The sequence below is a fragment of the Streptococcus sp. HMSC034B03 genome (assembly GCF_001838575.1).
Lineage (GTDB): Bacteria > Bacillota > Bacilli > Lactobacillales > Streptococcaceae > Streptococcus > Streptococcus anginosus.
The window spans coordinates 61,802-176,765 of the sequence record NZ_KV837633.1 but is presented as its reverse complement, the minus strand read 5'-3'; the positions used below and the strand labels follow the sequence as shown (position 1 = coordinate 176,765).

Annotated in this window: 114 protein-coding genes and 3 pseudogenes (1 of these 117 only partly in view); 27 read left to right on the top strand and 90 right to left on the bottom strand. The window is 38.3% G+C overall.

Annotated elements, in window-relative coordinates; genetic code table 11:
- On the bottom strand, window positions 1–999 hold the 5' portion of the coding sequence (gene ftsW, locus HMPREF2634_RS07315; protein ID WP_003023926.1) for a cell division peptidoglycan polymerase FtsW. 234 nt of this gene lie to the left of the window's left edge; the window shows 999 of its 1,233 coding nt (coding positions 1–999); it begins with the start codon at window positions 997–999; the stop codon falls past the left edge of the window.
- A 280-nt stretch (window positions 1,000–1,279) separates the two neighbouring features.
- Here ftsW and HMPREF2634_RS07310 point away from each other — a divergent pair, with 280 nt between their 5' ends.
- The 5 genes from HMPREF2634_RS07310 (at window position 1,280) to lysS (ending at window position 5,791) form a co-directional block, all read left to right on the top strand.
- Window positions 1,280–2,116, top strand: a complete 837-nt coding sequence (locus tag HMPREF2634_RS07310) for a glycoside hydrolase family 25 protein (protein WP_021001873.1) — start codon at window positions 1,280–1,282, stop codon at window positions 2,114–2,116.
- Between the two features lie 126 nt (window positions 2,117–2,242).
- A complete protein-coding gene (locus tag HMPREF2634_RS07305) occupies window positions 2,243–3,085 on the top strand; it encodes a DUF368 domain-containing protein (protein WP_003041101.1) in 843 nt (280 codons plus the stop codon).
- Complete coding sequence (locus tag HMPREF2634_RS07300; protein WP_003023920.1) at window positions 3,085–3,567, top strand: aminoacyl-tRNA deacylase; 483 nt, start codon at window positions 3,085–3,087, stop codon at window positions 3,565–3,567. Before HMPREF2634_RS07305 ends, HMPREF2634_RS07300 begins: the two co-directional genes overlap by 1 nt.
- Before the next feature lie 12 nt (window positions 3,568–3,579).
- A complete protein-coding gene (locus HMPREF2634_RS07295) occupies window positions 3,580–4,221 on the top strand; it encodes a histidine phosphatase family protein (RefSeq protein ID WP_021001874.1) in 642 nt (213 codons plus the stop codon).
- An 82-nt stretch (window positions 4,222–4,303) separates the two neighbouring features.
- Window positions 4,304–5,791, top strand: a complete 1,488-nt coding sequence (lysS, locus tag HMPREF2634_RS07290; RefSeq protein WP_021001875.1) for a lysine--tRNA ligase — start codon at window positions 4,304–4,306, stop codon at window positions 5,789–5,791.
- Between the two features lie 124 nt (window positions 5,792–5,915).
- Here lysS and HMPREF2634_RS10245 read toward each other — a convergent pair.
- The 13 genes and pseudogenes from HMPREF2634_RS10245 to HMPREF2634_RS07235 all read right to left on the bottom strand — a co-directional run.
- A pseudogene (locus HMPREF2634_RS10245) lies at window positions 5,916–6,055 on the bottom strand (competence protein TfoX); the annotation flags it as partial.
- 96 nt (window positions 6,056–6,151) lie between these two features.
- Window positions 6,152–6,580 carry a VOC family protein gene (locus tag HMPREF2634_RS07285; RefSeq protein WP_003032481.1) on the bottom strand — a complete coding sequence of 143 codons (429 nt, stop codon included), beginning with the start codon at window positions 6,578–6,580 and terminating at the stop codon, window positions 6,152–6,154.
- A gap of 56 nt (window positions 6,581–6,636) precedes the next feature.
- Complete coding sequence (locus HMPREF2634_RS07280; RefSeq protein WP_003032465.1) at window positions 6,637–6,951, bottom strand: TfoX/Sxy family protein; 315 nt, start codon at window positions 6,949–6,951, stop codon at window positions 6,637–6,639.
- Between the two features lie 31 nt (window positions 6,952–6,982).
- Window positions 6,983–7,262, bottom strand: a pseudogene (locus tag HMPREF2634_RS09775) (CD1845 family protein).
- 135 nt (window positions 7,263–7,397) lie between these two features.
- Window positions 7,398–7,964: a GrpB family protein gene (locus tag HMPREF2634_RS07275; protein WP_041784126.1), complete on the bottom strand. Its 567-nt coding sequence runs from the start codon at window positions 7,962–7,964 to the stop codon at window positions 7,398–7,400.
- Between the two features lie 154 nt (window positions 7,965–8,118).
- The gene (locus HMPREF2634_RS07270; RefSeq protein ID WP_021001877.1) at window positions 8,119–9,207 is read right to left on the bottom strand and encodes a glycerol dehydrogenase; all 1,089 of its coding nucleotides are present in this window, start codon (window positions 9,205–9,207) and stop codon (window positions 8,119–8,121) included.
- Between the two features lie 30 nt (window positions 9,208–9,237).
- The gene (locus HMPREF2634_RS07265) at window positions 9,238–9,906 is read right to left on the bottom strand and encodes a fructose-6-phosphate aldolase (protein ID WP_021001878.1); all 669 of its coding nucleotides are present in this window, start codon (window positions 9,904–9,906) and stop codon (window positions 9,238–9,240) included.
- Window positions 9,907–9,920: 14 nt separating this feature from the next.
- Window positions 9,921–12,362, bottom strand: coding sequence for a glycyl radical protein (locus HMPREF2634_RS07260; RefSeq protein ID WP_021001879.1), 2,442 nt, complete (start codon window positions 12,360–12,362; stop codon window positions 9,921–9,923).
- A gap of 167 nt (window positions 12,363–12,529) precedes the next feature.
- Window positions 12,530–13,831, bottom strand: a complete 1,302-nt coding sequence (locus tag HMPREF2634_RS07255; RefSeq protein ID WP_003032486.1) for a PTS sugar transporter subunit IIC — start codon at window positions 13,829–13,831, stop codon at window positions 12,530–12,532.
- A gap of 2 nt (window positions 13,832–13,833) precedes the next feature.
- Window positions 13,834–14,154: a PTS sugar transporter subunit IIB gene (locus HMPREF2634_RS07250; protein ID WP_021001880.1), complete on the bottom strand. Its 321-nt coding sequence runs from the start codon at window positions 14,152–14,154 to the stop codon at window positions 13,834–13,836.
- Window positions 14,155–14,174: 20 nt separating this feature from the next.
- The gene (locus tag HMPREF2634_RS07245; RefSeq protein ID WP_003023891.1) at window positions 14,175–14,498 is read right to left on the bottom strand and encodes a PTS lactose/cellobiose transporter subunit IIA; all 324 of its coding nucleotides are present in this window, start codon (window positions 14,496–14,498) and stop codon (window positions 14,175–14,177) included.
- 244 nt (window positions 14,499–14,742) lie between these two features.
- On the bottom strand, window positions 14,743–15,705 hold the full coding sequence (locus HMPREF2634_RS07240) for a sugar-binding transcriptional regulator (RefSeq protein WP_057489723.1): 963 nt from the start codon (window positions 15,703–15,705) through the stop codon (window positions 14,743–14,745).
- Between the two features lie 18 nt (window positions 15,706–15,723).
- Entirely contained in the window at window positions 15,724–16,467 is a 744-nt protein-coding gene (locus HMPREF2634_RS07235) for a DeoR/GlpR family DNA-binding transcription regulator (RefSeq protein WP_003028982.1), read from the bottom strand.
- 132 nt (window positions 16,468–16,599) lie between these two features.
- On the opposite strand from HMPREF2634_RS07235, the gene HMPREF2634_RS07230 reads away from it, so the two are divergent.
- Window positions 16,600–17,376, top strand: a complete 777-nt coding sequence (locus HMPREF2634_RS07230; protein ID WP_003023885.1) for a glycyl-radical enzyme activating protein — start codon at window positions 16,600–16,602, stop codon at window positions 17,374–17,376.
- 32 nt (window positions 17,377–17,408) lie between these two features.
- On the opposite strand, the gene HMPREF2634_RS07225 is transcribed toward HMPREF2634_RS07230, so the two are convergent.
- From HMPREF2634_RS07225 to HMPREF2634_RS07210, 4 genes are all read right to left on the bottom strand, one after another.
- Window positions 17,409–17,858 (bottom strand): Rrf2 family transcriptional regulator, encoded by a 450-nt coding sequence (locus HMPREF2634_RS07225; RefSeq protein ID WP_021001882.1) that lies wholly within the window; start codon window positions 17,856–17,858, stop codon window positions 17,409–17,411.
- A 58-nt stretch (window positions 17,859–17,916) separates the two neighbouring features.
- On the bottom strand, window positions 17,917–18,759 hold the full coding sequence (locus HMPREF2634_RS07220) for a metallophosphoesterase family protein (RefSeq protein ID WP_021001883.1): 843 nt from the start codon (window positions 18,757–18,759) through the stop codon (window positions 17,917–17,919).
- Window positions 18,760–18,849: 90 nt separating this feature from the next.
- Complete coding sequence (locus HMPREF2634_RS07215; RefSeq protein WP_021001884.1) at window positions 18,850–22,215, bottom strand: FtsX-like permease family protein; 3,366 nt, start codon at window positions 22,213–22,215, stop codon at window positions 18,850–18,852.
- 14 nt (window positions 22,216–22,229) lie between these two features.
- Complete coding sequence (locus HMPREF2634_RS07210; RefSeq protein WP_070836430.1) at window positions 22,230–22,931, bottom strand: ABC transporter ATP-binding protein; 702 nt, start codon at window positions 22,929–22,931, stop codon at window positions 22,230–22,232.
- A gap of 133 nt (window positions 22,932–23,064) precedes the next feature.
- Here HMPREF2634_RS07210 and HMPREF2634_RS07205 point away from each other — a divergent pair, with 133 nt between their 5' ends.
- Window positions 23,065–23,616 (top strand): TetR/AcrR family transcriptional regulator, encoded by a 552-nt coding sequence (locus tag HMPREF2634_RS07205; RefSeq protein ID WP_021001885.1) that lies wholly within the window; start codon window positions 23,065–23,067, stop codon window positions 23,614–23,616.
- Window positions 23,617–23,692: 76 nt separating this feature from the next.
- On the opposite strand, the gene thrS is transcribed toward HMPREF2634_RS07205, so the two are convergent.
- From thrS to HMPREF2634_RS07185, 4 genes are all read right to left on the bottom strand, one after another.
- Window positions 23,693–25,645 carry a threonine--tRNA ligase gene (gene thrS / locus HMPREF2634_RS07200; RefSeq protein ID WP_021001886.1) on the bottom strand — a complete coding sequence of 651 codons (1,953 nt, stop codon included), beginning with the start codon at window positions 25,643–25,645 and terminating at the stop codon, window positions 23,693–23,695.
- Window positions 25,638–26,279, bottom strand: a complete 642-nt coding sequence (locus HMPREF2634_RS07195) for an adenylate kinase family protein (protein ID WP_021001887.1) — start codon at window positions 26,277–26,279, stop codon at window positions 25,638–25,640. Before HMPREF2634_RS07195 ends, thrS begins: the two co-directional genes overlap by 8 nt.
- Window positions 26,280–26,851: 572 nt before the next feature.
- On the bottom strand, window positions 26,852–28,237 hold the full coding sequence (gene sufB / locus HMPREF2634_RS07190) for a Fe-S cluster assembly protein SufB (protein WP_021001888.1): 1,386 nt from the start codon (window positions 28,235–28,237) through the stop codon (window positions 26,852–26,854).
- Window positions 28,238–28,370: 133 nt separating this feature from the next.
- Window positions 28,371–28,814, bottom strand: coding sequence for a flavodoxin (locus HMPREF2634_RS07185; RefSeq protein WP_021001889.1), 444 nt, complete (start codon window positions 28,812–28,814; stop codon window positions 28,371–28,373).
- Window positions 28,815–28,966: 152 nt separating this feature from the next.
- Here HMPREF2634_RS07185 and HMPREF2634_RS07180 point away from each other — a divergent pair, with 152 nt between their 5' ends.
- Both HMPREF2634_RS07180 and HMPREF2634_RS07175 read left to right on the top strand, forming a co-directional pair.
- Window positions 28,967–29,905 (top strand): DHH family phosphoesterase, encoded by a 939-nt coding sequence (locus HMPREF2634_RS07180; protein ID WP_021001890.1) that lies wholly within the window; start codon window positions 28,967–28,969, stop codon window positions 29,903–29,905.
- 103 nt (window positions 29,906–30,008) lie between these two features.
- Window positions 30,009–30,254 (top strand): type B 50S ribosomal protein L31, encoded by a 246-nt coding sequence (locus tag HMPREF2634_RS07175; RefSeq protein ID WP_003023866.1) that lies wholly within the window; start codon window positions 30,009–30,011, stop codon window positions 30,252–30,254.
- A 129-nt stretch (window positions 30,255–30,383) separates the two neighbouring features.
- On the opposite strand, the gene HMPREF2634_RS07170 is transcribed toward HMPREF2634_RS07175, so the two are convergent.
- The 13 genes from HMPREF2634_RS07170 to HMPREF2634_RS07110 form a co-directional block, all read right to left on the bottom strand.
- Window positions 30,384–30,674 (bottom strand): AraC family ligand binding domain-containing protein, encoded by a 291-nt coding sequence (locus tag HMPREF2634_RS07170; RefSeq protein ID WP_057489726.1) that lies wholly within the window; start codon window positions 30,672–30,674, stop codon window positions 30,384–30,386.
- Window positions 30,675–30,699: 25 nt separating this feature from the next.
- Entirely contained in the window at window positions 30,700–31,353 is a 654-nt protein-coding gene (ldcB, locus tag HMPREF2634_RS07165; protein WP_306806735.1) for an LD-carboxypeptidase LdcB/DacB, read from the bottom strand.
- Between the two features lie 149 nt (window positions 31,354–31,502).
- Complete coding sequence (locus HMPREF2634_RS07160; RefSeq protein WP_021001892.1) at window positions 31,503–32,456, bottom strand: alcohol dehydrogenase catalytic domain-containing protein; 954 nt, start codon at window positions 32,454–32,456, stop codon at window positions 31,503–31,505.
- A 22-nt stretch (window positions 32,457–32,478) separates the two neighbouring features.
- Window positions 32,479–33,198: an ATP-binding cassette domain-containing protein gene (locus HMPREF2634_RS07155; protein WP_021001893.1), complete on the bottom strand. Its 720-nt coding sequence runs from the start codon at window positions 33,196–33,198 to the stop codon at window positions 32,479–32,481.
- Window positions 33,195–34,727 carry an ABC transporter permease/substrate-binding protein gene (locus HMPREF2634_RS07150; protein WP_021001894.1) on the bottom strand — a complete coding sequence of 511 codons (1,533 nt, stop codon included), beginning with the start codon at window positions 34,725–34,727 and terminating at the stop codon, window positions 33,195–33,197. The genes HMPREF2634_RS07155 and HMPREF2634_RS07150 overlap by 4 nt, the downstream gene beginning before the upstream one ends.
- Complete coding sequence (locus HMPREF2634_RS07145; RefSeq protein ID WP_021001895.1) at window positions 34,724–35,176, bottom strand: MarR family transcriptional regulator; 453 nt, start codon at window positions 35,174–35,176, stop codon at window positions 34,724–34,726. The genes HMPREF2634_RS07150 and HMPREF2634_RS07145 overlap by 4 nt, the downstream gene beginning before the upstream one ends.
- Window positions 35,177–35,415: 239 nt before the next feature.
- Window positions 35,416–35,997: a uracil-DNA glycosylase family protein gene (locus HMPREF2634_RS07140; RefSeq protein ID WP_021001896.1), complete on the bottom strand. Its 582-nt coding sequence runs from the start codon at window positions 35,995–35,997 to the stop codon at window positions 35,416–35,418.
- 9 nt (window positions 35,998–36,006) lie between these two features.
- Window positions 36,007–36,864 (bottom strand): SDR family oxidoreductase, encoded by an 858-nt coding sequence (locus HMPREF2634_RS07135; RefSeq protein ID WP_021001897.1) that lies wholly within the window; start codon window positions 36,862–36,864, stop codon window positions 36,007–36,009.
- Between the two features lie 55 nt (window positions 36,865–36,919).
- Window positions 36,920–38,320: a dipeptidase PepV gene (gene pepV / locus HMPREF2634_RS07130; RefSeq protein ID WP_021001898.1), complete on the bottom strand. Its 1,401-nt coding sequence runs from the start codon at window positions 38,318–38,320 to the stop codon at window positions 36,920–36,922.
- Window positions 38,321–38,339: 19 nt separating this feature from the next.
- Window positions 38,340–38,945: a nitroreductase family protein gene (locus HMPREF2634_RS07125; protein WP_021001899.1), complete on the bottom strand. Its 606-nt coding sequence runs from the start codon at window positions 38,943–38,945 to the stop codon at window positions 38,340–38,342.
- A gap of 106 nt (window positions 38,946–39,051) precedes the next feature.
- Window positions 39,052–40,851, bottom strand: a complete 1,800-nt coding sequence (gene uvrC, locus HMPREF2634_RS07120) for an excinuclease ABC subunit UvrC (RefSeq protein WP_041784023.1) — start codon at window positions 40,849–40,851, stop codon at window positions 39,052–39,054.
- Between the two features lie 150 nt (window positions 40,852–41,001).
- Complete coding sequence (ptsP, locus tag HMPREF2634_RS07115; protein WP_003023818.1) at window positions 41,002–42,735, bottom strand: phosphoenolpyruvate--protein phosphotransferase; 1,734 nt, start codon at window positions 42,733–42,735, stop codon at window positions 41,002–41,004.
- A 1-nt stretch (window position 42,736) separates the two neighbouring features.
- Window positions 42,737–43,000: a phosphocarrier protein HPr gene (locus HMPREF2634_RS07110; RefSeq protein ID WP_003023815.1), complete on the bottom strand. Its 264-nt coding sequence runs from the start codon at window positions 42,998–43,000 to the stop codon at window positions 42,737–42,739.
- 397 nt (window positions 43,001–43,397) lie between these two features.
- On the opposite strand from HMPREF2634_RS07110, the gene nrdH reads away from it, so the two are divergent.
- From nrdH to nrdF, 3 genes are all read left to right on the top strand, one after another.
- The gene (gene nrdH, locus HMPREF2634_RS07105) at window positions 43,398–43,616 is read left to right on the top strand and encodes a glutaredoxin-like protein NrdH (RefSeq protein ID WP_021001901.1); all 219 of its coding nucleotides are present in this window, start codon (window positions 43,398–43,400) and stop codon (window positions 43,614–43,616) included.
- 94 nt (window positions 43,617–43,710) lie between these two features.
- Window positions 43,711–45,870, top strand: coding sequence for a class 1b ribonucleoside-diphosphate reductase subunit alpha (nrdE, locus tag HMPREF2634_RS07100; RefSeq protein WP_021001902.1), 2,160 nt, complete (start codon window positions 43,711–43,713; stop codon window positions 45,868–45,870).
- 152 nt (window positions 45,871–46,022) lie between these two features.
- Window positions 46,023–46,982, top strand: coding sequence for a class 1b ribonucleoside-diphosphate reductase subunit beta (nrdF, locus tag HMPREF2634_RS07095; protein ID WP_021001903.1), 960 nt, complete (start codon window positions 46,023–46,025; stop codon window positions 46,980–46,982).
- A 126-nt stretch (window positions 46,983–47,108) separates the two neighbouring features.
- Here nrdF and HMPREF2634_RS07090 read toward each other — a convergent pair whose 3' ends face one another.
- The 6 genes from HMPREF2634_RS07090 to HMPREF2634_RS07060 all read right to left on the bottom strand — a co-directional run bounded on the left by HMPREF2634_RS07090 (window position 47,109) and on the right by HMPREF2634_RS07060 (window position 52,927).
- Window positions 47,109–47,810, bottom strand: a complete 702-nt coding sequence (locus HMPREF2634_RS07090; protein ID WP_021001904.1) for a CPBP family intramembrane glutamic endopeptidase — start codon at window positions 47,808–47,810, stop codon at window positions 47,109–47,111.
- Between the two features lie 303 nt (window positions 47,811–48,113).
- A complete protein-coding gene (locus HMPREF2634_RS10240) occupies window positions 48,114–48,374 on the bottom strand; it encodes a DUF3169 family protein (RefSeq protein WP_041784024.1) in 261 nt (86 codons plus the stop codon).
- A gap of 383 nt (window positions 48,375–48,757) precedes the next feature.
- Window positions 48,758–49,033, bottom strand: a complete 276-nt coding sequence (locus HMPREF2634_RS07075; protein WP_080655061.1) for a helix-turn-helix transcriptional regulator — start codon at window positions 49,031–49,033, stop codon at window positions 48,758–48,760.
- 190 nt (window positions 49,034–49,223) lie between these two features.
- Window positions 49,224–51,305, bottom strand: coding sequence for a C69 family dipeptidase (locus HMPREF2634_RS07070; RefSeq protein ID WP_021001906.1), 2,082 nt, complete (start codon window positions 51,303–51,305; stop codon window positions 49,224–49,226).
- Between the two features lie 193 nt (window positions 51,306–51,498).
- Window positions 51,499–52,140 (bottom strand): DJ-1/PfpI family protein, encoded by a 642-nt coding sequence (locus HMPREF2634_RS07065; protein ID WP_021001907.1) that lies wholly within the window; start codon window positions 52,138–52,140, stop codon window positions 51,499–51,501.
- Between the two features lie 46 nt (window positions 52,141–52,186).
- On the bottom strand, window positions 52,187–52,927 hold the full coding sequence (locus HMPREF2634_RS07060; RefSeq protein ID WP_070836426.1) for a lysophospholipid acyltransferase family protein: 741 nt from the start codon (window positions 52,925–52,927) through the stop codon (window positions 52,187–52,189).
- A gap of 119 nt (window positions 52,928–53,046) precedes the next feature.
- On the opposite strand from HMPREF2634_RS07060, the gene HMPREF2634_RS07055 reads away from it, so the two are divergent.
- The 3 genes from HMPREF2634_RS07055 to HMPREF2634_RS07045 all read left to right on the top strand — a co-directional run bounded on the left by HMPREF2634_RS07055 (window position 53,047) and on the right by HMPREF2634_RS07045 (window position 56,501).
- Complete coding sequence (locus tag HMPREF2634_RS07055) at window positions 53,047–55,401, top strand: cation-translocating P-type ATPase (RefSeq protein WP_070836424.1); 2,355 nt, start codon at window positions 53,047–53,049, stop codon at window positions 55,399–55,401.
- Between the two features lie 106 nt (window positions 55,402–55,507).
- The gene (locus HMPREF2634_RS07050) at window positions 55,508–56,254 is read left to right on the top strand and encodes a tRNA1(Val) (adenine(37)-N6)-methyltransferase (protein WP_003023793.1); all 747 of its coding nucleotides are present in this window, start codon (window positions 55,508–55,510) and stop codon (window positions 56,252–56,254) included.
- Window positions 56,244–56,501, top strand: coding sequence for a GIY-YIG nuclease family protein (locus HMPREF2634_RS07045; protein ID WP_003023791.1), 258 nt, complete (start codon window positions 56,244–56,246; stop codon window positions 56,499–56,501). Before HMPREF2634_RS07050 ends, HMPREF2634_RS07045 begins: the two co-directional genes overlap by 11 nt.
- A 34-nt stretch (window positions 56,502–56,535) precedes the next feature.
- On the opposite strand, the gene HMPREF2634_RS07040 is transcribed toward HMPREF2634_RS07045, so the two are convergent.
- From HMPREF2634_RS07040 to HMPREF2634_RS06995, 10 genes are all read right to left on the bottom strand, one after another.
- On the bottom strand, window positions 56,536–58,764 hold the full coding sequence (locus tag HMPREF2634_RS07040) for a glycosyl hydrolase 53 family protein (protein ID WP_070836422.1): 2,229 nt from the start codon (window positions 58,762–58,764) through the stop codon (window positions 56,536–56,538).
- 112 nt (window positions 58,765–58,876) lie between these two features.
- Window positions 58,877–60,532: a PTS lactose transporter subunit IIBC gene (locus HMPREF2634_RS07035; protein WP_021001912.1), complete on the bottom strand. Its 1,656-nt coding sequence runs from the start codon at window positions 60,530–60,532 to the stop codon at window positions 58,877–58,879.
- Between the two features lie 4 nt (window positions 60,533–60,536).
- Window positions 60,537–60,860, bottom strand: a complete 324-nt coding sequence (locus HMPREF2634_RS07030) for a PTS sugar transporter subunit IIA (RefSeq protein WP_021001913.1) — start codon at window positions 60,858–60,860, stop codon at window positions 60,537–60,539.
- A gap of 13 nt (window positions 60,861–60,873) precedes the next feature.
- Complete coding sequence (lacG, locus tag HMPREF2634_RS07025; RefSeq protein ID WP_070836420.1) at window positions 60,874–62,274, bottom strand: 6-phospho-beta-galactosidase; 1,401 nt, start codon at window positions 62,272–62,274, stop codon at window positions 60,874–60,876.
- Between the two features lie 10 nt (window positions 62,275–62,284).
- Entirely contained in the window at window positions 62,285–63,121 is an 837-nt protein-coding gene (locus HMPREF2634_RS07020; protein ID WP_021001915.1) for a PRD domain-containing protein, read from the bottom strand.
- A gap of 254 nt (window positions 63,122–63,375) precedes the next feature.
- Window positions 63,376–63,909 carry an isoprenylcysteine carboxyl methyltransferase family protein gene (locus HMPREF2634_RS07015; protein ID WP_021001916.1) on the bottom strand — a complete coding sequence of 178 codons (534 nt, stop codon included), beginning with the start codon at window positions 63,907–63,909 and terminating at the stop codon, window positions 63,376–63,378.
- 98 nt (window positions 63,910–64,007) lie between these two features.
- A complete protein-coding gene (locus HMPREF2634_RS07010) occupies window positions 64,008–64,940 on the bottom strand; it encodes a 1-phosphofructokinase family hexose kinase (protein ID WP_021001917.1) in 933 nt (310 codons plus the stop codon).
- Window positions 64,941–65,019: 79 nt separating this feature from the next.
- Window positions 65,020–66,495 (bottom strand): PTS galactitol transporter subunit IIC, encoded by a 1,476-nt coding sequence (locus HMPREF2634_RS07005; RefSeq protein ID WP_003023771.1) that lies wholly within the window; start codon window positions 66,493–66,495, stop codon window positions 65,020–65,022.
- 130 nt (window positions 66,496–66,625) lie between these two features.
- Complete coding sequence (locus HMPREF2634_RS07000) at window positions 66,626–66,931, bottom strand: PTS sugar transporter subunit IIB (protein ID WP_003023769.1); 306 nt, start codon at window positions 66,929–66,931, stop codon at window positions 66,626–66,628.
- 23 nt (window positions 66,932–66,954) lie between these two features.
- A complete protein-coding gene (locus HMPREF2634_RS06995) occupies window positions 66,955–67,434 on the bottom strand; it encodes a PTS sugar transporter subunit IIA (protein ID WP_003023767.1) in 480 nt (159 codons plus the stop codon).
- Window positions 67,435–67,598: 164 nt separating this feature from the next.
- Between HMPREF2634_RS06995 and lacA the strand changes: the two genes are divergently transcribed.
- Together lacA and lacB are read left to right on the top strand one after the other, a co-directional pair.
- Window positions 67,599–68,030, top strand: a complete 432-nt coding sequence (gene lacA / locus HMPREF2634_RS06990; RefSeq protein ID WP_021001918.1) for a galactose-6-phosphate isomerase subunit LacA — start codon at window positions 67,599–67,601, stop codon at window positions 68,028–68,030.
- An 18-nt stretch (window positions 68,031–68,048) separates the two neighbouring features.
- The gene (gene lacB / locus HMPREF2634_RS06985; RefSeq protein WP_003023763.1) at window positions 68,049–68,567 is read left to right on the top strand and encodes a galactose-6-phosphate isomerase subunit LacB; all 519 of its coding nucleotides are present in this window, start codon (window positions 68,049–68,051) and stop codon (window positions 68,565–68,567) included.
- Window positions 68,568–68,700: 133 nt separating this feature from the next.
- On the opposite strand, the gene HMPREF2634_RS06980 is transcribed toward lacB, so the two are convergent.
- The gene (locus tag HMPREF2634_RS06980) at window positions 68,701–69,447 is read right to left on the bottom strand and encodes a DeoR/GlpR family DNA-binding transcription regulator (RefSeq protein ID WP_003023761.1); all 747 of its coding nucleotides are present in this window, start codon (window positions 69,445–69,447) and stop codon (window positions 68,701–68,703) included.
- Window positions 69,448–69,617: 170 nt separating this feature from the next.
- Between HMPREF2634_RS06980 and lacD the strand changes: the two genes are divergently transcribed.
- Window positions 69,618–70,568, top strand: a complete 951-nt coding sequence (gene lacD / locus HMPREF2634_RS06975; RefSeq protein WP_003023759.1) for a tagatose-bisphosphate aldolase — start codon at window positions 69,618–69,620, stop codon at window positions 70,566–70,568.
- A 64-nt stretch (window positions 70,569–70,632) separates the two neighbouring features.
- On the opposite strand, the gene HMPREF2634_RS06970 is transcribed toward lacD, so the two are convergent.
- The 17 genes from HMPREF2634_RS06970 to HMPREF2634_RS06895 all read right to left on the bottom strand — a co-directional run bounded on the left by HMPREF2634_RS06970 (window position 70,633) and on the right by HMPREF2634_RS06895 (window position 86,868).
- A complete protein-coding gene (locus HMPREF2634_RS06970; protein WP_041784025.1) occupies window positions 70,633–72,189 on the bottom strand; it encodes a degradosome RNA helicase CshA in 1,557 nt (518 codons plus the stop codon).
- Window positions 72,190–72,508: 319 nt separating this feature from the next.
- A complete protein-coding gene (locus tag HMPREF2634_RS06965; RefSeq protein WP_021001920.1) occupies window positions 72,509–73,417 on the bottom strand; it encodes a magnesium transporter CorA family protein in 909 nt (302 codons plus the stop codon).
- Between the two features lie 646 nt (window positions 73,418–74,063).
- The gene (locus HMPREF2634_RS06960) at window positions 74,064–75,608 is read right to left on the bottom strand and encodes a peptide chain release factor 3 (protein ID WP_021001921.1); all 1,545 of its coding nucleotides are present in this window, start codon (window positions 75,606–75,608) and stop codon (window positions 74,064–74,066) included.
- 189 nt (window positions 75,609–75,797) lie between these two features.
- Window positions 75,798–76,118, bottom strand: a complete 321-nt coding sequence (locus tag HMPREF2634_RS06955; protein WP_021001922.1) for a hypothetical protein — start codon at window positions 76,116–76,118, stop codon at window positions 75,798–75,800.
- Window positions 76,119–76,129: 11 nt separating this feature from the next.
- Window positions 76,130–76,537, bottom strand: coding sequence for a helix-turn-helix transcriptional regulator (locus tag HMPREF2634_RS06950; protein ID WP_003023750.1), 408 nt, complete (start codon window positions 76,535–76,537; stop codon window positions 76,130–76,132).
- Between the two features lie 132 nt (window positions 76,538–76,669).
- On the bottom strand, window positions 76,670–77,350 hold the full coding sequence (locus tag HMPREF2634_RS06945; protein WP_171004459.1) for a YwaF family protein: 681 nt from the start codon (window positions 77,348–77,350) through the stop codon (window positions 76,670–76,672).
- Window positions 77,351–77,356: 6 nt separating this feature from the next.
- Window positions 77,357–78,055, bottom strand: a complete 699-nt coding sequence (locus tag HMPREF2634_RS06940; RefSeq protein ID WP_003023748.1) for a YwaF family protein — start codon at window positions 78,053–78,055, stop codon at window positions 77,357–77,359.
- A 3-nt stretch (window positions 78,056–78,058) separates the two neighbouring features.
- Complete coding sequence (locus HMPREF2634_RS06935; protein ID WP_021001923.1) at window positions 78,059–78,610, bottom strand: DUF1697 domain-containing protein; 552 nt, start codon at window positions 78,608–78,610, stop codon at window positions 78,059–78,061.
- Entirely contained in the window at window positions 78,600–79,970 is a 1,371-nt protein-coding gene (gene murF, locus HMPREF2634_RS06930) for a UDP-N-acetylmuramoyl-tripeptide--D-alanyl-D-alanine ligase (protein ID WP_021001924.1), read from the bottom strand. Before murF ends, HMPREF2634_RS06935 begins: the two co-directional genes overlap by 11 nt.
- Before the next feature lie 131 nt (window positions 79,971–80,101).
- On the bottom strand, window positions 80,102–81,148 hold the full coding sequence (locus HMPREF2634_RS06925) for a D-alanine--D-alanine ligase (protein ID WP_021001925.1): 1,047 nt from the start codon (window positions 81,146–81,148) through the stop codon (window positions 80,102–80,104).
- Between the two features lie 132 nt (window positions 81,149–81,280).
- Entirely contained in the window at window positions 81,281–81,877 is a 597-nt protein-coding gene (recR, locus tag HMPREF2634_RS06920) for a recombination mediator RecR (protein WP_021001926.1), read from the bottom strand.
- Between the two features lie 10 nt (window positions 81,878–81,887).
- A complete protein-coding gene (gene pbp2b, locus HMPREF2634_RS06915; RefSeq protein ID WP_021001927.1) occupies window positions 81,888–83,948 on the bottom strand; it encodes a penicillin-binding protein PBP2B in 2,061 nt (686 codons plus the stop codon).
- Between the two features lie 362 nt (window positions 83,949–84,310).
- Window positions 84,311–84,478 (bottom strand): hypothetical protein, encoded by a 168-nt coding sequence (locus tag HMPREF2634_RS10015; protein ID WP_003023739.1) that lies wholly within the window; start codon window positions 84,476–84,478, stop codon window positions 84,311–84,313.
- Window positions 84,479–84,484: 6 nt separating this feature from the next.
- Window positions 84,485–85,690 carry a hypothetical protein gene (locus HMPREF2634_RS06910; RefSeq protein ID WP_003023737.1) on the bottom strand — a complete coding sequence of 402 codons (1,206 nt, stop codon included), beginning with the start codon at window positions 85,688–85,690 and terminating at the stop codon, window positions 84,485–84,487.
- A gap of 21 nt (window positions 85,691–85,711) precedes the next feature.
- Window positions 85,712–86,008, bottom strand: a complete 297-nt coding sequence (locus HMPREF2634_RS06905) for a helix-turn-helix domain-containing protein (RefSeq protein ID WP_003023736.1) — start codon at window positions 86,006–86,008, stop codon at window positions 85,712–85,714.
- Window positions 85,998–86,363, bottom strand: coding sequence for a type II toxin-antitoxin system RelE/ParE family toxin (locus HMPREF2634_RS06900; RefSeq protein WP_003023734.1), 366 nt, complete (start codon window positions 86,361–86,363; stop codon window positions 85,998–86,000). The genes HMPREF2634_RS06905 and HMPREF2634_RS06900 overlap by 11 nt, the downstream gene beginning before the upstream one ends.
- Before the next feature lie 274 nt (window positions 86,364–86,637).
- Window positions 86,638–86,868: a hypothetical protein gene (locus HMPREF2634_RS06895; protein WP_003023732.1), complete on the bottom strand. Its 231-nt coding sequence runs from the start codon at window positions 86,866–86,868 to the stop codon at window positions 86,638–86,640.
- Window positions 86,869–87,145: 277 nt separating this feature from the next.
- Here HMPREF2634_RS06895 and HMPREF2634_RS06890 point away from each other — a divergent pair.
- Window positions 87,146–87,682: pseudogene (locus HMPREF2634_RS06890) on the top strand (site-specific integrase); the annotation flags it as partial.
- Between the two features lie 157 nt (window positions 87,683–87,839).
- Here the strand turns inward: HMPREF2634_RS06890 and HMPREF2634_RS06885 are convergent.
- The 4 genes from HMPREF2634_RS06885 to HMPREF2634_RS06870 all read right to left on the bottom strand — a co-directional run bounded on the left by HMPREF2634_RS06885 (window position 87,840) and on the right by HMPREF2634_RS06870 (window position 90,548).
- The gene (locus HMPREF2634_RS06885; RefSeq protein ID WP_003023729.1) at window positions 87,840–88,532 is read right to left on the bottom strand and encodes a phosphoglycerate mutase; all 693 of its coding nucleotides are present in this window, start codon (window positions 88,530–88,532) and stop codon (window positions 87,840–87,842) included.
- Between the two features lie 140 nt (window positions 88,533–88,672).
- Window positions 88,673–89,134: a Fur family transcriptional regulator gene (locus HMPREF2634_RS06880; RefSeq protein WP_070836418.1), complete on the bottom strand. Its 462-nt coding sequence runs from the start codon at window positions 89,132–89,134 to the stop codon at window positions 88,673–88,675.
- A gap of 176 nt (window positions 89,135–89,310) precedes the next feature.
- Entirely contained in the window at window positions 89,311–89,586 is a 276-nt protein-coding gene (locus HMPREF2634_RS06875; RefSeq protein WP_003023726.1) for an HU family DNA-binding protein, read from the bottom strand.
- Between the two features lie 128 nt (window positions 89,587–89,714).
- Window positions 89,715–90,548, bottom strand: a complete 834-nt coding sequence (locus tag HMPREF2634_RS06870; RefSeq protein ID WP_003023725.1) for a DegV family protein — start codon at window positions 90,546–90,548, stop codon at window positions 89,715–89,717.
- 229 nt (window positions 90,549–90,777) lie between these two features.
- On the opposite strand from HMPREF2634_RS06870, the gene HMPREF2634_RS06865 reads away from it, so the two are divergent.
- The 4 genes from HMPREF2634_RS06865 to HMPREF2634_RS06850 are packed head-to-tail and all read left to right on the top strand — an operon-like array spanning window position 90,778 to window position 94,437.
- A complete protein-coding gene (locus HMPREF2634_RS06865; RefSeq protein ID WP_003023723.1) occupies window positions 90,778–91,731 on the top strand; it encodes an ABC transporter permease in 954 nt (317 codons plus the stop codon).
- Window positions 91,724–92,686: an iron chelate uptake ABC transporter family permease subunit gene (locus HMPREF2634_RS06860; RefSeq protein ID WP_057489783.1), complete on the top strand. Its 963-nt coding sequence runs from the start codon at window positions 91,724–91,726 to the stop codon at window positions 92,684–92,686. The genes HMPREF2634_RS06865 and HMPREF2634_RS06860 overlap by 8 nt, the downstream gene beginning before the upstream one ends.
- Window position 92,687: 1 nt before the next feature.
- On the top strand, window positions 92,688–93,440 hold the full coding sequence (locus HMPREF2634_RS06855) for an iron ABC transporter ATP-binding protein (protein ID WP_021001931.1): 753 nt from the start codon (window positions 92,688–92,690) through the stop codon (window positions 93,438–93,440).
- A gap of 22 nt (window positions 93,441–93,462) precedes the next feature.
- Window positions 93,463–94,437 (top strand): siderophore ABC transporter substrate-binding protein, encoded by a 975-nt coding sequence (locus HMPREF2634_RS06850; protein WP_003023719.1) that lies wholly within the window; start codon window positions 93,463–93,465, stop codon window positions 94,435–94,437.
- Between the two features lie 62 nt (window positions 94,438–94,499).
- Here HMPREF2634_RS06850 and HMPREF2634_RS06845 read toward each other — a convergent pair whose 3' ends face one another.
- From HMPREF2634_RS06845 to HMPREF2634_RS06800, 11 genes are all read right to left on the bottom strand, one after another.
- Window positions 94,500–95,231, bottom strand: a complete 732-nt coding sequence (locus tag HMPREF2634_RS06845; RefSeq protein ID WP_021001932.1) for a metallophosphoesterase — start codon at window positions 95,229–95,231, stop codon at window positions 94,500–94,502.
- Window positions 95,232–95,277: 46 nt separating this feature from the next.
- Window positions 95,278–96,936: a DNA repair protein RecN gene (gene recN / locus HMPREF2634_RS06840; protein ID WP_021001933.1), complete on the bottom strand. Its 1,659-nt coding sequence runs from the start codon at window positions 96,934–96,936 to the stop codon at window positions 95,278–95,280.
- A 7-nt stretch (window positions 96,937–96,943) separates the two neighbouring features.
- A complete protein-coding gene (locus tag HMPREF2634_RS06835; RefSeq protein ID WP_021001934.1) occupies window positions 96,944–97,375 on the bottom strand; it encodes an arginine repressor in 432 nt (143 codons plus the stop codon).
- On the bottom strand, window positions 97,368–98,183 hold the full coding sequence (locus HMPREF2634_RS06830; protein WP_021001935.1) for a TlyA family RNA methyltransferase: 816 nt from the start codon (window positions 98,181–98,183) through the stop codon (window positions 97,368–97,370). The genes HMPREF2634_RS06835 and HMPREF2634_RS06830 overlap by 8 nt, the downstream gene beginning before the upstream one ends.
- Window positions 98,149–99,051, bottom strand: a complete 903-nt coding sequence (locus tag HMPREF2634_RS06825; protein ID WP_003023709.1) for a polyprenyl synthetase family protein — start codon at window positions 99,049–99,051, stop codon at window positions 98,149–98,151. Before HMPREF2634_RS06825 ends, HMPREF2634_RS06830 begins: the two co-directional genes overlap by 35 nt.
- Entirely contained in the window at window positions 99,048–99,260 is a 213-nt protein-coding gene (locus HMPREF2634_RS06820; protein WP_003023708.1) for an exodeoxyribonuclease VII small subunit, read from the bottom strand. The genes HMPREF2634_RS06825 and HMPREF2634_RS06820 overlap by 4 nt, the downstream gene beginning before the upstream one ends.
- Entirely contained in the window at window positions 99,238–100,578 is a 1,341-nt protein-coding gene (gene xseA, locus HMPREF2634_RS06815; protein WP_021001936.1) for an exodeoxyribonuclease VII large subunit, read from the bottom strand. The genes HMPREF2634_RS06820 and xseA overlap by 23 nt, the downstream gene beginning before the upstream one ends.
- Before the next feature lie 189 nt (window positions 100,579–100,767).
- The gene (locus tag HMPREF2634_RS10235; protein ID WP_232043647.1) at window positions 100,768–101,136 is read right to left on the bottom strand and encodes a conjugal transfer protein TraX; all 369 of its coding nucleotides are present in this window, start codon (window positions 101,134–101,136) and stop codon (window positions 100,768–100,770) included.
- 18 nt (window positions 101,137–101,154) lie between these two features.
- Window positions 101,155–101,502 (bottom strand): TraX family protein, encoded by a 348-nt coding sequence (locus tag HMPREF2634_RS10230; RefSeq protein WP_232043648.1) that lies wholly within the window; start codon window positions 101,500–101,502, stop codon window positions 101,155–101,157.
- Between the two features lie 301 nt (window positions 101,503–101,803).
- Window positions 101,804–102,661: an NAD(P)H-hydrate dehydratase gene (locus HMPREF2634_RS06805; protein WP_021001937.1), complete on the bottom strand. Its 858-nt coding sequence runs from the start codon at window positions 102,659–102,661 to the stop codon at window positions 101,804–101,806.
- 313 nt (window positions 102,662–102,974) lie between these two features.
- On the bottom strand, window positions 102,975–103,829 hold the full coding sequence (locus tag HMPREF2634_RS06800; protein WP_024052840.1) for a bifunctional methylenetetrahydrofolate dehydrogenase/methenyltetrahydrofolate cyclohydrolase: 855 nt from the start codon (window positions 103,827–103,829) through the stop codon (window positions 102,975–102,977).
- Window positions 103,830–104,097: 268 nt separating this feature from the next.
- Here HMPREF2634_RS06800 and HMPREF2634_RS06795 point away from each other — a divergent pair, with 268 nt between their 5' ends.
- The 3 genes from HMPREF2634_RS06795 to HMPREF2634_RS06785 are packed head-to-tail and all read left to right on the top strand — an operon-like array spanning window position 104,098 to window position 107,460.
- Window positions 104,098–105,390, top strand: a complete 1,293-nt coding sequence (locus HMPREF2634_RS06795; protein ID WP_021001939.1) for an ABC transporter permease — start codon at window positions 104,098–104,100, stop codon at window positions 105,388–105,390.
- 11 nt (window positions 105,391–105,401) lie between these two features.
- Window positions 105,402–106,049, top strand: a complete 648-nt coding sequence (locus HMPREF2634_RS06790; RefSeq protein ID WP_003023699.1) for an ABC transporter ATP-binding protein — start codon at window positions 105,402–105,404, stop codon at window positions 106,047–106,049.
- A gap of 22 nt (window positions 106,050–106,071) precedes the next feature.
- Complete coding sequence (locus tag HMPREF2634_RS06785) at window positions 106,072–107,460, top strand: ABC transporter permease (RefSeq protein ID WP_021001940.1); 1,389 nt, start codon at window positions 106,072–106,074, stop codon at window positions 107,458–107,460.
- Window positions 107,461–107,820: 360 nt separating this feature from the next.
- On the opposite strand, the gene HMPREF2634_RS06780 is transcribed toward HMPREF2634_RS06785, so the two are convergent.
- The 5 genes from HMPREF2634_RS06780 to HMPREF2634_RS06765 all read right to left on the bottom strand — a co-directional run bounded on the left by HMPREF2634_RS06780 (window position 107,821) and on the right by HMPREF2634_RS06765 (window position 111,593).
- Window positions 107,821–108,363, bottom strand: a complete 543-nt coding sequence (locus HMPREF2634_RS06780; protein WP_021001941.1) for a ClbS/DfsB family four-helix bundle protein — start codon at window positions 108,361–108,363, stop codon at window positions 107,821–107,823.
- Between the two features lie 73 nt (window positions 108,364–108,436).
- The gene (locus HMPREF2634_RS09760) at window positions 108,437–108,571 is read right to left on the bottom strand and encodes a FeoB-associated Cys-rich membrane protein (RefSeq protein ID WP_003023693.1); all 135 of its coding nucleotides are present in this window, start codon (window positions 108,569–108,571) and stop codon (window positions 108,437–108,439) included.
- Between the two features lie 8 nt (window positions 108,572–108,579).
- The gene (feoB, locus tag HMPREF2634_RS06775) at window positions 108,580–110,724 is read right to left on the bottom strand and encodes a ferrous iron transport protein B (protein WP_021001942.1); all 2,145 of its coding nucleotides are present in this window, start codon (window positions 110,722–110,724) and stop codon (window positions 108,580–108,582) included.
- Complete coding sequence (locus HMPREF2634_RS06770) at window positions 110,721–111,197, bottom strand: FeoA family protein (protein ID WP_021001943.1); 477 nt, start codon at window positions 111,195–111,197, stop codon at window positions 110,721–110,723. Before HMPREF2634_RS06770 ends, feoB begins: the two co-directional genes overlap by 4 nt.
- 165 nt (window positions 111,198–111,362) lie before the next feature.
- Window positions 111,363–111,593, bottom strand: a complete 231-nt coding sequence (locus HMPREF2634_RS06765; RefSeq protein WP_003023686.1) for a DUF1797 family protein — start codon at window positions 111,591–111,593, stop codon at window positions 111,363–111,365.
- A gap of 238 nt (window positions 111,594–111,831) precedes the next feature.
- On the opposite strand from HMPREF2634_RS06765, the gene HMPREF2634_RS06760 reads away from it, so the two are divergent.
- A complete protein-coding gene (locus HMPREF2634_RS06760) occupies window positions 111,832–114,111 on the top strand; it encodes an ATP-dependent Clp protease ATP-binding subunit (protein ID WP_021001944.1) in 2,280 nt (759 codons plus the stop codon).
- A gap of 43 nt (window positions 114,112–114,154) precedes the next feature.
- On the opposite strand, the gene HMPREF2634_RS06755 is transcribed toward HMPREF2634_RS06760, so the two are convergent.
- On the bottom strand, window positions 114,155–114,760 hold the full coding sequence (locus HMPREF2634_RS06755; protein ID WP_021001945.1) for a GyrI-like domain-containing protein: 606 nt from the start codon (window positions 114,758–114,760) through the stop codon (window positions 114,155–114,157).
- Window positions 114,761–114,964: the final 204 nt, after the last annotated feature.

Sequence of the window (114,964 nt, the reverse complement as noted above, 5' to 3'; positions counted from 1 at the left end):
CATCATAGAATTAAATGGATCTTTCGCTCGAATTCCCACAAGGATAATCCGCAAAATAAGGAAAAACAAGAGGGCTAAAATCAAGCTGGCACCGATAAATCCAAATTCTTCAATAACAATGGAAAAGACAAAGTCTGTCTGTGCTTCTGGTAAATAACCACGTTTTTCGATAGAATTTCCTAATCCTAAGCCAAACCAACCGCCATTGCTCATGGCATAATAGGAATTAGCTAGCTGGTGACCTGCGCCTGATAAATCTTTAAAAGGATTAAAAAAGGCACTAAATCGTTTTGCTACATAGCCAAACACAGGAACCTTAGCAACTTTTTCCACACCAATGAGCCAAATACTGGTTAAAACAACTGTGGAAAGAGTGACCAATATCCCAAGAAGAGTTGAAAACCAGCGATAACCGATCCCACTAACCGTTACCATGATTAAGGTCGTCAGCAAAAGAATGGTCGCATTCCCCAAGTCAGGCAGCGCTGCTACGATTCCAATTAACACAACGACTAGGATTCGCCAGTCGTTCAGTGCGCGTGGAATCAGTTGATTTCGTGTTAAAGCCTGATAGTCATACGTTGCGATTTCATCTTGCTGATGAGAAAACCGCTGTGCTAAAAACCAAATCAGAATAATTTTTAAATACTCAGCCGGCTGGAGACTAATCGGACCAAATCGTAACCAACCATGTGCACCATTGATTCGGGCACCAAGGAAGCGAGATAAAATTAAAAGCAAGATTTCCACAAAAATAACAATGACAATCAGTCGATTGTCTTTTAAGAAATCTAACTTTATTTTGTAAATTAAAGCAATGGCAAGTAAGCTGATTACCCAGAAAATTCCTTGATTTAAAACAGATCTGAGCGAATTTGCTCCTACCTGTACTAAAGTGGCACTTGACGTTGAATAAACAACTATCAATCCCAAAATAGATAAAATCAAATAAGGAATCAAAATGGAATAATTCAGCAGGTGGCGTTTATCAATTTTCATAGTTCACCTAATATTATTAAATTTTCACCGAACATTATACCACTTTTCAGGGTAAAAAAAAAGTATTTGACGAACGGTATTTTTTAAATCCTTGCAGTATCTAGGCTAAACTTTAACTAAAAAAAGAACAATAAGCTGAGTTTATGAATAGGATTTATAAGCATTCTTCACCATTATGTCCAATAAACCGCTTTCTTTAATATTTCAATTTGATGACAAATACTTATTTTCTACTAGTTTATTTTGCTTTTTATCTGACTTTACGTTAAAATGAAATTATATGAGAAAGAGGATTAAACCGCTTGTTGTCTTTGTTTTCTTTGTTAGCTTCATTGCGATTATTTTAGGAGCGAAGCATTATTCAGAAAACAAGGAAACTAAACAGCAAAAGGACGCTATTACACAAACATCAGCTGCTTCTCAGTCAACTGATACTTCAGATTCCGATGAAGCAGACAAAGCCTATAAACCAATCATTGACTTGTCCGGCTGGCAATTGCCAAGTGATATTAACTATGACGTACTAGCAAAAAATGTTTCTGGCGCCATTATACGCGTGCATAGCGGAGCACAAGCAAAAAAAGAAAATGCAGCTACACACTTAAACGGAATTGATAAATCCTATCAACGCCACATAGAAGAATTTCAAAAACGAAATATTCCTGTCGCTGTCTATGCTTATGTGGCTGGTAGCAACAAGAAAGAAATGCAAAAAGCTGCCGAAAGTTTTTATAAAGCCGCTTCAAAATACAAACCTACCTACTACTGGCTAGATGTTGAAGAAAAAACTATGGATGACATGAATGCTGGTGTCGAAGCTTTTCGCGCTAAGTTAGCATCATTGGGTGCTAAGAACATCGGGATTTATGTCGGAACCTATTTCCTTGAAGAACACAGTATCTCAACTAAGAAATTCACAGCTATTTGGATTCCAACTTACGGCTATAATGACGGTTATTACAACACTGCCCCTAAGACAGACTTAAAATACGATTTACATCAATACACATCACAAGGCTCAATTGGTGGTTTTGCACATGATGTCGATCTTAATCAGCTATCTCCTTTAAAAAATCAGACAAAAACATTTAAAAAATTATTTGGTAATGGAAAATAATAACTCTGTAATAGTTTGAATCGAAAACTTTGCAGAGTTTTTCTTTTCTTCTCGTCCAGTTATCACTACTTTCTTGTTTCTAAATATGTTATAATGACTAACAAAGAAAAGTTTAGGGAGTAATGAATGATTTCTTGGTTAATCAGAATTTTTAAGGGAATTGTCATCGCGCTAGGATTTATTCTCCCTGGGGTATCTGGTGGAGTTTTAGCCACTATTTTGGGGATTTACGAGCGGATGATTTATTTTTTAGCGCATATAAAAGAGAATTTTCGTGAAAATGTACTTTATTTTTTACCTGTTGGTATTGGAATGGTTTTAGGGATTGCACTATTTTCCCTGCCAGTTGAATATCTCTTAGAGCATTATAAAATCATTGTTTTATGGGGATTTGCAGGAGCGATTATCGGTACGATTCCAAGCTTGCTAAAGGAATCTATCAGAGAATCTGATCGCGACCGAACTGATGTTATTTGGTTCGTAGCCACTTTTTTCATTTCTGGGATTTGCCTTTATTTCCTCAATAGTTTCGTTGGAACGTTACCTGCAAATTTCTTGACTTTTATTTTAGCTGGTGCCCTTATCGCACTGGGAATTCTCGTTCCAGGTTTAAGTCCTTCAAATTTGCTCTTGATTTTGGGACTGTATTCCCCGATGCTAATCGGTTTTAAATCTTTAGATATTTTGGGAACCTTTTTACCAATCGGAATTGGCGGTCTCCTCGCACTTGTGATTTTTTCAAAATCCATGAATTATGCTTTGGAAAATTATCATTCTCAAGTGTACCATTTTATCATTGGGATTGTCTTATCTAGTACTGTTCTCATCTTGGTACCAAACCCTGGAAATAGCGAAAGTATTCATTATGCTAATACTTCTATCATCACCTTCGTTACTGCTGCGTTCTTCTTTGGATTAGGAACTTGGCTGGGCGCTTGGATGAGCCAATTGGAGGAAAAGTATAAATAATGGCTAAAAAAACAAAAATTAAGAAAACTCTTGTAGAACAAATTTTGACAAAAGCAAAAATCCCTCACAAAGGCCTTCAAATCAATGCTTTAGAAGGACAATTGCCCAAAGGAATAGAGCGCTCACAGATTTACAAAACATTGGCTCTAACAGGCGATAAAACAGGGACAATTATTGGGATTTTGCCCATAACAGAACATCTAGCTGAAAAAAAGCTGGCCAAAATATCTGGTAACAAAAAAGTAAGCATGATTCCGCAAAAAGATTTAGAAAAGACGACTGGCTACATTCACGGAGCAAATAATCCTGTCGGCATTCGTCAAAAACACCACTTTCCTATTTACATTGACAATTCAGCTTTAACAGATGAGACTATTATTGTATCGGCTGGAGAATTAGGACACAGTATTGAAATTAACGCAGAGGATTTAGCTCATTTTGTCGAGGCGACCTTTGCAGATTTAAAAGAGGATTCAAAATAGAAAGGAAACTGTATGAAACTCTACTTCGTTCGACACGGGAAAACTCAATGGAATTTAGAAGGACGCTTTCAAGGAGCCAATGGTGATTCACCGCTGCTTGAGACTTCTATTGAAGAATTGCACTTGCTTGGAAAAAACATGGCTCACATTAAATTTGACAAGATTTTTTCAAGTGATTTACCACGCGCAATGGCAACTGCACAGATTATCAATAGTGAAAATCATTTTTCACAAGTCATTGAGTCACATGCCGAGTTGCGTGAATGGCAACTAGGCTCCCTAGAAGGACAAAAGGTTTCTACGATTACGGCTATCTATCCTCACCAAATGGAAGCTTTCCGTCACAATCTAGCGAAATTTAACAACTCTATTTTTGGTGCGGAATCAGTCTACAATACTACACGACGTACAATAGACTTTATTAAATCACAAAAAGGACAATCTTATGAAAATCTTCTTTTTGTTGGTCATGGAGCGAATTTAACCGCTTCTTTACGTTTGTTATTAGGTTATGACTTTGCTCAACTTCGCCAGCAGGGCGGTCTTACAAATGGAAGTGTCACCATTCTTGAAACACAAGATTTTGAGCATTTTACACTTCTTGATTGGAACAATGTTGACCACTTAGAAGCAATTAAAACTGTGAGCGTATAAAATCACGGTTTTTCTTTATTTATAGATGAATTTCTGCCTTATTTATGATAGAATGAGGAAGGTAAACTTTAGGAGGAAGAATATGACTACTGAACATATTGAAGAATTAAATGACCAGCAACTGATTCGTCGTGAAAAAATGGCTGCTTTAGCAGAACAAGGTATTGATCCATTTGGTAAACGTTTTGAACGTACTGCAGATTCTGCCCAATTAAAAGAAAAATATAGTGATAAAACAAAAGAAGAACTACATGAATTAGCGGAAACTGCTACCATTGCGGGACGACTTATGACCAAGCGCGGGAAAGGCAAAGTCGGTTTTGCTCATATCCAAGACCGTGAAGGTCAAATTCAAATCTATGTTAGAAAAGATACTGTTGGTGAAGAAAATTATCAAATTTTCAAAAAGGCAGATATTGGGGACTTCCTTGGTATTGAAGGTGAGGTTATGCGCACAGATATGGGAGAGCTGTCAATCAAAGCAACTCACATCACACACCTCTCTAAAGCACTTCGTCCATTACCAGAAAAATTCCATGGACTAACAGACGTTGAAACGATTTATCGTAAGCGTTATTTGGATTTAATTTCCAATCGGGAAAGCTTTGAACGCTTCGTAACTCGCAGTCGTATCGTTTCAGAAATTCGCCGTTATCTTGATAACCAAGGCTTCCTTGAAGTTGAAACACCCGTTTTACATAATGAAGCTGGTGGTGCTGCTGCTCGTCCATTTATTACTCATCACAATGCACAAAATATTGATATGGTACTTCGTATCGCAACTGAATTGCACTTAAAACGTCTGATTGTTGGTGGTATGGAACGTGTTTATGAAATGGGACGCATTTTCCGTAACGAAGGAATGGATGCCACTCACAATCCTGAATTTACTACAATTGAAGCTTATCAGGCTTATGCGGATTTTGAGGATATCATGGACTTGACAGAAGGGATTATCCAAAGTGCAGCTAAAGCCGTTACAGATGCTGAAAGCGTCCCTTATCAAGGTACTGAAATCTTTATCGGTCGCAAATTTGCACGCAAGCATATGCTAGAAGCCATTAAAGAGCAGACGGGCATTGATTTCTGGAAAGAAATGACTCTCGAAGAAGCCACTGCACTAGCTAAGGAACATCATGTAACGGTTGAAAAGCATTTTACAGTCGGTCATATTATCAATGCTTTCTTTGAAGATTTTGTTGAGGATACCTTGATTCAACCTACATTTATTTATGGGCATCCAGTTGAAGTCTCGCCTCTTGCTAAGAAAAATACAGATGACCCACGCTTTACCGACCGCTTTGAACTCTTTATCGTTGGGCGCGAATTTGCCAATGCCTTTACCGAGTTGAACGATCCAATTGACCAATTATCGCGTTTTGAAGCGCAAGCCAAAGCTAAGGAACTCGGAGATGATGAAGCGACTGGTATCGACTACGACTATGTAGAAGCTCTTGAATACGGTATGCCACCAACTGGCGGCCTCGGAATTGGAATTGACCGCTTAATTATGCTGTTGACAGATGTCACTTCTATTCGTGACGTATTGCTCTTCCCTACGATGAAATAAACAATTTCTTATCAAATGAATACTGAGATAACAAAAATGACCTTGCTCCCTCGTTCAAGAGGGACAAGGTCATTTTTTAACTCTATCATAATTGAATTTTTTCGTTCAAAATTCTACTATAATCAAGAATTATTTCTTTTGCTCCATCATACGGCAAGTCATACACTACATTTGGCATATCTGCACAGGTTTAACAAGTAATCTACCATCATGTATTCCGCCAATAATTTTTCCATTATAATAGATAATAAATTCTCCCATCATAGCTCTATAACTAATATTATCTAATTCAGATACTTGTTCTAAAATAAAGTCTAAGTATTCTTTGCTTGATACCTTTTTTTATATCTCCTTTAATTACTAAAATTTCAATAGTCCATTTTTGTCAAACTTAAAATTTGGTCCCCATGCAACTTCCCAGTAATATCCATCTAAATCAGAAAAATAGGCGTGATATCCACCCCAAAAGGTGTCTTGTGGTTCTTTTACAATTCTTCCACCAGCATTTCGTACTAATTCAATTACACTATCAACATCTTCTTTTTGTTCAACATTGTACGCTAATGTAATTCCAGAAAATCCATTTCTCTTTGGTGGGTTATGTTCATCAATATCTTTTGCCAATTGTTCTAAAGGAAATAGTTCAAATTTTGTTCCTGGAGTATTGAAAAAACATACTGGCGGATTATTTTCTTTACAGTCAGTCTTATATCCTAAACCATCTCTGTAAAACTTTATTGACTTTTCCATATCGCTAACACCTAAACAAATACAAGTAATCTTATTCATTACTACCTCCATAATTTCTAATTAACTCTCATCTAATAAATTAAGATTTGTCTTTCTCATCTGGCTTTCGCAGGTTTCTTTTCCGGAAGTTCAGCATACATACCATCCAGAAGTTCCAGAATTAGAGCCTTATCATCAAAACTATCAAATACATGCATCAAGGTTTTTGAATCTTCATACGGATAACGCAGTTCGGAATCTGCAAGCAGTCTATCCGATGTCGGCGTTCTCTTTAAAAACAGTTCATTATTGCAAATGTCACCTATCAGCTTACCATTAAAATATACAAGGTATCCGCCCATCATAGATTTTATGACAATATCGCCGGATTTAGAAAAACTATCGCGAACATATTCATTAATTTCATTCACCTTGATTATCCCCCTCCAAATTCAAATTTATCTATATCGCCCTAATCTTATCATTTATTAATTTGATAAACGCTATCACTGTTTCTCCTATCATCGGAAGCCCGTAAGGACTAAATAGGAAGCCGATAATCAATCCTGATATACCTATTCCGACTTTTCCTTGATTGAAAGAAGCTAATGTTCCAAATATGCAACATCATAACGATATACAACAACGCCGTTCCTATGCCAAGCAAGAATGTCAGAAAAGTTGTTAAAATTGATAAGATAAGACTAATCGGGAATAAGATAATTTTCAATATAAATCGCATACACTACCTCTTTTTCAAATCCAATATTTGCGTTTGATTTTTTCGCCATTTTATACTCGTTTCATATTTTAGTTACATCCATTTTACCACATTTCAAGCAAGTAAAAAAGCACGATCACAGCGCTCGTACCTATTTTAATATCTTCCTATAAATTTTTCTTTTGCAATTTTAGTATATCGTTTAATAAACTTACACTTTGCATCAGTGTAGCCGTCTCTATCATGTTCAAATTTCTTCCATAAGTTCAGCTTTAAATGCTCATATTCTTTCGCTACATTATGATTCTCACGTAAGTAATCTCTGAAGTACAGTTCATCGTTATCTCCGACAACTCTAATGTGAAGATGAAAGACTTTTTCTGCAAAACCTTGCTCCGTGTATCCTTTATTTAATGAGATTCGTCGTGTACTTTGACTCATGCATAGCCAATTATTTTCAACAAGAATATTTTTCACTATTTCTAGTTCTTCTGCTAATCGAACCTCAAGTAATATATCTACTATATTCTTTGCCCATATATTTTGAACCGCAGTACTACCAATATGAAATATTCTTACTATATATTTAGCTGGTATCAGGGACAAAATAGCAGTTGCTTCCTCATCATACCAATCCGCCCATTCTTTATTATGTTTTACAAGAAATATGGGAAACAACTGCCATAATTCTTCTAAACTCATATCTTCTAATTTTTTACTCAATCTGTACTCCACTAGTTTGCATTTATTTCTCACATTTATTATCATTATAACATTTTCAATGTGCATCAGGCGTTTATTATTTCTGATTAAAACTTTTAGCTATCACTACACGAAAAAACAAGTCCAATCTAATCGGACTTGTTTCTTTTTATTTTTATAAGGAGTTTACATAACGATCGACTGCTAGGATAGCACCTGCAATATCAGATGCTGAAATCTTAAACGGCATCTGATGAATGGTTTCACCTTCAATAGTAGCTTGCTTACCAACCTTGAGCAAATCATCATAGCTGGCATTTTCTAAATACATTTCTGCCAAGGTCGTGGGCATACCAATTTTCTGATAGAAACGAATATATTTTTCCAACTCCTCTTTTGGACGGTTTTCAAGAAAGAGCTGTGTTAGCGTTCCATAAGCTACTTTTTCTCCATGAGTCAGATGATGAATATCACCAGTCAGAGCTGTAAATCCATTGTGAATGGCATGAGCAGCAGCCAATCCACCACTTTCAAAACCAACACCGCTGAGAAGCGTATTAGCCTCAATGATATGCTCAAGAGCTGGTGTTACCACCTGCGCCTCACAAGCAGCCAGTGCTTGTAAACCATCTGCAAAAAGAGTTTCTTCACATTTTTGAGCAATAGCTGCGCCTGCTAAAGTCTGTCTTTGTCCCAGCATGGTCTCTCCATTTGCCTGCATAACCGCACGCGCTTCAACCCAAGTCGCTAAACCATCTGCAATTCCAGAAGCCAACAAGCGCTTTGGAGCTTGAGCAATGACCTTTGAATCTACTAGAACAAGATCTGGGTTCTTGGTGTAAAAAATATATTTTTCAAATGCTCCTTCCTCGGTATAAATTACTGAAAGAGCTGATGTTGGTGCATCTGTCGAAGCAATAGTCGGTGCAATCACGACGGGATTTCCCAATAAATCTGCAATTGCCTTAGCACTGTCAATTGTTTTTCCACCACCAAGACCAATCACTAGATCTGCTCCATCTTTTTCAGCTAAAGCAGCTACCCGATTGATTTCATTATCCGAAGCTTCACCATTAAAACTGACATGCAATACATGAAGTCCATAGCGAGTAAGACAGGATTGGAACTTCTTTCCTACAATTTGATAAACAGTGTTGTCACAAAGCAAAACTGGATGGTTTCCTAAGTTCAAAATCTGTTTTACATTTTCAAATAAGGCATCTTCACCTTGAATATAGCGAGAAGGGCTTGCAAAAGTTCTCATAAAATACCTCTTCCTACGCAAAAATGGAGATTAGATGTACTTTTTACCATGAATGAATGACCAATCTGCTGCAAAATCATTTACTGCCTTTGAAATAGACGGCATAGCAAAAGCTGCTTCAAAGACATCCGCACCTGCTGTAATAGCATGGGCACCATCAGCAAAAGCCTTGTTGACTTGTCCTACATTTTTAAAGGAAGCTGCTAAAATTTTGCTAGATGAACCTTCTTTCGCAATCGCATCTGCCAATTGGCCAATAACTACATCTGAATCAATGTTCAAATTTTCCATACGGTTATAATAAGGAGCTAAATAATCTGCGCCTGCTTGAATGGCTAATAAACCTTGGAAAATGGTATAAATAGCAGTTGCCGTAATCTTGTAACCTTCTGCTTTTAAAACTTTTATAGCGGCTAAACCTTCAGGGGTTACAGGTACTTTGACAAACACATTTCCACTACACTGTTTGCGAATTTCAGCTGCATCTTTTAAAATTCCCTGATAATCTTTGGCAACAACCTGAATATGAATGGAAGGAGCTTCCTCAATAATTTCTCTAACTTCTTGGATACGTTTAAAGAAATCAATCTCTCCCTCTTTTTTAGCGATGGTCGGGTTAGAAGTCACTCCTGCCAAGGGGAGAACTTGCGACCATTTTTTTATTTCTTCTACATTTAATGTATCAAGCATGAATTCCATAAACTGGACCTCTTTTATAATGTGTGTTCTGTACGTCCGATAATATCATCTTGTGTTGCTTTTGAGAGTACATTGAAGAATGCCGAATATCCTGCAACACGCACAATCAAATCACGGTGTTTTTCAGGATGCTTTTGCGCATCAATCAAGGTTTCTCTAGAAACAACATTGTATTGAATATGATAACCGTGCAAACGGTTAAAGAACGTACGAAGTAAAGCAATCAATTTAATTTTATCTTCTTCCTTAGACAAGGTCTGAGGATTCACTTTTTGATTGAGCAGAACCCCCCCAACGATTTCATCTGTCGGCAATTTAGAAACAGATTTCAATACAGAAGTCGGACCATTCTTGTCCATATTGTGAGATGGAGAACAGCCTTCAGCGAGCGGTGTCCCTGCATTGCGGCCATCTGGTGTCGCCAAAGTACCGCGACCTTGACCAACATTGGCTGAAATAGAAGATGTTCCTGAGTAGCGGATACCGCCAATTGGACCGCGTCCATAACGGGTATTTGGATATTTAGCGATTTCATCCACATAAATATCGTAAGCATCAGTCACCAGCTTATCCGCATAATCATCATCATTACCATATTTCGGTGCATCATGAATCAACATCTCTTGAATTTCCTTGCCACGCTCACCTGCATAGTCCGTTTCAAGCGCATGCCAGAGTTCAGCTGGAGTCAGTTTTCCTTCTTCAAAGACTAGCTTCTTGATTGCTGCTAGTGAGTCTGATAGATTGGCAATACCGACTTGGAGACCAGAAATATAGTCATAGACAGCTCCCCCCTCTTTCAAATGCTTACCGCGTCCGATACAATCATCTGTCAAAGCTGAGCAGAGGATATCCGGCACTTCTCTTTCAAGAGACAGGTCGATAGAATTTTCCACGATGACACTCATACGAGTCAAGTGGCGCAAAGTCTTGTCCCAAGCCGTTTGCAACTCAGCAAAGCTCTTCATGTCTTTAAAATGACCAAAGCTTGGTGCAAAACGCTTGCCAGATGCGGGATCAATTCCATCGTTCATAGTGATGAGAAGCACCTTAGGAAAATTCATATAGCTCATTCCCGTGCAACGATAACCCCATTTACCTGGCACAGCTGTCTCCACACAGCCGATAGCACTGTAGTCGTATGCATCTTCTTCCAAAACGCCTTTGGCAATAAAGGACGGAATAATAATCTCGTCATTATTGAAAGCAGGCATTCCAAAACCTAGTTTCATAACTTCTATGCATTCGTTCATAAAACGAGCATCTAGACCAGCATGGTAGCGAACTGTTAAGTTCGGCTGTGGCAAATGCGTCTGTGCAACAGATCTCAAAACCAGATATGAAAGGGGATTTACAGCATCTTTTTTATCACGTGTTTGTCCACCAATTGTCACATTTTGATACAAAGGACTACCAGCAGATGAGAAAGTATGAGCCTGACTGCGTACTTTATTGATCGTAATCGTCTTAATCCAAAGATTGGTTAAGCGTTCGACAATGCTTTCTTCCGTCTCGCGACCAGCTTCCAAGTCCGACTTAACATAAGGATACATGTATTGGTCAAAGCGCCCATAAGAGAGGGAGTGACCATTAGACTCAATCTGTAAAATACACTGGATAAACCAGACAGACTGAATAGCTTCAGCAAACGTTTCCGCTGGTTCGTAAGGCACTTTGGAGCAAATTCGAGCAATTTCCAATAATTCCTGACGGCGCTCTGGGCTTGCAGACTCTGCCATATCTTGAGCTAATTTGACAAAACGATCCGCATAAGCTTTCACAGCATCCACTACAATGAAAATTGAATCATAGAAATGATATTTATCAATACTAGCCGGATCTGTCAAATCCAAGGCCTCCTTAGCTGCCCGAGCTTTTTCTTCAAAACCTTTCAAACCATATTGAAGCAATTTTTGATAGTTGACTGCCAAGTGAGCATCACCAGAGTTCATCTTTCCTTCCATGCCAAAGAAGCCAGTTTCCATATAAACCTGAACTTCTTCTGGAAGTAAAGCCCCAGCTCTAGCACGGAGGTTATTGTTTTCCCAGAAGGGAGCGATGCTCCGGATTTGTTCTTTGGTTTCCTCTGTAATATAGAAAACATCACCGTCGCGCTTTTCAAAAAGATCTAATTCATTGAGTACAAATTCTAAAGTATACTCTGGGAAAATAGGTGCATCTTTATTAGATGAAGCCTGATTTCCAACAATCATGGTCTCATCTTCAATATAAAGCGTCATATTTTCCAAAATTTCCTTAAGCATATAAGCACGCTTCAGAACATTTGGCTTTTCTTTATGCTCTTGATAAGCTCTTGTTGCAAGAACAGCACGTTCAGCATCAATATAAGGTTTCTTGTCCAGCACATCTTCCCGATACTTGTTCATTCGGTCCGTTAAACTACCAAAATAACTTGTTTGTATAGTCGTTTTTTCTATTTCTTTTACATTAGTCATCACAGCACAACCTTTCTTATGAAATTATTTTTATTTCTTTCGTAACTATTGTAGCACGCAAGATGCAAAAATTCAATCATTTATAATCAATTATCAAATTAAAGATTTTTTGCACATTTGTGCTCAATCAACATTAAAATAATTTCTTTACAGTGATACAATGTAGTTTATCCTTCCGCTTTCAGTTCATTACTGTAAGCAAGATTGTCTTGGAATTTAAAGAATGGGAAATAGATGAGAGTGGACATAGCTAAAATGACAACTTGGATGAGAGCACCCTGCCATCCTGCTACTAAGAAACCAGAAATAATAGCTGGTGTACTCCATGGCAAGGTCACCCCTGAAAATGGCTGCATAAAGCCAATTGCTATAGAACCATAAACAATTACAGCCGCTAAAACAGGTACAAGAATAAAAGGCAAGAACATGACGGGATTCATAACAATTGGAAACCCAAACACAACTGGTTCATTGACATTAAAGATTGCTGGAAAAGCAGCAACCTTTCCTAGTGCTTTGTATTGTTTAGACTTAGCTGCAAAGAGCATGGCTACCACCAAACCAAAAGTAATACCAGAACCAGACAAAATAAGGAAACTATCCAAGAATTGCTGAGTGACAATGTGAGCACCTTTTCCAACAGATAACTTTCCAGCAGCAAGCAAGGCTTTATTAGCATCCAGATTTGAAAGTAAGAGAGCGGTCACTACACCATTGACAACAGATTGTCCGTGTACACCAAACCACCATAGGAAAGAGATGAAAAAGGCAATACCGATTGCACCGTAAAGGGAACCAGTCAATCCTTGTAGCGGTACTTGAATCACACCGTAAATCATTTCGATAAAAGTACCACCCTTTGTCAGCATTTTAGCAAGAATATAGACTACCATGGAAAGGAAGAATATCACAAAAGCTGGAATCATAGCCTCAAATTGCTTGGCGATCGCTTGAGGAACTTGCTCTGGCATCTTAATAACAATATGTTTTTGAATAAACATGGTATAGATACTACCGACAACCAAACCAATAATAATGGCTCCAATAATCCCCTGACCGCCAAACCAAATCTTGGCAATTGCGTCTGTAATTTCTTCACCTTTTTCTGGAATATAAGAAGATTTTAAAAGAATGAAGAAAGAAGACACAGATAACACACCTGCCGGCAACGGCTCTACACCACTATTTTTAGCATAAGAATATCCTATGGAGAAACAGGAAATCAAACCCATAATCGCAAAAGTTCCTGAGTAAACCTGCATAAACGGCTCGGTCCAATTTTTTCCAAAAATGCCTGCAATCGCCTGATTGAGGCCTTCAAATGGTAACTGTCCTACAATCAGAAAGATACTTCCAACAACTGTCAAGGGCAGAATTGCCAACATACCATCCTTTAAGGCAATAATACCGCGCATATTGACAAATTTCATAATCGGCGCAATAATTTTTTGAGTATCTATTTTAGCCATAACTAAGCTCCTTGTTTTTGTTCCAAAAGCCCCAAAGCGAGATTCAATACTTTTTTACCATCTAGCATGCCATAGTCCGCCATTGGAATGACCGCAATTGGAATATGGTTCTCTTCGCAAATGGCAGCTGACTTATCCAAAGTATAAGCTACTTGTGGTCCTAACAAAGCAACATCCAAGTTTGGTGCATAATCTGCTAACTTGGCCTGAGAATAAGCATCAATCTCAACCTCTAAATCAGCTTCTTTCGCAGCTATTTTCATATTATTGACCAACATTCCTGTTGAAAAACCTGCTGCACAAAACAACCCAATTTTAATCATATCTTCATCCTCCTGATGATTTATTTTTTCACTTGTAATTCTTTTCTCAAGTCAATGATTTCCTTGATAAGATTAATTTCTGTAATACTGGTCATCAAATGATCCTGAGAGTGGACAAACAAAGCTGTAATTTCTGTCTTTGTTCCCCCCGCTTCCTGTGCCAAAAACTCCGTTTGAAGATTATGAGCTTCTAATAATGCCTGATCTGCCAATTCTAGATATTCATTACACTTTTCAAACTCACCATTTTTTGCTAATGACAAAGCTTGGTAAATATGCTGTTTGGCATCCCCAGCATGCAAGATTAACCCCATAATGATTTGATCAGCTACAATCACTTCCATATTTAACGTTACTCCTATTTTTATTTACAAAATATATCTTTCTTTTATTTGAAAGCGTTTTATTTTTGTTTGTAACTCAAATTTATCATCTTTCTCTTATTCCGTCAATATATCACTGAACAAATTCTCTTTTTTATATTTATCGCACATTTGTGCTTATCAAGTAAAATAAAAAGGGTCAGAATCATTATTCTTGACCTTTTGAAAATGAAATAATGAGGAAAAGGAGAACTTTTATAAACTACTAATTAACTGCACTATTATCCAATTCCAACACTTTTAAAATAGTTGCTTCATCTGTAACTAAATGGTTGACATACCCAGCACGTAAAACCGCCAAAATAGCGGCAGCTTTTTGACGACCATAGGCGAAAGCCAGACTGTGAGGAACTGTTTTTAAATAATCTAAAGAAATAGCAACTGTTCGATTTTGCAACTGTTCATCAACCAACTCACCATTTTCATCAAAAAAGCGGCAACAAATTTCTCCGACAGCTCCTTCATTTTCCACTGTACGAAAATCTTCAGCCGTCAGCATATCCAACCACTGCCGATTCTTTTCATCCACTTGTCCGCCAATACCAACAACAACCACATCTAGTTCTTGCCAACTTCTTTTTAAGTCCTCAAAATATTTAGAAGATAAAATTCCTTTTGCTAAGCTCTCGTCTTCCTGTATAATCGTCGCATTCATAAAGCGACAATCCCCATGGTATTTATTAGCCATACTGTAAATGAGGGTATTAACATGATAACGAGCATGAATATGGCTAGGTCCGCCAGCCAATGGAAAAAAATGCACATTATTCAAGTGCCGACTGCCCGAGTGTTCTACCAAGAGACTAAGACTCTTTCCCCATGAAAATCCAACTTTAGCATTGTCATCAATCATCCCCCGAAGCATTCCTGCCGCTGATTGAGCTAACCGCTGCTCCAAATCAGAAGGTGAATCATCCACTTGATTTGCTACGATTTCAAGTCCTTTTAACCCATACTTCTCTTTCACTACATTTTCTAAATGAAACAAACGCGTATCAAAGGCTTCAATCTCGATTTTGACAATGCCTTCCTTTTTAGCTTCAGCCAGCATACGACTCACAGTTGTCCGATAAATCCCTGTCTCTGCTGCAATTTCTGCCTGACTTTTCTCCTCTACATAATAAAGATAAGCAATCTTAGCTAATAGCCTTTTTCTTTCACTTTTCATCTTATCTCCCTCTACTTATCAGACTAGAGTCAATTTGATATTGGCTGCTTTTAAGCGTTGAACCGCGGCTGTCGGAATAGCTTGATCGGTTACCACCTGCGAAACCTGTTTCAAACCAAAGCGCTTGACAGTCCCTCTTTTATCAAATTTACTCGAATCTGTTAACACAATCATTTTATCAGATGCTTCCGACATATATTGCACCACTTCGCTACGCATTAAATCCTTACCTGTAAAACCAAGCTCTTCATCATAGCCATCAGTCCCTACAAAAGCATGTTCTACATGGAAAAATTGAATCATTTCCTTAAGTAAAGGACCGACCGTAACTTGCGAATCGTTCTGAAATTCACCGCCTAGCAAGATAATCTTGCAAGAATCTACTTTTCTCACATAGTCTGCGATAAAATAAGAATTTGTAATAATTTTCACGTTCTTCTTAGTACGACAGATTTCTTCAGCTAACAGAGCACAAGTTGAACCAGATTCAATGATAATCGTTTCATTGTCTGCAACAATTTTTGCCGCTTCTTGTGCTATCTTTCGCTTGGTATCATAATGAAAAGAAAGCCGGACATTCAAGTCATCACCACTATTTAAGACCGCATAACCGTGCTCCCGATGAAGCAAGCCTTTCATTTCCAGCTTATCCAAATCTTTCCGAATCGTTACTTTAGAGACTTTTAATTTATCAGATAAAGTATTAACATCAATTTTTTCAAACTCCGAAACGAGCTTAACGATTTCATCTAAACGTTCCATCTTATTCACCTCATTCTTTATTTTAACAGAATTTAAGGAATAAATAAAATAAAAAATAGTTTCATTCGTAATTGTTTTTCTTTCGTTTGTTTGATATAATAAAAGAAAATAAGCAAGAAAAGAGTGTACATCATGAGTGCAGAAAAAGGAATCATCTTTAATATTCAACATTTTAGTATTCACGACGGACCAGGAATTCGGACAACTGTTTTTCTAAAAGGCTGTCCCTTACGCTGTCCTTGGTGTGCCAATCCAGAATCTCAGAAATTTAAACCTGAGCCCATGTTAGACGCTTCTAGCAAAAAGACTATCACCATGGGAGAGGAAAAAAGCGTTGAAGAGATTATCAAAGAAGTTCTCAAAGATAGAGAATTTTATGAAGAATCAGGTGGGGGCCTGACTTTGTCTGGTGGAGAAATCTTTGCTCAGTTTGAATTTGCCAAAGCAATCCTTAAAGCTGCCAAAGAAAAAGGTATCCATACAGCGATTGAAACGACAGCCTTTGTAGATCATAACAAATTCGTTGATTTGCTCCAGTATGTAGATTTTATCTATACTGACTTAAAACATTACAACACCATCAATCACCGCAAAGTCACAGGGGTCAAAAATGAACTAATTATCAAAAATATTCATTATGCTTTTTCGCAACAAAAAACCATTGTCCTGCGTATTCCTGTTATCCCTAGCTTTAATGACTCTCTAGAAGATGCCGAACAATTTGCTATTTTATTTAAAAAATTATCTATTGACCAAGTACAACTCTTACCTTTTCATCAATTCGGTGAAAATAAATATAAATTACTAAAACGTTCTTATGAAATGGAAAATGTGCAAGCTCTACATCCGGAAGACCTCTATGATTATCAGCAAGTTTTTCTTGATTATGAAATCAACTGTTATTTTTAGATCCTCTTTTTCTCCAAAAAACAATCCATTTCTTACGAAATGGATTGTTTTTTTATCTTTTCTTGGGCAGATGCAACGACATCTGCAAGGCTGGTTTTACTCAGTTCTTTTTCCATTGCTACTTGAATTTCTGATAATTTATCATCTAAAACGAAATGAATATTTCTGCCAATGGGACAAGACGGATTGGGATGTTCATGAAAGCTAAAGAGTTGCCCAGATTTGCCTAGACTTTCTACTGCTTGATAGACATCTAAAAGGGTAATGTCTTTTAAATCTTTCCTGATGATAGCTCCGCCCGTTCCACGCGCAACGGAAATCAAGCCTGCGCTTTTCAACTGTGATAATGTCTTGCGAATAATGACAGGATTTACTCCAACGCTATCAGCTAAAAAATCACTAGTTACCTTATGTTCTTGACATTCTAGTGCTATAACAGTCAGCATGTGCGTGGCAATGGTGAAACGACTCGAAATTTGCATGTAAAACTCCTTTCATTTGCTGATTCTATTACTAGTATACTTTATTTATGTTGTAACTTCAAGTGTTACTTCTTAAAAACTCCTTGAGATGTGCAACATAATCTTCTCGCTCACTAATCGCCCGAAGTAAATCATGATTATGCGTATGATGAATTCCATTGACTAAACTTTCGTAATACACTTCATAATAAGGCAACTTCAATATTCTCGCCATTTCCAGTTCTTTATTTACATCATAAGCCACTCGTCGAAAATCGACATCTGCTAATCCCTGTTCATCAATTTTTAAAATAGCATACTGAGCTCGCAGATCCTTTCGCAAACAAGCATCTAGAAAAAACGGCTGACCGATAGATCCCGGATTGATAATCATCTGTCCCCCCGTCGCATAACGAAGAAATTGCTGATGAATATGACCATAAATGGCAATGGCACAATTGTTACCTTCAAACAGACGATCAAAATTCTCTTGTTGACCAATATGAATCAACTCTCGTCCCCAATTTTTATCTGGCAAATGATGAGTCACAGCAATTTCTAAATCGCCAACTTTTGTCAAAAGCTGCAAAGGCAATTCATGCAATCGGTTCAGTTCTTCAGGTGTGACTTCTTCCAAAAGATACTGGCATAAACAAACCATATATAAATGACTAGGGCGACTGATATCTAATTTCCCATGAAGGGCATTCCAAATGCTATCCTCCCAATTTCCCCGCACTTGGAGACTGATTGGTAAAGTAGCCATTAAGTCGAGAATCTTCCTTCGACCCGTTCCCGGTGCCAATAAATCTCCCAAAAACCAGTAATCGGTCACCTGTTCCTTTTTAGCGTCCGCCAAAACAGCTTCTAATGCCGTTACATTTCCATGAATATCTGATAATAAAGCAATTTTTCGTTTCATTGTACCGTTTCATCTGTCCTTTATAAAATATTATAACAAACCAAGAAAAAACTTCCACTCCCAAGTTTGAGTGAAAGTTTTACTGCCTCATCAATCTACCGACTTCAACGCTTCCAACATGTCAATACGCCTCAATATTGCATTGACCATAAAGCCTAAGACAATCAAAATCATGATGATAGAAAAGACTGGTACAAGATATACAAACACCGATACTGCCGGATTGAGAAGAAAGGCGTCTGGGGCAATCGTCTCTAAAAGGGAGCGATGTAAAATATTTCCTAAAAACAAGCCTACAATAATACCAATAACAGACAAAAGAATGGTCTCTCGATAAATGTAAAGCGTGACTTCTTTATTATGAAATCCCAATACTTTAATCGTTGATAATTCTCGAATCCGCTCTGCAACATTGATATTCATCAAATTATAAAGAATCACAATGGCTAGTAAAATAGAGGCAACAGTTAAAATCTGCATTACAAAGCCAAGAGATTTGACAATGACATCAATTTGTTCCAAAATCCCCGTATTTTGTACGACTGCTCGCACACCAGTTAATTTCATGAAGGCTGCTGCGGTATCCTGCACATTTTTGCTAGAGGAATCTTTCAATTTTATCAGATAAGCATTTTCTTGGAACTTACGAGCAAATACCGTTTGATAATAGTCCTGATTCATAAAGATAAAATGCCCTGCGTACATTTCAGTGATACCAGAAACTTTGATTTTATAGCGTTTTCCTTCATCGGATGTCACCTCAAAAGTATCTCCAACAGAAACATGCATAATGGTTGCTAATTTCTGAGAAATGACCGCTCCATGCGAAGACAAGTTCAAGCTCGCTTTGCTTTGACTATCATATAACTCTATGAAATGATGAAAATCCTTGCCTGTTGTCACAAATAACGCGAGAGACTGTTCATCTTTAGCACCCTTGATTTTTTTGGTAAATGTTTCTTGATAAATACCGCGTTTTTTAGCTATTTTTTTATCTGCTAATAAATGATTGATTGCTGCTTGCTCGTCTGATTTGAGATGATGTTTTTGCGAAATGACCGCATCGTATTTGATAATTTCTCCATACTGCCGATTTCCCATACCTTCCATGGAAGAAGACATCCCCAAACCGGCAAATAAGAGGGCGACGGAGCCTGCCACACCAAAAATGGTCATCAGCATTCTTTGCTTGTAACGAAAGATATTTCGAGCCGTCACTTTTTGCGTAAAGCTAAGCCGACGCCAGATGAAGTCAATCCGCTCTAGCAAGATTTTTGAGCCTTTGGTAGGTGCCTTGGGCAACAATAATTGAGATGGTTTTTCTTTCAATTCTTTGTGAGCAATATAAAGGGCTGGTACAACGCCACACAAGACCGAGCACACGAGAGCAATGAGACTGATTTCCCAATAAAAGTTTAATCGCAAAGCTGGATAAGTTGATGTCTTAAAAATCGTTTTCCCTAAGATGTAGGGTAAGAAATAAGTACCTAACAAACTTCCCATTACTGTACCTAACAAACTTGAAACCAAGCCATAGACGACAAATTTCTTAACGACATCTTGGTTCCGATAACCCAAAGCTTTTAAAACACCTGCATTTGTGCGTTCTTCGCTGACAAAACGCGTCATTGTCGTTACCGTTACAAGGGCAGCTACCAGATACAGTACAATCGGGAAAGCATTCCCTACAGCTGAGATGCCATAAGCACGATTCCCCGTTGTTGTGTACTCGTCAGCTCCTGGAAATGTCCGACGTGTATACACACGGTAGGTTGGTACAGACAAACCAGCTACTTCATCTTTTGCCTTTTGAATGTCTGCTTGCCCATTTTTTATTTTTGTTTCAGCATCTTTCTTTTGCTTTTCGTATTCAGTTTTTTTATCGTTCAATGTTGCCTGAGCTTGGTCCAATTGTGCCTGACCGTCTGCGATTTGTTGTTTTGCTTGTGCTAATCGGACTTGACCTGCTTGGTAGTCAGCTTGTTTATTTTTTAAGGTTGCCTGACCACTTTGATATTGAGCCAAGCCTGCATCATATTCAGCTTGTTTCGCATTCAATGCCTCAGCTGCAGATTGGTATTGGGCAAGTCCTGCTTGATAAAGCGCTTCTTGGCTTTTGTACTGCGACAGTCCAGTTTGAAATTCAGCCTGCTTTTGCTCCAGTTCTGTACGGACAAGATTTAATTTTGCTTCTTCTTGTGCTAGTTGAGTTTGTGCTGCCACAATTTCAGGCACTGTTGCTGGATCAATTCCTTGTGCTTGTAGCGCAGCTATTTTGGTCTGCAAATCCACTTTAGCTGCTGCTAATTGAACTTGACCTTTTTCCAATTCCGCCTGCGCTATGGCTAATGTAGCTTGAGTATTTGTTACATTTTCTTTTGCAGCAGACAACTGACTAGCTGCCTGATCTAATTGGGTTTTCATTTGGTTCAATTGTGCCCAACCTGAAGAAAGTTGAGCAGTGGCTGTATCCAATTTTGCTTTTGAGCTTGCTAAAGTTTGTTCAGCCTGTGCAATTTGAGCAGCTCCTTGCGCCAGCAAGCTTTCTTTTTCAGTTATCTGACCTTGAGCAGCCTCTAAATCTGCTCTTTTTTGATCAATTTGGTCCTGCGCAGTCCTTAGTTGCTGTCTGACATCTGCCAATACTTGTTGAGAAGTTCGAATTTTTGCTTCGCCTTCCGCAATTTTTGTCTGTGCTTGTTTTTTTATCTCTGATAAACGATTTTTCCCATTATCAGCCACTAGCTTTTCCAGCTCATTTTCATACTGTTTTACCTTTTTTCGATAGGAATCTCCAAAAGAATTAAGTGTTTTTAAATCGTCATACTTCAAACGAGCAACTGTATAGACTGAACTTTGAAATGTTTTTGGCATCACCACTGCATAAGCAGATAAGGTCCCACTCCCTGAGTTAGAATTGCCAAGAGAAATCGTCGAAGCCAATTCACTTGAATTGACGAATCCCGTCACCGTAAAGGTATGCTGCTTCAAAGCATACTCATTGGTTCCTTCCTCGTTTAAAGTAATGCTATCGCCAATCTTGTATTTTCCTTGATAAAAACTAGCCAAAGCCACTTGATTTTCCTTGGTTGGAAAATGACCTGAGACAAGCTTGAACTTAGAAATATTAGTTGTCTGAGAAAAAACTCGAACAGAAGTTGAACTATCGCCAATCACCGTATCTGTAAAATAACCATATTCTACCTGTGCATTTGGGATTGTATTCAGTTCTTTTTGGTCAGCTTTGCTAACACCATAGTCTGACATCACTGCCAAATCCATCATTTTCATCTGTGAAAGATAACGATTGGCTGAATTTTCAATGTCTGGACTGGCTGCTTTCAGTCCTACTAGCGCAAAAGAACCTAACATCATCAAAAACATAATGGACAGAAAGCGTCCTTTGGACTGACGAAAAGAGAGCCAGATATCCTTATTTAGAATGGATTTTTTCATATCACCACTCCTCACTAATACTCTAGACTTGCGATATCTTGAGGATGTTCATTCAAAGTGACGGACTGAATCCGTGCATCATGCATACGAATCACGCGGTCTGCAATCGGAGCTAACGCACCATTGTGAGTCACGATAATCACTGTCGCACCTTGCTTGCGCGACATATCTTGAAGGATTTGCAGTACTTGCTTACCTGTTTTATAATCTAGCGCACCTGTTGGTTCATCACAAAGCAAAATTTTAGGATTTTTTGCCACGGCACGCGCAATGGAAACCCGTTGCTGCTCGCCGCCAGATAATTGAGCAGGAAAATTATGCAGCCGATTTCCCAAACCAACTGCTGCTAACGCCTCTGCTGCATCCTGTGCATCTTGAACAATTTCCGAAGCCAGCTCAACATTTTCTAACGCCGTCAGATTAGGAACTAAATTATAAAATTGAAAGACGAAACCAACATCATTTCTCCGATAGTCTGTCAGTTGATAAGCGTTGTAATGCGCTATATTTTGCCCATCAATCAGGACATCTCCCTCGTCATTACTATCCATTCCACCAAGAATGTTCAGAATCGTCGATTTTCCAGCACCAGAAGCTCCAAGAATGATGACCAATTCTCCTTTTTCGATGTCCAAAGAGATATCATTGTTGGCAATAATTTCTGTGTCTCCCATTTGATATCGTTTGTAACTATGCTTCATTTCAATATAAGCCATCGTCTTTTCCTCTTTCAGTTTCCATGTCCAATTAAATAAACAAGCTGTTGATTAGATCCTATCTTTATTATAAAATAGACTTAACATAAAGGCAATCATCAATCATCAACAGAGTGTTCATTTAAGGAGTATTATGATGCAAAATCGGCAAACATCAACTAAACAACACATCAGAGAAGCTCTCATTCAACTCTTGTTAGAAGAAAAATTTGAAACAATTTCCGTTAGTAAACTCTGCCAGCGGGCAGGTATCAATCGTGGAACTTTTTACCTTCACTATCTTGATAAATACGATTTAATCGAAACGCTAAAAGGAGAAATTATCGCCCAATTGCGCAAAAATTTTGAAGAAACGACAAACACGCGCGACCTACTCATTGCCAATCTAAGCTATCTCCAACAAAACCATGACCTGATTTATGCCGTTTCTCAAAGTCATTACCTCAATTTCCGTGAAACAATCCGTGAGTTTATGCTTAGCATTTTAACGAACGAACAGCACAGACTTCAAACCGAATACTTTTTAAAAGAAAATTTCACCATTTCTGAAAAATATGCGCTTGAAGTTTTTCTATCTAGTGTAGAGGGCATTATCTCACTTTGGATTTCAAGTGGAGTTAAAGAAACACCTGAAGAAATGACCGATACGATTTTACAAACCTTTGATTATGACGCTTGGCAATGATAAAATGAAAAAACTCTATTTCTAAAAGGGATTTTCCCAATTAGAGATAGAGTTTTTAATATACATCTTTTCTAGCTTAGTTTTCACTATCATCTGAGCGTGATTTTCTAGCAATATCAGCCAAAATATGGTCTACAAATTCTGCAACTGTTTCTGTATGCGTTTGTTTGCTACCATAACGACGAACATTTACTGTACCGTCTGCTTGTTCCTTGTCCCCTACAATCAATTGGTAAGGAACTTTATGGGTTTGACTTTGACGAATCTTGTATTGCATTTTCTCATTGCGTTCATCAACATCCACGCGGACACCACGATTGCGCAGTTCTTTCGCCACTTTCCAAGCATAGTCAGCATGTGCTTCATTAGAAATCGGAATAACCGTCACTTGATGAGGAGCAAGCCAAGTTGGGAAAGCACCTTTGTATGTTTCAATCAAGTAAGCAATAAAGCGTTCCATAGTAGATACAATACCACGGTGAATCATGACTGGACGATGCTCTTCACCGTCTGCTCCGACATAATGAAGGTCGAAACGTTCTGGTAGCAAGAAGTCCAATTGAATAGTGGAAAGGGTTTCTTCATTCCCAAGAGCCGTTTTTACTTGGACATCCAATTTAGGACCGTAGAAAGCAGCTTCGCCTTCTGCCTCAAAGTAGTCCAAACCTAAGTCATCCATTGCTCCTTTTAACATGCGTTGAGCATTTTCCCACATTTCATCATTATCAAAATATTTATGTTTGTCATTCGGGTCACGATAAGACAGACGGAAACGATAATCTGTGATATTAAAGTCTTTGTAAACGTCAATCATCAAATCCAGCACATGTTTAAATTCTTCTTGAATTTGCTCTGGCATGACAAATAAGTGAGAATCGTTTAGGGTCATTTCACGAACACGTTGGAGTCCTGAAAGTGCACCTGATTTTTCAAAGCGATGCATCATACCAAGTTCCGCAATACGAATAGGTAACTCACGATAAGAATGAACATGGTTTTTATAAACCTCAATATGGTGTGGGCAATTCATCGGACGAAGAACAAATTGTTCACCGTCTCCCATATCCATTGGCGGGAACATATCTTCTTGGTAATGTTCCCAGTGACCAGAAGTTTTGTATAAATCCACACTTGCAAGCGGTGGCGTATACACGTGTTGGTAGCCGTCATTGACTTCGCGGTCTGTAATATAGCGCTCTACGATACGACGAATAGTCGCACCATCTGGAAGCCAGAATGGAAGACCTTGCCCAACTTCAGGAGAAATCATGAAAAGATCCAACTCTTTACCGAGCTTACGGTGGTCACGTTCCTTCGCTTCTTCACGCATTTGAAGATAGTTTTTCAAATCTTTCTTATCAAACCAAGCTGTACCATAAATCCGTTGCATCATAGCATTATCGCTATTTCCACGCCAGTAAGCACCCGCTACATTTAACAAATGGAAAATTTGAATACGTCCAGTTGACGGGACATGAGGTCCACGACAGAGATCCACATATTCACCTTGACGGTAGATTGTCAAACCACCTTCATCTTCTGAATGCTCCTCAATCAATTCCAACTTGTAAGGATCATTCTTGAAAATTTCTCGCGCTTGATCTTTTGTCACTTCTTCGCGAATTGACGGGAAATTCTCCTTGACAATCTTCTTCATTTCTTCTTCGATACGAGGAAGATCTTCGTTGGAAATTTGTCCTGCGGTATTGTCTGTATCATAGTAAAATCCGTCCTGAATAGCTGGACCGACACCCAAGTGAATGTCTGGGAAGAGACGACGAGCAGCTTGGGCAAAGAGATGAGCAGCCGAATGGCGCAAAATAGGAAGAGCATCTTCATGGTCAGGTGTCACAATTTCGATGCTACCGTCTTCTGTGATAGGACGAGTGGTATCGATGAGTTTGCCGTTGAATTTACCAGCCAAGGCTTTCTTTGCCAAGGAATTGCTGATAGACTGAGCAATATCAAAAGTTGTGCTGCCACTTTCGTATTCATGAACAGCGCCATCTGGGAAAGTAATCTTAATCATAGTTTTCTCCTTTAATATCTATTTTATTTGTATTGGGCAATTTTAAGAGCCTGGCAATCTTTTCAGCAGTCTCCTTTTCCGATCGACTACCATCTGTCATGAGACTGGGATAGCCTAATTTCTGAGCTTCCTTCCGCACCATTTGGGCAAACAGAATGTCCCGCTGCATCCAGTTTTCAAAAGCTTGCTCAGGATTGGATGTTCCCTCTAAGACATAAGGAACCCATTCTCTCTGTTTATAATGCTTTTTCTGAAAATCAGCTGTCGGAGTCAAGCATAGATAGGAAACCGCTGGTTCTTCAAGACTTTTTATCAGGTGAGGCAGAAGCCCTGCTCCCTCCACCAAGAGGGCTTTGTCTTGATCTTTTATCAAGCAAGATTTCACATAAGGAAAAATCTCTTCATAAAAGCGCCATTCTTCATCTGCCATCTCTTCTGGATTTCTCATCCAGATTTGTTCCGGATTTCTGTCCTGTCTAAGAAGGCAAATCGGTCGTGAGTCTACACTTGCTTGACTCATCATCTCGTCTACCAAATCATCCAGCTTGATATGAAGCAAATCGTACTTCCGAGCAAGAAGGGAAGCGAGCGTTGATTTCCCGCTGCAGGGTGATCCGCCAATCATATAGAGCATAACTTTTTCTCCCTTCAACAAAATAAAAAAAACGACATCCCGAAAAGGACGTCGCAACGTGGTTCCACCTTCATTCATGTACAACAAAAAAGTTTGTTGACACCTCTGATTGGCTCTAACGTAGCCACCGTTTTATGTTTGCATAAAAGCTAACAGAGTAGTCTCAACTGCCTTCCTCTGCGCGATTTTCAGCTCCACGCGCTCTCTAAAAGATTCCAGTCAGCGATATGTCTCTAAAAAGTATTATAGCACGATTGAAAAATTTTGCAAGTCCTATGATTAAAGTGTATTGTGTTTTGGAACCATTCGAAACAGCACAGCTCTAAAACCTAATAGCTTTAGGTAACTGTCTCATGATGGTTTTGGAACCATTCGAAACAGCACAGCTCTAAAACCTCTTTAGCAAGTTGCTTGCGTTCAGAACGGTTTTGGAACCATTCGAAACAGCACAGCAAGTTAAAATAAGGCTTTGTCCGTATCCAACTTGAAAAGTGAGCACCGATTCGGTGCTTTTTTCTTTCTCTTATTTCAATTAGGAGCACAAAAAAACAGCCTCACGACTGTTTTTATTTTTATCCTACAGAACCTTCCATACTCATGTTGATGAGCTGGTTGAGCTCAACTGCGTACTCCATTGGGAGCTCTTTGGTAATTGGCTCCATAAAGCCATTGATAATCATGGCAGTTGCTTCTTCTTCGCTAATACCGCGGCTCATAAGGTAATAAAGCTGGTCTTCTGAAACCTTAGAAACCTTAGCTTCGTGTTCAAGTGCAACATTTGAATTGTGAATTTCATTAAACGGAATGGTATCTGAGCTGGATTCACCATCCATAAGAATCGTGTCGCACTCAATGTGAGACTTTGAACCAGCACTGTTCTTGCCAAAACGGACTTGACCGCGGTAATCTGTCTTACCTCCGTCTTTGGCAACAGACTTGGAAATCAATGTGCTAGAAGTCTTTGGCGCATTGTGATAAACTTTACAGCCTGCATCCAAATGCTGACCATAATTAGCAAAGGACATAGAAAGGACCGAAGTTCTTGCATTACGACCATTCAAAATGCTGCAAGGGTATTTCATATTAACCTTGCTGCCTAGATTTCCGTCAATCCATTCCAGAGTACCGCCTTCTTCAACCGTTCCACGCTCGGTCACCAGATTATAAACATTGTCCGACCAGTTTTGAATCGTTGTATAGCGGAAGAAAGCATCCTTTTTAACAATAATTTCTACATTTGCAGCATGAAGACTATTGGTCGTATAAGTCGGCGCTGTGCAGCCCTCAATGTATTGAATAGAGCCACCCTCTTCTACGATAATGAGCGAGCGTTCAAATTGACCGGCATTCTCTCCATTGATACGAAAGTATGTCTGAACCGGCACCTGACATTGAACATTTTTAGGAACATAGATAAATGTGCCACCTGACCAAACAGCACTGTTCAAAGCGGAAAACTTGTGCTCTGCATTAGAAATGACTGTTCCAAAGTATTTTTTGACCAAATCCGGATATTCTTGTACTGCCGTGTCAGTATCGGTAAAGATGATGCCCTGCTTGGCAAATTCTTCTTTCATATTGTGATAGACTACTTCAGATTCATACTGAGCAACAGCCCCTGACAAAAATTGACGCTCTGCTTCAGGAATCCCCAGACGCTCAAAGGTTTTCTTTATTTCATCTGGCACTTCATCCCAACTTCTAGCCCGATCCCCACTTAATTTTTGATAATAGACAATATCATCAAATCGTATGCCGGATAAATCTGGTCCAAAATCAGGCATGGGCAATTTATGGAACAACTCTAAAGAACGCAAGCGATAATCCAACATCCATTGCGGCTCATTTTTAATTTCAGAAATTTCACGAACAACCTCTTCTGTTAAACCTTTGCCTGTCGAGAACAAAGGCTTCACATCGTCATGAAATCCAAAGGCATAATCTCGTTCTTTCGTCATCTCATTCCTCCCATTGATACAAATTCTCTTCTCTTATTATACTATTCTATATTAGAAATGTCAGAATATATGCCTAAAATATAATAAATTAAGCTAAAAAAAACTAGGAAAATTTCCCAGCCTTCTTACATGATTACCGTACTTTTTCGGCTAATGCTTCAGCGAATTTCTCCAGATTTTCAATATCTTCATCTTCTGCTGATAGATCGACTTTGACATTTTCAGCACCTTTTTCAGCACCTGTTGCCGCAAAAGCACGATCAAAGTCATCTACGGCCTTACAAAACTCATCATAGAATGTATCGCCCGATCCGACAACACCATAAATCTTTCCGGTCAAGTCAAGACTAGCTAAATCTTCATAAAAATCAACAATTTCATCAGGCAACTCTCCGTCACCATATGTGTAAGAAGCAATGATTGCGATATCTGCTTCTAGAAATTCCTCTGCATCAACCGTTGTGCATTCATCAATATCTACTTCTAAACCACGTTCTTTTAATTTATCAGCTACAATATCTGCAATTTCTTCTGTATTTCCTGTCATACTCGCAAATACAATTTTTGCTAACGCCATAATTTCCTCCAAAAAATTCTATCAATTTATTATAACATATTGAACAAATAGTTGCACTTGAAATCTCTTGAAGTTTGGTTGCTCCTCACTTTTACTTTTTAAAATAGCTACCTTATGATACAATAAATAGAAGGTAGAGTGGAGGTTAGAATATGGAAATTTTCAAACAAATTTTACATAAAATTAAAGAATATGATACAATCATCATCCATCGTCACATGCGGCCCGATCCCGATGCATTAGGAAGTCAAGTCGGTTTAAAAAAATTACTTCAAGTCAATTTTCCAGAGAAAAAGATTAAAGCAGCAGGAAAAACTGAACCAACTCTTGCTTGGCTGGCCAAAATGGATGATGTTTCAGACGATGATTACAAACATGCTTTAGTGATTGTTTGTGATACAGCAAATACTGCTCGGATTGATGACGAACGGTACAACAAAGGAGATTTTCTCATCAAAATCGATCATCATCCAAACGATGACATTTACGGAGACATTTCTTGGGTGGATACTAGCTCTAGTAGTGCTAGTGAATTAATTGCTCTCTTTGCATTGGAAAATAAACTGAAACTAGATGATTATTCTGCTAAATTGCTTTATGCTGGAATTGTCGGTGATACAGGACGTTTCCTATATCCTGCCACAACTGCCCGCACAATGGCTGTCGCAAGTAAACTTCGCGAGTATCCCTTTGATTTTGCTGCTTTAGCTCGAAAAATGGACTCTTTCAGCTATCAAATCGCTAAACTTCAAGGCTATGTTTATGACCATTTAGAAGTCGATGAAAATGGTGCAGCTCGTGTCATTTTAACTCAGGAACTTCTCAAAGCCAATCATTTAACAGATGCTGACACTTCTGCTATCGTTTCAGCTCCGGGGCGTATTGACAGCGTTGAATTATGGGGAATTTTTGTTGAGCAAGAAAATGGCAATTATCGCGTTCGGTTGCGGAGTAAATTTATCCCGATTAATGAAGTAGCTAAAAAACACGACGGAGGCGGTCATCCTCTTGCCAGTGGTGCCAATGCTTACTCCAAAGAAGAAATCGAAGAAGTTTATCAAGAATTGAAAGAATTGGCAAAAAGAAAATAATTTGGTAGAAAAGGCTTGTCAAATCCGCTAGAATTTGGTAAACTATCAAAGTAACGAATCTATGGCTCGCAGAGAGACCATGGCAGAAAGGAAATTTTTAAAAATGAGAAAAGATATTCATCCTGAATACCGTCCTGTTGTCTTTATGGATACTTCAACTGGCTACAAATTCCTTAGTGGTTCTACTAAGTATTCTAGCGAAACTGTTGAATGGGAAGATGGAAACACTTATCCTTTGATCCGTGTGGAAATTTCATCAGACTCACATCCATTCTATACTGGACGTCAAAAATTCACTCAAGCAGATGGACGTGTGGATCGTTTCAACAAAAAATACGGTCTCAAATAAAAATCGTATTTACATTACAAAGAATGTTGATAATAAGCCTTTTCCAATTTTGGGAAAGGTTTTTTTATATAATCAAAAAAACTTGGAATCTACGACAGTATGACTTCCAAGTTTTACCTTTTTTCACATTCAGTATTTTAATTGCTGAATAACCAATACATGGTTATCTTTCACACCATATAAACTATGAAGTTCATTGGGTTCCATGGTTAAAAAACTTCCGGGAACAAGTTGAACGGTTTGACCAGATGCTGTAAAATCAACCTTTCCTTCTAGACAAACAACAGTCACCAAAACATCAGCCTTGTGTTCAGGAATCATTTTTCCTTCTCCTAAGTGAAGGTGACGGATGATACGACTAGTTTCTTCAACAGGTGTTTCCACGACATCAATAGTAGGGGTCATTGTATAAATCTTCATGTGCATTGTCTCCTTGTGTTCAACTTTAATCCTTATAATCTCCCCCAGCAAAACCGTAATATTCTTCTAAAGATAGTCCTGAATCCGCAATCGCTTTTGCTTCTTTCCCAACATAACGCAGATGCCATTGCTCTGGCATATATCCAGTTTTGTCTTCTTTCCCAGTTAGATAGCGCACGACAAAACCATATTCGGCTGCATGTTTCAAAAGCCATCGACTCGCCTTTTCTTCTGTTACTAAATTTCCGTCTGTGCCAATCAAGTCAAAAGCCAAGCCTGTTTGGTGTTCACTATAGCCAGGTCGAGCAGAATAACGATCTGCTGCTTCTTTCCCGTCTTGATTGACATAATTTTGATAAAGAGTAACCTGCGTTTGGTAACTACGGAAACCGCTATATTGATGACTGATAGGATAGCCTTCGCGCTGCATAGCAGCAATCAACTCCAGCAATTTTGCTTTAGCAGTAGGATTTTCACCAGGATTGTAATCTGAAGATAATGGATAATGTTTATTTGCGATGACAATTTCATCGTATTTTCCTTTTACACTATAGTAAGAACCATTATAATGAACTTTTGCTTTTTTCTTTGCTTGCTCAGAGGACGCAACTTTTGCAGATGCTGCTTTTCCTTCTTGTTTCGTTTCCACATTCGTTTTCTTTTCCCCACAAGCTGTCAAAAGAAGTAAACTCGCTACTAATAAAATCCCAATTCTTTTTTCATCTGTATCGCCTCATTTATAGAATTTTCTAATTTTCATTATAAGCATAGATATACTGTATGTCAATTCAAAAAAGCATGCAATTTGCACACTTTTAATTTTTCTAGTTAATCATTTAAGACGACCATTTTACCAAATCCCACTTGACTTTCGATATAAGAATGGGCTGCTAGGATTTGCTCTAACGAAAAGATTCGTTGAGGAGATACATTTATCTGGTAAACATCAATATAGCTAAAAAGTTCATCAAAAAGCTGCTGGCTCACATTGCCTGAATAAAAACTCGTCAAAAAACTATTATTTTTTATTTCTACGATTGGGTCAAACTCCTCTACATACCATTTGCCACCTAATTGACCAGTATTACAGATAATTCCTGCACTTTGAATATGGTCAAATGAATTTTTTAAAGTAGCCGGACCAACTAATTCAAGGATTTTATCAAACTTTTCCTCAGTTTGCAAAACTCCTCTTTCATTTAAAATAATTTCATCAAAACCTTGATGTTGAAGCAAATCTTTTTTAGCAAGAGAACGAACTACGCCAACTACACGATTCTGTGGGAATTGCGCCTTTACCAATTTTAAGAAAGCTAATCCAACACCACTTGTCGCAGCTCGGACTAAGATTGAATCTCCTTCTTTTATCTGCAGATTTTTGAAAGAGCCAAAAGCGGTATAATAGGTCTCTGGTACTGCTGCTAACTCAGACCAAGGTAATTGGCTATCTACGGGATAAATCTGCTCATTTGGAAGTAGAGCATATTCAGCATAAGAACCGTCAAAAGCACGTCCCATTTCCCCCATGATAGAGACTATTTTTTGTCCTTCTTGCAAATCTCTCCTTGTCGTTTCAACTACTTGTCCTACACACTCAATTCCTAAAATACAAGGGAATTGAACAGTTGGAGATAGACCTTTCCGAGTGACAATTTCTGAATGATTGATACCAAAAACTTTAATCTTGACTAGAGTCCAGCCTGCTTTTACATTCGGGATTTCTCGTTCTTCTAGAACAAATTTTTCTGGACCACCAGGCTCATAAATCACCATGGCTTTCATTTTTGATTCATAGAACTTCTCCTTAGCTTGCTAATTCTAGTAATTTTTTGACAAAATCATTTGCAGGCTGCATTTTTATTTCCTGCGGCGTGCCATATTGCTGGATTTCTCCCTTATCTAAAACGAGGATTTTCGTACCTAGTTTCAAAGCTTCTGCTATATCGTGTGTGATAAACACAACTGTAATTCCGGTTTCTTCATGCAGTAACTTTAATTCACGCTGTAACTGATAGCGAGTAATAGCATCCACTGCTCCAAACGGCTCATCCATTAGCAAAATATTAGGCGTTGCAGCTAATGCACGTGCGATCCCCACTCGTTGAGCCTGTCCACCAGAAAGAGCAGACGGATAACGATTTTTCAAATCATTTTCCAAGCCTAGCATAGCTAATTTTTTATCTACAATCCGGTCAATGTCTGCTTGACTTTTCTTTTGCAAATTTAAGACGTAAGCAATATTTTCAGCAACTGTCAAATGCGGAAACAAGCCGTTTCCCTGAATAGAATAACCGATGTTTCGCCGCAATTCAATCAAATCCGTGTCCTGCACATCTTGACCATTGATAAGGATTTGCCCTTGATTCGGCTTGACCAAACCATTTATCATCTTTAACAATGTCGTTTTGCCTGAGCCAGAAGTCCCTACAATCGTCAGAAAGGCACCGTCTTCAATTTTCAAATCCAATTGTTTAATAATGTCTTGATTTCCATATGATTTACTGACATTTTTATATTCAATCATTTCTTCAAAATTCCTTTCTCTACAAGATAGTCATGAGCAACTTTAGCAGGTTCTTCTTTATCATTTTCTACTTTGTGGTTCAATTCTGCCATTTTGCTATCGTTCAAAATACCATCTAATTTAGCTAGTGCTCTTTTCAATTGAGGGTATTTTTTAAGAGTTGTTGACCGAACAACCGTTCCTGCTTGATAAGAAGGATAGATTTTTTTATCATCTTTCAAAACGACGAGATTTGCTCCATGAAGCTGTCCATCTGTAGTGAAAATATCAATTGCATCCACTCTACCAGATTTAACTGCCTGATATTTCAGTCCGCTATCCATGTCCACTTGCGACTTGAATTTCATACCATAGGTTGATCGCAATCGGGCAAAACCGTCTTCTCGACCAAAGAAGTCATACTCTGCGCCAAAAGTTAAATTGGGACTTGCTTTAGCTAAATCACTAAAGGTTTTGATATTGTATTTTTCTGCAATATCCTTACGAACTGCCAAACCATACGTATTATTAAATCCAAATGTATTTACCCATTCTAACCGATATTTTTTTCGATATTGACTTTCAAGTATCTTAAATTGACTTTCATCATAAGAACCTGATTGTTTGAGAATAACTTCCCAAATTGTACCAGTATATTCAGCATAAATATCAAAATCACCTTTCAACATAGCCGGGTGAATATTAGCTGTCCCACCACCAACACCTTTGGTCATTTTGACCTTCAGATTGGTGTATTCTTCAATAACTTGCTTTTGCATTTCCCCTAAGATATAGTTTTCTGTCTGTGGCTTGGTCGCAATTTTGACCGTTCCACCCATTGGATTCATTTGGAAAAACGCGATTATTCCTGCTGTCAAAAAAGTTATGAAACTTAAAACAACCAACCATTTTTTGGATACTTTTTTATGGTTTAAGATTGATTTTTCAATCAAAGAAAGGAGAAAATCAAAGACCAGTGCCAACAAAGCTACTAAAATACTTCCGACCAAGGTTAGGGTTTGATTATTGGTTGTAATCCCACGGTAGATTGCAACCCCCAGACCACCAGCACCGACGAAAGAGGCAATCCCGGCTAGTGCAATGGTCATCGTCACCATATTGCGAAAACCTGCCATCATAACCGGAAAGGCAAGGGGCAGTTGCACCTTGGTTAAAATCTGCTTGCGTGTAGAACCCATTCCTTCTGCTGCTTCAATGAGAAGCGGGTCAACACCAGAAATGCCTGTATAAGTACTCCGTACCATTGGTAACAGAGCATATAAGGTTAGTGCTACAATTGCTGTCTTGTTACCAATCCCCGTAATCGAAATCAGAATCCCTAAAAGTGCAATGGAGGGAATTGTATAAAGAATATTCACTAAACCAATAACGACTCCAACCCAGCTTTTTTTGAAACTGATGAAAATTCCAAGCCCAACTCCCAAAATTAAAGCAAGCAAGATAGACAAGCCCGATATCCAGATATGATCCCACACCAGACTAAATAGAAACTGCCATTGATTGGTCACTAATTTGATTAACTCGTTCATGCTTCATCCTTTCTTGGCTTGGTTAAATTTGCCACGATACGCTCCAAATAAGTCTCAAATTCATCAATTTCTAGGTCAGAAAATCCGCTGTAAAAGATTTCAATTATTTCCTTAGAAATCGCATTATACTCATCTTGCAGACCTTTGGCATAGCCCGTCAAGCGAATCATCTTTTTGCGCTTATCTTTTTCGTAAGAATACCGTTCTACAAGGTTCATGCTAATCATTCGATCAATCATTTTCGTAAGAGTATTGAGTGTCAAGCCTGTCTGCTCTGATAATTCGGTTTGACTTTGACAATCTTTTTGCCAAAGCGCATGCAAAATGCGCCCCTGCTCTCCATTAAAGGCTTGAATTCCTCGTTCTAACAAAATGTGATTCATCAGTCGATTGGACAAACGATGAATTTTCCCGATATAAAACCCACCATTGATTACTTTTTTACTCATTTTTCTTCTTTCTAAAATATACGATATAGAAGTTTATGATTATTCTACTATATAGAACCTTTTTTGTCAAAGATTTTGTTTTAAAAAAGAAGCTGGAAAAAATACCTAGCTTCTATTATTTATGCGTTATGCTTGCAAAGCGCAGCGGTTTGGAGAAATTCATTAGGCGCTTCCGTACTAATGAACCACTGTGGAGCAACAAAATCAAAAACTTTTAAATGATTAACTTTTGCTCCACTCTATGAAATAATCTTTTGTACCCGTTCCCTTAAATCAGGGATTACGGTTTCTGCAAACCAAGGATTCTTGGCCAGCCAGATTTGATTTCGTGGAGATGGATGAACAAGTGGGAAATATTCTGGCAAATAATCTTGATAATGTTTTACCGTATCGGTTAACTTTACAGTTCCCTTTTGATGAAGATAATACTTCTGAGCATATTGGCCAATAAGAACAGTCAATTCAAGATCCGGCAGCAAGTCTAAAATCGGCTGATGCCATTTTTCAGCAAAGCCCTTGCGCGGTGGCAAATCTCCTGACTTTCCATGACCTGGGAAATAAAAGTCCATTGGAATCGCAGCAAAATAGCCAGAATGATAAAAGGTATCATAGTCAACCCCCATCCATTCACGCAAGCGATCACCGCTCTTATCATTCCAGTACAAGCGCGTTTCCTGCGCTTTGATGCCCGGTGCTTGACCGACAATGTTAATACGTGCCGTTTTAGGCGCTGCAAAAAGTGGCTCAATTCCTCGCTCTGTATATACTTGATTTTGTGGATCAACCATAATAGCTTTCTTAATGTCTTCTAACGTTTCCATTCCTTGCCTCTATTTTTGATAATTCTTCTTCATGTAGCTTTTCAAATCAGTTGCCTGCCGTCCTGTGATTGTCCGAAAATCATCTGTCACAATATCCAGACAGCCTTGACTTCCAGCTTGATAAAGAGAAGCCAGCACAACACCGAAACCTTTTGGTTGATCATAAATGGCAGCAAATTCCTCAACCGCCACTGGTTGGTAGCCAATCTCGTGACCAGAAACCTCGGACAAAAGATTAGCCAGCTCCAACATTGTGTAATTGCGTTCTTGAGTCAAAACATACGTTTTTCCCTGCAAGGCAGGTGACATAGCCAGTTTGACAATGGCTTCTGCACTATCTTCCCGTGAAATAAAGCTCATTTTGGCATTTCCCATTGGATAAATAACAGCCTTGCGCTCTATTAACTCAGGTAAATAAGGCACCAATGGATCAGCATACATAGCATTTTTGATAATGCTGTAAGAAAATCCAGCCGACGCTAGACGAGTATTTGCATAAGCAAAGAAAGCTGCCATGTGAAATGGACTATTGACTTGATCGGCGAAAAATCCAACAAAGATAAAGTGCTTAACTCCAGCTCTTTCTGCTGCAATGACCGAATTTTCAAATTCTGGCACACGCACAATGCTTGGATGGGAAATACTTGGAATGTAAATCAAAACATCCGTTCCACGCCAAGCCTCGACCATAGAATTCACATCTAAATAATCAGCTGCTCTAACATCAATCCCTGCTGTTACATATTGACTTGCTTTTTTGGGACTTCGAACAGATAGCCGAATTTCATTAGAATTTAAATGTTTTCGTGCTTCAGCAACAACCTTTTGCCCCAATTGACCTGTCGCACTCGTAATTGTGTAAATCATAATTGTTCTCTTTCTTTGAAAGAAACTCAACTATTTCTAGCTGAGTTTACCTGTTTTATTTAATCAGTTCATAAATTGCTTCAGCATAAATAGCTGCTGCACGGAAAAGATCTTCTACATCTATAAATTCATTTGCTTGGTGCATGGTATCTGTATAGCCTGGGAACATAGCACCATAAGCAACACCGCGTTTCAAGAGACGACCAAACGTTCCTCCACCAATGATTTGCTCATAACCTTTCAGACCTGTTTGCTTTTCATACACGTCCAAAAGCGTTGTCACAAGTGGATCTTCCATTGGAACATAATGAGGAACATGCTCGTGCTCTGACAATGTCACGTTTTCTACAGGCAAGTTTTCCAATTTAGATTTGATCATTTCTGGATTGGTTCCTTGTGGATAGCGGAAATTAAGGGCAATGGTGTTGTCATCACTTGCCTCATCAAAGCGGAAGACTCCTGCATTCATAGAAAGAGCACCCATTTTTTCATCTACATAATCCACTTTCAGAGCTTTTCCTGCATGGTCTTCTAAAAGAATGTTTCCAGCCACTTCAAGATAGTTTTTAGCAGAATCTGCAAAATCAAACTGGGTCAAGAATTTCGCCAGATAAGTCGCGCCATTGACACCGGATTGTGGAGATGCTCCGTGAGCGGATTTCCCAACAATCGTAACTGTTATTTGACCACTCGGTAATTCTTGGTATTCAAATCGAAGTCCATGTTCTTTTGCAAATTCATCTAATTTATCTTCAAGATTTGGCACATTTCCTGATGCCACTGCTGTTGCAGATTCAGGAACCATATTTTCACGAATTCCGCCAGTAAAACTATGCAAGTGCGTAGCTCCGCCATTTTCCCCTGCAAAATGAAGATATTCGGTGATGTTTCCTTTTTCACCATTGATAATCGGAAATTCTGCATCTGGCGAAAAGCCAAAGTCTGGCTCTGGCAGACCAACGTGTTTGAAATAATAGTCCATATCAGCCCAGCCGGATTCCTCATCTGTACCAACTACAAAACGAACCTTCTTAGATGTCGGCAAGCCTAATTCTTTGATAATTTTCAGTCCATAATAGCAAGCCATCGTCGGCCCTTTATCATCGCTCGCACCACGCGCAAATAATTTACCGTCCTTGATAGTTGGCGTATAAGGATCTGTATCCCAGCCACTTCCAGCCGGCACAACATCCATATGCGCAAAAATTCCAAGCACTTCTTTTCCTTCGCCATATTCAAAATGCCCTGCATAATTGTCAACATTTTTCGTTGGATAGCCATCACGCGCAGCTAGTTCTAAGAATTTTTCCAAAGCCTTAACAGGTCCAGGCCCAAAAGGATGTTCTTTATCTGCTTTCGTGTCATCTCGCTCGGAGCTGATTTCCAAAAGGCTAAACAAGTCATTCAACAGAGCATCGCGACGTTTTTCAACTTCTGCTTTAAAATCAATCGTCATAAAATCAGATTCCTTTCTATCAACGTTTTTCAATAATCTCATCCACTGGCAAACGATAACTTGGCTCCCGTTTGTCGTCTGTGTAACCAACGGTAATTAAAAGTTCTGGACGGAAGCGTTCATCAATATCTAGCACTTGATTGACTTTCGACTTATCAAATCCAAGGATAACGTTGGAACCAATTCCTTGGTCAGTCAAAGCCAAAACAAGATTCATTGCCACCAAACCAGCATTTAAAGCCAAATAATCGCTTTTTTGCTGCTCAGAATAATGCCCATATTCAACCGGTAAATTTTGCATATAATATTGTAACAATTCGTCGGACATATTATTGACCCCAGCCACACGAGCAATTTTCCGAGCGCGTTTAACTAAGTCTGTATCTGTAAAAAGAGCAATCGTCACAGGTGCTTCTGTGATTTGGTCTTTGTTTGCACCAAAAGCAATCTCAGCCAACTCTGCATTTTTCTCACGCACAACTACAAATTTCCAAGGCTGGCTATTGTGAGCACTTGGCGCTAAAGTTGCAATTTCAATCGCCGTCCGCACATCTTTCGGATCAACTGCTTTATCATTGAAATGCTTCGTTGCATGACGCTTTTTATTTAATTCAAGAAATTTCATAAGGACTTTCCTTTTCTTATTATACTAATTTCATTTTACCATAAATTGGAAGAGCTTGCAGAGGTTTTTCACGAGAAATAGTCTGATGAAGTTGCTTCCCTAAAATCTAGGAGTTGGTTATCTTTTTATCTGTAGATTTGCTCAATTTCTCCTGCACAGCCTCCGCTACTTTTCGCGGTACACCCACTTCGACAATTTCATCCACGCTGGCTTTTTTGATGTTGGTCAAGGATTTAAAGTGTCGCATCAGATTTTGCTTGCGCTTTGGCCCCAAGCCTTCGATACCATCGAGTTGCGATGAGAAGGAATTCTTAGACCGCAGCTGGCGGTGGAAGGTAATGGCAAAGCGGTGCACCTCATCTTGGATGCGCTGGAGGAGGAAAAATTCCTGAGAATTACGGGACAGTTCTACGACTTGCAGAGGATCGCCAAAGAGCAACTCATGGGTCTGGTGCTTGTCATTTTTTTGCAATCCCGCGATGGGAATATCCAGACCCAACTGATTCTGGATAACTTCTTTAGCAATATTGACCTGGCCTTGCCCACCATCAATGACAATCAGATCTGGTGGCGTCAGCCCGTCACGAATGACCCGACTATAGCGACGCTTGATGACCTCTCGCATACTCGCGTAGTCGTCCGGCCCTACCACAGTCTTGATCTTATACTTGCGGTAATCCTTCTTGCTAGGCTTACCATTGACAAAGACCACCATAGCTGAAACAGGACTAGTTCCCATAATATTGGAATTATCAAACGACTCAATCCGAACTGGAGTGGGAATATTGAGGAGCCGGCCTAGATTTTCAATTGCTCCTTGCGTTTTTTCAACAGATTTCTCTAATAAGTCAAACTTCTGCTGTAAACTAACTTGAGCATTCTTAATTGCCAGATTGACCAGCTGTTTCTTTTCTCCTCGTTGAGGCTTGAGAATTTTTGTATCCACCACAGCCTGAACAGCTATTTCATCAATATCAGATGGAATCAAAATTTCATTGGGAATCAGATGAGATTTTTCCTGATAAAATTGACCAATATAGGTCAGAAAATCCTCATCGGGATCATTGTAATAAGGAAACATATTCACGTCTCGCTCAATGAGTTTTCCTTGACGGACAAAGAAAACCTGTACGCACATCCATCCTTTGTCCACATAATAGCCAAAGACATCCCGATTCTGCAAATCCTTCGCCATCACTCGTTGCTTGGTGCGAAGTGTCGCAATACTTTGAAGCAAATCTCGGTATTCAGCCGCTTTTTCAAATTCCATCTTTTCAGCAGCACTAGTCATTTTTCCTTTCAATTCATCAATAATCTTATTATCATGACCTTTGAGGAAATCTGCTACTTCCTGAGCCATATTTTGAAAAAAATGCTGCTCATTATGGCAAATAGTGTGAGCTCGGCACTGTCCGATGTGGTAGTAGAAACAAACCTTCTCAGGCGGATTGGTACACTTGCGAAAAGGGAAAATTCGATCCAGCAGACGCTTAATTTCATTGGCAGCACCTACATCAGGATAAGGACCAAAATACAAGCCACCGTCTTTCTTGACCTGACGCGTAATAATTAGACGTGGATATTTCTCATTGGTAATTTTGATAAAAGGGTAGGACTTATCATCCTTGAGCATGATGTTGTACTTAGGCTGATTTTCCTTGATTAGATTGATTTCAAGCAGCAAGGCTTCAATATTAGACTCCGTGACAATAAACTCAAAATCCTCAATCTCAGACACCAGTGCTTCCGTTTTAGTATCATGACTCCCACGAAAATAAGAGCGCACTCGATTGCGCAAATTCTTAGCCTTGCCTACGTAAATAATGGTGCCATTTTTATCTTTATGAATATAGCAACCTGGACTAGTCGGCAGCAATTCTAATTTTGATTGAATCAAGTTATTCATAATTAACATTATAGCAGAAATGACCAAAAGGAAGTGAAAAGGAGCATGGAAAACCTAAATTATCTGCAATATAAAAAAGAGGACAACAACGCCCTCTTTCAGTAATTGAGATTCCAATTGTCTTAATTGACCATGGTCTCCGTTTCGATATTATTCAAAATCAAGATATTCTTTTTCAAGTTCAAGAACTTCTTCCATCGTTGCACATTCTGTAAGAGCACGTTGAGCAAGTTCTTGCATCTTCTTCGTATCCAATTTCTTCATCAAGCTACGTGTACGAAGAACAGATGTTGCACTCATTGAGAACTCATCCAGACCGATACCAACTAGAAGTGGAACAGCAGTTTGGTCACCTGCCATTTCACCACACATACCAGCCCACTTGCCTTCAGCGTGAGCAGCTTTGACCACTCGATCCACTAAGCGAAGGATAGAAGGATTGTATGGTTGGTACAAGTAAGAAACTTGTTCATTCATACGGTCAGCAGCCATTGTGTATTGAATCAAATCATTGGTACCAATTGAGAAGAAGTCAACTTCTTTTGCAAATTGGTCAGCAAGCATTGCTGCTGCTGGAATTTCAATCATGATACCAACTTGAATATTGTCCGCAACTGCCACACCTTCTGCAAGCAATTTAGCTTTTTCTTCTTCTAAAATACCTTTTGCAGCACGGAATTCAGTCAACAAAGCAACCATTGGGAACATGATCCGCAATTGCCCATGAACAGATGCACGCAAAAGTGCACGTAATTGTGTGCGGAACATTGCATTTCCTGTTTCCGAAATTGAAATACGAAGCGCACGGAATCCAAGGAATGGATTCATTTCTTTTGGAAGATCAAAGTAAGGAAGCTCTTTGTCCCCGCCAATATCCATTGTACGGACAACAACTGGCTTACCATTCATGCCTTCCAAAACAGCTTTGTAAGCTTCATATTGCTCATCTTCTGTTGGGAAATCTTGCGAATCCATATAAAGAAACTCAGTACGGTAAAGCCCGACAGCTTCTGCACCATTAGCGTTGACACCTTCGACATCCTTAGGTGTACCGATGTTTGCAGCCAGTTCAAAATGTTTTCCGTCAGCTGTTACTGTTTCAGCATCTTTCAGCAAATCCCATTCAGCCTTTTGTTTGGCATAGGCTTCACCCGCTGCCTTGAATTCTGCTACTTGCTCTTCAGTTGGATTGATGATTACTTCACCAGTGATACCATTTGCTGCAATGATATCGCCATCTTTAACGAGTTCAGTGATATTATTTGTTCCCAATACCGCTGCGATTTCAAGCGTACGCGCCATAATAGCTGAGTGACTTGTACGTCCACCAATATTGGTTACAAAAGCTTTAACAAAGTTTTTATCTAATTGAGCGGTATCAGAAGGAGTCAAGTCATGGGCAATCACAACCACTTCTTCATTGATCATAGCAGGGTTTGGCAAGCGTACACCAAGCAAGTGAGCCAACACACGTTTGGTCACGTCGCGAATATCTGCCGCACGTTCTTGCATGTATGGATTATCTTCCATATTTTCAAAGAGAGTGATGAACATGTCTGTTACTTCTTTCAGACCTGCTTCAGCATTCACTTTTTTTGCACGAATTGTTTCTTTAATCTGACCAATCATTTCTGGGTCAGAAAGTACCATTAAGTGAGCATCAAATACTTGAGCTGCTTCTTCTCCAAGGCTTTCTACTGCTTTCTCACGGATAACAGAAAGCTCGTTCTGTGAAGCTTCAAGAGCTACATCCAAACGAGCCTCTTCTGCATTTGTATCTTCGACTGAAGCAGTCTCAAATGATAAATCCGGTTGAACAAGTAGATATGCCTTAGCAACAGCAACACCGTCAGATGCTGCAATTCCTTTTAGCATTTCTGTCATGTTAAGCCAATCCTTCTTTTGTCATTGTTTCTGCGATTGCTACAATTGCATCATCAGCGTCTGCACCTTCTGCAGTAATTGTTACATCAGCCCCTTGACCAACACCAAGGCTCATAACACCCATGATTGATTTGAGGTTTACTGATTTACCTTTGTATTCAAGAGTAATATCTGAAGCAAATTTGCTAGCAGTTTGAACTAACAAAGTTGCTGGACGTGCGTGAATACCTGTTTCTGCCACAATGTGGAAATCTTTAGAAGCCATAGTTTGACTCTCCTTTAATGTAATCTTTTTGGGGTCTCATGTGATAACCCTTACAATTCTAGATTATAACATCTTTGTAAAATTTTTTCAAGAATTTTATGTGTATTCAGCAAGTCTTTTTTATGAGAATTACTGAAATTTCATTAAAACGAGATTTTCACTGTCCAATTAATTGACACATTTTTAATCCATTGTTCCCTAAGGAAAGCTTAGTCTAACGAAGCCCAAAACAGGAGTTCATTCTATCTTTTTCTTTTTCCAAGAAAACACTATATCTAGTATCATGGTATTTAAAACCCCAAAACAAAACACAATATTTAGAACATAATAGTTGACAAAATTCCCTGCTTTGGATATACTAATTCCATACTGAATTTAAAGAAATTAGGAGTTCATTATGGTAACTATTTACTCAAAAAACAATTGCGTGCAGTGCAAAATGACAAAACGCTTCTTAGACACTAACCATGTGGAATATCGTGAAATCAATTTGGACGAACAGCCTGAATACATCAATCATGTGAAAAGCTTAGGCTTTAATGCTGCTCCAGTCGTTCAAACTCCAACGGAAGCATTTTCCGGTTTTCAACCTGGTAAATTAAAAAAATTATCATAAAATTGTTGTAATCATAGAGCTATCCAGCCGCTTCTATAAACCATAGAAGCTCTTTCTTTTGCAAAACAATTCAATTATTTAGAAAAGGAACAATATGGGACTTAAACAACTCGAAGACGTGACGTATTTCCGTCTGAATAACGAAATCAACCGTCCAATCAACGGACAGATTATGCTTCACAAAGATAAGGAAGCCTTGGAAGCATTCTTTAAAGAAAATGTTGAACCAAATACGAAAAAATTCTCTTCTATCACAGAAAAAATTCACTATTTAATTCAAGAAAACTATTTAGAAAAAGAATTCATCCAGCTTTATTCACCTGAATACATCGAAGAGCTAGCTTCCTTCATTCATGAGCAAGATTTCCACTTTAAATCTTTCATGGCAGCTTATAAATTCTACAATCAATACGCTCTCAAAACAAATGACGGCGAGTATTACCTTGAAAGCATGGAAGACCGCGTTCTTTTCAATGCGCTCTATTTTGCCAACGGTAATGAAGCAATCGCCAAGGATATTGCCAATGAAATTATTCACCAGCGCTATCAACCGGCTACACCAAGCTTCCTCAATGCAGGACGTGCCCGTCGCGGTGAACTAGTTTCTTGCTTCCTCATCCAAGTAACAGATGATATGAACTCTATCGGCCGCTCCATTAACTCTGCTCTGCAGCTATCTCGTATCGGTGGTGGCGTTGGGATCTCTCTCAGTAACCTGCGTGAAGCAGGTGCTCCCATCAAAGGGTATGAAGGGGCTGCTTCTGGTGTTGTACCAGTGATGAAACTGTTTGAGGACAGCTTCTCTTACTCTAACCAGCTGGGGCAACGTCAGGGAGCCGGGGTTGTTTACCTCAATGTCTTCCACCCAGATATCATCGCTTTCCTTTCTACAAAGAAAGAAAATGCTGACGAAAAAGTTCGGGTTAAAACTCTTTCTTTAGGAGTTGTCATTCCAGATAAATTTTACGAATTAGCTCGTAAGAATGAGGAAATGTACCTCTTCAGTCCTTACTCTATTGAACGCGAGTACGGTGTCCCATTTGCTTATATTGATATTACTGAAAAATATGACGAATTGGTTGCCAACCCTAAGATTAATAAAACGAAAATTAAAGCTCGTGATTTAGAAACAGAAATTTCTAAACTCCAACAAGAATCTGGCTATCCTTATGTCGTAAATATCGATACAGCTAACCGTTCAAATCCAATCGACGGTAAAATCATCATGAGTAATCTCTGCTCTGAAATCCTGCAAGTACAAGAACCAAGTCTCCTGAATGATGCTCAAGAATTTGTACATTTGGGAACGGATGTTTCTTGCAATCTTGGGTCGACCAATGTAGTCAATATGATGACTTCACCAGATTTCGGTAAGTCTATCCGTACCATGACGCGGGCGCTAACGTTTGTTACAGATAGCTCTCACATCAAAGCCGTTCCGACTATTGATCATGGCAATAGCTTAGCTCATACTTTTGGGCTAGGAGCCATGGGCTTACACAGTTATCTGGCTCAACAGTTGATTGAATATGGTTCAGCTGAATCAGTTGAGTTTACCAGCATTTACTTTATGCTCATGAATTATTGGACACTTGTTGAATCCAACAATATTGCTCGTGAGCGTGGCATGACTTTCCACAACTTTGAAAAATCTGATTATGCCAACGGTACTTACTTTGACAAATACCTGACGGGTGAATTTGTACCTCAGTCTGACCGTGTCAAAGAACTCTTCACAGGCATCTTTATCCCGTCTGCAGAAGACTGGGCAGAGTTACGCGATAAGGTTAAGGCTGACGGTCTCTACCATCAAAACCGCCTAGCCGTTGCACCGAATGGCTCTATCAGCTATATCAATGATGTATCTGCTTCTATCCACCCTATTACGCAACGCATCGAAGAACGCCAAGAAAAGAAAATCGGAAAAATCTACTATCCCGCAGCTGGTCTATCAACTGAGACGATTCCTTATTATACCAGTGCTTACGACATGGATATGCGCAAGGTCATTGATGTCTATGCAGCAGCGACTGAGCATGTAGATCAAGGACTATCTCTGACCCTCTTTATGCGTAGCGACATTCCGCAAGGACTCTACGAATGGAAAACCGAAAACAAACAAACGACACGCGACCTGTCTATCCTGCGCAACTATGCCTTTAACAAGGGCATCAAATCGATCTACTATGTCCGCACCTTTACAGATGACGGCGGCGAAGTTGGAGCCAACCAGTGTGAGAGCTGCGTGATTTAACGAGGATTAAAATTTCTCTTGTTTATGTTAGCACAACAACTGCTATGAGCGAGATTCTTTTGTATTATATAAAGTTTCTAAAAGCCTTTCAGAACAAATTTAAACTATCTGTAAACGATAAAAATCAACTGGAATAAAGGAAAGTAATCAACATGAAAACCTATTACAAAGCCATAAATTGGAATGCCATTGAAGATGTCATTGACAAATCTACTTGGGAAAAGCTGACCGAGCAATTCTGGCTCGATACGCGAATCCCCCTCTCCAATGATTTGGATGACTGGAGAAAATTATCACCTGAAGAAAAAGACCTTGTTGGTAAGGTCTTCGGCGGATTAACATTATTGGATACGATGCAATCCCAATCAGGTGTTGAAGCTATCCGAGGGGATATTCGTACGCCTCATGAAGAGGCTGTGTTGAATAACATCCAATTCATGGAGTCTGTTCATGCCAAATCGTATTCATCTATTTTCTCAACCCTTAACACGAAATCAGAAATTGACGAAATTTTTGAATGGACGAATACAAACCCTTATTTACAAAAGAAAGCTGAAATTATCAATGAGATTTACCTCAATGGAAATGCTCTTGAAAAGAAGGTTGCCAGTGTCTTTCTGGAAACCTTCCTCTTCTACTCTGGTTTCTTTACTCCGCTCTACTATCTTGGGAATAACAAATTAGCCAATGTCGCTGAAATCATCAAATTGATTATCCGTGACGAATCTGTTCACGGTACTTATATCGGCTACAAGTTTCAACTTGGTTTCAACGAATTGTCAGAAGAAGAACAAGAAACATTCCGAGAATGGATGTACGACCTGCTATACACCCTCTATGAAAATGAGGAGGGTTACACAGAAACCTTATATGACGGTGTCGGCTGGACAGAAGAAGTCAAAACTTTCCTTCGGTATAATGCTAATAAGGCTCTGATGAATCTTGGTCAAGACCCACTTTTCCCTGACACGGCCGATGACGTCAATCCGATTGTCATGAATGGTATTTCAACTGGAACCTCTAACCACGATTTCTTTTCTCAAGTTGGAAATGGTTATCTTCTTGGTGAAGTTGAAGCCATGCAAGATGACGATTATAATTACGGGTTATAAAATATCAATTAACAAAAATAATATCTAATAACACAAAAACACGAATGGGACATACCAACAATAAGTGGTACTACTCCTTTCGTGTTTTTGATTTTAAATTATGAATGATTTGCCATTTTTAAACCACTATTGAAACATCGTAAGCAGCATAACGAGAGCTGCTGGTGTGTTGTTTAAAATATGCACAGCTATTGAATCCTTGAGATTTCCTCGACGTGCAAAGGCAGCATAAAGCACTAATCCCATGGCAAAATAAAGTGGAAACTCTGTCCATTTTGAAATATGAGGAAGTGCAAAAATGATAGATGTTATGATGGCTGCTGATATTTTTTGATCTTTCTCAAAGAAAAAGATTGTCGCAAAACCACGGAATACTAATTCTTCAATCACCGGAGCTATTATTGCAACAGTTACTACATATAACAGAGCAAAAAAGATATGATTAACAGACATAATTTTTCCTAGACTTTGTAAAGCGTTATCGTTGCTGGTCGTACTTTGTCCTGTTAAAAGAATATTTAGATAAGTTCCAACTACTGCTACCACTCTCGCCACTAAAAAGAATAACAAGGCTTTTCCAAAATCTCCCCAAGAAAACGACAGAACTTTGACGTCTTTTGAGATGTGTGTTTGGTATCTTCTCCATAAAGTGCGGATAGCAAAAAACACGAGCACAAGGTAGGCTAACACCAGTAAAATTTCTATATACACGGGCAAATCTTGCCCTCTAGCTAGAAACAACATAGGAATGCCATTGATAGCCATGACTAACACAATCAGTCCCAATAATTTTAAAATTCCAAGTCCAAGATGGGCTATTTTTTTCATTAAAATGCTCCTCGTATAACTAGTTATGTTTCATAAGATTGGGCCAGAACTTATCTTGAAAAATTTAAGTTCGTAGTTCCCTACATGCAAGACTGCTCAACAGTCTCCCTGACTGTTGAGGCGGTGGATAAAGAAAACAGAGTTTTCGTCAAAAGTGTTCTTTCTAGCTTGAAAAGCGAACAGGTTTGAGACTTGCTTCGCAAGCCCTATCCGCCACCTCAAAGCAATGCTTTGAGCAATCACCTACTGTGCTATTCGCTTATCACTAAATGAGATAGAGTCAGAGATACTTTTTGACCAGCCTTATTTAAAGTATTTCTTTATCATAGAAATATTTACTACATTGATGTAGAGGTGGATAAAGACCACGATTGCAATAGGAAGGTATTGAACTTCACGTAATAGAAGCGAAATAGTAAACAGGAGGATGTAGAACGCTGGCAAAATGAACTGATTTAACTGAAAAAGAATCTTAAAGCTCTGCTCATAATGTGCTTCTCTTTCTGCTTCATCATAGGTCTTCATCAAGGTTAAAACATCTTCAGGAAATGTAACGATTGGCAATTTAAAATGCCGAACCTACTCAATTGTCTTTTGGAGACAATATTGTCCATATAGAATAAAAACAAGTACTACATAAGGAAATAAACTGCCTGTAATCAAAACACTATTTTTAGTAATGAATACATTAAATGATGTTAGTATATCAAAAATCGTCAAGATTGTCACAACGTCTAATAAGATAGTACCATATTCCAGATTTTCAAACATCTTCTGGTAAAGCTGCTCATTTAACTCATTTTCTTGATTCCGATTGTTTCTGAATTGTCCGACTAGACTGTAGTAAATAAATTGTCATGCAGAATAAAAGCAGATTGAGCACACGAATCATCCACCCAAAAGGTGTACTATTTAAAAAAGTTGGAAAATGGAAATTTCCGAGCCAACTATTTGCTACAAAAATTCCTAGCAAAACACTCACTACTAGTAAACCGATAATTTTCATCCATATTTTCATCGCTATTCTCCTTTAGATAAAATACATTTTCTACGTTTTCTCCAAAAATATGTGCAATCTTCAAGGCAATGATGACAGACGGAGCATACTCTCCCCGCTCAATCAAACTGACGGTTTGTCGAGAAACTCCTGCTTTTTTAGCCAACTCTGTTTGATTCAACCTATCTCGCGCTCGAAGTTCTTTTAATCGATTTTCCAGCTTCATATGCTCCTCTCCTTTCATCTCTATTGTAACTCATTCGTGTCATTTTTGACAACTATTATTGTCAAAAATGACATTATCATTGTCAATTCAATGTAGAAATTTATCCAATTCATATAAAAATCCCCCAAAATTAGTTTGTACCTAACTTTGAGGGAATCCCTTCAACATGATGTTGATTTTCTTACTTCAACTAGTCATTATTCTTTTTTGAACGTTTTGCTAAGATGAAGATGACAACTCCTAAAATGACAATTCCTACTAAACCAAGGAAGGTTACTTTTTCACCAGTTGACGGAAGGAAGCCACGTCTATTTTGTTTTGGCGCTTCTTTAACAACTTTATAATTCACTTTGTAAGTAGAGAAGTGTGTTGTTTTAAAGCTAATCGTTTGGTCTTCGTTGAGAACAAAATCAAATTTTTCCGCTTGCTTACCGTCTTTCATAGCATAAACAGAATCCACCGTAGCACCTTGTTTCACTGGTACTGTCACTAATGTGGAGCTAACTTGTGACACTGCTTCACCTTTTGGATTGGTCAAGGTAATGTCATAGCTGTCTGCGTTTTCTTCAATCGTCTTTTTAACTGCTAATTTGAGATTAGCCTTTACTAAATCTGCATTTTGCAAACGAACACCTGTAGCTGTATCCACTAAGGTATCAGAAGTTTCGTTTGGTTTTGGTTTTTCAACATCTGATGAACTAGATGTAGAAGTTTCGTTTGTACTTGACGAAGATTGAGATGTAGACGAAGTTGAAGATGACTCACTTGTACTTGAAGATGGTTCTGAGCTAGAGCTTGGTGGCGTTTGCTCATTTTTAATCTTTTCTTCCATTTCAGCTTCTAGAGCTTTCATTTCTTTAAAGACTTCCTCTGCACGCGCCATACTAGACGCAGTCACTTCTTCTGACGAAGCTCCACCTGCAGCTGCGTATTGTTCATCTAATTTGGCTTGTTCTTCAATCAATCGTGCTTCCAAAGCTTTCCATTTTTCTTGAATGCTATTGCCAAATAATTTTTGATGTTTGGCTGCCATATCGTAAATGTGTGACGCAACCCAGTACCACGAATTTTTGTCGTACTTCGTTGTATCAACTTGGTAAGCTGAATACGTATTGGTAATATTTCCATAATATGGTAGGTATGGAGCGAAACGAGGACTACCAACAGAAAGCCACATTGTGCCACCACCCATGCTAGCAGGGATATTATCTTTCAATTGGAAAATGTGCGCTTCCATTACGTTTGGATTGCCAAGAGGATATTTATAGACTGGATCTACTTTTCCACGCTGAGGAATGCCCTTCCCGTCCAATTCCATTTGGTCAAGGGGTTTAAATTGCGTTCCTTCAAAACGGTTCCGCTGCATCCGCATCACATCTGCAACGCTGATTTTTTTATTGCTAGATTGCAACAAATCAAAATATTTATCATCATAATTGACTGGTGCGTCTGGGTTCAAAGCCTTAATACCAGCCCAGGCCCGTGAACGATCAGCTTCTGCCATTGGCGGATTGTAAGATTGAGAAATATGGAACTTGCCATTGATTTCCTTGTAGGAATTTGCATCTCGTGCTACTTTTTCTACATTTTCTGAAGCAATGACATTTTCCTTATCATTAAAATCAACACTTCCTAAGAAGAAGGTATTAGGGAAAATACTATATTTGTCGTCTGGATATTTAATGGCAACATATTGATGACCAGATAAGATTTCCATGTACCAGACACCTGTCTTATCTGCAATTGTCACAATGTTTCCTTCAGCAGCACCTTGTTTTTTGACAATCTCTGCAATGAGCTCCACACCTTCACGAGCTGTTTTGACATGTGGCAAGACAACCGTTGTCATAATGGATTCTGCTAGCCCTTTTTCTACATAAGGATCAACTTTCTGGATAGCTTTATTCGCCTTAGCTGATACTGTAGCAGAAATGGAAACTCCATGCTCATTGAAGCCTACTTCATCAAAAATACCTTCTTTTGGTGTAACGTCCGAAACAGAAGTATATTTATAGCTATGTGCAGGTAATTGCCATTCAAAGCCATTCGTTTCATCAATCAGTTTTTCTCCTGCTTGATTGTCCTTGGCTGGATGAACTTTAAAGACTTTGTTATGATTAGGCTCCAAATCCTCTGTACGACCATACAAAGTCGAACCATCTGCTGTCAAGTTCTTCCCAACAATAAAACCTGTGCAGGCTTCAACTGCTTGAAAAGGAAAGAGAATAAGAGCAGATAACATAATTGTTAATCGAAAAATCAATTTTTTCATATATTTCTCCTTTTATGATTGCATGTTGAATACATCAACTTTTAAGAGTGAGCATCACTCTTATTACCTTTTTAAAACCGTATACCTTAAATTTAGTATACTATTTTAAATCTATTTTAGCAAGCGCTTTCATGTACAATTTATGTATCGATTATTCTTTTTGTCCTAAAATTTACAATAAAAAACCAGGAAATCATTCCTGGGTACATCGTTCATATTGTGAAATCTTTTGCAGTATTTTTTGGTAATCAGCAGTCTCTAAATGATACGTTAACTCTTCTGGAGTGTAGGAATTTTTTCTCAAAAAGAAATCGCTCGGCACTTCTAATCCTAAAGTATCCAAAACGGTCTGAGAAAATTCTACATAAGCAAATCCAATGGCTGTAATAACATTCTTGTCTTTTACAACAGGCTGATGGAGGAAATTTCCTGTTTCCAAAAAAGAAAAATACTCTACCAACTCCATATACAGACCACCTGTGTAATACCGGCTTCTCAACAAACCAGCTTTTCCTAAAAACATAGACGATGAGGAAATAGCCGCTACCATCGTCCGCTTTGTGTCTACCCTCTCCAAAAAAGAGATTAGTCTGGAATCATAAAGGCTAACAAATGGATCTAGTGTGCCTGGCAATATGATGCAATCATACTTTTCATTTTGCACTTCTTTAAAAGTAAAATCTGGAATAACTTGCAATCCTTCTTCACTCGTATAGACTTTCTTTTCTGAAGCAAGATAATCCAAAGATTGTCCAAAAGAAAGACAAAGTATTGATGTCAAAGTTGTGATTTCCTGCAATGAACATGCTGGATACAGCAAAACTGCTATTTTCATAGATGCTCCTTCTCGAAAGGTGAGGCATACCTCTTCTACAAGATTTTTATTTCCTATGTTTATCAGGATCCCAAACGAAACTTGCGATGAAACTGAAAGCAAATGTTAGTAAGCCAACAACAATTGACAGTAACAGAGCGATCAAACGGGGGAGCAACAATAATATATTTGTATTTTTTTTCACTTCAAGAGCTGCTACTTCTGCATCTAAACGATCAAATTCTGTCTGAATACGACGGGCGACTTCTTCCAGGCCTTCATCATTCATCTTTTTGATGTCTGAAATATCAATCGGTTGACCAAAATCCATGTCCACACGCTCACCTTTTGCTAAACCTTTCAGGCTCATCGGTCCTACATAAACAACTGGAAGAATGCGTACCTTTGCCATTTTAGCAATCAGTGCAACGCCACCTTTCACATCTGTCGAATGCCGACTTCCACTTGGAAACATAATCAAAGACCGATTGCTTGATTTCAACATCTTGACGGGGTATTTAATAGCAGATGCTCCTGGATTCTCACGGTCAATCGGAAATGCACCACACATGCGAATCCACCAGCCGAAAACGCGATTTGTGAACAGTTCTTTCTTTGCCATAAAGATAAATTGCTTGGGTCTTGTTGCAAAAGCCATGTAAACAGGATCCCACCAAGTACGGTGTGGAGCCACTAAAATATAATTTTCCTCTTGGTCTGGAATGTTCTCCAAATGGTGGTAGTGAGCATTACCATTTAAAGCCCATAAAATCAACATCACCAATCTTCTCAAATATCTATAAAACATAGGCTCTCCCTTCTTATTTCTTCCATTATACCTTATCCAATGCCCACTCGCAAACTTTTTTTGCTTTAAAACTGTTACAGCTGAATGGATTCTATTAGAAATTTTATTAAAAAAATGGTATGATTATCCTCATGAACATGAAAGAATTTACAGGATTAACCCACCAGCAAGTCCAAGAAAAAATTGCACAAGGACTTACCAATAATTTTACAGCCAATACAAGTACCAGCACCTGGCAAATCATCAAGCGCAATGTTTTTACGCTATTTAATGCACTAAATTTTGCAATTGCCCTGGCGCTTGTTGCTGTGCAAGCATGGAGCAACTTGGTTTTCTTTGCTGTTATCTGTTTTAATGCCCTCTCTGGTATCGTGACAGAATTGCGAGCTAAACACATGGTCGACAAACTGAATCTTTTAAACAAAGAAAAGATAACGGTCATTCGCGATGGCAAATCTAGTCAAATCAATCCAGAAGACTTAGTCTTGGATGACTGTATTCAACTGGCTACGGGGGAGCAGATTCCAAGTGACGCAACTGTTTTAGACGGTTTTGCAGAAGTGAACGAAGCCATGTTGACAGGTGAAAGTGACCTTGTTCAAAAGGAGATTGGGGAGCAATTGCTCTCAGGAAGTTTTCTTGCCAGCGGGCGTGTTATTGCTAAAATCACTCATGTAGGCTCTGATAATTATGCTTCTAAACTGATGCTAGAGGCTAAGACTGTCAAACCAATCAATTCTCGTATCATGAAATCCATGGACAGGATTGCAGGTTTTACAGGAAAAATCATTATCCCTTTCGGAATTGCGCTCTTTCTAGAAGCACTTTTGGTAAAACACTTGCCTGTCAAAGATTCGGTTGTCAATACTTCGACAGCTCTTCTGGGAATGTTGCCAAAAGGAATTGCTCTTTTAACGATTACTTCTCTTTTAACAGCTGTCATCAAGCTGGGCTTACGAAAAGTCCTCGTACAAGAAATGTACTCCGTTGAAACATTGGCCCGTGTTGATATGCTCTGTCTTGATAAGACAGGTACCATTACACAAGGAAAAATGCATGTTGAAACAGTCAGCCCACTCACAGAAGATTTTTCAGAACAAGCAATCTCTGACATTCTTAGTGCTTATATCACTGCAAGCGATGACAATAATCCAACTGCCCAAGCCATTCGCAAGCAATTTACTACTCCGACTGACTATCAAACAAGTAATATGATTCCATTTTCGAGTGACCGTAAATGGGGAGCTATGGAAATGTCGGACTTAGGTACTGTCTTTCTCGGTGCGCCTGAAATGCTCTTTCATGAAGAAATTGAGCTAGCACAGGAAGCTCAAAAGCGTGGTTCGCGTGTGCTCGCTTTAGCTATTAGTCCTGAACGCATTGGCCATAAACACATTCACTTACCAAGTAGCATTCAACCCATTGCCATTTTAGAAATCACAGACCCGATTCGTGACGGAGCAACTGATACTTTGGAATACTTACGCTCACAAGAAGTGGGCTTAAAAATCATCTCAGGTGACAATCCAATTACTGTATCAAACATTGCTGCAAAGGCAAGATTTGCAAACTACCAAAGTTATGTTGATTGCTCAAAAGTAACGGATCAAGAGTTGATTGAGCTGACAGAAAAGACAGCTATCTTTGGCCGCGTTTCTCCTCATCAAAAGAAACTTATCATTCAAACCCTGAAAAAAGCAGGGCACACCACAGCTATGACTGGTGACGGAGTCAATGATATTCTGGCATTACGGGAAGCAGACTGCTCAATTGCCATGGCTGAAGGAGATCCCGCAACACGACAAGTTGCCAATCTCGTTTTGCTCAATTCTGACTTTAACGATGTCCCTGAAATTCTCTTTGAAGGACGCCGTGTTGTTAATAATATCGCCCGCATTGCACCAATTTTCCTTATTAAAACAACTTATTCGTTCATTTTGACAATCATTTGTATTTCTAGTATCTTACTGGGACGAGCAGAATGGCTCTTGGTCTTTCCATTTATCCCCATTCAAATCACCTTAATTGACCAATTTGTTGAAGGTTTACCACCTTTTGTCCTCACCTTTGAGCGCAATATCAAACCAGTCGAACCCGACTTTCTTAAAAAAGCTATTTTTAAGGCTCTACCGAGCGGTTTAATGGTCGTCTTTAGCGTTTTATTTGTCAATATTTTCGGTGGGCTGCATGGCTGGTCACAGGTGGAAATCTCAACTCTACTTTATTATTTATTAGGCTCTATCGGCTTTCTATCTGTTGTTCGTGCCTGCCTGCCACTCAATCTCTGGCGAATTCTGCTGATCCTCTGGTCACTCATTGGCTTCTTTGGAACAGCCGTTCTCCTGCAAAAGTACATCGAAATCGCTACTCTAACCAGCAATAGCTTCCCAATCTATATCATTTTGATGATTTTATTTACAATTACTTTTATTGTCGTGACACACATACAGAACAAACGGGAGCAAAGTTTATAAATCTTAAGAATAATACCTATAAGCAGTAAGCAAAACCGTACATTTTTTGTCTTACTACTTATTTTTGTTGCTTCTTTTCCTCTACATCATGATATAATAAGGGTATATGGCAGAAATTCTTTTAAAAGACGGTGAGCGAATCAATCAGCTCTTTTCTACTGACGTCAAAATTATCCAAAATCGAGAGGTCTTTAGCTATTCAGTAGATAGCGTGCTCCTCTCCCGCTTTCCAAACTTACCTAAGCGTGGTCTTATCGTGGACCTCTGTGCCGGAAATGGTGCTGTTGGACTTTTTGCAAGCACGCGCACGAAAGCCCAAATCATAGCAGTTGAAATTCAAGAGAGACTGGCAGATATGGCAGAGCGCTCTATTGAGCTAAATGGCTTAACCCACCAAATGCAGGTCATTCAGGATGATTTGAAATATCTCACCCACTATATCGACGGTAGTAAAGTGGACATGATTTTATGCAATCCGCCTTATTTTAAAGTGGATGAACATTCTAATCTCAATGCAAGCCGACATTATCTACTTGCACGGCATGAAATTGCGACAAATCTGGAAGAAATCTGTCAAATTTCCCAACGGGTCTTGAAATCCAACGGACACTTAGCAATAGTTCATCGTCCCGAACGATTCCTTGATATTATTGACACCATGATAGCACACAATCTAGCTCCCAAACGTATTCAGTTTGTTTACCCAAAAGCAAATCGCGAAGCCAATATGCTCCTCATTGAAGCTATTAAAGATGGTTCTCGTGATGGTCTAAAAATCCTGCCACCGCTTTTCATTCATAATGAAGATGGCAGCTACACTCCAGAAATTCATGAGATTTACTATGGAAATTAAAGCCTATATGTACGTTCTGGAATGTTCCGATGGCTCTCTCTACACAGGGTATACGACCGATGTCAAAAAACGAGTAGACACACATAATGCTGGAAAAGGCGCCAAATATACCCGTGCACGATTACCTGTTACTCTTTTGTATCAAGAAGAATTTCCCAACAAACCTTCTGCCATGTCAGCCGAGGCCCTCTTTAAAAGAAAAACACGACAACAAAAATTAGAATATATTGCAGATAAGAAAAAGTAGAAAGCGGGAGGTCTTTCTACTTTTTTGCAATGATTTATTGGTTATTTTTCTTAGAAATGACAGCAACAAATACACTCAGAAAAACAACACCGATACCAGCTAAATATGACATGCTAGTTCCTGTACTTGGTAATAATTCTTTGGTTTTAGCTAATTTTTTGTCACTTGTAGTAGGCAAAGTTTCCTTGTTCCTATTCGTTTGAGAAGACTTCCCATTTTTATTAGACGAATCAGAATCTGTCAACCCAGCATGGGAGTTTTCTCCTTTTTGTTCTTTATTATTAGAATTTTCCTTTGTTTTTTTACCATCTTCATGCTGAACATTAGATGAAGATTGATTTTCTAGTGGTACAAGGGCTTGAATGGCAGTCTGTAATGCTTCACATTCTGCATCAATTTCTGCTTGTGTCGCATCATCTTTTTGTAAAATAGCTTGCACCTCTTCTACTTGTTCTTTTAAGTTCGCAAGTGAATCCTTTGTATAATGCATAGTTTCCGCTAATTTTTCTTTTGCCGAAGAAAGAGCGGTTCCCAACTTTGTCTTATCTACTCCTTCTCTGGTTAAAAGCAAATCGTCAATTGTTCCCCATGAACCTTTATTTGCTTTCACAAATACTCCCAGTGTCACCTCTGTCTCTTTTGTTAGTGTAAAGTTCAATTTCGCTGTCTGCCAATTTGACCAACCAGCTAGTTTGACTTTTTCACTTTGAACATTTACTGCCTCAGCACGAGCAAAAGCATAAATATCTTCAGAGCCATTCGTATCACCACCTTGAATTTGAGCAGAAAATTGATAAGTTCCTGCTGGAAGTGTTATCTTTCTTTCAATGCCAGTTGTGTAATCGTTTGCGCCATTGTAGAAATTCATGGCATACTTGCCTGTTTTAGGCGTGTCTTGTCTACGCTTGATAAAATCGTTAAAAGTATAATCTGAAAGATCTTCTTCCTCAAAGCTAGAATTTGATAACAAACTCTCTTGCAGCTCTGCTTCTTCATTCTTATCATATTTTAGATTTGTATTCAACCCAGTATAAACATATTTAAATGTTGCAAGTGATGGCAAAGCTTTTCCTGTAAAATCAAACAATGCTTGATTATCCCATTCAGAGCCACCGTAATTTTCCTGATTAACATTTGGATCATACCCAATGGCGGCACTAGAAGCCCAGCCCGAACCGTATTTTTCCCAAATAGGTGTATTTACTTCTTTTCCTTTGGAACTAACCGGTGTCCAAGCTGGTTCCCAATAAAAGATGCCTAATGCACTTGCTTTATTCGCTGCATCAATGACATCTCGTAAGGCATGCGATTGCCCCTGAACAGAGGCGGGATAGCTACCTACCAGCATTTGATTTTGTGTTCGGATAACATTTTGTTGACCATCTCCATCTTCTAATGTATAGGCATAAGAAGTCTCTGCTACAAGTGTCTTTTTCCCATACTTTTCGGTCACTGTCTTTAAAACTGAAGTCAGATTATCTAAATTACCATGCCAAAAACTATAATAACTAGTAGCAAATACATCATAATCAATATGGTGATCTGATAAACCTTTTGCGTAATTTAGTATCGTTTCCGTTTTATCTGGGTTTGTAAAATGAAAAGCTATCAGTATAGTTGCATCCACTTCTCGCACTGCTTTGGCGCCTGCTGCAAACAACTGATAGCGTTCCTCTCCTGCTTCACCTGCTATCCCGCTACTCGTTGTTTCATTACCAACTTGAACCATTCCAATATCGACACCAGCTGCTTTTATTTTTTGAAGGCTCGTTTTGGTGTATTGATATAAAGCCTCTGATTTTTCAGACACATTCATATTTGTCCAATCTTTTGGTGGAACTTGACGTCCTGGATCAGCCCAAAAATCTGAATAATGAAAGTCCACTAGTAGCCGCATACCATGTGCTGTAGCTCGTTTTCCAATCTCAATTGCCTTTTCTATATCGCTATTTCCAGCGCCATAACCATGTCCGTTATGATCATAAGGATTATTCCATACTCTGACACGAATATAATTCACACCATTTTCTTTCAAAATATCAAAGATATCTTTGACATTCCCATTTTCATCTTTGTACTCTACACCACTTTGTTCTTGAGCAATTACTGTCGAGACATCCGTCCCCATGATAAAATCAGATGATAAATTTTCTACTTTATCAACACGTATTTTAGTATTTTCATTAGCTTTAATAGGAATGACTCCTCCAAATAAACAAAGGCTAACAGCAAAAACAAGCGACAATCTTAATCCTATTTTCATACAGTTTTCCCATTTCTATTTTGTTTAATATTTTAGTATTCGCTTTAAAAAACTGATAAAACAAGAAATAGGTTTTATCAGTTTTTAAACAAACATTTTATAAGAAGGCTAGTTATTCAAAATGCGAAAGAACGAATTGCACAGCGCCTTTAGGATCACGTGTCAATTTGATATATTCAGCACCTTTTGTCGCAACAAGTTTGATGCCCAATTTATCCGTATCTTTCTTAATATCTTCATAGTAAGAATTGACTTGTGGAGCTAGCACAATCATGTCAAAATCTTTCATAATATCGTAGTGCGAACCATAAGCACCAGCTGTTGAACTAAGGTCTATGCCTAGTTCTACTGCGCCCTCTGTTAGTGCATTTGCTAGCATGGCGCTTGTCCCTGCACCGGCACATAGAACCAAAATATTATGATGCTTTCCATCTGCAACCGCTTGAATTTGATCGTCTATTTCTGCTTCTGCTGCTTCTTCGAGCTCCATCACTTCTGCCTTTTTTGCTTCTTCTTCTACTAATGAATCATCGTACGCTTTGATAAATGGAAGGTAGATGAAAGAATCAACTACAATCAACAACAGCATCAAGACAATAGATAAGATTCCTGCACCCGTACCTAAAATCAAGCCAATCGGTGCTGGCGTTGCCCAAGGAAGGACATACATAAAGCTATTCATACCTAACACATCAACAAAGAACTTGAAAGCACAAACATTGATTATTGGAGTGATTAAAAATGGAATAAAGAAATAAGGATTTAAAATAATCGGTGTTGCAAACAACAATGGTTCATTGACTGCAAAGCAAACCGGAACAAAGGAAGCTTTCCCGACAGCTTTTAATTGCTTAGATTTTGCAAAGAGCATGAAGAGGAATGGAACAACCAATGTTGCACCTGTACCCCCCATTGTGCCAACGAAGTTTCCAAGCCCTACTGTCAACACGTTTGAAGCATGATGACCTGCTTTTACCAACTGTAAATTTGTTTCCACATTTGCATAAATAATCGCGACAATAGCTGGTTCTACAATTGAAGGACCATGCACACCAACAAACCAGAAGAGCGCCATTGCTCCCCAAATAATTGAAATTCCTAAATAGCCATCAGCTGCAGTAAACAAAGGTTGGAGAAGTGTGATAACAGCTTCTGCAAACGAATGCCCAAAGAAATAACGTACGATTGTATCAATCAGAACAGCAGCAAATACTGCAAATGAAAATGGAAAGACATCACGGAAAGTTTGAGAAATTGTTCCAGGAACTTCTTTTGGCATCTTAATAGTAATGTCTTTCAATACACAGAATTTATAAACATTTACCGTGATAAAAGCTGCTACAAAAGCCGCTAAAATCCCTTTTGTTCCCATGTAGCCATTGGCTAAACCGTTTTCAATTTGATCCACACTTAAAAGGAGGAAGCTCACAATGGAAGCCAACATAACAGAAACCGAATTGATAGTCTTGTTGGTCGGCATATTGCGGTTCATTGATTCTGACAAACAACGAGCGGTCGTTGCGGACACGAGAATAGCTACTACACCCATAGAATAGCCATATACTTTCCAAAGCCAGGTGGAAACGTCATTTGGCAACTTAAATCCAAAAATTTCTGGAATTGCTGCTAGCAAGATAAAAATACTTGAAAATAAAATTGCAGGCATGGCGGCTAAAAAGCCGTCACGAATAGCGCCAAGATAAATATTGCGTGATATTTTTTCAAAGAAAGGTTTTCCTTTCTCAATTTGTTTGATAATTCCGTTCATGGAATTAGTCCTCCTTGTATTGATTTTTATATAATTCAATAAAATCTACGATCAATTCTTTTAACAATAATGTCGTCATCAAATGATCTTGACCGTGAATAAAGATAAATCCTAAATCTAAATCTTCCCCAGCTGCCTCTTGTGCTAAAATCTGCGTTTGTGAATTGTGGGCTAAATTCAAATTTTCATCTGCTTCTTTTAAAGTAGCATCTACATTTGTAAAATTCCCTTGACGAACCTCTTTCAGCAAATTCAGTAAACAACTACGTGCATCCCCCGAATAAGCTACGATTTCAAATCCCAACATTTGTAATTCGTTTTTATTCATCTTATCTCCCTTCTTAAATCACAATCTTTGTTTCACTAACATGCTTGTACCAATAAGCGGATTCCTTAGGGTAACGCTTTTGAGTTTCAAAATCAACGTAAAACAAGCCATAGCGTTTATTGTAGCCATTTGACCACGAGAAAACATCCATCAAAGACCAAAGGAAATACCCTTTTACCACAACACCGGCATCAATAGCTTTGCTTAAAGATTGCAAATACACTTTCAAATAATCAATCCGTGGCTTATCCATGACGATACCATTGTCAAACTCGTCTTTATAGCCCATTCCATTTTCAGTAATATAAATCTTTTGATAATGTGGATAGTCTTTCTTAATTCTCAATAAAAGGTCATACAAGCCTTCTGGGTAAATAATCCAATCCCAGTCTGTTCGTTCAATCCCTTCCTTGTAAATCCGTTCTCCAATGCCTTTCACTTTATAAAACGAAGTGCCTTTATCACCCGTTCCATTATGATGAATAGTTGATTCGCCCTGATAAGCCTTAACAAAATGACATTGATAATGGTTGATTCCAAGATAATCATTTCGGTGACTAGCTTTTTTCATTTCTTCAAAGTCGCTTTCAAGGAATTCATAACTAGCATTGTTAGCAGCGCAAATTTCATTAAGAGCTTCCATTGTTTCGTTTGAATAATAACCTAGATAAGTAGCATCTAGCAAGAAACGAATAGAAAGCGCATCATCCAGAAAAGCTGCATACTTATCTTCTTCGCTGTCTGTTGCTGGATATTTTGTTTCCAAAGAATGCACCACTCCAATTTCACCGAGGTAACCCTTTTCCTTAAAAAGATTTACTACACGCGCATGAGCGTACATCATATTGTGCAGGCATTGAATCACCTTACTCAAATCGTACTGAATCCCCGGAGGAAAGACACCGAGCAAGTATTGATTGGTCGCCACAGGATAAATTTCGTTAAAAGTGCTCCAATGATGAACCTCTGGAAATTCTTGAAAACAAAATTCAGCATATTCCACAAACGCTTCAATCGTATCACGATTGAGAAAATCACCTTGATCAAACAAAACTTTCGGAGTATCAAAGTGATGCAATGTAACAAATGGCAGGACGTGGTGTTTCGCACATTCAGCAAACACACGGTGATAAAAATCTACTCCTTCTTTATTCACTTCACCACGTCCATTCGGAAAAATCCGACTCCAAGCAATAGACAAGCGCAAACCATTGACGCCAAACTTCTCACACAACTCAATATCTTTTGAATATTGATGATAAAAATCGCTGGCTGGATCTGCCAAAAATCGTCCTTGCTTTTCTAAAAATTCATCCCAAGCGACCGGACCTTTTCCACCTTCTTTTGTAACTCCTTCTACTTGATAAGCAGCTGTTGCACCGCCAAAAATAAAATCTTCTGGTAATTGAAACATGTCTTCTCCTTTACAATAATCTTTGAATATGAATCACCAAATACACTTTCTCATTTGGATGAAGTCCTCCACCCAAATGCTGACGAATGACTTCATAAATATCTTCGCCAATTTGATAGGCTTCTGGATAATCCTTTTTGATATGTTCTTCTAAATTCTTCATGGAAACTTTTGAATCGCTGTCATCTTGATCCAAACGCTCAATAAAGTACGTCAAATGAATCATTAAGCGATCATAAAAATTACTATTCTTTTTTGTCCGCTTAATACCATGTTTTAAAAGTTCCTCTTGCACCAAAGCAATCATTTGTCGGGTCAGTGTTTGTTCATCTTTACTAATCACGACATCTTCACCTTTCGCATTGATAAACTGTAAGGCCAACCGCCCAATCTCATCTTTTGGAAAATCCACATCCAATTTTTCTTTTAAAATCACCAAAGCATGCTCAGCAATTTTGTACTCCGTCGGATATTGCTCCGACATATCCGGCAAGTGATTACTTTTATAAGTATTTCTTTGCAGCGCTTGATAACTACAATAAATATGATCTGTCAAAGTTACATAGATGTACTCTTGAACTGGAAATTGGAACTGTTGAATACCATAATCAATAATTTCATAACTAGTCGTGATAAAGTCCAAGGGAACATCTTTTAACAAAGCAGAAAAGTTTTCGCGCGATTCTTCACTTTTTAGTTGAAAGACTTTTTCTACTCGTTCTTCTGCCAGCAAATCCCCTTTTTTCTTTTTAAAAATGATACCGAGCCCCATGACAACAGCCTGTTCACCACTTTCATTTTTGACCACCGCAACATTATTATTTAGTGGCTGGACAATTCGAAACATTTGTGTCCTCCTTCCTAACAATATTTTTGTAAAACATAAAAAAACCATAAACAAACCAAGATTTTTTACTTGGGTCATTTATGGTCTCGCCTAATTTCTTAGTTACAATCCATGTTTTATTTAACTTTATGAATAGAGTTTAACACATTTTCAAACTTTTGTAAACCCTTTCTTACTTTATTTTTTAAAAATTTATACAAAATGGATAATTTGTGTAAATTTAAAATCTTTCATTCTATACTTTTAAAAACAGCTTACTTCTGCGCAATACCATTTGGGATAATGACTTCTTTGAGCAGTTTCTCTTCTTCCTTGATGCGATTATACAAAACTACCGCATACAGAGGAAATAGAATACAAAATGAAATTAGTGCATGACAAAGTAATGCTAAACCAATCAACTCTGGAACGATATTCAAGAAATAATTTGGGTGTTTCACATAGCGGAAAAGCCAATGATCGACAAACTTATGATCGTTTACAAGCATCAATTTCACTGTCCAAATGTCCCCTAATAATTGCGTCACAACATAGAGCATAAACATTGAAAATAGCAATAGCCCCAAACCTATAGCACTAAGTGCGTCAAACCAAACCTGACGTATCGTAGCTTCAGCAAAGCAAGAAAGGTAAAATAAAATGTGAAGAATAGTGATATACTTAGTATTTTGCACGCCATATTCGCGCCCACCATTTGCCAATATCGCTTTCTCATTCTTCATCGATATTTTTAGAAATACCAACCGAAATACAAATACCGCTAAAACAATAAGTCCTGATAAAGTCATACGACCTCCTTATAATAAAATAATCTATTTTATTATATAAAGTGGGGATTTCCTAAGTCAATACATTCAAAAAATATCATATAAACTGTAGAAAGAATTTACAATGTTGTTAGTTCGATTTCGTCTACAATTCGTTTTACATCGGCTGGGTCTACTTTTGGAGTCCATTGCAGGCAGTTAGCTGTTGCATAAGCACAGGCACGAATGACAGCCTCTCTATCAACTCTCCCCTTACTTTCTAAAGCATGGCATAGACTTCCAAGGAAAAAGTCGCCTGACGCAATAGGATTTTTAACATGAATTATTGGAAACGTCAGTTGGAAAACATCATCCTGCAGGCGTGCTACGACTCCTTTTCCTCCCATTGTCACAATGAAATAGGGAATTTCATCATATTCTTTGAGAAGTTTTGCTGCTTCTTCTGCAGTTTCAACTGGACATCCTGTTAATTCTGCCAATTCTTCATCGTTAATTTTTACAATGTCAGGTTGTGCTGAAAAAGCTGCTTTTAGTGCGACACCGCTTGTGTCTACTACTAAATTCACATTCTCTGGCAAAAGACGACCAATTTGTGCAATATAATCATCTGGCATCCCTTTCATCAAAGAGCCAGAAAACACAACGCTATCGCCAGATTGAATGCGCTTTATAAGATTTGCAGTGAATTGTTCTAATAAATCCTTATTCAGCTCAAATCCCGCTTCATACACAAGATAGGTCTTTCCTAATTCTGTATCAATCATAATTGTACAAGTACGCGTATTTTTATCAACTTCTGTCACAACGAGCGGAATACCGTCTTCTTCATTTAATTGTTGAATATATTCGCCCATTTTGCCACCTAACATTGTATGAATGCAAAAATTTCCTTGTTCTTCGCCTTTTTCGCAATTCAGGACATAAGCCACATTAAAACTCTTTCCGCCAGCATTTTCATGCACTTGACTTGGTCGGTTGACCACATCTTCTTTAAACTGACTAAGTAAAACTGTCCGATCCAAAGCTGGATTTGGACAAACTAAATGGATCATGTTTCTTCCTTTCTTTTTTTTCAATCAAAAGCCAGACTATTTCAAAAGGAATAGTCCAGCTTATTGTTATTTTATTATTCTATTTTGCATTTGTAGCGTATTCTTCATTTCGCTTAATCATTTGTTTTCTATACCAAGCAAAGATACCAATATAGAACACTAGAAAGACAATAACACCAAAGATAGCTTTGATATCGCCTGTTGTAGCATTTCCGATTGTCCAACCAAGTAATTTTTCAATTGGACCTTCAAGAGTAGAGTGGGTAATCAATTGTGTGCTAGCTACCCCTTTAGGAAATGCATCTACGCCTTTCGCTAAGTCCGTAACAAATGGCGCAATAAGTGTTCCAGATAGAAGGAAGAGCGGAAGCAACAAAGTTCCAAATACAATCATTCGGATAAGCTTACCACGTGTAACAACCAGAAGTGCTGGAGTAACACCCATTGCAATAATCCCAGCAAGTGGCAAAATACCATTTCCGACTTTAGAAAGAAGGACTGCTTCTACTAGCATAATTGGTGCTAAAACATTGGCACATGCCCAGATTTCTGCACGACCTGCGATAAATGGCCAGTCAAGTCCAATATTGAATTTACGTCCTTGAAGACGTTTTGTTGCAACATTTGTAATTCCTTGTGAAAGAGGTTCTACTGCCGCGATGAACCAAGAACCAATAAGTGAGAACAATTCCAAGCAGACACCAGCTGTCAAACCAAGAGACAACCAACCTTTGATAACAAGTGACCATTTTGCTGCTTCGGCAACGCCAGATACTGGATGCGGCGTTCCCATAATTCCAATTACAATCCCAAGGATAAATCCAATGAAGAATTTAGAGCCCCAGAAACCAATTTTCTTATTCAGCTTGGCAGCGTCAAAATCATACTTATCCAGCCAAGGGAAAAATTTATCAAAAATCTTATCCAAAACCATAATGACTGGATTCATCATGTAGTTCATGTGAGTAGATGTCATTGGAGACGAACTTGGTGCATTGAGCAAGTCATCAAATGTTGGCTTCATTAAGTCCGAGTTAATAATTTTCATTACTCCAACGAGTACAACGGCAAGCGTTGCGACAAAGAGAGAAACACCTTGGCTAACACCATTATTGTCCGCATACCATTTGATCAACAGACCTGTGATTGATAGATGCCAAATATCAAAAATATCAACATCTAAGGTATCTGTCTTTTTTGTAATCAACATCACAACATTGACGATGAGCATAATGAGTAAGAAGTAAAGCGTCCAAGCAGAACCCCATGTAATCGTCGCCAATGGTGCCCAACCAACGTCTGTAATATTAAGTTGAATTCCTGTATTTTCAACGAATTTCGCAAGTGAAGCCGAGAAAGCACCATTTAACATACCGATAATAGCACCAATACCCGTAAGAGCTATGGCAAGTTTAATACCACCTTCCAAGGCTTTGGAAAACTTCACTCCAAAGCATAAAGCAAGCACCGTCAAGACTATCAACATGATAATTGGTGCACCCATATCCAAAATGGGTTTAAAGAAGCGATTCGCTAAGTCAATAATGACATTCATAAAAAATCCTCCCGATTTTATTTTTTGAATGATAGTGAATGAAAAGTGAAATAACTATTTCAGTAGATAAAAATTGTTTTTATCTAGCGTTTCAATTTTTCATTTTTTTGTTTTTTTCTAATGAATTACTTTAACTAAGTCCATGTTCCTTAATAGCTGCTTCAATATTGTCATATACTGGTGCACTCATGGCTGGAATACGGAATAAAATTGGTCCTGCTTCAATAACAGGAATCCCCGGTTCAAATCCCAAATCCGTGGCTGCTATTGGTGTGAAAATATCATAACCTTTTATCAAGTCTTCATTCACATCTTTGACCATTACCGCATCGCATTGGACATCATAGCCGCGATTTGAAAGTTCTTCTTCAAGAGCATTTTTGATTTGGTGGCTTGAGTTTACTCCTGCTCCGCAAGCTGCTAAAATTTTAATCATTGTAACATCCTCCATTTTTATTTTTAATGATTTATTGTTTCCGATATATAATGAAATAGTTTATCTGCCTCATCCAGCTCGGATAAGGACTCTAGGTTGCCGTCAGCAGTAAAGAAATCCATCAATTGAGCCAATATATTCGTTTGACTGGCATTAGAATTATTGATAATGAAGAACAAAAGCGATACTTGTACTTCATTTGACGGAACAATCATATTATGAAAAGTCACCGGCTGATCTAAGCGGACTACAACCACCTTTTCTGCTAAATTATGGACAATATCCGTATGCGGAATTGCTACATTCGGCAAATCTTTCCCTAAAAATTCCATGTCCAGCCCCGTAGGAAAGGACTTCTCTCGCTCAATCAAGGCGTCTTTATAAGAAGACGTTACAATGTGCCTCTCCTCAAGGAGATTTGCAACCTGATTGAAAAGCTCTTCTTGACTGTCAGCATGCAGACAAAAGACTAAATCTTTATCGAACAACTGATAAAGTTCCATCATAGCCTCCTTCTATTTTGTTCTATTTTGTTTATAACCAAAGTATATCATTATATGTAAACGGTGTCAATAGTTTGTTTTGTTTTTTTATGTTATTTTTTGTTTGACAATATTTGCATGAGATGTTATGATGTTGTTGTGAAATAAAAAAAGGAGGTATAACAATGAAAGTTATACTAGGTACAGACCGTGATGGTTTTGAGTTAAAAAATAAAGTAAAAACTCATTTACTCCAACTTGGTTATGACATTAAAGATCTCAACGAACAAGAAGGTGCTGCTGATTTTGTCGACTCGACAGATGCTCTTGTTGAAGAATTACGAAAAGATGATACTGCCCGTGGTATTTTGTTTGATCGCTTTGCAATTGGTTCTTATATGGTTGCGAATAAACACCGTGGCATCATTTGTGCTGCTGTTTCAGATGAGCATTCTGCCATGATGACCATTCGCCACAATTCTACACGCATTATAACTCTCGGTGCAGCTATTCTCGGTGAAGAATTGGCAAATGCCTGTGCAGAAGCTTATTTAAAAGCTGACTATGATGCTGGACGCCACCAAGTTCGCATTGACATGCTTAATAAATTATGTTAAAGGGTAGGAGGAAAAATTATGAAAATCGCTCTCGGCTGTGACCATATCGTAACAGATACAAAAATGAAAATTTCTGAACATTTAAAAGACCTCGGTCATGAAGTCATTGATGTCGGAACCTATGACTTTCACCGGACTCATTACCCAATCTTTGGTCGTCTGATTGCAGAAAATGTTGTTTCAGGAAAAGCTGATCTTGGAATTGCCCTTTGTGGTACAGGAGTCGGTATCTCTGCTTCTGCTGACAAAGTTCCCGGTACTCGTGTAGCTCTTGTTGGTGACGTTCTAACCGCACGCTATGCAAAGAAAGAACTCAATGCAAATATCATCGCTTTTGGTGGACGTATTCTTGGTCAAAATCTTATTCATAATATCGTTGATGTCTTTCTTGAAACAGAGTACGAACCAACAGAAGCCAACAAACAATTGATTAAAAAAATCGATAATAGCATTGAAGTTAGCCCTGAAATCGCTAAAAATGACCATATTTTCGATGAAGAAAATGCTAAATGGGCTCGCGGTGAATACCACGACTAAAAACTCAATACTCAGAAAATCAGGCTCAGTCTAATATGGACGAGGCCTGTTTTTTAATAGGATGTGTCAATACCGCACGCACTAAAGATACAAAATCACCTGCTCCTCTATGAACAGGTGATTAAAATATTAACTATAAAACATTTGTATATGATTTATACTTTTCCTTGACCTTTGGTGAGATATGATCATCTGTGATTACTGCATCCAAATCATCCAACTGATAGAAACAATAGAAAGAATAGCTGTCAAATTTGCTATTATCCGCCACAATGTACTTTTCAATCGCATTGTTCAAGATAATGGCATTGCCATTTCCTTCTTCTTCATTGGCAGTCGTGACATTATGACCGTCAATTCCATTGACACCAATAAATGCTTTAGAAACTTTGATTTCTTTCAATAATTTATTAGCAAATTGTCCGACAAACGTTTGTGTCTTCACCCGATAACGACCGCCAATCAGGATAATATCACAATTGGGATTATCTTTTAATTTTTCAAAAATAGGAAGCGAATTTGTCACAATACTCACACTTTTATCAGCCAAATAATCTCCGATAAAATCCGTCGTTGTTCCCGAACCGATAAAAACTGTATCACCAGAAAAAATCAAATTGGCACATTTTTGAGCAATTGTTCGTTTTTCTTCAATATTTAACATCGTTTTTTCAGTATGGGAGGCTTCATTCAAGCCATTTTTTACTTTTTTGTGAGCTCCTCCATGAACACGAGTCAACAAGCCTTGCTTTTCCAAATCAATCAAATCACGACGTATCGTCATATCTGTTACATCTAGCAACTCTTTCAATTTCTTGACAGAAACCACTCCCTGCTGATCCAATTCTTGGAGAATCACTCTATGCCGTCCTTCTTTCATTTTGTCTCCTTTCTAGTTTTATATAATTTTATTCCTCAAATATATTATACAACAATTTATTCATTTTGAAAAATTAAAAACAATATTTTTTTGATTTTTGTAAAATATTGTTTGACTTTGTTTTGTTTGTATTCTATAATTAAACTATACAAAACAAAAGGAGTCTAAATATGACAACAAAACAAAAAAAATTAAAACGTTTATGTGATAAAAACGGAATTATCGGCGCTTTAGCTATTGATCAACGAGGAGCTTTGCGTCGCATGCTTGGTGAAGATACTCCAGTTGAGCAATTGGAAACCTTTAAAGTGCTAGTTTCGAAATACTTAACAAAATACGCTTCTTCTATCCTTCTTGATCCAGAGTTAGGTTGGAAAGCGGCGGAAGCTCGTGATAAAAACGCTGGATTATTAGTTGCCTATGAAAAAACAGGTTATGACAAAACTGTTCCCGGTCGCTATCCTGACCTCGTCGAAAATGTCTCCGTCCAACGCCTCAAAGCAAATGGTGCTGATGCTGTGAAAGTCTTACTCTATATAGATATTGACGAAGCTAGAGCAGTCAATGACATCAAAGAAGCCTTTATCGAACGGATTGCTTCTGAATGTAAAGCAGAAGACATGCCATTTTTCCTTGAGTTGGTTTCTTATGATGCCAAGGTGACAGATGAAAAGGAATATGCCAAACTCAAACCTCGCAAAGTCATTGAAGCAGTGAAGCTTTACTCACAAGAACGATTTGGCGTAGATGTTCTCAAAGTTGAAGTTCCAGTCAATATGAAATATGTTGAAGGATTCGCAGAAAATGAAGTTCTTTACACCAAAGAAGAAGCTGCTGCCTTCTACAAAGAACAAAGTGATGCAACTTCTCTTCCATTTATTTTCTTATCTGCTGGAGTATCCGCACAGCTTTTCCAAGATACACTTCGCTTTGCTAAGGAATCCGGCTCAACTTTCAACGGTGTCCTTTGTGGCCGTGCAACTTGGGCTGGTGCTACCAAAGCCTATCAAGAAGGTGGCGAAGCTGCTACAATTAAATGGCTTGAAACAATAGGTAAACAAAATATTGTTGAATTAGATGCCGTTCTCCAAGAGACTGCTACGCCTATTGTATTTAAATAACTTTGTATCTCCTTATAAAAACATAAAAAGACGAATTGCTATTCGCCTTTTTATTATTGTATAATTACTTATCACCTTTATTACGGATGACAAAACCTGTTTTCTTCTCACTTGAAGTATTGCGAGGTTTTTTGTGATCTTTGCGGTAACGCTTTTCTTTGTCAAAGCGATCGTGGCGACCACTCTTTTTGTAATTGTCACGCCCATTAGTACGGTCACGACGATCATTACTACGACGCCCATTTTTGCTATTACGATTGCCTTTATTAGCTCCCGAAACATACTTAAATGGTAATGGCTTTTCACGCGCGATTTCTACTTCTGGTAGAGTGTCTGGATCTTGTACGGTTAAGGTCAATATATATAAAGCCAATTCTTCCGGTGTAAATTCAGTTGCCAACTTGCGAGCGTCTTTGCCAAACTTTTCAAATTGGTTGCGAATGTTTTCATCCGCAAAATCTCGCTCAATCTTTTTAAGTGCAACTTTTTTCTTAGCTTGAAAGGCTTCTTCTGCAGTGGCTGGTTTCATGCCTTTCATACGTTTTTTGGTCAAACTTTCAATGATTTGAAGATAACCCATTTCATTTGGTGCAACAAATGTAATGGACTGACCAGATTTTCCAGCACGACCTGTCCGCCCAATACGGTGTACATAACTTTCTGGGTCTTGTGGAATGTCATAATTGTAAACATGTGTAACACCAGAAATATCCAAACCACGCGCAGCAACGTCTGTCGCAACAAGAACATCTAAATTTCCGTTTTTAAAGTCGCGAAGAACACGGAGACGTTTTCCTTGGTCTAAATCACCATGAATCCCCTCTGCGCGGAAACCACGGATTTTAAGCCCACGAGTCAATTCATCAACTCGGCGTTTGGTACGCCCAAAAACGATAGAAAGTTCTGGTTGTTCCACATCCATGAGACGTGTCATGGTATCAAATTTTTCATTTTCTTTTACACGGATATAATATTGATCCACCAACTCCGTTGTCAATTCTTTTGCTGCAATTTTGACATGTGTTGGCTCTTTCATAAACTTCACGCCAATCTGCTTGATAGCATCTGGCATAGTAGCTGAAAAGAGAAGGGTCTGACGCTCTTCTGGCACGCGGGAGATGATTGCTTCAATGTCTTCTAAGAAACCCATATTGAGCATTTCATCCGCTTCATCTAAAATGAGCGTTTCTACATGATTGAGTTTCAGTGCTTTGCGCTTAATGAGGTCTAATAAACGTCCTGGAGTTCCAACGACAATGTGCGCACCTGAACGGAGAGCCTTGATTTGCTTTTCAATGCTGGATCCGCCATAAACAGAACGGACTTTCACACCTTTGCTTCGACCAAAGCGGAAGAGTTCCTCTTGACTTTGAACAGCCAATTCACGAGTTGGTGCAATGACTAAAGCCTGAACAATAGGATTTTCTGTGTTAATTTTTTCAAGAGTCGGAAAACCAAAAGCGGCTGTCTTTCCTGTACCAGTCTGAGCTTGTCCAATCACATCTTTTCCTGCCATAGCAAGCGGGATTGTTTGTTCTTGGATTGGGCTGGCTTCCACAAAGCCCGCTTTGTCAATTTCTGCTAACAATTCAGCAGATAAATGTAATTCATTAAATTTCAATTTTTTCTTCTTTCTAAAAAGGCAGTGCGAAGCTACCTTATAAAACATAGTTATTTGCAACCTATCTAGTATAACACAAAGAATGATAAAAAGATAGGTTTTATTTTTTACTTCCACGCCGTACGCATGAAGAAAATGCATGTAACCCTTTTTTCCGGAATACATGCATTTTTCAAAAAAATTTTCAAACAGATTTACCAATTAAAACTAAATACATTCATTTTGAATGAATTATAGCATAAATTATACTTAAAAAGTGATATTTATCGTGAAAACACGCTAATTGAAAACGATAATTTCTTCATGCGCTTGGCGTGTTTTACTTTTTATTGGCCAGCCATTTTAAAGCTTTGGTCAATACAACCCACAGAACGAGACTAATAACAACAATATAAATCCAAGCATTTTTATCATTAGACAATGGAAGTGGCACATTCATGCCAAAGAATCCCGTAATAACTGCAAGGACTGCTAAAAGGACTGAAATGATTGTTAAAACGGTTAAATTATCATTTAGATTATTGTTCAAAATGTTATTGTAGGAACCAGATAGTTGACTGAGAACTTGAGAAATCAAGTCTGTCATTGCTACTAACTGACGAGCTTCAATCATGACATCGTCAAACTGCTCTTTTTCAATCTCATCCAAATGACGATAAACAGCATGTCCTTTAATATGCTCCAATAACATGCGATTTTGCTTTGCAGCTGCTACCAAATAGACTATGGAAGTTTCTAAGTCTGCTAAAACAAAGAGATTTTTCTTGGTGGTCGTTTTGTGCAATAACTGATTAATATGATCCTTTGTCTCATCCATTTTTTCAATAATGGGATAATAAGAATTGCACACTAATTCTAAACTAGCAAATAGAAACTTGTACACTGTCACAGGTTCATGATGTTCAATATAGTTTTTCATCATATCTACGACATAAGTATTTGCTCGATTGCTGACTGTTAAGAGTTTGTCTTTCTGTACAATAAAGGTCATAGGAATAGTTTCATAATAGTCCTTATCCCTTTTTAAGTTTAATACGTTGAAAATAAAAACGACTGTTCCTGTTTCACGATTGTAATCCATATGTGCTCGTTCATTTTTATCTAGCGCGTACTCAATCGTTTCTTCATCAATATTGTATTCCTTATAAGAATCTGGATGTTGACTTAAAATATCTGCATCTAAGTTTATCCAAGACATTCCATTTTTCAACTCTTTTTCAATAAACACACTTTTCGCCTTTCTTGACTTTAAATAATCTAAAGGATTGAGAAAAACGCTCAATCCTTCATCAATCGTTATTGTACTTCTTTATCTAATGATTGATATGCTAACAAACGAACTCACTTAACCCAGTTCTGTTTCAAAAATCATTATGATAAAACTCCAACAATAGCATAGTTTTTAAGTGAATCACTTCATTAATATGCCGTGGCAAGTCTCACATCTTTTTAATTGAGTTTGAACTAAATCCTCTGAAGATAGATAAAGCTTCCTATTTTTCCTAGCGTTACGACACGGAGTCAGACGAATCAATTTTATTCGTCTGACGAAGTTAGTAAGGCAGTTAACTAGTCCGCCTACAGCGGCTAGCGTCCAACAATTAGGAACCTTCAGTTCCAATTGTTGGGACTGAGTTACGACACGAAGTCGAACAATTTGATTTTACTTATTCGACACAGTTAGTAAACCGTTTAGGCAGACCGCACATAGCGGCTGCCGTCCAATGACAGTAACTTCAGTTACTAGTCATTGGCAACGTCTTACATTTTCTCTAACTGAGTTCGAGCTAAATCCTCGGAAAATAGATAAATCCTCCTAGAAGCAATCGCTTCTTCGTCAGATTTCCTAATTTTCTATCGGATTTTTAACGCTCTCACATCTTCTCTTCCAACTTGACATCTGGATATTTATCGGCAAACCAGCGCAAGGCAAAGTCATTTTCAAAGAGAAAGACAGGCTGGTCAAAGCGATCCTTGGCTAAAATATTGCGGCTGGAGGACATACGCTCGTCCAGATCATCTGGTGAAATCCAGCGGACAGTCTTTTTGCCCATGGGTGTCATGACTACTTCGGCATTGTATTCATTTTCCATGCGGTACTTGAAGACTTCAAACTGAAGCTGACCGACAGCCCCCAGCATGTATTCACCGGTCTGGTAGTTGGTGTAGAGCTGAATGGCTCCTTCTTGGACCAATTGCTCAATTCCTTTGTGGAAGGACTTTTGCTTCATGACATTTTTAGCTGCAACCTTCATGAAAATTTCTGGGGTAAAGGTTGGCAGCGGTTCAAATTCAAACTTATTTTTACCAACTGTCAAAGTATCACCAACTTGATAAGTCCCTGTATCGTAAACACCAATGATATCACCGGCCACCGCATTTTCTACATTTTCACGTGATTCTGCCATAAACTGAGTGACATTTGAGAGTTTGACAGCTTTTTTGATACGGGTCAGATTTACACTCATACCGCGCTCAAATTCGCCCGATACGATGCGGACAAAAGCAATGCGATCACGGTGTCTTGGATCCATATTGGCTTGGATTTTAAAGACAAATCCTGAAAAATCCTTATCCAGCGGACTGATTTCCTGATTATCTGTGGTTTTGTGTCCATGAGGCTCTGGTGCAAACTCCAAGAAAGTGTCAAGAAAAGTCTGCACTCCAAAGTTAGTTAGGGCTGAACCAAAGAAGACAGGGGTTAATTCCCCATTAAAAATAGCTTCCTGTGAAAATTCATTTCCCGCTTCTTGTAGGAGTTCAATATCCTCCAAAACCTGAGCATAAAAGGGATTGTTGCCAAATATTTTTTCTCCCTCTTCGATGCTGGCAAAGCGTTCATCACCTTTATAGAGCTCCAGCCGCTGATTGTGCAAATCATAGAGACCTTCAAAGGATTTCCCCATCCCAATCGGCCAATTCATCGGATAGCTGGCAATACCAAGTACTTCTTCTAATTCTTCCAGCAAATCAAGGGGTTCACGTCCGTCGCGGTCCAGTTTATTGATAAACGTAAAGACTGGGATATTGCGGTGTTTGACAACCTCAAAGAGCTTTTTAGTCTGGGCTTCAATCCCTTTTGCAGAGTCCACCACCATGACTGCTGCATCCACAGCCATGAGGGTACGGTAGGTATCTTCTGAAAAATCTTCGTGCCCTGGTGTATCAAGAATATTGACCCGTTTTCCAGCATAGTCAAACTGCATGACAGAAGAGGTCACTGAAATCCCCCGCTGTTTCTCAATATCCATCCAGTCAGATTTGGCAAAGTTTCCGGTCTTCTTACCCTTGACCGTACCTGCTTCACGAATCTCGCCTCCAAAGTAGAGCAACTGCTCTGTAATCGTGGTCTTCCCTGCATCCGGGTGAGAGATAATCGCAAAAGTTCGGCGTTTTTTTATTTCATCTTGAATCGTCATTATATCCTCTTTTTCTTTTTTATACTTTTTCTTTCGATTTCTGTGAAAACTCTTATTACATTGGACTGCTCCTAACTTGTTTCAACCTACCTATTATAGCGGATTCAAAGGATTTTTTCAATTGCTTAGAACATATAAAAATCGCTCTGTTCGAGCGATTTTCTGTTTCTTGATACAAGAGACTACATTTTAGAATCTCACAATCACACTAGCAAAGAGAAAAATTACCAATATCATGATTAAAACCAGTAAATAAATAATCCGTTGTTTTCTCATTTGAAGTTCTTCTTTTTCTTCTTCCGTCATAGAAAAAACAGCCTTGTTTCGGTTTAATAAGTATAAAATCAAGCCTTCTCCCCGTTGACCGCCAGCTGCCAAAACTCCCCAGAACTTAGGATGTTTCATCCCGCGAACCGCAGAATCTAATTCAACTAGTTTAAACAATTGATACACAAACAGCCCATTTGTTACGACGAGTAAGCCAATCAAGGTCAATAGATACCAAGTCATGATAGAACCTCCTATATTTTACGAATAATTTGTACTAATATATAACCTGTGGTGCCAACCACCAGAGCTACTGCCAACAGGGTCAGCAGATAACTCTTGGAGATTGGAATGATAAAAATAAAGAAAAGGAATAAAAGACAAATATTACATATAAAAGCCAGTAAAATCTTTTGGTTGCTCTTTACAACGTTCGTCGAATTTTCTAAGTGCTGAATCATGCGCTCATCTCCTTTCAGCAATTCATCCAAACTAACCTGATACAAATCACTTAACTGCAAAACATACAAAATATCCGGATAAAATTTTTCTGTTTCCCAATTTGAAATAGTCTGTCTAGATACATTTAATTTTTCTGCGACATTTTCCTGTGTCAAGCCACTCATCTGACGTGCTTCTTTTAACTTTCTTCCAATTTCCATTACCTCACTCCTATCTTTCTACTTTTATTTTACTATTTTCGTTTATAAAATCTAGCAAAATTTTTTACATTGAGAAAAAACAATAAAAAATCCTGCCAAATAAATTTGACAGAGGATGTAATGCTTAAAGCTTTAAACTAATTTTGATTGCTTTTTCCATCGCCTTTTAAAATATTCATCAAAAAGGAGCAAAGCGGTGGCCAGAACCAGTGAGACAAGTACGTAATTCACCCAGATCCGGTCTCCTTTTATAAGCGGGGGATGAGTCATCAATCCATAATTTCCACCAGTGACGGCATTGACACCAACTAAAAACAAATCCAAGGCAAAAGTGTAGCCTACAATCACATACTTCTTCAAAATCTGCTTGTCATAGTGGTTGATAAGATAAACCAGCGAATTAATCAAGAGGCAGTAATGCCCCAGAAGAAATGAAAAACTAGTGATATGCGGAAAATCATAGGGGTCAAAAACTGGATAACCAATGGCAAAAATCGCCCCGCTGACACCTAAAAGAGCAAAATACTGTTTGCTTCGGCATTTATCTGGCAGCAGCAACATGGCAAACATGGCTAAGCGGCAATGATAAAAAGGCAGATTATTTGCAAATGAAATATGGAAACCAAAATACCAAGAATAAAGTATAACTAATTGAAAAGCTTGTAAATATTTAAAAGTTTTCTGATACAGTGGGGTTTGCGCATAGCGAACTGAAATATAAATGAGGAACAAGAGAATTCCTATCATCGTCACATAGCCCATAGCAGAAATGGGAGGCGGTGCTGTCTTTTGAGTCGTTAAAAAATCATTCAGCATAGCTTAATTTTCCTGTCTTACTGTTTCTCCTTGTTCTCGTCTAATTTGTTTAAAGATCAGAGAAACCACGAAAATTGCTAAAATCAAGATCAATGAAACAAAAATATAGTTAGCAATCATTCCATGACTTCCAACTAAAGGTGGTACTTTCAAAAATCCATAATTTCCACCACTCACCAAATTTACAAATAGTAATAAAAGATTCATACTAAAGCTAATCTCTCCAATTCGCCGTAAACTCAATAACTCGCTATCATAATGATTCAGCAAATAGGTGAGAGAATTTCCCAAAAGAGCATAGTGACCAATTAAATAGGAGACTAAAGTGATGTGAGGAAAAGCAAATGGGTCAAATAAAGGATAGACCAATGCACAAATAGGTCCAAATACTCCTAAAAGCGCAAAATACTGTTTATAGGTTGAAGAATCAGGCAGTAGCAAAACAGCAAACATCGCCAATCTGCAATGATAAAAAGGAAGTGATTCAGAAATTGGTGACAAGGTCACAATATACCAGCCATAAAGCACTAAAATTTGTAAACCTTGTACAGCTTTCAAAAAGTTCTGATAGCGCCTGTTTTTATGATATTTTACAGCACTATACATGACATAAATGATTCCTAAAAACATCATTCCATACCAAAATGGAGTTAATTGAGGGGCCTCCGTTTTATGACTTGTAAAAAATTCTTGTAGATTCATCTCCTACTCAACCATCCTATTACTTAATTCTTTGATAACACTCAGCTTTCTTGTTGTGGCGACAATACCTAACTTCTTTTCAAGAAAATTATTATTTAACTTCTTTTTTTTGGCATCTCTTGGTAAATACATATAAAGGCAAGCAGTTCCAACTGCAAATATTTCGTCCATAAAGTTCATTACTTGCAGTTCTGCCAATTGCTCCGTTGAAATGTAATTGTTTGTAAAAACGAGATGAATCCGTGACGAATCCAACTCCTCAGAAAAGGGATTTCCTAAAATAGCCCTTTCTAAATCGGACTTTTCTTTTACGATAATGGATAAATTTGCACCAATGCTTTCCAATATCACCTGATGCATGTGTTGTGCTAATTCTTCAGCTGGTAGGCTTGTTTCGCAAATCACATTACCTGATTGAATATAACTTGAAACATTATCTAAACCAGATTGTTCCAACATTTGAACCAAATCACTCATCTTAGGGATCCGATTTGGTCCTGTTGGCATCACGCCACGAAGGAGGGCAAGATACTGTACTTTATTGTTATCCGTCATTCTCCAATTTCTCCACTAAACTAGCTAAGTTCATAGAGTTACTTCCTTTTATCAGCAATTGGTCCGTTGGTTTGAGTGCTTCTTTAACAGCTTTTACTAAGTCAGAAAATTGATCTTTTTCAGCATTTTTTACAAAATAATGGGCTTTCCCAGGCGGGAAAATTTCCTTAGCATAGGCAAATAGAGCAGCCATGTCCTCTCCATAAAGGAAAATTTCTGAGAGAATTTCTGGATTTAGGCTGGTTATCATGGCACCGTGCATTTGTTTAGAATCAGCCCCCAATTCTTTCATATCAGCTAAAACTGCCAGTTTCCGACCTTTTTCATTAAACGGAATCGTTGAAAATGTCTCTAAAATCAATCGCATAGCGGTTGGATTGGCATTGTAAACATCTGAAAGGATATCTGCACCATTTTTAGCTTTCTTCCACTCGGTGCGATTTCGTGTTAATTCAAGCGTGGCAAATGCTTTTTGGATCTTATCTTGTGTTACTCCTTCTTTCAATGCCACATAAGCTGCAATCATGGCATTTGTTGCATTGTATTTTCCAGTTACTGGAAGGTCAATGGCGTTATCTAAGAAATTGGTTTCAAAACTCAAACTATCTTTTCGTTCTTCTAATTTCGTTAGGAAAATATCTTCGTCTGGACCAAAACGGACTACATTTAGCTGGCTCGGTAGAAAATCATTAATAATCTTGTCCGCTGGAACAACCAAAAGAGCCCCGTCTTTCATGCCGTCGACAATTTGCATTTTTCCTTTTGCAATTTCATAACGACTTTTAAAGAATTCTAAATGCGCTTCGCCAATCAGCGTCACAATACCTACTTTTGGCTGCGCAATTGTGGACAGAAGGTGAATATCCCCCATGTGATCTTGCCCCATTTCCAAAACCAATTTTTCGGTGTCATCTGGCATGTGTAAAACCGTATAAGGAAGACCAATTTCATTATTGTAGTTTCCTTGCGTTTTATAAGTCTTGTAAGTTGTTGACAAGAGGTGAGCCAGCATATCTTTGGTCGTCGTCTTACCGTTAGAACCCGTAACTGCAAAGACATCTACCTTCATTTTTTCCAGATAATACTGTGCCAAACGCTGCAATGCTGCCAACACATCATCAACTAAAATATAAGGATAGTCGTCCAATTCTTTTTCTGACAAGGTTGCCACAGCACCATTTTCAAATGCCGTCACAATAAAATCGTGCCCGTCACGTGCTCCTTTAAGAGGAAAAAACAAGTCTCCCTCTCCAATCAATCGACTGTCAAATTCTGCCTTTCCAAATGTACAATCTGGAAATTGATGAACATCATTTTGTGCTTTCAATACAGAAGCTACTTCATAGAACGTTAATTGCATTTTTTCACCTATATGTCTTAAATTTCTCTAACTCTCTCATTATACCACAGAATAACCTACTTTTACACACACTCGCCAAAGACATACTAAAACAATAGAAAAAAGAACCTTTTGGCTCTTTCAATCTTGTCTTACAACAAATGCTCTTCATGTTTTGTAAATGTTTCTTGCGCTAAGAGAACTAATTTCTCAATCAAATCTGTATAAGAAATGCCCATATTTTCCCAAAGCAGCGGATACATCGACCATTGAGTGAAACCTGGCATCGTATTTAGCTCATTAAGGAAAATCTCGCCCTTATCAGTATAAAAGAAATCGCAGCGAGCTAAACCAACACCGCCAATAGCATGGAAAGCTTTTTCTGCATATTGTCGCATAGTGGCAATGACATCTTCAGAGAGTTTTGCAGGAATATCCATGGTGATTTTGTTGTCAATGTACTTGGCTTCGTAGTCATAGAAAGCAACATCTTTCACTACCTCACCTGGCAAACTGCTTTTGACTCCTTCATTCTCAAGTAAACCAACTTCAATTTCACGCGCATTGACACCTTGCTCAATCAAGACACGGCTATCATATTTGAAAGCCAATTCAAGAGCAGAGCGCAATTCATCTTGATTTTCAGACTTAGAAATGCCGACACTAGAGCCCATATTTGACGGTTTTGTAAAAACTGGATAAGTTAGATTGGCTTCTACTGCTGCAATCTTTTCGTCTATATTTTCCCCTTCAATCACTGCTACATAGGGAACTTGCGGAATGCCAGCAGAAGCTAACACTCGTTTTGTCGTGATTTTGTCCATAGCCACACTAGAAGAAAGGATATTGCAACCCACATAAGGCATTTTCAACACTTCAAGAAATCCTTGGATAGACCCGTCTTCTCCCATTGGACCATGAAGAACGGGGAACACAACTGCCCCTTCTTCGTAAATATCACTTGGTTTAATCTTTTGACTTTCAACAACACTATCGTTTGTCATTAATTTTTCATTGTCAGCAGGTTTGCTTGAAAATTCTTGCGTCTTGATAAAGTCACCCGCTTGTGTGATAAAATAAGTCTTCACAAAGAATTTATCATAGTCAATCGCACGCATGACACTCTCCGCTGATAAGACAGAGACCTTTCGTTCGGCACTGCGACCACCGTAAAGGAGAATAATTTGTTGTTTTGCCATTTTTATACCTAACCTTCTTATCTTAAAAGAAATTTACAAATTTAATCGCTTTTTAGTATATCATATTTTAGATTGTTTTTGAATAGAAAAAGAGCTTCCATTTTCTTTTAAAGGAAAGCTCTATTTTCTTTTTTACAATTCTGTGCGATTCTCAATAGCCCGAAGCAGTGTTACTTCGTCTGCATATTCAATATCAGAACCAACTGCTAATCCACGAGCCAGGCGCGTTACCTTGATACCAGCTGGCTTTAACACCCTCGAGATATACATGGAAGTCGCTTCCCCATCTGCTGTCGCATTGGTTGCCACAATTACCTCTGTTACCTCACTATCCATCAACCGTGTAATGAGACTTTTCAGATTGATGTCGTCTGGTCCAATACCATTCATAGGAGAAATCAATCCCTGCAAAACATGGTACAAACCATGGTATTCTTGAATATTTTCCATAGCAGATACATCTCGGCTATCTTCTACAACCAAAATAGTAGATTGATCCCGTGTCTCATCGGTGCAGATAGCACAAGGATCATCATCCGTTAGATTACCACAAATAGAACAATAGGTCAGCTCACGTTTTGCTGCAAGCAAATTTTTAGCAAATTCATTGACATCATCATCACTCATACCAATGGTATAAAACGCCAAACGCGTTGCTGTTTTTATGCCAATTCCTGGTAATTTTGAAAAGCTATCAATCAATTTTGCAATCGGTGTTGGATAAAGCATAGTATCCTTTCTAATTCATTGAATGCTGTTGATGATACAAGTTAATAATATCACGAGTTATACTATGGCTAACGGTTGACGATAAGTTTGTATTGTGCGGGAACACAACTGCCACTGCAATCTGCGGGTTGTTACTTGGCGCATAAGCCACTACATTCGTATTAATGGCTTCCTTTCCACCTGCAAAGGTTTCTGCCGTCCCTGTTTTGGCGCTAATCGGCACTGCTTCACCTTGTGACAAAGTACGCCCTGTAGTAAATCCGCTTGTACCATGAACTACCTGATAAAAACCTTGTCGAATCAAATCCATATTCTCTTTTGAAATATCAACTTTATTCAGCTCTTTGGTTGACTTGGATTCAATCAGCTTTCCAAGCCCGCCCGTCTCATTGTTGTCATAAATTCCTTCTACTAAGTGTGGTGCAATACGAGTACCGCCATTAGCTACCGTTGCAGCATATTGCGCCAACTGCATTGGAGTATAGTTATCAAACTGCCCAAAAGCATTGGTTAAGTAGTTCGCAAACGTATAATTCTTAGGTGTGTAGCCTTCTGATTCACTTGGCAAATCAATTCCTGTAGATGCCCCCAAGCCATATTGAGCAAAAGCTTTACGCAATTTGTCCATAGAGGAGTTCAAATTCGTCAAATCAATTGCCATATTGGGCGTATAAGGCGTTCCCATCATATTTAAAGCTAGCTGAACCATATAAGTATTGGATGAATATTCTAGTGCCTCTAAAGCCGTAATTTGGCGAGCCCCATATTGTGTGAACCAAGAAGTGATGGCAGAGGAACCTCCAAAAGAAATCGGTTGATCTGTCAGAACTTGGTTACCTGTGATAGCTCCAGATTCCCAGCCAGCTGTTAAAGTAGCTCCTTTCACCACAGAACCCGGCACAAAGTTGTTCATAATCGTTCCAAGAGAGTCTGTTGTTAGTTCTCCTGTATTGGTATCGTGCTTCAGACCAGCCATGGCTAAAATAGCACCCGTTTTAGGATTCATCGCAACAGCATAGACCCCTTCAGAATATGTCGCATTTCCGCTCGCTAATTCCGCACTAAAATACTTTCTCAAAATGTCTTCTACACCGTTCTGAAAAGCTAAATCTGTTGTTAATTTTAGATTATTTCCCTTACTACCATTGAAAATATTTTTCACGCTTTCCATATTTCCATTTTTATCAAGATTGATTTCTTTGACTGCGCGTTTTCCTTGAAGTGTAGACTCATATTGTTTTTCCAAATAACTCGTCCCAACACGATCATTAAGGGAATAGCCTTTTTTCAAATAAGTATCCACTTCTTCTGCGGGCAGCCCTGCCTTTTCACTTGAAACACTTCCGATGATAGAAGACAAAGAAGTATCCAACACTTTCCTGTCCCAGCTGGTGGTAATACTGATACCAGACAGTTCTTTCGAGCTAGAGGCGATTGTCGCAATCTGATCAGCTGATAAATCATCCGTACGAATATTTCCCGTCTCAAAATTAGAAATAGCATTCATCTGACTAAACAAATAAATAGCTTTTTTATCTTCATCTGAGTAGTTTAACTTTGCTACATCAACACTCTTAACGGCATTATTATAAATCTTAGACTCTGCCAAACGATTTCCATCTGTACCATATTTTTTATTTTTAGGTAGCTGATTAACGACCTTCTTATAAACCTCGCTGTCTGCCAAATAATAATCTACTTGTTGACGCTCAGTAACATCTGCGCTGGAAATAGAAACCAATGGAAGCAATTTTTGAGCAATTTCTTTAATCTCTGCAGCCGTCATTTTGTTGCTACGTGTGAAAGAGACAACTTGTTTGGTTGTATTTTCCACCAAAGGTTTCCCACTCGCATCATAAATCTGACCCCGAACCGAACTGGTTGTCACTTTAGTCTTGCTAGCTGTCGCTAATTTTTTTGTATAAAAATCTCTATGGGCAACCTGCATATAGCCCAAACGCACAATTAAACTCATAAACAGTAAAATCACAATTCCAAATAATAAATTCAAGCGTCGTGGGATTGAATGGCTATTAAATGTTCTTTTTTTCTTAGACATGGTATCTCTCATTCTAGTCAAAATGCTATCTTTTATTGTACCATAAATCCACCTAAATGAAGTCGTGGAAAATGGAAAACATTGATAAAAAACACAGCTAAAAAATGAAAGCTTTGCATAATATTAAAAAGCCCTGCTTACGCAGAGCCTCTTAATATTATATTGGACTTATTTTCCAAGATTATTTACTTGCTAAATATTACAGCAAAGTAGTATAGTCTAACTTCTTTTTCTACTCACTAATCATCTAAAATAATACAAACTGAAACAAGTATAGGAAACATAAAGGGTAGTAAAACAGGAACTAAATAGATGAGTTCAGCAGGCAAGAAAATAGTATCTTATTGGGTGCTATTTTTTACATATTTTACTTTTTATTTGCGCTTATCTAATTTTAAAATTTCATTATATACATCTTTAATTGTTAAATCAATATCTTTTTGATTCAAGTTTAGAATAGGAGAATTCTGTAGTTTTAGACTTTCGGTTTTACTATATTTAGTTTCTTGCGGTTTAAAATAAGTTTGAAAAATTAGTGACATAAAAATCTACCTCCTCTTTCTATTAGAATACTCCAAATTTTTAGAGATGTCAAAATATTCCTTCCTGTTAATCCAAATTGGTCCATCTCCTTTCGATATCACTAAAACATCGACTGGTCCACCTACTGTTTCAAGTGAATCTGTTATATGACGTTTAAAAGATGTTAAGTTTACTAAAGTTTCAGCCATATTTGCTAGTTCTGGTAACGCTAACGTTCTTACAACACCCAAAATTGGATTTATAAATTGTTGTTTCTGCTGTTCACTAATCTGAGTGATTATATTATACTTCTCATCTTCTGATAAATTATTTAGCCCAATAATCGACTGACTTACTACTTTATTCATAAAGGGATCCATCCCTGTCAAGATAGTTGAAATCATATCTGATTGGGCAAATGGAACAATGGAGGCATCGCTGTTTAGAAGGTCCACATTGTTACTATTAGTCTTTTCAATTTTTATTTCATCTCTAAAAGCATAACTTATTTCATATGATACCAAAGAAGGAAATAATTCTTCACTACCGTATCCACCTATAACTACCCCAGAAATCGAATCAAAACTATTTTTAGAAATTACAATTTGGTATGACAATTCTATAAAGATATCCGTTATTTTTTGTAAATGCTCGTCTGCCAAGTAAACATTCTCTCGTAATATACTTTTACAATATTCTGAGAAGTCTGAGTCAAAAGTTCTCTTATCAAGATTTTCTAATAATATAATATCGTTATCTGTGTTAAGGTTTTCAATAATAATTTCCGAAATAATTTCAATTATTTTTTCTTGAGAAATTGGGAGTTCTGGATTATCCGCCTGTATATTATTGACTTTTTTACTTGAAACCTCCAACAACTTCTGTAGTAATGATAAAATGACAGATTGAATCATTCGTTGTGAAATAGTATCATTTTTGAATTTTTCATTTTTAAGAAATTCAAGAAAAGCTACGGAGCAATCTTCCAATCTATCAAATATTTTAGTACAATACTCTTTCCTAAATTCCTTGATAATAATTTCCCAAGGTATATCCATAAACTCAGCATTCCCATAAATCATAATCCCGATATCATGATGTCCACCAAGAGAAAACAGTTTATTTACTGCGTTATATGTTTTTGCTTGTCCCTGTCCAAAACTAACAGTTACCGCACTATCAGCTGCTAGGACGATACCATGCTTGTTTAATATACTAATCTCAGCCGTCATATTCCACCTCTTTTAATAAATCTAGCTTACCTGTTCGCCCTCTAAGGGTACAACTGCCAAAGTTTTCCCAAGACTTGCCAAGACTTTTAAAACAGTATCAAGTTGTGGACTTGTCTTACCTGTTTCCATTCTAGCAATAACTGGCTGACTTACTCCGCTTAGTTCCTCAAGTTTTTTCTGACTGATCCCTTTTTCATTTCTAGCATCAATCAGCTCACTCATGATTGCCACGCGCATATCACTCTCCAAAATTTCCTCTTTGGAAAAAAGTTCAGCTCTCACATCTTTCCAGTTACTACCAATTGCACTATTTTTCATTGTATAGCCCTCTTTCTTTTAAGTCGCGTAATTCACGCTTTGCTTGTTCAATTTCTCGTTTTGGTGTTTTCTGCGTCTTTTTCATAAAATGATGCAACAATACAAAGTTGCCATCAATCCAAGCAACAAATAATATCCTATCCCTCAATGGTCTAAGCTCCCAAATTTCAGCATCTAAATGCTTAATATACGGTTCTCCTGCGCGTGTACCACGTTGGCTTAGTAGTTCGATATAGTCATTTATCTTGTTTAGTTTGATACGACTATCCTTGCCTTTTTTGCTGGCAAGTTCACGCATATAATCTAAAACCGGCTCATTCCCGTTTTTATCTTTGTAAAAATAGATATTATGCATCAAGATACCTCTTTTCTTAGTTCTATTATAACTCAAAAGTTATTAAATGTAAATACTTTTAAGTTATTAAATTCTTTTCTAAGTACTTTTTCCTAACTTTAATTCTCACACTTCTTCTTTTTTAGATGCGGTTACTTTTCTTCTTTTGTTGGCTTATTTGTTTGGGTTAGATCTTTTATCCCATCTCTAGGCAATTTCCGACCTCCTTTCAAACAGAAATATCACAAGTATTTCTACTCATGATTTCATTGTATGTTATAAAAATAAGGATGCTTTAAGCTATTTTTAGCAGCTTTTCAATATTATTAAGTAACTCCCTATATTTAGGATTGTCATTTTTATTGTTGATAAGATACTCATTTGCGACAATGTTTAGAGATTGATAAAGGCCACCCATGATGCCAGATTGTTCATCTGTCATTTTGTCTATTTTTGAATATTTATTATAATACATCTTGCAATTCTCATAGATACGTTCGTTCAATTTATCATACAAATCAATCATTTTCTAATTCTCCTATCTATTATTTTTCAACAAAGTTAAACTATTTATAGACCCTAAATCCAGCCAGTTGCGATCCATACAATAAAAACCCCATCTCTGGGGCTAAAATAAGTAGTCGGACAGATTTGCACCGCCATTTCTCTGTAATAGAGCGTATTCCTTCTTCAAACCACTGCTCTACTTACCCTGTTCTTATTATCTCATATCTTATTGACTTTAGCAATAAAATCAATTTTTTACTAACTTATGATAAGTAGATATATCAGATAATGGAATAATACTAAAATATAAAACTTTGTTAGCTACTGGATGTCGTATCGGTGAGTTGTTAGCTCTTGAGTGGTCTGATATTGACCTAAACAAAGGAACTATTAGCATTACCAAAACAATTAACCGATACAATAAAACTAATAGTCCAAAGTCTAAATCTGGAATAAGAGATATTGAGATTGATAAAGCTACTATCCTTATGCTAAAACAATACAACAAGCGCCAACAAATACAATCATGGCAGCTAGGGCGCTCTGAAACAGTTGTATTCTCTGTATTTACAGAAAGGTACGTTGAAACCAACGCATTACGTAAAAGACTCAAAAAACATTTTAAAGCTGCTGGAGTATCTGATATAGGATTTCATGGTTTTCGTCATACTCATGCTACTATCATGTTATATAGCGGTATAGAACCTAAAGACTTACAATATCGCTTAGGCCATTCTAATATTTCAATGACTTTAGATACCTATGTTCATGCTACCAAAGAGGGAGCAAAAAAAGCCGTCTCAATATTTGAGGCAGCTATCAATAATTTATAAGGGTGTTCCATTTTGGAACTACCCTATTACTATACAAAAATCACAAAATCTAAAGCACAGGGTAGTTAAAAGGGTAGTAAAATCAAAAAACACTCTAGGAGTACAGCCTAGAATGCCTTTAAATAAAGGATTTTCACCCTTTAAACTATCAAAATACTTATTTTCCAAGATAGTATTCTTTCACTAGATTCAATTTTTCATCAAATTCAAATACAAGTGGTGGGAAGTTAGGAATTTCCACATTCATGATTTCGTCATCTGACAATTTTTTGATGTGTTTTACAAGGGCACGAATAGAATTACCATGTGCACCTACGAATACATTTTTACCGTCTTTCAAAGCTGGAGCGATTTTATCTTCCCAGAATGGAAGAGCGCGTTCCAAGGTTACTTTCAAGTTTTCTGCATCTGGAATAACTGAGTCATCAAGATTTGCATAACGACGATCAGTGTGTGCTGAATATTGATCATCTTTTGCCATAGCTGGTGGCAATACATCATAAGAACGACGCCAAATATGAACTTGTTCGTCACCCCATTTTTCAGCTGCTTCAGCTTTGTTTTGACCTGTCAAACCTCCATAGTGACGTTCATTCAAACGCCATGACTTTTCAACTGGCACCCAAAGTTGACCTGCCGCTTCAAGGGCAAGATTTGTTGTTTTGATAGCGCGTGTCAAAACAGATGTGTAAGCTTGGTCAAACTCAATACCAGCTTCTTTAATCAATTTACCAGCATCAATAGCTTGTTGCGTCCCTTTTTCAGACAAATCAACATCAGCCCAACCTGTAAAGAGGTTTGCTTTGTTCCATTCAGACTCACCGTGGCGAGCAAAAACTAATTTTACCATTAGATATCTCCTTTGATTTTTGAAAACTGTCTCACAGTCACTCCTATATTTTACAAAATTTTTTCAAAAAAATCCAGTACCAACGGGAGAATATTCCATTTTTGCCAATTTTCTTTATTCAAGTAGTGTACATGAATATCCTAACCATTTTTCAAACAATTCGGACAAATTCCATACATCAAAACTTGTGTCTTTGTAATTTTATAACCTGTTTGTTCTTCAGCTTCACGCTTCAAATCAGGAATATCCACATCTTCAAAGTCTGCAATTCGATCACATTTTTCACAGACAACATTCAGATGTTCATGCCCCATAAAATCAAAATAGGTTGTCTTATCATGGCTAATTTTAATTTCTTCTACAAAGCCCTCTTCCACCAAAACTTTGAGATTGTTATAAACTGTTGCCAAACTCATATTAGGAAAGTCTGGAAGTAAATCATGATAAATTGCTTCCGCACTTGGGTGTTCATGCGTCCGAATCATATAGGCAATGATTGCCTTTCTAGTCTCTGTAATACGCACTCCCTTTGTTTTCAATCGTTGAATAACGTTTTCATAATCACCTTGAACTGTGGTTTCTAAATAAGGATGTGAGTTCATTTCCTACCTGCTCATGATTTTTTCCTTTATTATATCACGAAAATAGAAAAATGCATATTTAGAATGATTGTAAATAAACGCAAATGATAAAGTTAGTCTCCTTGTCTGCCCTTTTACAAGAAAAAAACTATTGCTCAACGCCGAAACGTTGAAACAATAGTTTTTTTAAAATTGCATTATTTAACAGCATCTTTAAGAGCTTTACCTGCTTTAAATGCTGGTACTTTAGAAGCTGCAATTGTGATTTCTGCACCAGTTTGTGGGTTGCGGCCTTTACGAGCTGCACGTTCACGAACTTCAAAGTTACCAAAACCAATCAATTGAACTTTTTCACCAGCTGCAAGGTATTCAGTTACTGCTGCAAATACCGCATCAACTGCTGCTGCTGAATCTTTCTTAGTCAATTCTGTAGCTTCTGCTACTTTTGCAATCAAATCTTGTTTGTTAGCCATTTAACAAATCCTCCAAAATATTTTATGAATTAGTAGTCACTAACTCTAACAAGTATTATCATATCTAAAAAATGTTATTAGGTCAAGCACAAAACGAACTTTTTTCAATTTTTCCAAAGATATCAAACTTATTCATAGCGAACGAGGATTGCCCACGCATTTTCACCTGTATGTGTTTGAATAATAGAACCAGTCTCCAAAACAGAAATCGTTTTTTCCACACACGGTTGCAAAATCTGTTTCATTTCGTTCGCCAATTCGGCAGTTCCTGCATACGAAATTCCAATCTCTGCTACTTTTTTATCTTTTAAGCTTTCAACTAAATCATTAACCCATTTTTTGAAGGTTTTTACACCACGCCCCTTAACAATCGGTTGTAATTCATGGTTTTTCATTTGCATAACTACTCGAATATTAAGCAACGAACTGAGAAGCCCAGTCACACGACCAATACGACCACCTTTTACAAGATTTTCAAGCGTTGACACACCGATATACAATTCTGTTTTTTCACGTACTTCTTCGATTCTTGCTAAAATAGCATCAAAGTCTGCACCTTCTTTTGCTAGTTTTGCAGCTTCAACCACTTGAAACTTCAAAGCTTGATCCGTAAAAGAGCTATCAATCACTGTTACATCTACATTTGCCAAGGTTGCCCCTTGTCGTGCAGCTTCGACCGTTCCAGACAAAGCATGCGACATATGGATAGAAATGATTTTATCGGCAGTTTCTCCGAGTGTTTCAAAGATTTCTGCAAAAACACCAACTGGTGGTTGACTGGTTTTCGGTAGATTTTTGCTTGACTGCATCAAACGAAGAAACTCTCCTTCTTTTAAGTCAGCGTCTGAATAAACAACACCGTCTACCATTACAGACAAAGGGACGATTGTAATCTCTAAATCCTCTACAACTTGCGGTTCAATCGTAATAGATGAATCCGTTACAATTTTGATTTTTGTCATGGTTTTCCTACTTTTATAAATTTTATCTATTTAATTTATTATATCAAAAAAATAACTTTTTGTGGAATAATTTTTCTGGATAAAATGTGTAAAAGGTGTGTAGAGCTTTCTATTTTTCTAAATAAACAGAATTATTAAATTTTCAGAAAATAATTAACACTCTTTTATTTTTTTGTTAGCCTAGTGATGTATCTTATTGAAGCTGTTGCTTTGAAGAAAGGGTTGATAAATGAAACAGACAAAATTTTTAGGAATTCTTTGTCTCGCTCTGGTTATGATTTCAATTACAGTTGGTTCTAGTCACTTTTCGTGGTGGCAGCTGCTACATGGAGATAAGCAGACCGGGCTGCTATTTTGGGAGTCACGCTTGCCAAGGACAATTAGCATTCTCCTAGCAGGGTCTAGTATGAGTATTGCCGGACTTCTTATGCAGACTGTTACACAAAATCATTTTGCTGCTCCTAGTACAGTTGGAACGGTCGAGGCTGCGAAATTTGGTATGTTGCTTAGTTTATTTCTCTTTCCGTCAGCCACATTAGCGCAAAAAATGCTATTTGCTTTTGTATCTGCTATTTTTTTTACGATTATTTTTATTAGATTTATCAGAAAATTCTCATTTAAAGAAAAATGGTTGTTACCGCTTGTCGGGATTGTTTACAGTGGAGTAATTAGTGCAGCCGGAGAAATCATTGCTTATCGTTTTGATCTTGTCCAAAGCATGACTTCATGGACACAAGGCTCTTTTTCCATGATTCAGAAACATCAATATGAATGGTTATTTTTAAGTTTGATTATCTTGATTGCAGTATGGAAGCTATCAGCCACGTTTACCATTATGAATCTAGGGGAAGACGCCAGTCATAATCTAGGCATTTCCTTTTACCAAATGGAGGGAATGACGTTGTTTCTCATTGCATTGACGACAAGTGTGACGATGATTACAGTCGGCTCTCTTCCATTTATCGGAATCATTGTTCCAAACATCATTCGGAAATTTTATGGTGACCATATCACGCGCATTAAGGGGCTGACCGCATTAACTGGTTCCTGTCTCATCTTGGTCTGTGATATTGTAGCTCGTCTAGTCATTCGCCCTTACGAAGTTTCCGTCAGCTTGATTTTAGGAATTTTAGGTAGTTTGGCTTTCGTATATCTTTTATGGCGAGGTGCTGCTCATGAATAAAATGAAGAGTCAAACAAGAAATCGCTTACTTTTATTGCTTTTGGTAGCTAGCTTGAGTGGCTTGTTATATCTCATGCCAATGGACTATCCTTTAACAGGTTTTATTATGAAATTGCGCTCGCAAAAGTTACTAGCCTATCTCTTAGTCGCCATAACTGGAGGTCTTGCTACAATCAGCTTTCAAACAATCACAGAGAATCGTTTTTTAACACCAAGCATTCTTGGAATGGAATCTCTCTATGTCTTTATGCAGACGATTTATCTTTTCTTTGCTAGCAAATTCATCGGCAATACTGGTCATCCTTTGCTTGAGTTTATCTTAGTCTTACTCATACAGTGTGGCTTCTTTTTCTGCCTGCAACCTGCATTAAAAAAGCTACTCCAGCAAGGATTTGTATTTATTTTATTGATTTGCATGGCACTAGGGACGCTCTTTAGAAGCGCCAGCATATTCTTGCAGGTGCTAATGGATCCTAACGAATATGATAAACTGCAGACAAAACTATTTCCTTCCTTTCAACGAATGAATATGGATATTCTATCTGTCGCTGCAATTATCATTGGACTAGCAGGTTTGTATTTGTTAAAGAAGAACGCTATTTTGAATATCTTTCATTTGGATAAAAAGACAGCTACTATTTTAGGTGTAGAAGTTGAAAAAGAGCAAAAAAAGATACTATGGGCAATTGTTTTGCTGACTTCAACGACAACTGCTCTCGTTGGACCTATGATGTTCTTCGGCTTTATGATGTCCAATTTAGCCTATCTGTTAATCAAAGAATACCAACACAAATGGTTATTCTCAGTAGCAATTTTACTCGGTTTTCTTTCTCTAACTACTGGGCAAATGCTGGTAGAGCGCGTCTTTCAGCTCCAAATCAATGTCAACATGGTCATTGAGCTTGTCGGAGGGTTATTCTTCTTTTATCTTTTAGCTAAGGAGGCAAGACGCTAGAATGCAATTAAAAAACGTTGGCAAATCATTTGGAAATCAAGCAATTTTAGAAGATATTCAACTGAATATTTCACCGAGCAAATTCACCGCCTTTATTGGACCAAATGGTGCTGGAAAATCAACGCTGCTTTCCATTATGAGCCGTTTGCTCAAGAAAGATCACGGTTTTCTCAGTATCAAGGGAAAAGAAATTGAAGCTTGGAACTCAAAAGAGCTCGCCAAAGAATTAACCATTTTAAAACAGAAAATCAATTATCAATCTAAATTAACGGTTGAAGAATTGGTTTCCTTCGGTCGCTTTCCTTATAGTCAGGATCGTTTGACAAAAGAAGATTTCAAAAAAGTAGAGCAAGCACTTGAATATCTGGACATTCTTGATTTAAGAAATCGTTTTATTGATACACTCTCCGGAGGTCAATTGCAGCGCGTTTTTATCGCTATGGTGCTCACTCAAGACACTGATTTTATCCTTTTGGACGAGCCACTAAACAATCTAGATATTAAGCAAAGTATTTCTATGATGAAAATCTTGCGGTCTCTCGTTGATGACTTAGGAAAAACGATTATCATTGTCATTCATGACATCAATATTGCCAGTCAGTATGTTGATGAAATTGTCGCCTTTAAAGACGGAAAAGTCTTTTATCAAGGTACAACCAATCAGGTCATGAGAAAAGAAATTTTAGATCCATTGTATGAAATGGACATTACCCTTGGGGAAATCAATGGTAAGAAAATCTGTGTTTATTTATAATATTAAAATTGGAGGAATTTTAATGAAAAAGAATACAAAAACACTACTTCTATCTCTCTTCGCAGCTGTTGCAGTTGTGCTACTCGCTGCTTGCAGCGACAATAAACAGTCCAATTCAAAAACGACAAACTCTTCATCTGCTTCTAGTGAAGTCACTATCAAAACAGCAAATGGAGATGTGAAAGTCCCTACCAACCCTAAAAAAATTGTAACACTGGATTTAGGTGCAGCTGATACCATTCGTGCTTTAGGAAAAGAAAGCAGCATTGTCGGTATGCCAAAGAAAACTCTGCCTGCTTACTTAAAAAATTTACCAAGTAGCATTAAAAATGTAGGTAGCATGAAAGAACCGAATATGGAAGCTATCGCAGCTTTAAAACCAGACTTGATTATTGCTTCTGGTCGTACAGCTCAATATGTCAAGAAACTCAAGGAAATTGCCCCTACTGTATTATTCCAAACAGACAACAAAGACTACTGGGGTTCTACCAAGAAAAACATCCTTTCTTTAGCAAGTATCTTTGGAGAAGACGGAACCAAAAAAGCTAAAAGTGAATTAGCTACATTAGACAAGGAAATTCAAACCGTTGTTGCTGCCAATGAAAAATCAAATAAAAATGCTCTTGCGATGATGTTAAATGAAGGTGCAATATCTGCTTTCGGAGCTAAATCACGTTTTGCTTTCCTTTACAGTACTTTGAAATTCAAACCAACAGATGCTAAAATCAAAGAATCAAGACATGGACAAGAAGTCAGCTTTGAAAGTATCAAACAAATCAATCCAGACATTATCTTTGTTCTGAACCGCACTCTTGCTATCGGTGGGGACAATTCGGCCAATAAAGACTTACTGAATAACTCACTGATCCAAGAAACAAATGCTGCTAAAAACAAAACTATTGTAAACTTGACATCCGACCTCTGGTACCTAAGCGGAGGCGGACTCGAATCCACAAAATTGATGATTGAAGATGTAAAAAATGTAGCTGGGAAATAATATAAAAGAGCTGGAGAAAACCTTAAATGCATTTTCTCCAGCTCTTTTATCATCCTCAACTTCTAATTATCCTCTACCGCGAAACCATCATTTGTGATGAAATGATGTTCTAAAATTCCCTCATTTCCAAATAAAACTCCGTGGAGAACACCGCCATAGACAGCACCGCCATCCATGCCAATTTTTTGATCCTGCGTTTGCCAAAGGTGACTTGTCCCAGGCATCTCAGAAAAAAGATAAAAAGTCGGAGTATGCCCAAATACAATTATCTTTCCTGTTTGATTAAGACCTTGATGAAAGGGCTCACGTATCCAAACCTTTTGATAATCGCTTGTTTCATGCCAATCTTTTAAAGTTAAGTCAACTCCAGCGTGTACAAAAATATAGTTATCTGTTTCAACAAAGAAAGGCATCTGACGAATAAAAGACACGAGGTCTGGCGCCTCTTCCGACACGCGCTTCGCGTCTTCAACTCCATCAACAGGAGTATCTAAAGGTCGCCCCAAAATGGAATTGATTGTTGTGTCACCGCCATTGCGACGATAATGAGCATAGCCGCTCTCAGGATTGTCCAGCCAAGTTAAAAACATGTATTCGTGATTCCCAGAAATACAAATCGCTCCTTGCTTGTCGACAAGACTTTTCACACACTCTAAAACCGCTCGGCTGTCCTCGCCACGGTCAATCAAATCTCCCAAAAAGATGAGCTGACTTTCTCCATCCCATTTTTTGAGTAATTCTTTTAGCATTTTTGCTTTTCCATGTACGTCACCAATTACAAAATAATTTGTCATGATTACCTCCTGATAACAACCCATTTAGCACAAGCCAAAGAGTATTTCATTTTTTCAAGAGCTCTCTAGCCTGCGTGAGGGCTGCTTGGGTCACATTTTCACCCGCCAACATTTTGGCAATTTCTTCGACACGCTCCTCATCTGATAACAAGCGAACAGTTGAAACGGTCGAATGTTCATCAGATATTTTCTCAATGAAAAATTGATAATCTGCAATGGCAATCACTTGTGGTAGGTGCGAGATGGCAAGAACTTGTCCATTGGAGCCAATTTTATGAATCTTTTGAGCAATAGCTTGTGCAACACGTCCCGATACACCTGTATCTACTTCATCAAAGACAATGCTGGTCTTGCCTTCCTTGCGAGAAAAAGCAGACTTGATTGCCAACATTAAACGAGACAATTCACCACCTGAAGCAACCTTAACGAGCGGTTTGTAATCTTCACCGGGATTGGTCGAAATATAAAATTCAACGTGTTCATTCCCATCGCGGCTAAATTTTCCCTTGGTAAATTGAACTCGAAAATTCGCCTTTTCCATATAGAGGTCTTGCAGTTCTTGCTGAATCTCTGCTTCTAACTGCTGGGCTAATTCGTGCCGAGCCTGACTAAGACTGCTTGCTAGAGAAACCAAGTCTTTTTCCAGCTTTTTCAGCTCTTTGTTCAAATCATCTGATGAAAGATTTTTCCCAGTAAGTAGAGCATATTCTTTAGAAATCTGCTCAAAATAAGCTAGGACATCATCTACTTGACCGCCGTATTTGCGAGTAATACTATAGATTAAATCTAGGCGACTTTCTACTTCTAAGAGACGGCCACCATCAAAATCCAAGTCTTCTAGAATATCCTCCAAACGCTTTGTCACATCTTCCAACACATAGTAAGATTCAGAAAGGTTGGTCGCAATTTCTTTGTAAGTGGCGTCATAGTCTTCAATAGCTTCCATGTCATTCATGGCAGAACGAACATTCGCTAAACTAGAAAATTCTTCATCATCCAGCATGGCATAAGCATTGGTCAAAGTGTCCGCAATCTGCTTATGATTGAGCAACTTATCACGTTCTTGATTTAAAGCTAAATCTTCACCTGCTTTTAAATTAGCTGCTTCAATCTCTGCAATTTGATATTCCAGCATGTCAATCCGCGCTTTATTTTCTTCTTGATTCTTTTGAATTGTTAAGACCTGCTTACGCAACTGACGATACTGGTCAAAAGTCTGTTGATAATCAGCTTTGAGCTTGAAAAATGCGTCAGCTCCAAACTCGTCCAACATGGCAATATGCAGCTGCGGTCGCATGAGTTCTTCTTGATCGTGTTGACCGTGAATATCCACCAAATGCTGTCCAACAGCTCGCAAGACAGACAAATTAACCATTTGACCATTAATACGACTGACACTACGCCCATTTTGAAAAATTTCCCGCCGAATAATCAGCTCCTCTGTCATATCAAGCCCTTGCTGCTCAAAAATTTCAACCAAAGCCTTACTCTGCTCAATTGCAAAAAGCCCTTCAATCTCTGCTTTTGATGCACCGTGACGAATCACATCTGTTGTCGCGCGGCTTCCTAGCATCATGTTCATAGCATCAATAATAATAGACTTTCCAGCCCCTGTTTCACCTGTCAAAACGGTCATGCCTTGCTCAAAATTGAGGGAAATCTCTTCAATAATTGCAAAATTTTTAATGGAAATTTCAAGTAACATAGGCTATCTACCAATTTCTGATTTGTTCCAATACCTGATGAGCCATTTCTTCACTACGGAAAATAAGGAGAATCGTGTCATCATCGGCTAAAATACTAAAAATGTCATTAGAGAAATCTTCTACAATTTGTCGCTTCACAAAAGCTGTGCTTCCAGGGACAAGATTGAGATTGATCATATTTCCAAATAGCTCAAACTTTAAAATATTATTGTCCGCCAACTTCAAACTCGTGCTAGCTGATTTCGGCAGTTCATAAATATAAGTGTTATTTTTCAGTGGGATTTTGACAATGCCCAATTCTTTAATATCACGCGAGACAGTCGCTTGAGTAGCTGTAATTCCTGATTTCTTCAGATATTCTACAATTGCTTCTTGTGTTCCAACTTTATAGTCCGACACAAAATGTCTAATTTTTTCTAATCTTTCCTTTTTATTCATCTTTAAATTCCTTATGTGCTGTCTCTACGACCGTTGTAATCATTGCTTTTACTAGTTTTTCAGGATGAGGATTTTTTTCCAAATAAGCTAAAAATTCCACATTCCCATGCCCACCTTGAATAGGGGAGAAATCTAAATCCTTGACGGAAAATCCTGCTTCAACCATAAAGTCCGTTACTTTTTCTAAAACTGCTTGATGCACTTTTTTATCTTTCACAATCCCATTTTTGCCAATCTGCTCTCTTCCTGCTTCAAACTGAGGTTTGATAAGTGCAACGACTTTTCCATTTTCAGCCAAAATCTTATGCAGAGCTGGCAAAATGAGACCAAGCGAGATAAAACTGACATCAATGGAGGCAAAGCGAGGTGTCTCCTCAAAATCAGCTACTTTGGCATAACGAAAATTAAACTGCTCCATGCTGATAACACGTTCGTCTTGGCGCAATTTCCAAGCCAGTTGATTGGTACCGACATCTACCGCATAGACCTGTCGTGCCCCGTTTTGTAGCATGACGTCCGTAAAACCGCCCGTTGATGCCCCAATGTCCAACGTGACCTGATTTTCAACTGAAATCTCAAAAACCTGCAAAGCCTTTTCTAATTTTAAACCACCACGGCTAACATATTTGAGCTTTTCTCCTTTGAGCTTCAACTCAGTAGTCTCATCAATTTTCTCGCCAGGTTTATCGAAACGCTCACCATTCGCAACAGCAACGACTAAACCCGCCATCACACCGCGCTTGGCCTGTTCTCTTGTTTCAAAAAGCCCTTGCTTATAAGCTAGAACATCTACTCTTTCTTTCGTCATTGAGTTTTAAACTTTCTATTATCTTTCTGATAGCCGCGCCTGAAAAAGCAAGCTCTGCTTCTACTTCTGCCAATAAATGCTCTGTTTCCTCTAGCTGTTCTTCAAAGAATCGCTTTGCTCCATTCAAGCCCAAAATAGCTGGATAGGTGGCTTTCTCTGCTGCCACATCTTTCTGCGGTGTCTTCCCCAACTCTTCAAAGTTCGCTGTGATATCTAAAATATCATCTCGCACCTGAAAAGCTAAACCAAGTAATTGACCAATTTTTCTTAATTTTTCCTGCTGTGGCTGTGCCACTTCCGCAATCAAACCCGCAGCAATAAAAGGATAGGTCAGGAGTTTGCCAGTCTTATTGGCATGAATATTCTGCAGCTCTGCTAAACTGATGTCCTTTCCTTCGCCCTGCATATCAAGGACTTGACCTCCGACCATACCAAAAGTTCCAGCCGCTAATGACAATTCTGCAATCAAATTTACCTTGATTTGACTAGGTAGTGCCGCTTCTGCTATCAAGGCATAAGAATCCAAAAAGAGAGAATCTCCCGCTAAAATAGCCATTGCTTCGCCAAATTTCTTGTGGCTGGTCAAGCGACCACGACGATAATCATCATCGTCCATAGCCGGCAAATCATCATGAATCAAGCTACCTGTATGAATCATTTCAAGTGCTGCTGCCACTTGGAAATGTGCTTCTGTCAGTTCAAGTCCTAGACCTTCTAATAATTCTAAAAGTAAAAGAGGACGAATTCGCTTACCGCCTGCATTAACAGAATAGAGGATTGCTTCTATCAAATCAGCAGACACCACTTTTTGAGCATACAACCCCTCGATAGTCTGTCCAATTCTAGCTAATTTTTCGTCTTGTTTCATTCCATTTCCGTTTCTGTGCCATCAGCCTGCATAACCTTTACCAGCGTTTTTTCTGCTTTGTCCAAGGTTGTTTGAAGTTCTTTTGAAAGCTGCATACCCTTTTGGAACTCAGAAATCGCTTCTTCCAAAGCCACATCTCCGTTTTCTAACTTCTGTACGATAACTTCTAAGTCTGCTAAATTTTCTTCAAATTTCTTTTCTTTCGACATCTTTTACCTCAACTTCTATCTGACCATCTCGCATCAAAATGGTTAATTGATCTTTCTTATTGACTTTCTCAATAGATTCTAACACCTGTTCATCTTTTTTGACAATAGCATAACCCCGAGCCACAATTCGGCTAGTATCCAGCATGAGCAAAGCGTCAGACAGACGCTTAACTTCAGCCACTTTATGGTCATAAACAACTGCCATATTGCTACGCAGAAGCCGTTCCAACTGAGCTACACGCTCTTGATAAATCTGAACCTGCCTTAAGGGAGCCAGAGCCTCCAAACGATGTTGTAAAAGCCTTGCTCGCTGCACTTCCTCGTTATAATATTCGCGAATTTTTTGCTTGAGCCGTAAATTAAGTTGATCTAATTTTTGCAGGTAGCTATCATATAGTCGTTCTGGTTGGCGAAAAATGACAGACTGACTCAGCTTAGCTAATCGCTCACGATTGTAAGTAAGACGATTAGACATGGCAGCTGCTAACCGATTTTGTTGCTGCTGCAAGTGTGCTAGGAGATCCAGCTTTGTTACAGGTGTTGCTAATTCAGCAGCCGCTGTCGGCGTTGCAGCGCGTCTATCTGCAACAAAATCTGCCAAGGTCGTATCCGTTTCATGCCCTACACTCGAAATAATCGGAATGTGCGATTCAAAAATTGCACGAACAACCACTTCCTCATTAAACGCCCAGAGATCTTCAATTGAGCCACCACCTCGACCGATAATGAGCACATCTAAATCATTTCGCTCATTAGCACGACGAATATTTTCTGCTACTTCAGCAGACGCTCCTTCGCCTTGCACCTTCGTCGGATAAAGAATTATCTCAACTCCCGGAAAACGACGACTAACAGTTGTGATAATATCGCGAATCACTGCTCCACTAGGACTGGTCACTACTCCAATTTTCTTTGGAAATTGCGGTAAAGCTTGCTTAAAGCGCTCCTCAAAAAGCCCTTCCTCGCCTAGCTTTTTCTTGAGCTGCTCAAACTGAATCGCCAAAGCTCCGATACCGTCTGGCTCCGCTTTTTCAATGATAATGGAATAAGATCCACTAGGTTCATAGAGTTGAACACGACCGATGACATTAATCTTCATGCCCTCTTCCAAGTCAAAACCTAACTTCTTATAAACACCACCCCAAATTGTTGCCTGAATGACTGCTTTTTCATCTTTGAGAGAGAAATATTGGTGATTAGGTCGCCTACGAAAATTAGAAACTTGCCCCGTCAGATAAACTCGTTCTAAATAAGGATCTTTATCAAACTTTAACTTTAAGTATTTGGTCAAGGTTGACACGGATAAATACTCAGACATTCCTCTCCTTTCATTTCCTGTAATGCTTCTTTATTCATAATTTTTATTATACCAAACAATCTATAAAAAATCATTTCCAGCCCTCAACGAAAAAGGAAAGACTAGTTTCCCATATCTTAAGCAGAGCCTAGCCCAACAAACTTGCCAAAATATACAAAAGATAGATATGCACAGGATAGAAAAATAACTTCATACCACGACTTTTTCACCGTTGTAAAAATACATTGGAATAACCGCAAAAACCATCATCCATTGCACAGACGTTGGATCTGTTAGATACACAAATAAAGAGACTAGTGTTAATGTCACCATTTGTGCTATGCGGTGTCTGCGGAAGATATAAAAGAAAAGACCAAGGTAAACCATGACATCCCCTCCTTCAACCACGAGAATGTTCGGAATGGCCATGATAAAAAAAGCAATAATTTGAACCATCAGAGGTGATATATTTTCACTGGCTAGATAACCCAATAGAAACAAAGCCGGCAGAGCCAGAAGAATCGGTAAAAGAAAAAGGCCCAATCCTTTCCAGAATGAATAAAGTTTCTTTTCTTTCATACCCTCAACCATCAATTCCTAAGCACAGATAGATATGCCCGCTAAGAAAAAGGCGCCAAAAGCATTATTCGCCAGCCCAACTTGACCATTAGTGAAAAATTGACTGACAATCATGTTTCCAATAATCATAAACCATGTCATAAAGAGCAACCGTTTCAAATAAGCTTTTCGATTATGCGTATAATAAAAACTATCAGCTGCCAGAAACATAAAAAGAGGAAAAACTACGCGTCCTAGCATTGTTAGCCACATCGGGGCGCCAAAAGCACCAAACATTTCGTAGATATGATCTAAAAACACAAGTAAAATAGCTAAAATTTTCAAGTTCGTTGCATTCGATATTTTCTTTAAAGATTGTAACATCATAAATTCTCCATTTCTTTTTTTCAACAAGCATAATCTTACTGAAAATTTCCCACTCTTTCCATTATATAAATTTACATTTTCAGAAAGAAAAGTGACATTTTTGTAAGGCAGAAAAAATAAGGTCAAGATAAAACATCTCAACCTCATTAAATACAATGAATTTTCATAAGATAGTGGATATTGAAAAAGTTTATTCTCCCTTTCAACTTGTACTAAACCTCATGAGCTAAATATTACTTTTATAAATAGCTAATAAAAGTTAAACTTTCCAATTTTTTAAATGCTTTTTCAGGCTTTTTCATTATAACATATTTTCTTTTTTAGCTAGCTTCTTCATCCACTTAGGGATTTCTTTACTGATTTCTGTTGGCAAGACTACATAGTTTTCTTTGCTTAACTCCTCTGCAATGGCTGAATGCAGATAGACTGCTGCTGCTACACGTTCCAGTAAGGAACTAGTCTTGAACTGCCCTGCAAAACCCGCAATCATGCCTGCCAGAGTATCTCCCATGCCACCCGTTGCTTGATAAGGACCACCAATAGTCAGTTGAAAATGGTTTCCATTTCCACTTTGAAAAATAGTCGTTCCGTGCTTCTTTTGAACAACGATAGTTCCAGCAGGGAAGGAATTAACAGCTTCTTGGCTTTTTTCAACCGTTTGCTCAGCTATCTTTAATCCGCTCAACCGCTCCCACTCTTTTTGATGTGGAGTAAAAATCGTCTGTGCTTTTGGAAATGGCAGAGCTTCTTTGCTAAAGAGAGAAATAGCTCCACCGTCCATGATGAAGATTTGATGTTCACTGACAAGTTTCACTACCAGCTGCAAAACGGCTTTTTCAAGTTTACTTTCAGCTAAACCTGATCCAATCAATACTACATCTGCTTTTTGGACTTGCTCGGTCAATAGCTTTTTATCTTGTACATCAAAAGCCATTGCTTCTGGTAAATGAGCGTGGAGAGCTGCGATATTTTCCCTATCCGTCGCCACCGTCACTAGACCAGCTCCGCTATGAACTGCAGCTAAGGCTGCCATGATAATCGCTCCACCAAAAGGATATGTCCCGCCAATTAACAACAAGCGACCGTAATCCCCCTTGTGACTATGGAGTGCACGTGGCTGAACGACCTTTTCTAATAATGTACAATTGACCACTTCCATTATTTTCTCCTTTTGCATACTGCGATTTCCCTTGTCTACCTCTATTTTATATAAAGGAAAAAAGACCTGTCTAGGACATTCTTGTCTCAGACTCGTTTACTTTCTAGAATAAAACTCAATACGCAGTAGTTGAGTGACCTTTATTATGCTGATGTTATCAGCTTTTACAAACCTACTCAACCTTGCAGGGGTGGGGTAACAAATTTGATTTCTTACGAAATACCAATTTTTTATACGTAATTTTCACGATTACACTCTTTCTGTGGAGGAGTTCGCAGTAATCATGGCTGTCTGTCCCACTCCCATGACATTCTTATTTTTTCAAACTCCGCTTGCACGCTCGATAGGTTTGCTCCATGAGCATGGTAATGGTCATCGGACCAACCCCTCTTGGTACAGGAGTAATGAGACTTGCGGTTTCAGATACTTCATCAAATTTCACATCGCCAATCAATTTACCATTTTCATCACGATTCATACCAACATCAATCACGACCGCGCCTTCTTTGACAAAATCTTTAGTCACAAAATGTCCGCGACCAATAGCTACAACTAAAATATCAGCTTCTTTTGTAATCTCTGACAAGTGATGTGTCCGTGAATGCGTCAGAGTTACTGTTGCATTTTTAGCAAGTAAAAGCTGTGCCATGGGCTTTCCGACAATGTTACTCCGTCCAATGACAACAGCACGTTTACCTTCTAATTCTACACCGTACTCATGAAACATTTCCATAATTCCAGCAGGTGTGGAGGGAATCATGACAGGATGACCACTCCAAAGGCGTCCCATATTCATTGGGTGAAAGCCGTCCACATCTTTATCAGGGTCAATTGCTAACAACACTGCCTCTTCATCAATATGCTTTGGCAGTGGCAACTGAACTAAAATCCCGTGCCAAGCTGAATCTTGATTGTATTGGTCTATCAAAGCAAGCAATTCTTCTTGACTAGTTGTTTCTGGCAGACGCACCACTTCGCTTCGAAGTCCTGCAGCCAAAGCTGACCGTTCTTTATTTCTCACATAGATTTGACTAGCTGGGTTATTGCCGACCAAGATGACTACAAGTCCAGGAACTAAGCCTGTTTGGTCTTTTAGTTTACGAACTTTCTCTGCTAGTTGTGCTTGTAATTTTTCTGCCAAAGCTTTTCCGTCGATTATCTTTGCCATATCCATCTCATTTCTAATTTCTTCATTACTATTATAGCAGAAATTCATTCATTTGCCCTATAGACTTTTTTATAGAAAGTTATAGAGCGAAACCAACCTTGTCTTTCCACCTTTTTCTACTATTTTATGAAAATTTACACAAAAAACAGAAAAAAAGGAGCCAAAAAACTTAAAATTATCTTAAACCTTAAAACTATTTTAAGGTAACTGCTTTAACATAGAACACGGTACCAATTTAGTTTAAAAATTTAAAGAAGGGAAGAAGACAATGCAAGTAGTGAAACAATCTTTGCATTACATCAGTCGAAAAAAAGTTAAAACGGTTCTGATTTTTCTGATATTGACATTTATTTCTACTGCTCTATCCAGTAGTTTTGCAATTATGAAAACAACGGACAATATCGAAAAAAGGATTTATGATGCTTCAAATACTGGCTTTGCTATCACCAGTAAGAATATTGAAAATCCAATTTCATTAAAAACGGCAGAGAAATTGTTAGAGAATAAAGAAATCTCAAAACATAACTTAAAATACGATGTACTGGCAACCTTGACAAATAAAACAGTTGTCAAGAAGAGACAAGGAGTGACGCGGGACAATCAAAATCCTATTCTCAACAATCTCGTTGCAGCATTGGGCACAAATAATTCTCAGTTGGAAACGACCTTTGTCAGCGGTGTCTTTAAGTTAGAAAAAGGAAAACATCTTCAAAAAAGTGACCGCTCCAAGGTGTTGATTCATGAAAAATTAGCTGCGCAAAATCATCTCAAAGTCGGTGACAAATTCAAACTGCAAGGCATATCATTACGAGACGGTGATGCAAAAAATGGCAATGAAATAGAAGTTGAAGTTGCAGGGATTTTCTCTGGTAAAAAAGAAGAAAAACAAACGGGATTAAGTTCTGATGCAACGGAAAATACTCTTTATTTGGATTATGAAAGTAGTCAACGCTTAGCAGGCTACAAAGCAACTGACTATCAGGTCACATCAGCAGTTTACTATGTTGCTAATCCAAAGAACATTGACCAAGTGGTGACCGCCGTTAAGAAAGCGCCTATTGACTGGAGCAAGTTAGACCTTGTTAAAAATACGAAAGCATTTGAGACTATCTCTTCTTCTATCACGAGTTTTAAACAGATTGTTCGTGTCTTAACATTTAGTATCATCATCGGAAGTATCATCATTCTGGCCCTGATTCTTATGTTTTGGTTGCGAGAGAGAGTTTATGAAATCGGGGTGCTCCTATCGCTTGGTATTTCAAAGACAATGATTATGTCTCAATTTGTGCTAGAGCTTGTCATCATCTCTGTGTTTAGCATGGTTCTATCCACGATTAGCGGTTCTTATCTGGCTACCATGGTCTTTAAAGGCTTTATCAAGAAAGGACAAGACGGAGCTGATTCAGCGGCACTCTTTGAAAATGTGGTACCGCAGTTAGACCTGACCACGATGATGTTGACCTATGGCATTTTACTCATCATCATCTTATTTGCCGTAGTGGGATCATCCTCTATCATTTTACATAAAAAACCGAAGGAAATTTTAACCGATATTAGTTAAGGAGACAAAAAATGACGATTTTAAAAATAGATACTGTTAGTTATCAGTACAACACTTTACAAGAAAATGTATTGCAACAAATCACAACTTCATTTGAAAAAGGGAAATTCTACGCCATCATCGGGAAATCTGGTGCTGGAAAGTCCACTTTACTTTCCCTTTTAGCAGGACTCGACACTCCCACAAAAGGAAAAATCCTCTTTGAAAATCAAGACATTGCTGAGAAAGGATACAATCACCACAGAAGTAAACAAATCTCTTTGGTCTTTCAAAATTATAATTTAATTGACTACCTGACACCTCTTGAAAATGTCCGTTTGGTCAATCCACATGCAGATAAAGAAATCTTGTTACGGTTAGGCTTGAGCGAGAAAGAGATTCACCGCAATGTCATGCGCCTCTCTGGCGGTCAGCAGCAACGGGTGGCTATTGCACGTGCTTTGGCATCAGAAGCCCCTATTATCTTAGCCGATGAACCAACAGGGAATCTAGACGCTGCTACTGCCATGGACATTATTGACATTCTTATCACCTCTGCCAAAGAGAAGAATAAATGTGTCATTGTGGTGACACACAGCAAAGAGCTGGCTGATCAAGCAGATGTTGTCCTCGAATTAAAAAATAAAAACTTAGTGGAAGTCACTAAGAAAGCGAAATGATACCCCAAGGAGAAGAAATGATATGTTACCAATAAAAAACGCTTTGGCTTATGTCTGGCGCAAGAAAATCAAAAGCTTGATTATCTTTTTCATCCTGCTAGCCATATCTACCTTAACCTTAGGCAGCATTGCTGTTAAAAATGCGACTGACGCTGCTTCAAAAGAAACATTTAAAAATATTACCAGCAGCTTTTCCATGCAGATCAACCGTGAGGTCAATCCAGGAACACCACGCGGTGCTGGAAATCTCAAAGGCGAAGATATCGAAGCTGTGGAAAAAGTTAAAGGTATCTCTGGCTACATCAAACGAATGAATGTTGTCGCTGACTTAATTGATCACCAATTGGTTGAATCTGGAGAAACCGACTTTGAAAGCGAAGATAGAAAACAAAAATTCGGCCGTGCCATTATGGCAACAGGTATCAACGATTCATCTAAAGATGATAAATTTACCGCAGAAACCTTCAAACTAGTTGAAGGTAGACATATCAACAAAAATGACAAAAATGTTGCTTTAATTCATAAAGATTTTGCAGAAAAGAACAAACTTAAAGTCGGCGATACGATTAATATAAAATCGAATACTTATGACTATGATAACGTTCGCAAAGCTAATAAAACGACTAAAGTGACAGTTATCGGAATTTTTGACGGGAAAAATAAAGGAGGCGTTTCTAGTCCTCAAGAATTGTATGAAAATACCTTTATCACAGACTTAGAAACGACTAAAACTTTACAAGGTTCAACAGATAAAAACGCTATTTATCAAGATGCTACTTTCTTTGTAAATGGTAGCCAAGATATTGATAAAGTGATGGCGAAAGTAAAAGAAATATCATCTATTGATTGGGAAGCCTACACCCTTGTTAAGAGCACAAGCAACTTCCCAGCACTTCAATCTTCTATTAACGGTATTTACGGCGTTACTGGAAACCTCTTAATCGGAACGCTAATCTTTGGAGCGATTGTTCTTACGCTAGTCTTGTTCTTATGGATCAATGGTCGTAGAAAAGAAATGGGAATCATGCTTTCAATGGGAATTAGCAAAACAAAGATTTTCTTCCAATTTATCACAGAAGTTCTCTTTGTAAGTATATTTAGCTTCATTGGTGCTTACTTTGCAGGTAGTGCTGTCAGCAAGGTGATGGGAAATAGCATTTTAAAACAAGTTACCAGTGGTATTGCTGAAAAACTAGCTCGAGAAGGTAAGAGCGCCAATCTTGGAGGCGGGGCTGAAGTGGATGGCTTTAACAAGACCCTCACTAGCCTCAATGTACATGTATCTCCTGATGATATGACCAAAGTGGTCATCTTTGGACTTGCCATTATCATCGTTTCCGTCCTCATTGCTTCAATCACGCTCCTTAGTAAGCAACCAAAAGACTTACTAATGGGAGATAACAGCAAATAAGATATCAATGAGTTCAGACAAAATCGGTCCGTCAGCTAAGTTGACGGACCGATTTATTTTATAGACAGCTGGACTGACTCTCGGATGAAATGACGTGAGGTTCGCTTTGTCGACTTGGTCGATAAAATGAACCGCTTTGGATTGGATCTGTCGACCTAGTCGAAAAGATAAATGACTTTTAGTTTACCACGTCGACCCGGCGGACGAGATGAACTACTTTTGGTTTGCTCCATCAGCCCGGCGGACAGGATGAAACTGTTTTGATTGGCTCCGTCAGCCCAGCGGATGAGGTTAACTACTGTGGATTTGGCTCGCTTGAGCATTGTTGTTTGTCTTTTTGCTACCAACCCTACTGATTGTTTACTGACTTTTACAGTTCTTTCGATGTGCTTTCAACTTCTTCATAGCCCAGTCATAATGACTTGATGTGCTACTAATAAAGTAGGAGCCGAGAGTACTCCCTCCAACCCATTTATAGATGCCCTTTGAAAACAACTCTTCATTTGTAAAGGTTTCAGCCAGGGTTAGCACTTTTTCCTGTGATTGATGAAGCAACTTGATTGCTTTTTCTAGCGGTGTCTGTTGATGTTTTTGCCAAAATGCCACATTCATCTCACCATAGTTTCTCCAATTATAAGCTGCTGGCAAAAACGATTTTTCGACACCATTTTGATTGGAATGCACCCAATCCAAAAGCAATTGTTGCCACTCATAAAGATGAATGAGAACATCTCTGAGGTTTTTATCCCTCTTCCAATGCACCTCTTTCTTTTTTTCATCTTTTGAAAAATCAAATGGAGTCTTTAACTCTTCTTCTGTTAATTGGGAAATCAATGACTGCAGCTTTGCATATTGCTGCGTCGCTGCACTGATCAACTCAGTCTTGCTAGTAGGTCTTACCATGTTGTGTTCTCCTTTTTTAATAAATCATACAACAAATAACCTGACAACCTCTGTCATGTTTTTCGTTTTCTCTTTATTTTTGTCTCATTTTTTCTTTGATTTCACATTGGCAGTCGCAATCGCCACAGCGTCCTTTTCCTTTGATGATATGGTGCATAGCTGCACCTGCTAAAACTAAAATGATGATAAATACAATAATCGTGGACATAATTTCTCCTATACTGTTTGCTGTGCCAGACTATCTAAAGTGATAACTTCTATTTTTCCTTTACGTGGTTTTCTAAAGATGAAATAGAGACCAACTACTACAACGAATAGAGCAAAAATAGTTCCAGAAGATATTCCTTTTCCATATAGCAACGCTTGACCAAACTGATAAATCACAAGACTAACATTATAAGCCAATAGCGTTTGGAAAGATATGGCAATCCACGTCCATTTAGCATTGCCCATTTCCCGATGAATCGCACCAATCGCTGCAAAACAAGGAGCGCAGAGTAGATTAAAGACAAGGAATGAGTAAGCGGAAAGTGCCGTATAATGCTGTTGGAGATTGGTCCACAACTCTTTGGTGGTCTCTGTCGCGTCTGTCACTTTATACAAGATTCCAAAAGTAGAAATCACCGTTTCCTTAGCCAACAATCCCGTAATAGCCGCAACCGTTGCTCGCCAATTGCCAAAGCCAAGAGGGCTAAAGATCCAAGCTAATCCTTTTCCTAAGGTGGCTAGAATACTATCTTCTGTCTCAACCGCCTGCAAGCCAAAGTTATAGGAACTAGCAAACCAGATGAATATATTGGTCACAAAGATAATCGTTCCAGCACGCTTAATGAAGCTCAAAGCCTTTTGACCAGCATAGCGCAAAACCGTTTTGACTTGTGGCAGGTGGTAACTCGGCAACTCCATGATAAAGGGCGCTACTGCTCCACCGAGACTCGCTGTCTTTTTCAAAGCAATCCCTGATAAGACAATCGCTCCCATTCCGACAAAATAAGCACTTGGTGCAATCCAAGGATTGCCGGGGAAGAAAGCTCCCGCAATCAAGGAAATAATCGGCAACTTGGCAGAACAAGGCATAAAGGTTGTTGTCATAATGGTAATTCTACGGTCACGTTCATTTTCAATGGTTCTACTCGCCATGACACCAGGAACGCCACACCCCGTCGAAATCAACATGGGGATAAAGGATTTTCCAGATAAACCAAAGCGTCTAAACAACCGATCCATAACAAAGGCAATCCGGCTCATATAGCCGATGTCTTCCAAGAAGCCCAAGCAGATAAACAAGACAAAAATCTGAGGCACAAAGCCTAGCACAGCTCCGCAGCCTGCGATAATCCCATCAATGATTAAAGATTGAAGCCAGTCGGCTACAGCTAATTGCTCTAGCAATGATTTAACACCATTTGGAATCCACTCCCCAAACAGAACATCATTTGCCCAATCCGTTCCCATTTTCCCAATCGTCTGAATGGAAAAGAAATAGACCAGCCACATAACAACTGCAAAAATTGGCAAGGCTAAATAACGATTGGTCACAATACGGTCAATCTTATCCGACAAACTCAATTGATTGACATCAGCTTGCAGCGCCATTTTGACTGCTGCCTCAATAAACTCATAACGCGCATTGACAACAATACTCTCTGCATCTTCTGTATAGATTTCTTCCGCAATCCGAATCGCATCTTCAATCTCCGCTTTTTGGAAATCAGACAACACCAGCTGTTCGGATAATTCTTTATCGCGTTCAAAAAGCTTAATGGCATAAAAACGAGCCTGTTTTTGAGGCACTGCATTTCCTAAAATGCGGATAATTTCTGACAAAGCCGCTTCAAAATGATTGTCGTAAGCTGGATAGAAAGCCTCTTCTACCTGATTCATCACTCGCATGACCTGCTGCATGACTTGGTCAATCCCTGTCTTTTTCAAAGCACTGGTCGCTACGACCGGCACTCCTAGCTGGTAGCTTAATTTTTCTGTATCAATCCATTTTCCTTGTTTTTCAACGACATCGCTCATATTTAAAGCCAGCACAACTGGAATTCCCGTCTCAATCAATTGCAAACTCAAGTACAGATTCCGCTCTAAATTGGTCGCGTCAACCACATCCAAAATAGCATCCGCATTGCCACTCAAAATATAATTTCTACTGACCATTTCCTCAGAAGTATAAGGAGATAAGGAGTAAATTCCCGGTAGGTCTTGGATAATGATTTCTTTATTTTTGCGAAATAACCCACTTTTCTTCTCGACAGTGACACCAGGCCAATTTCCCACATGCTGGCTACTACCGGTTAGAATGTTAAATAAACTGGTCTTTCCACTATTCGGATTTCCCGCAAGCGCTAATTCTTTCATCCTTTTGCTCCCTTTTCGCTTTTCACAACACTAACCAGACTCGCTTCTGACTTTCTCAACGTCAAATCGTAACCTCTCAACTTAATTTCTAATGGATCACCTAATGGTGCGACTTTCTGCAACTGAACTTTTGTGTTTTTCGTCAAACCCATGTCCATCAACCGTCGTTTTAAAGCACCATCTGCATGAATTGCTTCGATGTATGCCGAATCTCCAACAGCTAACTCAGATAAAGGAAGAGCTGAGCGGTTGCTATCTTTCAGAACAACGTCCAACTTTTCCAAAATGGAATTGTCCAAAGCAATCCTCGCAGCTCGAACTAAGAGAATGGCTGTATCATTCGTTTTGGAAATCACTTGGATCAAACTTCCTGTCTTAATCCCTAGATCAGCTAAATGACGGACACTCGCTTCCTCTAGATCGATTCCGACAATTTCATATTCTGTTATTAATTTTATTTGAGATAAATCCATACTCTCTCCTTTTCATTTTGTCAAGAAATATGCTTACTACCATCATTAGTATACCACTTTTTTCTAAGAATTTCTGACAATTCTAAGATAGATAAGCAAAAATTATTGCAAAATAAATATCCCCTAAGCAGGTGCCTAGAGGATATCTTATTAGAGACTAGCAAATTAATACAACAATTCATAAATTTCCATAGCAATCAAATCAATGCTGTCAAATGTGTAAGTTTCACGCGCTGCTACATCACGAAGAGTGAATACTGAGCCATTTTCTTCGTCATAGCTATAAGCTACTTCTGCTACAACAACTCCGTCACGCTCAAAATTGCGTTTCAAATTGCCACCATCTTTTGTCATAGCATCTAAACGATTGATAATTCTTACTAAATGTGATTCCATTTTCCTTCTCCTATTCATTTATACGTTACTATTTTACCACAAATGAAAGATGAAATACCAGCAAAAGACCCATTTTTGGTAAATTTAACACAAAATGAAATGCTCAAATATAAAATTCTATCTTTTAACACTTTATTCTTGCAATGTTTTAGAATACTGCTATAATGAAAATAAGAAGTTTGACTATTATTGACCAATTGATTTCCGTCAAGCAAATTTTAAAAGAAAGAGGTAGCACATGCTTTGTCAAAATTGTAAAATAAATGAATCTACCATTCATCTTTACACGAATGTGAATGGAAAACAACACCAAGTTGACCTCTGTCAAAATTGTTATCAAATCATGAAAACAGACCCAAACAATGCCTTGTTTCGTGGAATGACCAATATGAATAATCAAAACAACTTAGACCCTTTTGATGATTTCTTTAGCAATCTAGGGAATTTTCAAAATCATCAAGAACCACAAACCCCTCCGACTCAATCTGGAGGTGGTTACGGCAATGGAGGTTACGGTTCCAATCAAGGTGGGAGTGCACGCCAGCAAGCTCCGCAACAGCCTAAAGGCCTCCTAGAAGAATTTGGTATCAATGTAACCGAATTTGCTCGGCGCGGTGAAATTGACCCTGTCATCGGTCGTGATGAGGAAATCGTCCGCGTCATTGAAATTCTCAACCGTCGAACAAAGAACAATCCAGTCCTCATCGGAGAGCCTGGTGTCGGTAAAACAGCAGTTGTCGAAGGCTTAGCTCAGAAAATTGTAGATGGAGATGTTCCACATAAACTCCAAGGCAAAGAAGTCATTCGTTTAGATGTCGTTAGTTTGGTTCAAGGGACTGGAATCCGTGGTCAATTTGAAGAGCGAATGCAAAAACTCATGAACGAAATTCGCTCTCGACAAGATGTTATATTATTCATTGATGAAATTCACGAAATTGTTGGAGCTGGTTCTGCTGGCGATGGAAATATGGATGCTGGAAATATCCTAAAACCAGCACTTGCTCGCGGTGAACTCCAATTAGTCGGTGCCACAACTCTCAATGAATACCGGATTATCGAAAAAGATGCTGCACTGGAACGCCGTATGCAGCCTGTAAAAGTTGATGAACCAACAGTTGAAGAAACGATCACTATCCTCAAAGGTATTCAAAAGAAATACGAAGACTATCACCACGTCAAATACACAGACGATGCCATTGAAGCAGCAGCTGTCTTGTCCAATCGTTATATCCAAGATCGCTTCTTGCCTGATAAGGCCATTGACTTGCTAGACGAAGCAGGCTCTAAGATGAATCTGACACTTAACTTTGTCGATCCAAAAGTCATTGATCAACGATTGGTAGAAGCTGAAAACCTCAAGGCACAAGCTACTCGTGATGAAGATTTTGAAAAAGCTGCTTATTTCCGTGACCAAATTGCTAAATACAAAGAAATGCAGCAAAATAAAATGGTAAACCAAGACACGCCTATCATCAGTGAAAAAACCATTGAACATATCATTGAGCAAAAAACAAATATCCCAGTTGGTGACTTAAAAGAAAAGGAACAATCGCAACTGATTAGTCTAGCCGATGATTTGAAAGCTCATGTCATTGGTCAAAATGATGCTGTTGATAAAATTGCGAAGGCCATTCGCCGTAATCGAGTTGGACTAGGTACACCAAACCGACCAATTGGTTCTTTCCTTTTTGTTGGGCCAACCGGTGTCGGCAAAACAGAACTTTCTAAACAACTAGCGATTGAGCTCTTTGGTTCAGCTGACAGCATGATTCGTTTTGATATGAGTGAGTATATGGAAAAACATAGCGTAGCAAAACTCGTCGGAGCGCCTCCAGGTTACGTTGGCTACGAAGAAGCTGGACAATTAACAGAACGTGTACGTCGTAATCCTTATTCTCTCATTTTACTTGATGAAATAGAAAAAGCTCACCCAGATGTTATGCACATGTTCCTGCAAGTTCTTGACGATGGACGACTGACAGACGGACAAGGGCGCACAGTTAGCTTTAAAGATACAATTATCATCATGACTTCTAACGCCGGTACTAGCAAGGTCGAAGCAAATGTTGGCTTTGGAGCAGCGCGTGAAGGACGGACTAACTCTGTTCTTGGTGAATTGGGCAACTTCTTCAGCCCAGAATTTATGAATCGTTTCGATGGTATTATTGAGTTCAAATCTCTTAGCAAGGAAAATCTCCTACAAATCGTAGATTTGATGCTTGAAGATGTGAATAAACGCTTAGCTGTAAATGGTATTCACCTAGACGTAACAGACAAAGTCAAGGAAAAATTAGTTAATCTTGGTTATGATCCAAAAATGGGAGCTCGTCCACTTCGCCGAACAATCCAAGATCACATCGAGGATGCTATCACCGACTACTACCTTGAACACCCAAGTGAAAAAGAACTCAAGGCTGTCATGACAAGCAACGGTAAAATTGTCATCAAATCGGCTAAAAAAGCTGAAAATGAAGCCGACAAAGAAATCCAAAAACCAGCAGATAACAATGCTAATTAAACATGAAAGTCACTCCTTAGAAGTCTAGGGAGTGACTTTTTAGTTACTGAACACTATATCTCAAAATTGTCGTTAGTTTCTCTGGAGCAGTGCGATTTTTATTGTTCAAATAAATTTCACGATGATATGCTGTGCAGCGTTTTAACCCATTTTCTTGACAGAAAGCATCCATTTTCGCGAAGGTTTGTGGTTCATCGTCAAATGGTCCTACATGAAGCATGGCAACGCTGCTTCCTTCGCTTATTCGTTCAAAGCGAATCTCATTATAAAACGGATTTGGCTTTTTCACTTTTACTTTTTCGAGAGCTGTTTCAACTATTTCATTTGTAATAAACTCTGGCTGAGCAATCATAATCGTATAAACCAAGTCGTCTTTTACCAAAGTCTCTGCTTCTGTTTGCTGCCAAACCCCTTCCAAAGGGTAAACGGTAAAATCAGTAAATTCCTGATGATGAGCAGTTTTTTTATACTCCATTTTAATCGCATAAGCGAGGGAATAAAGAGCAGAAACCCTTTCTGAAAAGTCAGCTTTATTTGGATTTCCTTGACCATTTAACATGATAAATGACTGCACAGGGTGTTCAATGACCACAGGAGTTTTTGGACCTTGATAAAGTTTTTTATCTAATTTTCTCCATTCATATTTCATTTGTTTGCTCCTTTCATTTTTCTATCATGAGTATAACAGAAGAAACTTGTCGCCTGGTGTCAACTTTTATATAAAAGTAAAATTTGTTTGAAGATTTTTCTTCTGTTTTCCCATATTTTTTATAATAGATATTCTGTTTTTTCAAAATAATCAGAAAATTTCAATTTTTCTATTGTTTTTTTGGAATAAGATGTTATAATAGAC

What these genes read in the sequence shown, in the direction of transcription:
- HMPREF2634_RS07310 (WP_021001873.1), top strand. Translation starts at nt 1,280, where the DNA reads ATGAGAAAGAGGATTAAACCGCTTGTTGTCTTTGTTTTCTTTGTTAGC.
- HMPREF2634_RS07305 (WP_003041101.1), top strand. Translation starts at nt 2,243, where the DNA reads ATGATTTCTTGGTTAATCAGAATTTTTAAGGGAATTGTCATCGCGCTA.
- HMPREF2634_RS07300 (WP_003023920.1), top strand. Translation starts at nt 3,085, where the DNA reads ATGGCTAAAAAAACAAAAATTAAGAAAACTCTTGTAGAACAAATTTTG.
- HMPREF2634_RS07295 (WP_021001874.1), top strand. Translation starts at nt 3,580, where the DNA reads ATGAAACTCTACTTCGTTCGACACGGGAAAACTCAATGGAATTTAGAA.
- lysS (WP_021001875.1), top strand. Translation starts at nt 4,304, where the DNA reads ATGACTACTGAACATATTGAAGAATTAAATGACCAGCAACTGATTCGT.
- HMPREF2634_RS07285 (WP_003032481.1), bottom strand. Translation starts at nt 6,580, where the DNA reads ATGAATAAGATTACTTGTATTTGTTTAGGTGTTAGCGATATGGAAAAG.
- HMPREF2634_RS07270 (WP_021001877.1), bottom strand. Translation starts at nt 9,207, where the DNA reads ATGAGAACTTTTGCAAGCCCTTCTCGCTATATTCAAGGTGAAGATGCC.
- HMPREF2634_RS07265 (WP_021001878.1), bottom strand. Translation starts at nt 9,906, where the DNA reads ATGGAATTCATGCTTGATACATTAAATGTAGAAGAAATAAAAAAATGG.
- HMPREF2634_RS07260 (WP_021001879.1), bottom strand. Translation starts at nt 12,362, where the DNA reads ATGACTAATGTAAAAGAAATAGAAAAAACGACTATACAAACAAGTTAT.
- HMPREF2634_RS07255 (WP_003032486.1), bottom strand. Translation starts at nt 13,831, where the DNA reads ATGGCTAAAATAGATACTCAAAAAATTATTGCGCCGATTATGAAATTT.
- HMPREF2634_RS07250 (WP_021001880.1), bottom strand. Translation starts at nt 14,154, where the DNA reads ATGATTAAAATTGGGTTGTTTTGTGCAGCAGGTTTTTCAACAGGAATG.
- HMPREF2634_RS07245 (WP_003023891.1), bottom strand. Translation starts at nt 14,498, where the DNA reads ATGGAAGTGATTGTAGCTGATCAAATCATTATGGGGTTAATCTTGCAT.
- HMPREF2634_RS07240 (WP_057489723.1), bottom strand. Translation starts at nt 15,705, where the DNA reads ATGAAAAGTGAAAGAAAAAGGCTATTAGCTAAGATTGCTTATCTTTAT.
- HMPREF2634_RS07235 (WP_003028982.1), bottom strand. Translation starts at nt 16,467, where the DNA reads ATGGAACGTTTAGATGAAATCGTTAAGCTCGTTTCGGAGTTTGAAAAA.
- HMPREF2634_RS07230 (WP_003023885.1), top strand. Translation starts at nt 16,600, where the DNA reads ATGAGTGCAGAAAAAGGAATCATCTTTAATATTCAACATTTTAGTATT.
- HMPREF2634_RS07225 (WP_021001882.1), bottom strand. Translation starts at nt 17,858, where the DNA reads ATGCAAATTTCGAGTCGTTTCACCATTGCCACGCACATGCTGACTGTT.
- HMPREF2634_RS07220 (WP_021001883.1), bottom strand. Translation starts at nt 18,759, where the DNA reads ATGAAACGAAAAATTGCTTTATTATCAGATATTCATGGAAATGTAACG.
- HMPREF2634_RS07215 (WP_021001884.1), bottom strand. Translation starts at nt 22,215, where the DNA reads ATGAAAAAATCCATTCTAAATAAGGATATCTGGCTCTCTTTTCGTCAG.
- HMPREF2634_RS07210 (WP_070836430.1), bottom strand. Translation starts at nt 22,931, where the DNA reads ATGGCTTATATTGAAATGAAGCATAGTTACAAACGATATCAAATGGGA.
- HMPREF2634_RS07205 (WP_021001885.1), top strand. Translation starts at nt 23,065, where the DNA reads ATGATGCAAAATCGGCAAACATCAACTAAACAACACATCAGAGAAGCT.
- thrS (WP_021001886.1), bottom strand. Translation starts at nt 25,645, where the DNA reads ATGATTAAGATTACTTTCCCAGATGGCGCTGTTCATGAATACGAAAGT.
- HMPREF2634_RS07195 (WP_021001887.1), bottom strand. Translation starts at nt 26,279, where the DNA reads ATGCTCTATATGATTGGCGGATCACCCTGCAGCGGGAAATCAACGCTC.
- sufB (WP_021001888.1), bottom strand. Translation starts at nt 28,237, where the DNA reads ATGACGAAAGAACGAGATTATGCCTTTGGATTTCATGACGATGTGAAG.
- HMPREF2634_RS07185 (WP_021001889.1), bottom strand. Translation starts at nt 28,814, where the DNA reads ATGGCGTTAGCAAAAATTGTATTTGCGAGTATGACAGGAAATACAGAA.
- HMPREF2634_RS07180 (WP_021001890.1), top strand. Translation starts at nt 28,967, where the DNA reads ATGGAAATTTTCAAACAAATTTTACATAAAATTAAAGAATATGATACA.
- HMPREF2634_RS07175 (WP_003023866.1), top strand. Translation starts at nt 30,009, where the DNA reads ATGAGAAAAGATATTCATCCTGAATACCGTCCTGTTGTCTTTATGGAT.
- HMPREF2634_RS07170 (WP_057489726.1), bottom strand. Translation starts at nt 30,674, where the DNA reads ATGAAGATTTATACAATGACCCCTACTATTGATGTCGTGGAAACACCT.
- HMPREF2634_RS07160 (WP_021001892.1), bottom strand. Translation starts at nt 32,456, where the DNA reads ATGAAAGCCATGGTGATTTATGAGCCTGGTGGTCCAGAAAAATTTGTT.
- HMPREF2634_RS07155 (WP_021001893.1), bottom strand. Translation starts at nt 33,198, where the DNA reads ATGATTGAATATAAAAATGTCAGTAAATCATATGGAAATCAAGACATT.
- HMPREF2634_RS07150 (WP_021001894.1), bottom strand. Translation starts at nt 34,727, where the DNA reads ATGAACGAGTTAATCAAATTAGTGACCAATCAATGGCAGTTTCTATTT.
- HMPREF2634_RS07145 (WP_021001895.1), bottom strand. Translation starts at nt 35,176, where the DNA reads ATGAGTAAAAAAGTAATCAATGGTGGGTTTTATATCGGGAAAATTCAT.
- HMPREF2634_RS07140 (WP_021001896.1), bottom strand. Translation starts at nt 35,997, where the DNA reads ATGGAAACGTTAGAAGACATTAAGAAAGCTATTATGGTTGATCCACAA.
- HMPREF2634_RS07135 (WP_021001897.1), bottom strand. Translation starts at nt 36,864, where the DNA reads ATGATTTACACAATTACGAGTGCGACAGGTCAATTGGGGCAAAAGGTT.
- pepV (WP_021001898.1), bottom strand. Translation starts at nt 38,320, where the DNA reads ATGACGATTGATTTTAAAGCAGAAGTTGAAAAACGTCGCGATGCTCTG.
- HMPREF2634_RS07125 (WP_021001899.1), bottom strand. Translation starts at nt 38,945, where the DNA reads ATGAAATTTCTTGAATTAAATAAAAAGCGTCATGCAACGAAGCATTTC.
- uvrC (WP_041784023.1), bottom strand. Translation starts at nt 40,851, where the DNA reads ATGAATAACTTGATTCAATCAAAATTAGAATTGCTGCCGACTAGTCCA.
- ptsP (WP_003023818.1), bottom strand. Translation starts at nt 42,735, where the DNA reads ATGACAGAAATGCTAAAAGGAATTGCAGCATCTGACGGTGTTGCTGTT.
- HMPREF2634_RS07110 (WP_003023815.1), bottom strand. Translation starts at nt 43,000, where the DNA reads ATGGCTTCTAAAGATTTCCACATTGTGGCAGAAACAGGTATTCACGCA.
- nrdH (WP_021001901.1), top strand. Translation starts at nt 43,398, where the DNA reads ATGGTAACTATTTACTCAAAAAACAATTGCGTGCAGTGCAAAATGACA.
- nrdE (WP_021001902.1), top strand. Translation starts at nt 43,711, where the DNA reads ATGGGACTTAAACAACTCGAAGACGTGACGTATTTCCGTCTGAATAAC.
- nrdF (WP_021001903.1), top strand. Translation starts at nt 46,023, where the DNA reads ATGAAAACCTATTACAAAGCCATAAATTGGAATGCCATTGAAGATGTC.
- HMPREF2634_RS07090 (WP_021001904.1), bottom strand. Translation starts at nt 47,810, where the DNA reads ATGAAAAAAATAGCCCATCTTGGACTTGGAATTTTAAAATTATTGGGA.
- HMPREF2634_RS07075 (WP_080655061.1), bottom strand. Translation starts at nt 49,033, where the DNA reads ATGAAGCTGGAAAATCGATTAAAAGAACTTCGAGCGCGAGATAGGTTG.
- HMPREF2634_RS07070 (WP_021001906.1), bottom strand. Translation starts at nt 51,305, where the DNA reads ATGAAAAAATTGATTTTTCGATTAACAATTATGTTATCTGCTCTTATT.
- HMPREF2634_RS07065 (WP_021001907.1), bottom strand. Translation starts at nt 52,140, where the DNA reads ATGAAAATAGCAGTTTTGCTGTATCCAGCATGTTCATTGCAGGAAATC.
- HMPREF2634_RS07060 (WP_070836426.1), bottom strand. Translation starts at nt 52,927, where the DNA reads ATGTTTTATAGATATTTGAGAAGATTGGTGATGTTGATTTTATGGGCT.
- HMPREF2634_RS07055 (WP_070836424.1), top strand. Translation starts at nt 53,047, where the DNA reads ATGATTATCCTCATGAACATGAAAGAATTTACAGGATTAACCCACCAG.
- HMPREF2634_RS07050 (WP_003023793.1), top strand. Translation starts at nt 55,508, where the DNA reads ATGGCAGAAATTCTTTTAAAAGACGGTGAGCGAATCAATCAGCTCTTT.
- HMPREF2634_RS07045 (WP_003023791.1), top strand. Translation starts at nt 56,244, where the DNA reads ATGGAAATTAAAGCCTATATGTACGTTCTGGAATGTTCCGATGGCTCT.
- HMPREF2634_RS07040 (WP_070836422.1), bottom strand. Translation starts at nt 58,764, where the DNA reads ATGAAAATAGGATTAAGATTGTCGCTTGTTTTTGCTGTTAGCCTTTGT.
- HMPREF2634_RS07035 (WP_021001912.1), bottom strand. Translation starts at nt 60,532, where the DNA reads ATGAACGGAATTATCAAACAAATTGAGAAAGGAAAACCTTTCTTTGAA.
- HMPREF2634_RS07030 (WP_021001913.1), bottom strand. Translation starts at nt 60,860, where the DNA reads ATGAATAAAAACGAATTACAAATGTTGGGATTTGAAATCGTAGCTTAT.
- lacG (WP_070836420.1), bottom strand. Translation starts at nt 62,274, where the DNA reads ATGTTTCAATTACCAGAAGATTTTATTTTTGGCGGTGCAACAGCTGCT.
- HMPREF2634_RS07020 (WP_021001915.1), bottom strand. Translation starts at nt 63,121, where the DNA reads ATGTTTCGAATTGTCCAGCCACTAAATAATAATGTTGCGGTGGTCAAA.
- HMPREF2634_RS07015 (WP_021001916.1), bottom strand. Translation starts at nt 63,909, where the DNA reads ATGACTTTATCAGGACTTATTGTTTTAGCGGTATTTGTATTTCGGTTG.
- HMPREF2634_RS07010 (WP_021001917.1), bottom strand. Translation starts at nt 64,940, where the DNA reads ATGATCCATTTAGTTTGTCCAAATCCAGCTTTGGATCGGACAGTTTTA.
- HMPREF2634_RS07005 (WP_003023771.1), bottom strand. Translation starts at nt 66,495, where the DNA reads ATGAATGTCATTATTGACTTAGCGAATCGCTTCTTTAAACCCATTTTG.
- HMPREF2634_RS07000 (WP_003023769.1), bottom strand. Translation starts at nt 66,931, where the DNA reads ATGATTAAAATTTTAGCAGCTTGCGGAGCAGGAGTAAACTCAAGCCAC.
- HMPREF2634_RS06995 (WP_003023767.1), bottom strand. Translation starts at nt 67,434, where the DNA reads ATGGAACTTTATCAGTTGTTCGATAAAGATTTAGTCTTTTGTCTGCAT.
- lacA (WP_021001918.1), top strand. Translation starts at nt 67,599, where the DNA reads ATGAAAGTTATACTAGGTACAGACCGTGATGGTTTTGAGTTAAAAAAT.
- lacB (WP_003023763.1), top strand. Translation starts at nt 68,049, where the DNA reads ATGAAAATCGCTCTCGGCTGTGACCATATCGTAACAGATACAAAAATG.
- HMPREF2634_RS06980 (WP_003023761.1), bottom strand. Translation starts at nt 69,447, where the DNA reads ATGAAAGAAGGACGGCATAGAGTGATTCTCCAAGAATTGGATCAGCAG.
- lacD (WP_003023759.1), top strand. Translation starts at nt 69,618, where the DNA reads ATGACAACAAAACAAAAAAAATTAAAACGTTTATGTGATAAAAACGGA.
- HMPREF2634_RS06960 (WP_021001921.1), bottom strand. Translation starts at nt 75,608, where the DNA reads ATGACGATTCAAGATGAAATAAAAAAACGCCGAACTTTTGCGATTATC.
- HMPREF2634_RS06955 (WP_021001922.1), bottom strand. Translation starts at nt 76,118, where the DNA reads ATGACTTGGTATCTATTGACCTTGATTGGCTTACTCGTCGTAACAAAT.
- HMPREF2634_RS06950 (WP_003023750.1), bottom strand. Translation starts at nt 76,537, where the DNA reads ATGGAAATTGGAAGAAAGTTAAAAGAAGCACGTCAGATGAGTGGCTTG.
- HMPREF2634_RS06940 (WP_003023748.1), bottom strand. Translation starts at nt 78,055, where the DNA reads ATGAATCTACAAGAATTTTTTACAAGTCATAAAACGGAGGCCCCTCAA.
- HMPREF2634_RS06935 (WP_021001923.1), bottom strand. Translation starts at nt 78,610, where the DNA reads ATGACGGATAACAATAAAGTACAGTATCTTGCCCTCCTTCGTGGCGTG.
- murF (WP_021001924.1), bottom strand. Translation starts at nt 79,970, where the DNA reads ATGCAATTAACGTTCTATGAAGTAGCTTCTGTATTGAAAGCACAAAAT.
- HMPREF2634_RS06925 (WP_021001925.1), bottom strand. Translation starts at nt 81,148, where the DNA reads ATGGCAAAACAACAAATTATTCTCCTTTACGGTGGTCGCAGTGCCGAA.
- recR (WP_021001926.1), bottom strand. Translation starts at nt 81,877, where the DNA reads ATGCTTTATCCAACACCGATTGCAAAATTGATTGATAGCTTTTCAAAA.
- pbp2b (WP_021001927.1), bottom strand. Translation starts at nt 83,948, where the DNA reads ATGAGAGATACCATGTCTAAGAAAAAAAGAACATTTAATAGCCATTCA.
- HMPREF2634_RS10015 (WP_003023739.1), bottom strand. Translation starts at nt 84,478, where the DNA reads ATGTCACTAATTTTTCAAACTTATTTTAAACCGCAAGAAACTAAATAT.
- HMPREF2634_RS06910 (WP_003023737.1), bottom strand. Translation starts at nt 85,690, where the DNA reads ATGACGGCTGAGATTAGTATATTAAACAAGCATGGTATCGTCCTAGCA.
- HMPREF2634_RS06905 (WP_003023736.1), bottom strand. Translation starts at nt 86,008, where the DNA reads ATGAAAAATAGTGCAATTGGTAGTAACTGGAAAGATGTGAGAGCTGAA.
- HMPREF2634_RS06900 (WP_003023734.1), bottom strand. Translation starts at nt 86,363, where the DNA reads ATGCATAATATCTATTTTTACAAAGATAAAAACGGGAATGAGCCGGTT.
- HMPREF2634_RS06895 (WP_003023732.1), bottom strand. Translation starts at nt 86,868, where the DNA reads ATGATTGATTTGTATGATAAATTGAACGAACGTATCTATGAGAATTGC.
- HMPREF2634_RS06885 (WP_003023729.1), bottom strand. Translation starts at nt 88,532, where the DNA reads ATGGTAAAATTAGTTTTTGCTCGCCACGGTGAGTCTGAATGGAACAAA.
- HMPREF2634_RS06880 (WP_070836418.1), bottom strand. Translation starts at nt 89,134, where the DNA reads ATGAACTCACATCCTTATTTAGAAACCACAGTTCAAGGTGATTATGAA.
- HMPREF2634_RS06875 (WP_003023726.1), bottom strand. Translation starts at nt 89,586, where the DNA reads ATGGCTAACAAACAAGATTTGATTGCAAAAGTAGCAGAAGCTACAGAA.
- HMPREF2634_RS06870 (WP_003023725.1), bottom strand. Translation starts at nt 90,548, where the DNA reads ATGACAAAAATCAAAATTGTAACGGATTCATCTATTACGATTGAACCG.
- HMPREF2634_RS06865 (WP_003023723.1), top strand. Translation starts at nt 90,778, where the DNA reads ATGAAACAGACAAAATTTTTAGGAATTCTTTGTCTCGCTCTGGTTATG.
- HMPREF2634_RS06860 (WP_057489783.1), top strand. Translation starts at nt 91,724, where the DNA reads ATGAATAAAATGAAGAGTCAAACAAGAAATCGCTTACTTTTATTGCTT.
- HMPREF2634_RS06855 (WP_021001931.1), top strand. Translation starts at nt 92,688, where the DNA reads ATGCAATTAAAAAACGTTGGCAAATCATTTGGAAATCAAGCAATTTTA.
- HMPREF2634_RS06850 (WP_003023719.1), top strand. Translation starts at nt 93,463, where the DNA reads ATGAAAAAGAATACAAAAACACTACTTCTATCTCTCTTCGCAGCTGTT.
- HMPREF2634_RS06845 (WP_021001932.1), bottom strand. Translation starts at nt 95,231, where the DNA reads ATGACAAATTATTTTGTAATTGGTGACGTACATGGAAAAGCAAAAATG.
- recN (WP_021001933.1), bottom strand. Translation starts at nt 96,936, where the DNA reads ATGTTACTTGAAATTTCCATTAAAAATTTTGCAATTATTGAAGAGATT.
- HMPREF2634_RS06835 (WP_021001934.1), bottom strand. Translation starts at nt 97,375, where the DNA reads ATGAATAAAAAGGAAAGATTAGAAAAAATTAGACATTTTGTGTCGGAC.
- HMPREF2634_RS06830 (WP_021001935.1), bottom strand. Translation starts at nt 98,183, where the DNA reads ATGACGAAAGAAAGAGTAGATGTTCTAGCTTATAAGCAAGGGCTTTTT.
- HMPREF2634_RS06825 (WP_003023709.1), bottom strand. Translation starts at nt 99,051, where the DNA reads ATGAAACAAGACGAAAAATTAGCTAGAATTGGACAGACTATCGAGGGG.
- HMPREF2634_RS06820 (WP_003023708.1), bottom strand. Translation starts at nt 99,260, where the DNA reads ATGTCGAAAGAAAAGAAATTTGAAGAAAATTTAGCAGACTTAGAAGTT.
- xseA (WP_021001936.1), bottom strand. Translation starts at nt 100,578, where the DNA reads ATGTCTGAGTATTTATCCGTGTCAACCTTGACCAAATACTTAAAGTTA.
- HMPREF2634_RS10235 (WP_232043647.1), bottom strand. Translation starts at nt 101,136, where the DNA reads ATGAAAGAAAAGAAACTTTATTCATTCTGGAAAGGATTGGGCCTTTTT.
- HMPREF2634_RS10230 (WP_232043648.1), bottom strand. Translation starts at nt 101,502, where the DNA reads ATGATGTTACAATCTTTAAAGAAAATATCGAATGCAACGAACTTGAAA.
- HMPREF2634_RS06805 (WP_021001937.1), bottom strand. Translation starts at nt 102,661, where the DNA reads ATGGAAGTGGTCAATTGTACATTATTAGAAAAGGTCGTTCAGCCACGT.
- HMPREF2634_RS06800 (WP_024052840.1), bottom strand. Translation starts at nt 103,829, where the DNA reads ATGGCAAAGATAATCGACGGAAAAGCTTTGGCAGAAAAATTACAAGCA.
- HMPREF2634_RS06795 (WP_021001939.1), top strand. Translation starts at nt 104,098, where the DNA reads ATGCAAGTAGTGAAACAATCTTTGCATTACATCAGTCGAAAAAAAGTT.
- HMPREF2634_RS06790 (WP_003023699.1), top strand. Translation starts at nt 105,402, where the DNA reads ATGACGATTTTAAAAATAGATACTGTTAGTTATCAGTACAACACTTTA.
- HMPREF2634_RS06785 (WP_021001940.1), top strand. Translation starts at nt 106,072, where the DNA reads ATGTTACCAATAAAAAACGCTTTGGCTTATGTCTGGCGCAAGAAAATC.
- HMPREF2634_RS06780 (WP_021001941.1), bottom strand. Translation starts at nt 108,363, where the DNA reads ATGGTAAGACCTACTAGCAAGACTGAGTTGATCAGTGCAGCGACGCAG.
- HMPREF2634_RS09760 (WP_003023693.1), bottom strand. Translation starts at nt 108,571, where the DNA reads ATGTCCACGATTATTGTATTTATCATCATTTTAGTTTTAGCAGGTGCA.
- feoB (WP_021001942.1), bottom strand. Translation starts at nt 110,724, where the DNA reads ATGAAAGAATTAGCGCTTGCGGGAAATCCGAATAGTGGAAAGACCAGT.
- HMPREF2634_RS06770 (WP_021001943.1), bottom strand. Translation starts at nt 111,197, where the DNA reads ATGGATTTATCTCAAATAAAATTAATAACAGAATATGAAATTGTCGGA.
- HMPREF2634_RS06765 (WP_003023686.1), bottom strand. Translation starts at nt 111,593, where the DNA reads ATGGAATCACATTTAGTAAGAATTATCAATCGTTTAGATGCTATGACA.
- HMPREF2634_RS06760 (WP_021001944.1), top strand. Translation starts at nt 111,832, where the DNA reads ATGCTTTGTCAAAATTGTAAAATAAATGAATCTACCATTCATCTTTAC.
- HMPREF2634_RS06755 (WP_021001945.1), bottom strand. Translation starts at nt 114,760, where the DNA reads ATGAAATATGAATGGAGAAAATTAGATAAAAAACTTTATCAAGGTCCA.